Origin of the sequence: Streptomyces sp. NRRL B-24484 (assembly GCF_000717715.1) — a bacterium.
Taxonomy (GTDB): Bacteria; Actinomycetota; Actinomycetes; order Streptomycetales; family Streptomycetaceae; genus Kitasatospora.
In genome coordinates this window covers 1-110364 of sequence record NZ_JOAI01000026.1, presented here as the reverse complement: position 1 = coordinate 110364, position 110364 = coordinate 1, and the positions used below count along the sequence as shown (strand labels likewise).

Annotated in this window: 94 protein-coding genes, 1 tRNA gene, 1 other RNA gene and 1 riboswitch; of the genes, 71 read left to right on the top strand and 25 right to left on the bottom strand. The window is 74.1% G+C overall.

Going from position 1 to position 110364, the window contains the following annotated elements:
* Window positions 1–526: 526 nt before the first annotated feature.
* The 5 genes from IE98_RS0123545 to IE98_RS0123525 form a co-directional block, all read right to left on the bottom strand.
* Window positions 527–1837 carry a DUF58 domain-containing protein gene (locus IE98_RS0123545; protein WP_030272016.1) on the bottom strand — a complete coding sequence of 437 codons (1311 nt, stop codon included), beginning with the start codon at window positions 1835–1837 and terminating at the stop codon, window positions 527–529.
* 69 nt (window positions 1838–1906) lie between these two features.
* Window positions 1907–2932, bottom strand: coding sequence for an AAA family ATPase (locus IE98_RS0123540; RefSeq protein ID WP_030272014.1), 1026 nt, complete (start codon window positions 2930–2932; stop codon window positions 1907–1909).
* Window positions 2929–4206, bottom strand: coding sequence for a DUF4350 domain-containing protein (locus IE98_RS0123535; protein WP_063748991.1), 1278 nt, complete (start codon window positions 4204–4206; stop codon window positions 2929–2931). The genes IE98_RS0123540 and IE98_RS0123535 overlap by 4 nt, the downstream gene beginning before the upstream one ends.
* Window positions 4203–4862, bottom strand: coding sequence for a DUF4129 domain-containing protein (locus IE98_RS0123530; protein WP_234443639.1), 660 nt, complete (start codon window positions 4860–4862; stop codon window positions 4203–4205). The genes IE98_RS0123535 and IE98_RS0123530 overlap by 4 nt, the downstream gene beginning before the upstream one ends.
* Window positions 4863–4890: 28 nt before the next feature.
* The gene (locus IE98_RS0123525; RefSeq protein ID WP_030272009.1) at window positions 4891–6126 is read right to left on the bottom strand and encodes a hypothetical protein; all 1236 of its coding nucleotides are present in this window, start codon (window positions 6124–6126) and stop codon (window positions 4891–4893) included.
* Between the two features lie 285 nt (window positions 6127–6411).
* Between IE98_RS0123525 and mtrA the strand changes: the two genes are divergently transcribed.
* Genes mtrA through IE98_RS0123510 form a run of 3 tightly spaced genes read left to right on the top strand, consistent with a single transcriptional unit; the run spans window position 6412 to window position 11062 of the window.
* Window positions 6412–7089, top strand: coding sequence for an MtrAB system response regulator MtrA (mtrA, locus tag IE98_RS0123520; protein ID WP_030272008.1), 678 nt, complete (start codon window positions 6412–6414; stop codon window positions 7087–7089).
* 60 nt (window positions 7090–7149) lie between these two features.
* On the top strand, window positions 7150–9237 hold the full coding sequence (mtrB, locus tag IE98_RS0123515) for an MtrAB system histidine kinase MtrB (protein ID WP_420706215.1): 2088 nt from the start codon (window positions 7150–7152) through the stop codon (window positions 9235–9237).
* Window positions 9227–11062 (top strand): LpqB family beta-propeller domain-containing protein, encoded by a 1836-nt coding sequence (locus tag IE98_RS0123510; RefSeq protein ID WP_030272006.1) that lies wholly within the window; start codon window positions 9227–9229, stop codon window positions 11060–11062. Before mtrB ends, IE98_RS0123510 begins: the two co-directional genes overlap by 11 nt.
* Here IE98_RS0123510 and IE98_RS0123505 read toward each other — a convergent pair.
* Window positions 11050–11799 (bottom strand): ComF family protein, encoded by a 750-nt coding sequence (locus IE98_RS0123505; protein WP_052390861.1) that lies wholly within the window; start codon window positions 11797–11799, stop codon window positions 11050–11052. The two genes, IE98_RS0123510 and IE98_RS0123505, sit on opposite strands and share 13 nt — an antisense overlap.
* A 429-nt stretch (window positions 11800–12228) precedes the next feature.
* On the opposite strand from IE98_RS0123505, the gene hpf reads away from it, so the two are divergent.
* Together hpf and IE98_RS0123495 are read left to right on the top strand one after the other, a co-directional pair.
* On the top strand, window positions 12229–12915 hold the full coding sequence (gene hpf / locus IE98_RS0123500) for a ribosome hibernation-promoting factor, HPF/YfiA family (RefSeq protein WP_030272004.1): 687 nt from the start codon (window positions 12229–12231) through the stop codon (window positions 12913–12915).
* A gap of 165 nt (window positions 12916–13080) precedes the next feature.
* A complete protein-coding gene (locus IE98_RS0123495; protein ID WP_030272003.1) occupies window positions 13081–13830 on the top strand; it encodes a response regulator transcription factor in 750 nt (249 codons plus the stop codon).
* Window positions 13831–13846: 16 nt separating this feature from the next.
* Here IE98_RS0123495 and IE98_RS0123490 read toward each other — a convergent pair whose 3' ends face one another.
* Entirely contained in the window at window positions 13847–14992 is a 1146-nt protein-coding gene (locus IE98_RS0123490) for a winged helix-turn-helix domain-containing protein (protein ID WP_078661229.1), read from the bottom strand.
* 277 nt (window positions 14993–15269) lie between these two features.
* On the opposite strand from IE98_RS0123490, the gene secA reads away from it, so the two are divergent.
* Window positions 15270–18023: a preprotein translocase subunit SecA gene (secA, locus tag IE98_RS0123485; protein WP_030272000.1), complete on the top strand. Its 2754-nt coding sequence runs from the start codon at window positions 15270–15272 to the stop codon at window positions 18021–18023.
* Window positions 18024–18096: 73 nt separating this feature from the next.
* Here secA and IE98_RS44940 read toward each other — a convergent pair whose 3' ends face one another.
* Window positions 18097–18720, bottom strand: a complete 624-nt coding sequence (locus IE98_RS44940; RefSeq protein WP_052390860.1) for an Rv3235 family protein — start codon at window positions 18718–18720, stop codon at window positions 18097–18099.
* Window positions 18721–19036: 316 nt separating this feature from the next.
* Between IE98_RS44940 and IE98_RS0123475 the strand changes: the two genes are divergently transcribed.
* The 6 genes from IE98_RS0123475 (at window position 19037) to IE98_RS0123450 (ending at window position 29283) form a co-directional block, all read left to right on the top strand.
* Window positions 19037–20098 (top strand): patatin-like phospholipase family protein, encoded by a 1062-nt coding sequence (locus IE98_RS0123475; RefSeq protein WP_052390859.1) that lies wholly within the window; start codon window positions 19037–19039, stop codon window positions 20096–20098.
* Between the two features lie 131 nt (window positions 20099–20229).
* The gene (locus tag IE98_RS0123470) at window positions 20230–20739 is read left to right on the top strand and encodes a DUF6912 family protein (protein ID WP_030271995.1); all 510 of its coding nucleotides are present in this window, start codon (window positions 20230–20232) and stop codon (window positions 20737–20739) included.
* A 30-nt stretch (window positions 20740–20769) separates the two neighbouring features.
* Window positions 20770–21429 carry an HAD family hydrolase gene (locus IE98_RS0123465; RefSeq protein ID WP_030271992.1) on the top strand — a complete coding sequence of 220 codons (660 nt, stop codon included), beginning with the start codon at window positions 20770–20772 and terminating at the stop codon, window positions 21427–21429.
* 202 nt (window positions 21430–21631) lie between these two features.
* Entirely contained in the window at window positions 21632–23212 is a 1581-nt protein-coding gene (locus tag IE98_RS0123460) for an aldehyde dehydrogenase family protein (RefSeq protein ID WP_030271990.1), read from the top strand.
* Between the two features lie 317 nt (window positions 23213–23529).
* The gene (locus IE98_RS0123455) at window positions 23530–28470 is read left to right on the top strand and encodes an NAD-glutamate dehydrogenase (protein WP_030271988.1); all 4941 of its coding nucleotides are present in this window, start codon (window positions 23530–23532) and stop codon (window positions 28468–28470) included.
* A gap of 171 nt (window positions 28471–28641) precedes the next feature.
* Window positions 28642–29283 carry an HD domain-containing protein gene (locus tag IE98_RS0123450; RefSeq protein ID WP_030271986.1) on the top strand — a complete coding sequence of 214 codons (642 nt, stop codon included), beginning with the start codon at window positions 28642–28644 and terminating at the stop codon, window positions 29281–29283.
* A 21-nt stretch (window positions 29284–29304) separates the two neighbouring features.
* On the opposite strand, the gene IE98_RS0123445 is transcribed toward IE98_RS0123450, so the two are convergent.
* The gene (locus IE98_RS0123445; protein WP_030271984.1) at window positions 29305–32052 is read right to left on the bottom strand and encodes an FtsK/SpoIIIE domain-containing protein; all 2748 of its coding nucleotides are present in this window, start codon (window positions 32050–32052) and stop codon (window positions 29305–29307) included.
* A 289-nt stretch (window positions 32053–32341) separates the two neighbouring features.
* Here IE98_RS0123445 and IE98_RS0123440 point away from each other — a divergent pair, with 289 nt between their 5' ends.
* From IE98_RS0123440 to prfB, 3 genes are all read left to right on the top strand, one after another.
* Window positions 32342–34153 (top strand): serine/threonine-protein kinase, encoded by a 1812-nt coding sequence (locus IE98_RS0123440; protein WP_030271982.1) that lies wholly within the window; start codon window positions 32342–32344, stop codon window positions 34151–34153.
* A gap of 159 nt (window positions 34154–34312) precedes the next feature.
* Entirely contained in the window at window positions 34313–35572 is a 1260-nt protein-coding gene (locus tag IE98_RS0123435) for a serine/threonine-protein kinase (protein WP_052390858.1), read from the top strand.
* Window positions 35573–35606: 34 nt separating this feature from the next.
* Window positions 35607–36716, top strand: coding sequence for a peptide chain release factor 2 (gene prfB, locus IE98_RS0123430; protein WP_030271978.1), 1110 nt, complete (start codon window positions 35607–35609; stop codon window positions 36714–36716).
* Window positions 36717–36876: 160 nt separating this feature from the next.
* Here the strand turns inward: prfB and IE98_RS0123425 are convergent, their stop codons facing one another.
* Window positions 36877–37071, bottom strand: a complete 195-nt coding sequence (locus tag IE98_RS0123425) for a hypothetical protein (RefSeq protein WP_030271976.1) — start codon at window positions 37069–37071, stop codon at window positions 36877–36879.
* Window positions 37072–37408: 337 nt separating this feature from the next.
* Here IE98_RS0123425 and ftsE point away from each other — a divergent pair, with 337 nt between their 5' ends.
* From ftsE to IE98_RS0123380, 10 genes are all read left to right on the top strand, one after another.
* Window positions 37409–38098, top strand: a complete 690-nt coding sequence (ftsE, locus tag IE98_RS0123420; RefSeq protein ID WP_030271974.1) for a cell division ATP-binding protein FtsE — start codon at window positions 37409–37411, stop codon at window positions 38096–38098.
* Window positions 38099–38157: 59 nt separating this feature from the next.
* Entirely contained in the window at window positions 38158–39069 is a 912-nt protein-coding gene (ftsX, locus tag IE98_RS0123415; protein WP_030271973.1) for a permease-like cell division protein FtsX, read from the top strand.
* 110 nt (window positions 39070–39179) lie between these two features.
* Window positions 39180–40295 carry a S41 family peptidase gene (locus tag IE98_RS0123410; RefSeq protein WP_030271971.1) on the top strand — a complete coding sequence of 372 codons (1116 nt, stop codon included), beginning with the start codon at window positions 39180–39182 and terminating at the stop codon, window positions 40293–40295.
* Between the two features lie 109 nt (window positions 40296–40404).
* Window positions 40405–40887, top strand: a complete 483-nt coding sequence (gene smpB / locus IE98_RS0123405; RefSeq protein ID WP_030271969.1) for an SsrA-binding protein SmpB — start codon at window positions 40405–40407, stop codon at window positions 40885–40887.
* Window positions 40888–41012: 125 nt separating this feature from the next.
* Window positions 41013–41390, top strand: a transfer-messenger RNA (tmRNA) gene (gene ssrA / locus IE98_RS45755).
* Window positions 41391–41588: 198 nt separating this feature from the next.
* The gene (locus IE98_RS0123400) at window positions 41589–42956 is read left to right on the top strand and encodes a nitrate/nitrite transporter (protein WP_030271967.1); all 1368 of its coding nucleotides are present in this window, start codon (window positions 41589–41591) and stop codon (window positions 42954–42956) included.
* A 212-nt stretch (window positions 42957–43168) separates the two neighbouring features.
* On the top strand, window positions 43169–44356 hold the full coding sequence (locus IE98_RS0123395) for a uroporphyrinogen-III synthase (protein ID WP_043174888.1): 1188 nt from the start codon (window positions 43169–43171) through the stop codon (window positions 44354–44356).
* A 340-nt stretch (window positions 44357–44696) separates the two neighbouring features.
* On the top strand, window positions 44697–46982 hold the full coding sequence (locus IE98_RS0123390; RefSeq protein WP_030271964.1) for a HelD family protein: 2286 nt from the start codon (window positions 44697–44699) through the stop codon (window positions 46980–46982).
* A 379-nt stretch (window positions 46983–47361) separates the two neighbouring features.
* Window positions 47362–48837 (top strand): NAD-dependent malic enzyme, encoded by a 1476-nt coding sequence (locus IE98_RS0123385; protein ID WP_030271962.1) that lies wholly within the window; start codon window positions 47362–47364, stop codon window positions 48835–48837.
* A gap of 482 nt (window positions 48838–49319) precedes the next feature.
* A complete protein-coding gene (locus IE98_RS0123380) occupies window positions 49320–49601 on the top strand; it encodes an HU family DNA-binding protein (protein WP_030271959.1) in 282 nt (93 codons plus the stop codon).
* A gap of 85 nt (window positions 49602–49686) precedes the next feature.
* Here IE98_RS0123380 and murA read toward each other — a convergent pair whose 3' ends face one another.
* Window positions 49687–51030, bottom strand: coding sequence for a UDP-N-acetylglucosamine 1-carboxyvinyltransferase (gene murA / locus IE98_RS0123375; protein WP_030271957.1), 1344 nt, complete (start codon window positions 51028–51030; stop codon window positions 49687–49689).
* 307 nt (window positions 51031–51337) lie between these two features.
* Here murA and IE98_RS0123370 point away from each other — a divergent pair, with 307 nt between their 5' ends.
* From IE98_RS0123370 to IE98_RS48210, 9 genes are all read left to right on the top strand, one after another.
* On the top strand, window positions 51338–51907 hold the full coding sequence (locus tag IE98_RS0123370; RefSeq protein ID WP_030271955.1) for a YqgE/AlgH family protein: 570 nt from the start codon (window positions 51338–51340) through the stop codon (window positions 51905–51907).
* Window positions 51908–51979: 72 nt separating this feature from the next.
* Window positions 51980–52258 carry a DUF3039 domain-containing protein gene (locus tag IE98_RS0123365; protein ID WP_030271953.1) on the top strand — a complete coding sequence of 93 codons (279 nt, stop codon included), beginning with the start codon at window positions 51980–51982 and terminating at the stop codon, window positions 52256–52258.
* 60 nt (window positions 52259–52318) lie between these two features.
* Entirely contained in the window at window positions 52319–53962 is a 1644-nt protein-coding gene (locus tag IE98_RS0123360; RefSeq protein ID WP_030271951.1) for a beta-N-acetylhexosaminidase, read from the top strand.
* Window positions 53963–54290: 328 nt separating this feature from the next.
* A complete protein-coding gene (locus IE98_RS50155; protein ID WP_052390865.1) occupies window positions 54291–55157 on the top strand; it encodes an FAD binding domain-containing protein in 867 nt (288 codons plus the stop codon).
* Entirely contained in the window at window positions 55154–56407 is a 1254-nt protein-coding gene (locus IE98_RS52630; RefSeq protein WP_420706214.1) for a 2Fe-2S iron-sulfur cluster-binding protein, read from the top strand. Before IE98_RS50155 ends, IE98_RS52630 begins: the two co-directional genes overlap by 4 nt.
* A complete protein-coding gene (locus IE98_RS0123345) occupies window positions 56404–58674 on the top strand; it encodes a xanthine dehydrogenase family protein molybdopterin-binding subunit (RefSeq protein WP_030271946.1) in 2271 nt (756 codons plus the stop codon). Before IE98_RS52630 ends, IE98_RS0123345 begins: the two co-directional genes overlap by 4 nt.
* 146 nt (window positions 58675–58820) lie before the next feature.
* Window positions 58821–60137 carry a S8 family serine peptidase gene (locus tag IE98_RS0123340; RefSeq protein ID WP_052390857.1) on the top strand — a complete coding sequence of 439 codons (1317 nt, stop codon included), beginning with the start codon at window positions 58821–58823 and terminating at the stop codon, window positions 60135–60137.
* 120 nt (window positions 60138–60257) lie between these two features.
* Window positions 60258–60587, top strand: a complete 330-nt coding sequence (locus tag IE98_RS0123335) for a hypothetical protein (RefSeq protein ID WP_030271944.1) — start codon at window positions 60258–60260, stop codon at window positions 60585–60587.
* A 1-nt stretch (window position 60588) separates the two neighbouring features.
* A complete protein-coding gene (locus tag IE98_RS48210) occupies window positions 60589–62070 on the top strand; it encodes a WXG100 family type VII secretion target (RefSeq protein ID WP_030271942.1) in 1482 nt (493 codons plus the stop codon).
* Window positions 62071–62246: 176 nt separating this feature from the next.
* Here the strand turns inward: IE98_RS48210 and IE98_RS0123325 are convergent.
* Window positions 62247–62321, bottom strand: a tRNA-Cys gene (locus tag IE98_RS0123325).
* 285 nt (window positions 62322–62606) lie between these two features.
* A riboswitch (guanidine-III (ykkC-III) riboswitch) is annotated at window positions 62607–62669 on the top strand.
* A gap of 50 nt (window positions 62670–62719) precedes the next feature.
* On the opposite strand from IE98_RS0123325, the gene IE98_RS0123320 reads away from it, so the two are divergent.
* Both IE98_RS0123320 and IE98_RS0123315 read left to right on the top strand, forming a co-directional pair.
* Window positions 62720–63034, top strand: coding sequence for a DMT family transporter (locus tag IE98_RS0123320; protein WP_030271941.1), 315 nt, complete (start codon window positions 62720–62722; stop codon window positions 63032–63034).
* Between the two features lie 94 nt (window positions 63035–63128).
* Window positions 63129–64607 carry an MFS transporter gene (locus tag IE98_RS0123315; protein WP_052390856.1) on the top strand — a complete coding sequence of 493 codons (1479 nt, stop codon included), beginning with the start codon at window positions 63129–63131 and terminating at the stop codon, window positions 64605–64607.
* A 13-nt stretch (window positions 64608–64620) separates the two neighbouring features.
* On the opposite strand, the gene IE98_RS0123310 is transcribed toward IE98_RS0123315, so the two are convergent.
* Window positions 64621–65889: a hypothetical protein gene (locus tag IE98_RS0123310; protein ID WP_030271937.1), complete on the bottom strand. Its 1269-nt coding sequence runs from the start codon at window positions 65887–65889 to the stop codon at window positions 64621–64623.
* Between the two features lie 271 nt (window positions 65890–66160).
* Here IE98_RS0123310 and IE98_RS46655 point away from each other — a divergent pair, with 271 nt between their 5' ends.
* From IE98_RS46655 to IE98_RS0123295, 3 genes are read left to right on the top strand one after another with little or no spacing between them, the layout of a single operon-like run.
* A complete protein-coding gene (locus IE98_RS46655) occupies window positions 66161–68875 on the top strand; it encodes a phosphatidylglycerol lysyltransferase domain-containing protein (RefSeq protein WP_078661227.1) in 2715 nt (904 codons plus the stop codon).
* Window positions 68876–68930: 55 nt separating this feature from the next.
* Entirely contained in the window at window positions 68931–69560 is a 630-nt protein-coding gene (locus tag IE98_RS0123300; RefSeq protein ID WP_420706213.1) for a class F sortase, read from the top strand.
* 18 nt (window positions 69561–69578) lie between these two features.
* On the top strand, window positions 69579–71261 hold the full coding sequence (locus IE98_RS0123295; RefSeq protein ID WP_052390855.1) for a bifunctional lysylphosphatidylglycerol flippase/synthetase MprF: 1683 nt from the start codon (window positions 69579–69581) through the stop codon (window positions 71259–71261).
* Between the two features lie 17 nt (window positions 71262–71278).
* On the opposite strand, the gene IE98_RS0123290 is transcribed toward IE98_RS0123295, so the two are convergent.
* On the bottom strand, window positions 71279–71716 hold the full coding sequence (locus IE98_RS0123290; protein ID WP_030271928.1) for an SsgA family sporulation/cell division regulator: 438 nt from the start codon (window positions 71714–71716) through the stop codon (window positions 71279–71281).
* A gap of 249 nt (window positions 71717–71965) precedes the next feature.
* On the opposite strand from IE98_RS0123290, the gene IE98_RS0123285 reads away from it, so the two are divergent.
* The 7 genes from IE98_RS0123285 (at window position 71966) to IE98_RS48205 (ending at window position 77249) form a co-directional block, all read left to right on the top strand.
* Window positions 71966–72145: a hypothetical protein gene (locus IE98_RS0123285; RefSeq protein ID WP_030271926.1), complete on the top strand. Its 180-nt coding sequence runs from the start codon at window positions 71966–71968 to the stop codon at window positions 72143–72145.
* Window positions 72142–72486, top strand: coding sequence for a type II toxin-antitoxin system death-on-curing family toxin (locus IE98_RS42915; protein ID WP_420706212.1), 345 nt, complete (start codon window positions 72142–72144; stop codon window positions 72484–72486). Before IE98_RS0123285 ends, IE98_RS42915 begins: the two co-directional genes overlap by 4 nt.
* Before the next feature lie 176 nt (window positions 72487–72662).
* The gene (locus IE98_RS0123275) at window positions 72663–74492 is read left to right on the top strand and encodes a DEAD/DEAH box helicase (protein ID WP_052390863.1); all 1830 of its coding nucleotides are present in this window, start codon (window positions 72663–72665) and stop codon (window positions 74490–74492) included.
* Window positions 74493–74701: 209 nt separating this feature from the next.
* The gene (locus IE98_RS0123270) at window positions 74702–74938 is read left to right on the top strand and encodes a TM2 domain-containing protein (RefSeq protein ID WP_030271923.1); all 237 of its coding nucleotides are present in this window, start codon (window positions 74702–74704) and stop codon (window positions 74936–74938) included.
* A gap of 80 nt (window positions 74939–75018) precedes the next feature.
* A complete protein-coding gene (locus tag IE98_RS0123265; protein ID WP_030271921.1) occupies window positions 75019–75393 on the top strand; it encodes a DUF2752 domain-containing protein in 375 nt (124 codons plus the stop codon).
* Window positions 75394–75742: 349 nt separating this feature from the next.
* The gene (locus IE98_RS0123260; protein ID WP_030271919.1) at window positions 75743–76393 is read left to right on the top strand and encodes an IclR family transcriptional regulator; all 651 of its coding nucleotides are present in this window, start codon (window positions 75743–75745) and stop codon (window positions 76391–76393) included.
* A gap of 40 nt (window positions 76394–76433) precedes the next feature.
* A complete protein-coding gene (locus IE98_RS48205) occupies window positions 76434–77249 on the top strand; it encodes a hypothetical protein (RefSeq protein WP_052390854.1) in 816 nt (271 codons plus the stop codon).
* Between the two features lie 43 nt (window positions 77250–77292).
* On the opposite strand, the gene IE98_RS0123250 is transcribed toward IE98_RS48205, so the two are convergent.
* Complete coding sequence (locus tag IE98_RS0123250) at window positions 77293–77775, bottom strand: Lrp/AsnC family transcriptional regulator (protein WP_030271915.1); 483 nt, start codon at window positions 77773–77775, stop codon at window positions 77293–77295.
* A 214-nt stretch (window positions 77776–77989) separates the two neighbouring features.
* Here IE98_RS0123250 and IE98_RS0123245 point away from each other — a divergent pair, with 214 nt between their 5' ends.
* A complete protein-coding gene (locus IE98_RS0123245; protein ID WP_052390853.1) occupies window positions 77990–78619 on the top strand; it encodes a VOC family protein in 630 nt (209 codons plus the stop codon).
* Here IE98_RS0123245 and IE98_RS48200 read toward each other — a convergent pair.
* On the bottom strand, window positions 78573–79118 hold the full coding sequence (locus IE98_RS48200) for a hypothetical protein (protein ID WP_030271912.1): 546 nt from the start codon (window positions 79116–79118) through the stop codon (window positions 78573–78575). The genes IE98_RS0123245 and IE98_RS48200 overlap by 47 nt on opposite strands.
* 146 nt (window positions 79119–79264) lie before the next feature.
* Here IE98_RS48200 and IE98_RS0123235 point away from each other — a divergent pair, with 146 nt between their 5' ends.
* The 4 genes from IE98_RS0123235 (at window position 79265) to IE98_RS0123220 (ending at window position 84944) form a co-directional block, all read left to right on the top strand.
* Window positions 79265–79981 carry a response regulator transcription factor gene (locus IE98_RS0123235; protein WP_030271909.1) on the top strand — a complete coding sequence of 239 codons (717 nt, stop codon included), beginning with the start codon at window positions 79265–79267 and terminating at the stop codon, window positions 79979–79981.
* 83 nt (window positions 79982–80064) lie between these two features.
* Window positions 80065–81468 carry a sensor histidine kinase gene (locus tag IE98_RS0123230; protein ID WP_030271907.1) on the top strand — a complete coding sequence of 468 codons (1404 nt, stop codon included), beginning with the start codon at window positions 80065–80067 and terminating at the stop codon, window positions 81466–81468.
* 250 nt (window positions 81469–81718) lie between these two features.
* Window positions 81719–83242, top strand: a complete 1524-nt coding sequence (locus IE98_RS0123225; RefSeq protein WP_030271905.1) for a cellulose binding domain-containing protein — start codon at window positions 81719–81721, stop codon at window positions 83240–83242.
* 250 nt (window positions 83243–83492) lie between these two features.
* Entirely contained in the window at window positions 83493–84944 is a 1452-nt protein-coding gene (locus tag IE98_RS0123220; RefSeq protein ID WP_078661224.1) for a glycosyltransferase 87 family protein, read from the top strand.
* A gap of 215 nt (window positions 84945–85159) precedes the next feature.
* Here the strand turns inward: IE98_RS0123220 and IE98_RS0123215 are convergent, their stop codons facing one another.
* A complete protein-coding gene (locus tag IE98_RS0123215; protein WP_030271901.1) occupies window positions 85160–85576 on the bottom strand; it encodes an SsgA family sporulation/cell division regulator in 417 nt (138 codons plus the stop codon).
* Window positions 85577–85787: 211 nt separating this feature from the next.
* On the opposite strand from IE98_RS0123215, the gene IE98_RS0123210 reads away from it, so the two are divergent.
* Both IE98_RS0123210 and IE98_RS0123205 read left to right on the top strand, forming a co-directional pair.
* Window positions 85788–87839, top strand: a complete 2052-nt coding sequence (locus IE98_RS0123210) for an RDD family protein (protein WP_030271899.1) — start codon at window positions 85788–85790, stop codon at window positions 87837–87839.
* Window positions 87840–87972: 133 nt separating this feature from the next.
* Window positions 87973–88680 (top strand): RDD family protein, encoded by a 708-nt coding sequence (locus IE98_RS0123205; RefSeq protein WP_043174884.1) that lies wholly within the window; start codon window positions 87973–87975, stop codon window positions 88678–88680.
* Window positions 88681–88835: 155 nt separating this feature from the next.
* Here IE98_RS0123205 and IE98_RS0123200 read toward each other — a convergent pair whose 3' ends face one another.
* The gene (locus IE98_RS0123200; protein WP_052390852.1) at window positions 88836–89123 is read right to left on the bottom strand and encodes a hypothetical protein; all 288 of its coding nucleotides are present in this window, start codon (window positions 89121–89123) and stop codon (window positions 88836–88838) included.
* Between the two features lie 241 nt (window positions 89124–89364).
* Between IE98_RS0123200 and IE98_RS0123195 the strand changes: the two genes are divergently transcribed.
* The 6 genes from IE98_RS0123195 (at window position 89365) to IE98_RS0123170 (ending at window position 94516) form a co-directional block, all read left to right on the top strand.
* Window positions 89365–90042 (top strand): endonuclease V, encoded by a 678-nt coding sequence (locus IE98_RS0123195; protein ID WP_030271893.1) that lies wholly within the window; start codon window positions 89365–89367, stop codon window positions 90040–90042.
* A 157-nt stretch (window positions 90043–90199) separates the two neighbouring features.
* The gene (locus IE98_RS0123190) at window positions 90200–90670 is read left to right on the top strand and encodes a hypothetical protein (RefSeq protein WP_030271891.1); all 471 of its coding nucleotides are present in this window, start codon (window positions 90200–90202) and stop codon (window positions 90668–90670) included.
* A 70-nt stretch (window positions 90671–90740) separates the two neighbouring features.
* Window positions 90741–92144 carry a WXG100 family type VII secretion target gene (locus IE98_RS44925; RefSeq protein ID WP_052390851.1) on the top strand — a complete coding sequence of 468 codons (1404 nt, stop codon included), beginning with the start codon at window positions 90741–90743 and terminating at the stop codon, window positions 92142–92144.
* A gap of 94 nt (window positions 92145–92238) precedes the next feature.
* Window positions 92239–93714, top strand: coding sequence for a S8 family serine peptidase (locus IE98_RS46645; RefSeq protein ID WP_159401031.1), 1476 nt, complete (start codon window positions 92239–92241; stop codon window positions 93712–93714).
* A gap of 90 nt (window positions 93715–93804) precedes the next feature.
* Window positions 93805–94008, top strand: a complete 204-nt coding sequence (locus tag IE98_RS0123175) for a hypothetical protein (RefSeq protein ID WP_030271886.1) — start codon at window positions 93805–93807, stop codon at window positions 94006–94008.
* Window positions 94009–94069: 61 nt separating this feature from the next.
* Window positions 94070–94516: an HIT family protein gene (locus tag IE98_RS0123170; protein ID WP_030271885.1), complete on the top strand. Its 447-nt coding sequence runs from the start codon at window positions 94070–94072 to the stop codon at window positions 94514–94516.
* Between the two features lie 49 nt (window positions 94517–94565).
* Here the strand turns inward: IE98_RS0123170 and IE98_RS0123165 are convergent, their stop codons facing one another.
* Both IE98_RS0123165 and IE98_RS0123160 read right to left on the bottom strand, forming a co-directional pair.
* Window positions 94566–95114 carry a GNAT family N-acetyltransferase gene (locus tag IE98_RS0123165; protein ID WP_052390849.1) on the bottom strand — a complete coding sequence of 183 codons (549 nt, stop codon included), beginning with the start codon at window positions 95112–95114 and terminating at the stop codon, window positions 94566–94568.
* Entirely contained in the window at window positions 95111–95602 is a 492-nt protein-coding gene (locus tag IE98_RS0123160) for a GNAT family N-acetyltransferase (RefSeq protein WP_030271883.1), read from the bottom strand. The genes IE98_RS0123165 and IE98_RS0123160 overlap by 4 nt, the downstream gene beginning before the upstream one ends.
* Window positions 95603–95787: 185 nt before the next feature.
* On the opposite strand from IE98_RS0123160, the gene IE98_RS52625 reads away from it, so the two are divergent.
* Both IE98_RS52625 and IE98_RS0123155 read left to right on the top strand, forming a co-directional pair.
* Window positions 95788–96405, top strand: a complete 618-nt coding sequence (locus IE98_RS52625; RefSeq protein ID WP_106976673.1) for a pentapeptide repeat-containing protein — start codon at window positions 95788–95790, stop codon at window positions 96403–96405.
* Complete coding sequence (locus IE98_RS0123155; protein ID WP_030271882.1) at window positions 96392–96922, top strand: DinB family protein; 531 nt, start codon at window positions 96392–96394, stop codon at window positions 96920–96922. The genes IE98_RS52625 and IE98_RS0123155 overlap by 14 nt, the downstream gene beginning before the upstream one ends.
* Window positions 96923–97046: 124 nt before the next feature.
* On the opposite strand, the gene IE98_RS0123150 is transcribed toward IE98_RS0123155, so the two are convergent.
* Both IE98_RS0123150 and IE98_RS0123145 read right to left on the bottom strand, forming a co-directional pair.
* Window positions 97047–98129: a DUF2332 domain-containing protein gene (locus tag IE98_RS0123150; RefSeq protein ID WP_043174880.1), complete on the bottom strand. Its 1083-nt coding sequence runs from the start codon at window positions 98127–98129 to the stop codon at window positions 97047–97049.
* 115 nt (window positions 98130–98244) lie between these two features.
* Window positions 98245–98634 carry a hypothetical protein gene (locus IE98_RS0123145; RefSeq protein ID WP_030271879.1) on the bottom strand — a complete coding sequence of 130 codons (390 nt, stop codon included), beginning with the start codon at window positions 98632–98634 and terminating at the stop codon, window positions 98245–98247.
* A 306-nt stretch (window positions 98635–98940) separates the two neighbouring features.
* On the opposite strand from IE98_RS0123145, the gene IE98_RS0123135 reads away from it, so the two are divergent.
* Both IE98_RS0123135 and IE98_RS42910 read left to right on the top strand, forming a co-directional pair.
* Complete coding sequence (locus tag IE98_RS0123135) at window positions 98941–100200, top strand: cation diffusion facilitator family transporter (RefSeq protein WP_078661222.1); 1260 nt, start codon at window positions 98941–98943, stop codon at window positions 100198–100200.
* A gap of 173 nt (window positions 100201–100373) precedes the next feature.
* The gene (locus tag IE98_RS42910) at window positions 100374–101291 is read left to right on the top strand and encodes a hypothetical protein (protein ID WP_234443637.1); all 918 of its coding nucleotides are present in this window, start codon (window positions 100374–100376) and stop codon (window positions 101289–101291) included.
* Here the strand turns inward: IE98_RS42910 and IE98_RS0123125 are convergent.
* On the bottom strand, window positions 101266–101898 hold the full coding sequence (locus tag IE98_RS0123125) for a hypothetical protein (protein WP_030271871.1): 633 nt from the start codon (window positions 101896–101898) through the stop codon (window positions 101266–101268). The genes IE98_RS42910 and IE98_RS0123125 overlap by 26 nt on opposite strands.
* Before the next feature lie 316 nt (window positions 101899–102214).
* Here IE98_RS0123125 and IE98_RS0123120 point away from each other — a divergent pair, with 316 nt between their 5' ends.
* On the top strand, window positions 102215–103243 hold the full coding sequence (locus tag IE98_RS0123120; RefSeq protein ID WP_052390848.1) for a type IV toxin-antitoxin system AbiEi family antitoxin domain-containing protein: 1029 nt from the start codon (window positions 102215–102217) through the stop codon (window positions 103241–103243).
* Window positions 103244–103270: 27 nt separating this feature from the next.
* On the opposite strand, the gene IE98_RS0123115 is transcribed toward IE98_RS0123120, so the two are convergent.
* A complete protein-coding gene (locus tag IE98_RS0123115) occupies window positions 103271–103858 on the bottom strand; it encodes a nicotinamidase (RefSeq protein ID WP_030271868.1) in 588 nt (195 codons plus the stop codon).
* A 256-nt stretch (window positions 103859–104114) separates the two neighbouring features.
* Entirely contained in the window at window positions 104115–105443 is a 1329-nt protein-coding gene (locus tag IE98_RS0123110) for a nicotinate phosphoribosyltransferase (RefSeq protein WP_030271866.1), read from the bottom strand.
* Between the two features lie 150 nt (window positions 105444–105593).
* On the opposite strand from IE98_RS0123110, the gene clpS reads away from it, so the two are divergent.
* The 7 genes from clpS to IE98_RS0123075 all read left to right on the top strand — a co-directional run bounded on the left by clpS (window position 105594) and on the right by IE98_RS0123075 (window position 110335).
* Window positions 105594–105887: an ATP-dependent Clp protease adapter ClpS gene (gene clpS / locus IE98_RS0123105; protein ID WP_030271864.1), complete on the top strand. Its 294-nt coding sequence runs from the start codon at window positions 105594–105596 to the stop codon at window positions 105885–105887.
* A 112-nt stretch (window positions 105888–105999) separates the two neighbouring features.
* Complete coding sequence (locus tag IE98_RS0123100) at window positions 106000–106575, top strand: DUF2017 domain-containing protein (protein WP_030271862.1); 576 nt, start codon at window positions 106000–106002, stop codon at window positions 106573–106575.
* A gap of 186 nt (window positions 106576–106761) precedes the next feature.
* Window positions 106762–108204 carry an amino acid permease gene (locus tag IE98_RS0123095; protein ID WP_030271860.1) on the top strand — a complete coding sequence of 481 codons (1443 nt, stop codon included), beginning with the start codon at window positions 106762–106764 and terminating at the stop codon, window positions 108202–108204.
* 100 nt (window positions 108205–108304) lie between these two features.
* Entirely contained in the window at window positions 108305–108736 is a 432-nt protein-coding gene (locus tag IE98_RS0123090) for a Mov34/MPN/PAD-1 family protein (protein WP_030271858.1), read from the top strand.
* Between the two features lie 138 nt (window positions 108737–108874).
* Window positions 108875–108991 carry a putative leader peptide gene (locus IE98_RS52290; protein WP_317634052.1) on the top strand — a complete coding sequence of 39 codons (117 nt, stop codon included), beginning with the start codon at window positions 108875–108877 and terminating at the stop codon, window positions 108989–108991.
* A gap of 97 nt (window positions 108992–109088) precedes the next feature.
* The gene (locus IE98_RS0123080; RefSeq protein WP_030271857.1) at window positions 109089–109367 is read left to right on the top strand and encodes a MoaD/ThiS family protein; all 279 of its coding nucleotides are present in this window, start codon (window positions 109089–109091) and stop codon (window positions 109365–109367) included.
* Window positions 109367–110335, top strand: a complete 969-nt coding sequence (locus IE98_RS0123075; RefSeq protein WP_030271854.1) for a PLP-dependent cysteine synthase family protein — start codon at window positions 109367–109369, stop codon at window positions 110333–110335. Before IE98_RS0123080 ends, IE98_RS0123075 begins: the two co-directional genes overlap by 1 nt.
* Window positions 110336–110364: the final 29 nt, after the last annotated feature.

The window sequence follows — 110364 nt, the reverse complement described above, 5'->3', positions numbered from 1 at the left end:
ACTGCAGGGGGGACCCTGTGGGAGAGTAGGACGCCGCCGAACAATTCTTCTGAGAAGCCCCGCCCGGGGACACCGGGCGGGGCTTCTCGCATTTCCGGACCGGATTCACGTACACCGGAGTTGTCAGCCGAGTGCAGGTCCGAGGTCGCGGGGCGTTCCAGTTGCTCGTACTGCTCCTGGAGGGCGGCGCCGCCGAGGCGGAGGGCGAGGTGTCGTGGGCCGGCGTCGGGGTAGTGGCGGCGTCCCGTGGCGACCTCGGGGGCGGATCCGGTCCGGAGCACCTGCTGCCCGGTCATTTCCCTTACCCGGCGGTGGTGGTGGAGGCGCGGCGCCGGAGCTGTTCGCCCGGAGGCCCATGTGTGCTGGCCGGCGCTGCATCCGCGGGGCACGGCACCACGGATCGTCAATCGCGCGGAGTGGTCACGGCACGTCCTGCCGGGCTGCGGTCGATCACCACCGTGACGAGGTTCGCCACAGCGGTGGATGCGACGCTCTCCGAACTGGTGCTGGAGCCGGGCAGAGCCGGTCAGAGCCGGCCGGCGGCCTTGAGGGCGAGGTAGGTGTCGGCGAGGACCGGGGGCAGGGCCGCGGGCGGTGCGTCGAGGACGGTGACGCCGTGCCGGGTGAGGCGTTCGGCGGTGCGGCGGCGGTCGGCCCGGGTCTGCTCGGCGGCGGCCGCGCCGTAGACGGCGTCCAGGGTGCCGCGGGCCGCCGCCAGCTCGTCCAGCCGCGGGTCGGCGACGGAGGCCAGCACGACCTCGTGGCGCTTGGTCAGCAGCGGTAGCTGGGGGAGCAGTCCGTCCTCGGTGGCGCCCGCGTCGAGGCCGGTCACCAGCACGATCAGCGAGCGGTGCGGGGACATCCGCAGGGCGGCCGCGGTGAGCGCCCGCAGGTCGGTCTCGACGAGGGCGGGCTCCAGGGTGGTCATCGCGTCGGTGAAGGCGGGCAGCACCTCGGCGGCGGAGCGGCCGACCACGGCGGCGCGGCGGACCCGGTCGTGCGCGAGCAGGTCGACCCGGTCGCCGGCCTTGGTGGCGAGGGCGGTGAGGAGCAGTGCGGCGTCGAGGGCTGCGTCCAGCCGCGGGGCGTCGCCGACGCGTCCGGCGGAGCCCCGGCCGGTGTCGAGGACGATCAGGATGTGCCGGTCCCGCTCCGGGCGCCAGGTGCGGACGGCGACGGTGCTGCGGCGGGCGCTGGCCCGCCAGTCGATGGAGCGGACGTCGTCGCCGGGCAGGTACTCGCGCAGCGAGTCGAACTCGGTGCCCTGCCCGCGGGTCAGGACCGAGGTGCGGCCGTCGAGTTCGCGCAGCCGGGCGAGCCGGGAGGGCAGGTGCTTGCGGCTGGCGAAGGGCGGCAGGGCGCGGACCGTCCACGGCACCCGGTGGGCGCCCTGGCGGCCGGCCAGGCCGAGCGGGCCGAGGGAACGGATCGTCACCCGGTGGGCGTGGTGGTCGCCGCGGCGGGTCGGGCCGAGGACGGTGGTGAGCCGGCGGCGCTCGCCGGCCGGGACGGTGACGGTGTGTCGGGAGTTCGCCCAGGAGGTTCCGGGGTGCCAGGAGGACGGCGCCCAGGCGTCCCTGACGAGGGCGCGCAGCGGCCTGCCGGCCGGATTGGTGACGGCGAGTCGGACCTCTGCGGCGTCTCCGAGCCGGACCCGGGTGTCGCCGTCGCGGGTCAGCTGCAGGGAGCGGACGGGCGCGGCGAGCACCAGGTCGGCGGCAACGGCCAGCAGGAGCAGGAGGGTGACGGTGCCGATCCCCGCCCAGGAGGGGGCGACCAGGCCGACGACGAGCGCGCCGAGCGCGGCGAGCAGGGCGGTGCGGCCGGTCAGGGCCATGGGTGGGACTCCTCGGTGTGCGGGGGTGTCGGGCCCCCTCGGCCCGTGCGGGCGGAGGGGGCGGGCGGGTCAGCGCGGGGCGGGCGTCTGGGACAGCACGGCCTGGATCACCGAGTCGGCGGTGGTGCCCTCCATCTCGGCCTCGGCGCGCAGCTGGATGCGGTGCCGCAGGGTCGGCAGGGCCAGCGCCTTGACGTCGTCGGGGGTGACGTAGTCCCGGCCGGCCAGCCAGGCCCAGGCGCGGGAGGTGCCGAGCAGGGCGGTCGCGCCGCGCGGGGAGACGCCGATGGACAGCGACGGGGACTGCCGGGTGGCCCGGCACAGGTCGACGATGTAGGCGAGCACCTCGGGCGCGACGGTGACCTTGGCGATCTCCTCGCGGGCCGCGGCGAGGTGGGCCGGGCCCGCGACGGGGCGGACGCCGGCGGCGGCCAGGTCGCGCGGGTCGAAGCCGGCCGCGTGCCGGGCGAGCACCTGGTACTCCTGGTCGCGGTTGGGCAGCGGCAGGACCAGCTTGAGCAGGAAGCGGTCGAGCTGGGCCTCGGGCAGCGGGTAGGTGCCCTCGTACTCGACCGGGTTCTGGGTGGCGGCGACGAGGAACGGCTCGGGCAGCGGGCGGGGTTCGCCGTCGACGGTGACCTGGCGCTCCTCCATGGCCTCCAGCAGCGAGGCCTGGGTCTTCGGCGGGGTCCGGTTGATCTCGTCGGCGAGCAGCAGGTTGGTGAAGACCGGGCCGGGCTGGAAGGAGAACTCGGCGGTGCGGGCGTCGTAGACGAGGGAGCCGGTGACGTCGCCGGGCATCAGGTCGGGGGTGAACTGGATGCGCTTGGTCTGCAGGCTGAGCGCGGTGGAGAGGGTGCGGACCAGCAGGGTCTTGGCGACGCCGGGGACGCCCTCCAGCAGCACGTGGCCGCCGCAGAGCAGGGCGACGACCAGGCCGGTGACGGCGGCGTCCTGGCCGACCACGGCCTTGCCGATCTCGTCGCGCAGCGCGGTGAGCGCGGTGCGGGCGTCGACCTCGGCGGGGCCGGGTGCGGCGTCGGCGGGCGCGCCGGTCTTGGTGAGGGTCGTGCTGGCAGCGGGCTGCTCGGTCACGGCTGTCGTACCTGCCTTTCCAGGGCGTCGAGGTCGTCGGAGAGCCGCAGCAGTGCGGCGTCGTCGGTGGGGGGCCCGCCGTACAGCAGCGTCCGCAGGTCGGCGGACGGGCGGCCGAGGCGGCCGGCGGCGGCCGCGCAGAGGGCGGCCGGGTCGGGCTCGCCGGCGGCGGCCGGGACGCCGAGGACCGGGGCGAGCCGGTGCCGGACGGCGCGGCGCAGCGCGTCGGCGGCGTGGCCGCGGGCGTTCGCCCTGCGGTAGAGGCGGGCGCGGCCCTCGGTGGTCTCGGTGGCGCGGACCACGACCGGCAGGTCCTCGGAGACCACCGGGCCGAGCCGACGGGCCCGCCAGGCGGCGGCGAGGGCGGCGGCGACCGCCAGTTGCAGGCCGGCCCACCGCCAGCCGTCCGGGACGTGGTCGAGCAGGCTGCGGCGGTCGGCGGTGGCCGGGGCGCCGGTGCTCGTGTAGTCGGGCAGGTACCAGACCAGGTGCGGGCGGGAGCCGAGCAGGCCGAGGGCGAGGGAGGCGTTGCCGTCCTTGGCGAGGCGCTGGTTGGTGAGCGGCCGGTCGGTGCCGAGGACGGCGGTCTGCCGGCCGGTCGCGTCGGTGTGCAGGACGACGGTGGGCCGGCCGTGGCGCGGGTAGCAGGCGGTGTCGCCGGACGCCGGGAGGTAGAGCAGGCCGCCGAGTTCGGCGCTGCCGGCGCGGGTCGCCTCGGGCAGGTCGCAGGCGGGCTCGGTGGACTGCTCGGCGGCGTAGTCGGGCAGCCCGTCGGTGGCGGTCGCGGTGCGGACGTCGGGGGCGAGGACGGCCAGCTGGGCGTCGTCCGGGGCGAGCAGGACGAGCCGGCCGGCGGGGCCGCGGGCAGCGGCCAGCCGGTCCAGCGCGGCCCGGTCGAGCAGGTAGGGGTCGGGCAGCACCACGGTGGTGTCGGGGGCGGACAGGGCGGCGGCCAGGTCCGACTCGCCGGTGGCGGTGCGGACGGTGACGCCCTGCCGCTCCAGCAGGCGGACGAGGGCGCGGGCGCCGTCCGGGTCGGGGGAGCGCGGGTCGAGCGGCGGCCAGGTGCTGGCGCCGCCGAGTCCGCCGACGAGCAGGCCGACCAGGACGAGCAGGGCGGCGGCCAGCAGGTACCAGCGGGCCCGGCGCCAGCGCCGGCGGGCCGGTACGGCGAGGCTGGTCGCCGGGGCGGCCGCGGCGGCGGCGTCCTCCGGTGCTGCGGCGGCGGTCGCGGACGGCTCGGCCGGGGCGGGGGCGGGCGGTGCAGTGGTCATACGGCGGCTCCGCCGGTCGGGACGAGCACCGGACGGGCCGCGCCGAGGGCGCGGTCGAGCGCGAGCAGGCCGTCGTAGGCGGCCCGGTCGGCGGTGCGCTCGCCGTACACGACGTCGTCGAAGGTGCGGGCGGCGGCGGTGAGGGCCGCGGCGTGGTCGGGCAGGGTGCGGCCGGCCTCCGCGGCGGCCTCGTCGGCGGTGCGGCCGGGCCGGACGTCCAGCACCGTCCGTTCCTCCAGGGCCCGCACCAGGGCGCGCATCTGCTCGCGGACGGCCTGCGGCCAGTCCCCGGCGGCGGCGTGCGCGGCGGCCTCGGCGCGGTGCTGGTCGGCGGTGCGCGGGCCGCGGTGCGCGAACAGTGCAGCGCCGCTGCGGGCCTCGCGGCGCGGAGCGCCGAGCCGCCACCAGACGGCGGCGACCACGATTGCGGCCAGCAGCACGGCCAGCACGATGCCGGTGCCGGTGCCCGCCACGGACTCGCCGACCTTCCCGAACAGCTCGCCGATCCGGTCGTCCAGCCAGGCCGTGGCGCGCTGCACCAGGCTCGGGTCGTGCCGGTGGTAGGCCGGGTTCAGCAGCTCGTCGCGGGCGGCGTCCCGGGCCGGCCCGCGCGGGACGGTGACCGGAGCGCCGTCCGCGAGGAGGCGCGTCGGCACGCCCCCCACCCCCCAGTGCGGCATCGGCTCAGACCCCGGGGGGAGTCGGCTGCCCGGACCAGCCGGCCGAGCCGTACTCGGGCAGGCCGGCGGCGCGGGCCAGCTCGATGTCCAGGGCCTCGCGGCGGATCCGCTGGTCGATGTAGAGCAGCACGTTGACGGCCGCGCCGAGCGGGATGGTGAAGGTCGCGACGATCGTGCCTCCGATCGCGACGATCAGCAGGCCGAGCGGCGGCAGCGCCACCGACATCGGGGTGTCGGCGGTGCCGACGAGGTCGCCGGAGACCGCCACCGCGGCGATCGAGAACGGCATCAGGATCATGCTGGAGGCGACGCCCATCAGCACCCGTGTGAGCACGTTGATGCCGAACAGCCGCCACCACGAGCCGCGCACCAGCCGCCGGGAGCGGGCCATCGCGGCGAGCACGCCCTGCTGCTCCAGGACGAGGGCGGGCGCGGCGAGGCTGAGCCCGATCGTCAGCCAGAGTGCCAGCGGCAGGGCCGCGAGCAGCAGGATCAGGCCGAGGGCGAGCATCGGATCGTTGAGGTCGTCGAGGATCCCCACCACCAGCAGCGCGAAGCCGGGGACGAACGGTGCGGCGGCGATCAGACCGGTCAGCAGGGTGAGACCGGTCAGCGCGGCGAGCCGCGGCCGGGCGGCCTGCCAGGCCTCCCGCAGGGCCACCGGCTGCCCCAGCACGGCCTTGCTCACCACCATGGTCAGCATGCCGATCGCGACGACGCCGATCAGCACGTCCAGCGGCACCGGGGCGAGGAGCGCCACGATCTCGGTGACGTCGCCCGGCCGCTCGTACGCCCACCACTGGCCGAGGGCCGACAGCAGCTGCTGCAGCGCGGCCAGGCCGAGCGAGAGGCCGAGGGCGGAGCGCCAGTGCCGGCGCACGGTGGTGACCGCGCCGTCGAGGATCTCGCCGACGCCCAGCGGACGCAGCGGGACGACACCCGGCTTGGGGCTCAGCGGCACGCCCCAGCCCCCGTACTGGCCCGGGCCGCCGGGAGCACCGCCGTACGGGCCGGGGCCGCCTCCGTACCCGCCGGGGCCGGGGGCCGCGCCGTACTGGTCCGGACCGGGGGCGCCGCCGCTCTGGCCCTGGTGGGGAATGCTGCCGTACGCTCCGCCGTACGGACCGGGACCGCCCGCGGCGTCGCCGACGGCGCCGGACGGTGGACCGGCCGCAGGCCGGACGTCGTCACGGGGCGGTTCGGGCGAACCGGGCGATGCCCAGCCCGGGGTGTCGGTCATCAAGGCTCCTTGTCCTACGGTCCGCGGGCTCCGTGGCCCCGGGCCCGGACGTCCGGGTCGGTCGGACCGGGTACGGCCACGGCCGGAATCCGCTGCTGCGCCGCCCATCGTGCCATGGTGGCGGCAACGGCCCCAGGGGTATCCCGTTGCTGATCGACAACGGTCGGCGCGCACGGCCCCGGCCCGCGGTCCGACGGTGCCCCGACGGGTCGCCGGAGCACCCGCGCCGGACTCCCGGACCGGGCTGTGGGGCAGGTCACAATCGGGTAATGAGAAGATGGAGTCATGAAGGGACGCGTCCTCGTCGTCGATGACGACACCGCACTGGCCGAGATGCTCGGCATCGTGCTGCGTGGTGAGGGTTTCGAGCCGTTTTTCGTCGCCGACGGGGACAAGGCACTAGCCGCGTTCCGGGAGACCAAGCCCGACCTCGTGCTGCTCGACCTGATGCTGCCGGGGCGGGACGGCATCGACGTCTGCCGCCAGATCCGCTCCGAGTCCGGCATCCCGATCGTGATGCTGACCGCGAAGACGGACACGGTGGACATCGTCGTGGGCCTGGAGTCCGGGGCCGACGACTACGTCACCAAGCCGTTCAAGCCCAAGGAGCTGGTGGCCCGGGTGCGCGCGCGACTGCGCCGTGCCGAGGAGCCCACCCCGGAGCAGCTGACCATAGGCGACCTCGTCATCGACGTGGCCGGCCACTCGGTGAAGCGGGACGGCCGCGGCATCCCGCTGACCCCGCTGGAGTTCGACCTGCTGGTCGCGCTCGCCCGCAAGCCCTGGCAGGTGTTCACCCGTGAGGTGCTGCTGGAGCAGGTCTGGGGCTACCGGCACGCCGCCGACACCCGTCTGGTGAACGTGCACGTCCAGCGGCTCCGCTCCAAGATCGAGAAGGATCCGGAGCGTCCGGAGATCGTGGTCACCGTGCGTGGCGTCGGCTACAAGGCGGGGCCCAGCTAAGTGGTGCAGTACGAGGCTGACGACTCCCCGTCGGGCACCGATGCCGGCGGGGAGGCTGCTGTGCGCGGGAGCGTGCTGAGTTCGACGACCGAGGGCCGGCGGCGCCGCCGCGGCCCGGCCGCCTTCTGCGCCCAGGTGATCCGTCAGTTCCGGCGGCCGGTGCGGCGCCTGATCGCGCTGTACCGCCGCTCCATCCAGCTGCGCGTGGTCGCCGCCACGCTGATGCTCTCCGTCGTCGTCGTGCTGGTGCTCGGCGTGGTCGTGGTCGCCCAGGTGCGCACCGGCCTGCTGGACACCAAGAAGCACGCGGCACAGGGCCAGGCGCTGGGCGGCTTCCAGATCGAGCAGGACAAGATCAACGAGGCGATCAACCTGCAGGCCAAGGCCGGCAGCACCGGCAGCGACCCCTCGCGGGACGAGGTCGGCACCTGGCTGATCAAGCAGGTCTCCGACCTCGCCAGCGGCGGCACCGGCGTCTACTCGGTGATCGCCCTGGTGCCCTCCACCGGCCAGCAGGAGAGCGCCCCCAGCGCCGCCCTGCGCGGCGCCTGGTACTCCGGCAACATCGTCCCGGACTCGATCAGCCAGGACCTGCGCGACGAGGTCGCCGCCGAGCCCGGCACCCCGCACCAGCAGACCACCGAGATCCAGCGCTCCACCGACGACGGCAGCCCCTCGTACAACGAGCCCGGGCTCGTCATCGGCAAGCAGTTCACCGGCCCCGACGGCACCCCGTACCAGCTCTACTACGTCTTCTCCTTCGGCCAGGAGACCAAGACCCTCGGCCTGGTCACCGGCACCCTGGCGACCGCCGGCGTCTTCGTGGTCATCCTGCTCGGCGGCATCGCCTGGCTGGTCGTCCGCCAGGTCGTGACGCCCGTCCGGATGGCCGCCGGGATCTCCGCCAGGCTGGCCGCCGGCCACCTGGAGGAGCGGATGAAGGTGACCGGCACGGACGACATCGCCCGCCTCGGCGAGTCCTTCAACCGGATGGCCAACGCCCTGCAGACGCAGATCCGGCAGCTGGAGGAGCTCTCCCGCGTCCAGCGCCGCTTCGTCTCCGACGTCTCGCACGAGCTGCGCACCCCGCTCACCACCGTGCGGATGGCCGCCGACCTCATCTACGACAGCCGCGACGACCTCGACCCGATGGCCGCCCGCTCCGCCGAGCTGCTGCAGGACCAGCTGGACCGCTTCGAGTCGCTGCTCGCCGACCTGCTGGAGATCAGCCGCTTCGACGCCGGCGCCGCGATCCTCGACGCCGAACCGGTCGACCTGCGGGAGATCGTGACCCGGGTGGTCGAGGCCGCGGACCCGCTCGCGCAGGCCAAGGGCAGCGCGGTGATCGTCCGCGGCGCCGAGAAGCCGGTCGTCGCCGAGGTCGACTCCCGCCGGATCGAGCGCATCCTGCGCAACCTGGTGGTCAACGCGCTGGAGCACGGCGAGGGCCGCGACGTCGTCGTCCGGCTCGGCACCGGCGAGGGCGCGGTCGCGGTCGGCGTCCGCGACTACGGCATCGGCCTCAAGCCGGGCGAGGCCTCCCGGGTGTTCCACCGCTTCTGGCGCGCCGACCCGTCCCGGGTGCGCACCACCGGCGGCACCGGCCTCGGCCTGTCCATCGCCGTCGAGGACGCCCACCTGCACGGCGGCTGGCTGCAGGCCTGGGGCGAGCCGGGCGGCGGCTCGCACTTCCGGCTGACCCTGCCGCGCACCCGCGGCGGCGACATCAGCCGGGCGCCGTTCCGGCTGGAGCCGGAGGACTCGCGCCACAACCGCGGCCTCGCCTCCCCCGGCGCGCCCTACCGCCGGGCCGTCCGCCCCGGCGGCGCGACCGCGCTCACCGCGACCGACGCGGCCGACCAGGACGCCCCCGAGACGCCGGAGACCCCCGAGGGCGGCCAGACCGGCTTCGGCAGCGGCCTCGGCGGCGTGCTCTCGCTCGGCCCCGGGCTGGGCCGGCCGCAGGCCGCCCCGGTCGCCGACCCCTCGGACGTCCGCACCGTGGCCGCGGGGTACGGTGCCACCGGGGCCCAGGTCGTCGTCGACCGCGGGCCCGGACGTCCGGCGCTGCCGCCCCAGGAGAGCCCGGACACCGCCGACACCCGGAGGCCCCAGCGTGCGAAGGACGACGACCAGCGTGAGGGCTGACCTGCGCTCCGCCCGGGCCGTCTGCGCCGGCCTCGCCGTCCTGCTCGCCGCGGGCTGCGCGGCGATGCCCTCGGACGGCCCGCCGGAGCGGGTCGAGATCCCGCAGGGCTCCGGCGCGGAGAACCTCCAGGTCCGGGTCTTCCCGGTGCCCCCGCACAAGGGCGAGGACCCGCGGGACCTGCTGGCCGGCTTCCTGGCCGCGTCCAGCGCGGACGAGGCCAAGGACTACGAGACCGCGCTCAAGTACCTGACGGCCTCGGCCGGCAAGCGCTGGAACCCGCAGGCCGGCGTCGCCGTGCTCTCCGCCACCCCGCACCGCGACCAGACGGTGGCCGCCGCGGAGACCACCACCATCACGGTGAGCGGCAGCAAGGTCGCCGAACTCGACGAGGACCACTCCTACCGGGTGGTCTCCGACGAGGCGTACCGGCAGCAGTTCACCTTCGTGAAGGAGAGCGAGGGCCCGGACAAGGGCGAGTGGCGGATCGACCGGCTGCCGGACGGCCTGATCGTCGACCAGACCAACTTCCGCAACTCCTACCGGGCCGTCCACCGCTACTTCTACGTCTCCTCCGACCCCTCGGCGGACGGCGCCACGCCGCCCGTCATGGTGCCCGACCCGATCTACCTGCGCCGCCGCACCGACCCGCTGACCGCCGCCGCCAAGGCACTCGCGGCCGGGCCCTCGCAGTGGCTGGCCCCGGCCGTCTACTCGGCCTTCGAGGGCGTGCACATCGAGGGCGCGGTCACCGTCAACGACAGCCGGGCCGCCGCGGTGCGGGTCGACGTCAGCGACTTCGGCGGCCGGCAGAGCACCTGCAAGCAGATGGCGACCCAGCTCTTCCACACCCTGGCCGACCAGCAGGGCAAGGCCCAGCTGGACCGGGTCGACCTGTCCGGCGGCAAGGGCGGCTGCTCGGTGTCGGCCGCCGAGGCCGCCGACTCCGCCCCCGGCCGGCTGGCCGGCTCCGCCGGGGCCTCGCCGTACTACCAGCTCGACACCGGGCAGCTGCTGCTGCTCCAGGGCGAGGGGCCGGGCCGGCCGGTGGCCGGGCCGCTCGGCCAGTCCGGCGCCCAGCCGCGGATCGGCGAGGTCGCCGTCCGCCGCGACGGCTCCGGCGCCGCCGCGCTCGGTGCCGACGGCCGCTCGCTGTACGTCACGGGCTTCGGCGACGGCGACAAGCTCGGCGACCCGGTGGTCAGCAGCCGCGGCACCCAGCCCGGCCAGGGCCTCGCCTCGCCCAGCTGGGACGGCCGGCACAACCTCTGGGTGGTCGACCGCGACCCGGCCGCGCCGCAGCTCTACCTGGTCCGCGACCGCAAGTCCGTCGCCGCCCAGGTCGACGGCCTGGCGGACCGCACCGTCCAGGACGCGCGGATCTCCTCCGACGGCACCCGGATCGCCCTGGTGCTCAAGGACGGCGCCGGCCGGCGCTCGCTGCAGATCGGCCTGGTGGTGCACGAGGGCACGGCGGGATCGCCGCGGGTGCGGGTCACCGGCCTGCGGCCGGTCGCCCCGCTGCTGACCGACGTCGCCTCGGTGTCCTGGGCGGACGCCGACCAGCTGCTGGTGCTCGGCAAGGAGCAGGGCAAGCTGCAGCTGCTCAACTACGTGGGCACCGACGGCTCGCAGGCCGCCGACTCCCCGCTGCAGGGCGGCGAGTCGATGACCACCGTGTCCGCCTCGGAGAGCCGCACGGGGGAGAGCGTGCCGCCGGTGATCGCCTACTCCACCGACCACCGGATCTTCCGGCTGCAGGGCAACCAGTGGCGCGAGATCGCGCTGCAGGGGCACCCGGCCGCCTCGTTCGGCTACCCGGGCTGAGACCGGTCGGCCGGGCCCGGCCCGGCCGACCGGCGGGGCGTCGAGGCCACCGCCGCCGCGGCGAACGGCGGGCAGCCGGCCGCCCGCAGCGCCCGCGCCGCCTCGGCCAGGCTCGCGCCGGTGGTCACCAGGTCGTCGACCAGCACCGGCGTCCGGCCGTGCAGCAGGGCGGCCCGGCGCGGCGGCACCGCCAGCGCCCCGTGCAGGTTGCGGTGCCGGTCGGCCGCGGACAGCCCGGCCTGGTCCGCGACCGGCCGGACGTGCCGCAGCACCGCCACCGCCCGGGCCGGGACGCCCGACCTGCGCAGGTCCCGGGCGGCCGCCCGGGCGAGCCGCAGCATCGGGTCGTGGCCGCGGGCCCGGACGGCGCCGCGCGCCGAGGGCACCGGCACCAGCAGGAGTGCGCCGGGCGCACCCGGGGCGCCCGCCACGACCGCGGAGCGCACGGCCGCGGCGAGCGCCGATCCGAGCGGCCCGGCGAGCCGCAGCGCACCGCGCTCCTTGTGGGCGATCAGCAGGCTCCGCACCGGCCCGGCGTACGGCGCGGCCGCGTGCAGCGGCGGCAGGCCCGGCGGCGCCGGCCGGCGCTCGACCGGGCCGGCAGCGGTGCAGGTCAGCCGGACCCGGCAGGCCGGGCAGAGCTGCCCGCCTGGGCCGCCGCAGCCGGCGCACCGGGCGGGCAGCAGCAGGTCGAGCAGGCCGGTGCCGAGGAGGCCTGTGGTGAACGGTGCGGTCACGGCCGCCTCCCGGGGCGCGCGGGGCACGGACGACGTGCACGAACGGGGCATCCGGCCCGGCCGGGAGTGCCGTACGGACCCTTGCCGGGTGGGGGACTGGGCCATACGGTGGGCGGCCCGGCGCGTGTTGTCCAGCCGTTCACCCTTGTTTCACTCCATGGAAGGTAAACAGAGGGTGACAGTCGTACGGCCAGTCCGGTGTCTCCACGGTGTTCGACTGGGGAGGCGGAAACCCCGAGCGAGGTGTTCCATAAGGCACACGGGGGGTTTCAAGCGCTCCTGGTGGGGAGGAAGTGAGGTGAGGGCCAGTCGGGTTCGCCGCTCCCGGCGAAGGTGGGGGGCTGGTGGCGGACTGGCTGGTCCGGCTGGGTCTCAGTCCGGTCCGGGTGCGTTCCGGATCGGCGACAGCACAAGGGATCGGAGTTCTGCGTGGACATCGTCGTCAAGGGCCGCAAGACCGAGGTGCCCAAGAGGTTCCGCGAGCACGTGGCCGAGAAGCTGGAGAAGGTCCAGAAGTTCGACGGCAAGGTGATCAGCCTCGACGTCGAGGTGTCCAAGGAGCACAACCCGCGGCAGGCCGACCGGTCCGAGCGGGTGGAGATCACCCTCCGTACCCGCGGCCCGGTGATCCGGGCGGAGGCCGCCGCGAGCGACCCGTACGCGGCGCTGGACCTGGCTTCGGCGAAGCTCGACGCCCAGCTCCGCAAGTCCGCGGACCGGCGCCGGGTGCACAAGGGCGGCAACGGCCGCACCCCCGTCAGCGTCGCCGCGGCAACGGCCGCACTGGCCAACCTGCCCGCGACGGAGCAGACCGAGAGCCCGGTCAACGGGACGGCCCGCAAGACCATGATGGGATCGCTGGAGGTGGAGGGCGACGGACCCCTCGTCGTCCGCGAGAAGACGCACCCCGCAGCACCGATGTCGCTGGACCAGGCGCTGTACGAGATGGAACTCGTCGGCCACGACTTCTTCCTGTTCGTGGAGAAGGACAGCGGCCTGCCGAGCGTGGTGTACCGCCGGCACGGCTACCACTACGGCGTCATCCACCTGAAGGAGGACGCTACGGCGATCGGCGGAGGCGCCGGCGGCGCGATCAACGCGCTCGACGAGGACTGATCCCGTCCCGTCGGCCGTAACGGGAGATCGATCGACCGGGTGACCCCGGCGGCCCGCGCCGCCGGGGTCACCCAGCTGGGCGGTCCGGTGTCGGAGGGTGATCAACGCCCCTGCGGTCATGGAATGATGGAGCCGACATCGACCGGCGACCGGGGGGAGGAGCGGATGGGCGAGCCCATCGGCCGGGGGGCGCATGGCCTGGGTGCGGACGGCGGACCGGACGGTCCGCCGGGCTACGGCGGCCATCGCGGAGAACCGATCCGGGTGCTGGTCGTCGACGACCACGCGCTCTTCCGACGCGGCCTGGAGATCGTGCTGGCCGAGGAGGAGGACATCCGGGTCATCGGCGAGGCGGGGGACGGTGCGGAGGCCGTGCTCAAGGCCGCCGACCTGCTGCCGGACATCATCCTCATGGACGTCCGGATGCCCCGCCGCAGCGGGATCGAGGCCTGCACCGCGATCAAGGACGTGGTGCCCAGCGCGAAGATCATCATGCTGACGATCAGCGACGAGGAGGCCGACCTCTACGAGGCGATCAAGGCGGGCGCCACCGGCTACCTGCTCAAGGAGATCTCCACCGACGAGGTGGCCACCGCGATCCGCGCGGTCGCCGACGGCCAGTCGCAGATCAGCCCCTCGATGGCGGCCAAGCTGCTCACCGAGTTCAAGTCGATGATCCAGCGCCGTTCCGACGACCGGGAGTTGGTGCCGGCGCCGCGGCTCACCGACCGGGAGCTGGAGGTGCTCAAGCTGGTGGCGACCGGGATGAACAACCGGGAGATCGCCAAGGAGCTCTTCATCAGCGAGAACACCGTGAAGAACCACGTCCGCAACATCCTGGAGAAGCTGCAGCTGCACTCCCGGATGGAGGCCGTGGTCTACGCGATGCGCGAGAAGATCCTCGAAATAGGCTGAGGGCCGGCCGCCGGCCTCACAGCAGCGCCTCCAGGGCCGGGCGCAGCCGCTCGTCCGCGAGCAGCTCCACCCGGACCGCGTCGCACCCGACCCAGGACGCCGCCTCGCGCAGCGCCTCGGCGAGGTGCGGCACGTACGCGGGCCCCTCCAGCGAGACCTGACGGGCCACCAGGGTGCGGCCCTCGCGTGCCGGGTCGACCCGGCCGACCAGCCGGCCGCCGGCCAGCAGCGGCATCGCGAAGTAGCCGTGCACCCGCTTGTGCTTCGGCGTGTACGCCTCCAGGCGGTGCGACATGCCGAAGATCCGCTCGGTGCGGGCGCGGTCCCAGATCAGTGAGTCGAACGGCGAGAGCAGCGTGGTGCGGTGCCGCCCGCGCGGCTCGGAGGCCAGCGCCGCCGGATCGGCCCAGGCCGCCGCCGGCCAGCCCTCGACCTGCACCGGCACCAGCCCGGACGCCTCGATCGCCGCGTCGACCTGCGCGCCCTTGAGGCGGTGGTGGTCCATCAGGTCGGCCCGGGTGGCCACCCCGAGGGCGGCGCCCGCCTGCGCGACCAGCCGCCGCAGGCACTCCTCGTCCGGCAGGTCCAGCTCGAACAGCTCCGCCGGCACGGCCCGCTCGGCGGCCTCGTAGACCCGCTTCCAGCCGCGCCGCTCGGTGCAGACCACGTCGCCGAAGGCGAGCGCCCGCTCGACCGCGATCTTGGTGTCGGACCAGTCCCACCACTCCGCGGTGCGCTTCGCGCCGCCCAGGCCGGTCGAGGTGAGCGGCCCCTCGGCGCGCAGCCGGTCCAGCACCGACCGGTACGTCTCCGGGGAGACCTGGTGGCCCCAGAGGTTGCCGCGGTCCCGGTAGGCGCGGCGGCGGAACGCGAACAGCGGCCACTCCTCCATCGGCAGGATGCAGGCCGCGTGCGACCAGTACTCGAAGGTCGTCTCCGACCCCCAGTAGGCGCCCTCGACCGCGGGACGGCCCACCGCGCCGAGCCGGGCGTAGGGGACCAGCTCGTGCGACCGGGCCAGCACCGAGATGGTGTCCAGCTGGACGGCGCCCAGGCGCCGCAGCACCCCGTGCACCCCGCCGCGGCGGTCCGGGGCGCCCAGGAACCCCTGGGCACGAAGGGCGATCCGGCGTGCCTGGTCGGCGGAGAGCATGACGGTCATGCCGGGCAGCGTAGGCCCTGCCACCGACAACGGACGGGCCGCCGGGAGGCCCCGGGAACCCGGGGGGGCCGCCGGGGGTTGACGAGGGGGAGGGGGCGCGGTGACCGATTTGCCCCGGGGCCGGTGCTTCACAGTGCTTTGCCCCTGCGGGTGACACAGGAATACCGTGCTGACGGACCTCCCGGCGGCTTGGCCTCCTCGCATACGATGGCCCGTACGGTGGGGTAGGTCTCGCCGACTGTCGTCCAGAGCCGATCCAGGCAAGGAGCCCGCTCACGTGTCCGTCTTCGACAAGATCCTGCGCGCAGGCGAAGGAAAGATCCTTCGCAAGCTGCAGCGGATTGCCGCCCAGGTCAACTCGATCGAAGAGGACTTCGTCAACCTCACCGACGACGAGCTCCGTGCGCTGACCGACGAGTACAAGGCCCGCATCGCCGAGGGCGAGAGCCTGGACGACATCATGCCCGAGGCCTTCGCGACCGTCCGCGAGGCGGCCAAGCGCGTGCTGGGCCAGCGCCACTACGACGTCCAGATCATGGGCGGCGCCGCGCTGCACTTCGGCTTCGTCGCCGAGATGCGCACCGGCGAGGGCAAGACCCTGGTCGGCACCCTGCCCGCGTACCTCAACGCGCTCACCGGCAAGGGCGTGCACCTGATCACCGTCAACGACTACCTCGCCGAGCGCGACTCGGAGTGGATGGGCCGGGTGCACCGCTTCCTCGGCCTCGAGGTCGGCGTGATCCTGGCGAACATGTCGCCCGCCGAGCGCAAGCGCCAGTACGGGATGGACATCACGTACGGCACGAACAACGAGTTCGGCTTCGACTACCTGCGCGACAACATGGCGTGGTCGCAGGACGAGCTCGTCCAGCGCGGCCACAACTTCGCGATCGTCGACGAGGTCGACTCGATCCTGATCGACGAGGCCCGCACCCCGCTGATCATCTCCGGCCCGGCCGACCAGGCCACCAAGTGGTACAACGACTTCGCCAAGCTGGTGCAGCGCCTCAAGCGCGACCGCGACTACGAGGTCGACGAGAAGAAGCGCACCGTCGGCATCCTGGAGGACGGCGTCGGCCGGGTCGAGGACTACCTCGGCATCGACAACCTCTACGAGTCGGTGAACACCCCGCTGGTGGGCTTCCTCAACAACGCCATCAAGGCCAAGGAGCTCTACAAGATCGACAAGGACTACGTCGTCATCAACGGCGAGGTCATGATCGTCGACGAGCACACCGGCCGCATCCTGGCGGGCCGCCGCTACAACGAGGGCATGCACCAGGCGATCGAGGCCAAGGAGGGGGTGGAGGTCCAGAACGAGAACCAGACACTGGCCACCATCACCCTGCAGAACTTCTTCCGCCTCTACGACAAGCTCTCCGGCATGACCGGTACGGGCACCACCGAGGCCGCCGAGTTCCACCAGATCTACAAGCTCGGCGTGGTGCCGATCCCCACCAACAAGACGCCGCGCCGCATCGACCAGCCCGACCTGATCTACAAGTCGGAGCCGGCGAAGTTCGCCGCGGTGGTCGAGGACATCGCCGAGAAGCACGAGAAGGGCCAGCCCGTCCTGGTCGGCACCGTCTCGGTCGAGAAGTCCGAGTACCTCTCCCAGGAGCTGCGCAAGCGCGGCATCCCGCACGAGGTGCTGAACGCCAAGCACCACGAGCGCGAGGCGCAGATCGTCGCGCAGGCCGGCCGCAAGGGCGCCGTCACCGTCGCCACCAACATGGCCGGCCGCGGCACCGACATCATGCTCGGCGGCAACGCCGAGCACCTGGCCGCCGCCGAGCTCGCCCAGCGCGGCATCACCCCGGAGGACACCCCGGAGGAGTACGAGGCCGCCTTCCCGAGCGCCCTGGACAAGGCCAAGGAGGCCGTCAAGGCCGAGCAGGAGGAGGTCCAGGAGCTCGGCGGCCTGTACGTGCTGGGCACCGAGCGCCACGAGTCCCGCCGGATCGACAACCAGCTGCGCGGCCGCTCCGGCCGCCAGGGCGACCCCGGCGAGTCCCGCTTCTACCTGTCGCTCGGCGACGACCTGATGCGCCTGTTCAAGGCCGGCATGGTCGAGCGCGTCCTGTCGATGGCGAACGTGCCCGAGGACGTGCCGATCGAGTCGAAGATGGTCACCCGCGCCATCGCCTCCGCGCAGACCCAGGTCGAGCAGCAGAACTTCGAGATCCGCAAGAACGTCCTCAAGTACGACGAGGTCCTCAACCGCCAGCGCGAGGTCATCTACGGCGAGCGCCGCCGCGTCCTGGAGGGCGAGGACCTGCAGGAGCAGGTCGGCCACTTCATGGACGACACCGTCGAGGCCTACGTCACCGCCGCCACCGGCGAGGGCTTCGAGGACGACTGGGACCTCGAGAAGCTCTGGACGGCCCTCAGGCAGCTGTACCCGGTCGGCCTCGACCTGGAGGAGCTGGAGGAGGAGGCCGGCGGCACCGCCGGGCTGACCCCCGAGTTCCTCACCCAGTCGATCCAGGAGGACGTCCAGGGCGCCTACGGCCGCCGCGAGGACCAGCTCGGCGAGCAGATCATGCGCGAGCTGGAGCGCCGCGTGGTGCTGTCCGTCCTGGACCGCCGCTGGCGCGAGCACCTCTACGAGATGGACTACCTCCAGGAGGGCATCGCGCTGCGCGCCTACGCCCAGCGCGACCCGCTGGTCGAGTACCAGCGCGAGGGCTACGACATGTTCTCCGCCATGATGGAGGGCATCAAGGAGGAGTCCGTCGGCTACCTGTTCAACCTGGAGGTCCAGGTCGAGCAGCAGGTCGAGGAGGTCCCGGTCGCCGAGGACGCCGTCGTCCTGGAGAAGGCCGACGCCCGCCCGGAGATCAAGGCCAAGGGCCTGGAGGCCCCGGCCCGCCAGCGGCTGCACTACACCGCGCCGACCGTCGACGGTGACGACACCGTCATCGAGGGCGACTTCGACGACGCCGGGGCCGACGAGGGCGACGGCCTGACCCGCGCCGAGCGCCGCCGCGCCGCCAAGGCCGCCGGCCGCGGCCGGCGCCGCAAGGGCTGACCCGCAGCGCGACCGCAGGGCGCCGCACCCCGACCGGGGGCGGCGCCCTGCGGCGTTCCCGGGGCGGCCGCGGTCAGCGGGCGTCCACCGCCGCGCACTGCCACTGCTCCGTCCGCCGGTGCCGCTCCAGCCGGAAGGCCACCATGTGGTGGCGCGGACCGAACTCCACCCGGACGCACACCTCCAGCGCGCCCGGCGCCGGCGCCGAGTCGTACACCCGGCCCAGCCGGGTCTGCGGGGCGCGCCCGCGCGGCCGCAGCGGGCCCGTCCGGACGAGTGCGGCGAGCTGCTGGTAGCCCTGCAGCGTGGTGTGCCGCTGCAACTGTCCGACCGGGCGGTTCCCCGTCAGCACCTCCACCAGCCGGTGCGCGAAGCGGACCGCCAGGTCGCCCTGCCCGGCCCCGCGGGAGGGCGCGCACTCCGCCCGCGGACGGCGCGGCGGGCGCGGCTCCCCGGTGCCGGGGTGCGTGGGGCCGGTGTGCGCAGTGCCCGGCTGCGCGGTGCCCTGGTGCGGCGCTCCGGCGTGCGGGGCGGCCGCGTGCCGGCCCGGGTGCGGGTGGCGGACGGGCCGCCGCGGCTGCACCCGCCCGGGCCCCTGCACCAGCGGCCGGACCAACGGCAGCGCGGCACCGCCCGCGGTCGGCTGCGCGGCGTGCTGCACGGCGGGGGCGGGGGCGGTGCTGCAGTGCTCGGCCATCGGCCGACCTCCTGTCGGGCTGGTTCCGGCGGGGTGCCGCTGTAGTGGCTATCGACCGCCCGCGGCGCCGCTCAAGGCCGCTGCGGTGCGGGCCGGAGGATCGCCGCGGTGTCACCTATCCGGGTGATGCGGCCCGTGCTGCCGGGCTGGCCGGGCCGCCCCGCGGCGCAGCCGGTTGACGTGCGGGAAGGTCCGACGGTGCACGAAGGAGTACGGCCGCGACGCGGGGAATCCTCGCCGGGCGGCGGCCGGGCGGCCGGATCTACCGCCGGGTAGGGCGGAGGATCGGGCAGGCGGACGAGCCCAGGGAGGCGGCATGGCGACCGAGGTGACCACCGGCGGCGAACCGGCGGCGACGCGGGGCGCGGGCGGACCCCGGCGCGGGCTGGTGCTCGGCGGCGGCGGCATGCTGGGCGCCGCCTGGACGGTCGGGGCGCTGTGCGCGGTCGAGGAGGCCACCGGCTGGCGGCCCGGCGCGGCGGACGTGGTGCTCGGGACCTCCGCCGGAGCCATCCTCGGCGCCCTGCTCGCGGCCGGCGTCCGGCCGGGCGAGCTCCGCGACCACCAGCACGGCCTGCCGATCACCACCGGACCGCTGGCCGGCGTCGAGTTCGACTACGACACCGCGGCCGGCGGCGCGTCGCCGCAGCGGCCCGCCGCCGGCATCGGCTCGCCCGGTCTGCTCCGGGACGCCGTCCGGCACCCGCGGGATTACCCCTTCCTCACCATGGTCTCCGCCGTCGTGCCGCCCGGCCGCGGCTCGGTGGCACCGGTCGGCGAACTGGTGCGCACGCTGCCCGGTGGGGACGGCTGGCCGGACGGCTCGCCGCTGCGGGTGGTCGCGGTCGACTACCGCAGCGGGCGCCGCGTGGTCTTCGGCGACGCCGGGGCACCGCCCGCGGCGATGGCCGACGCGGTGATGGCCTCCTGCGCGATCCCGGGCTGGTTCGCACCGGTCGAGGTGGCCGGCGGCCCGTACGTGGACGGCGGCTGCTGGTCGGCGACCAACGCGGACCTGATGGCCGGACGCGGCCTGGACGAGATCTACGTGCTCGCGCCGATGGCCCTGCGGCTGCATCCGGACGGCCGGGCCGAAGCGGGCCGCGGGGCGGTCGCCGCGCTGCGCGAGTGGCGGGCCCGGGACCGGCCGCGCGGCATGCTCGCCCAGCTGGTCAGCCGCTACCGGCGGACGGTCACCCGGCAGATGATGCGCGAGGCCCGGCTGCTGCGGGCCTCCGGCGCGCGGGTCCAGCTGCTCGCCCCGACCCTGGCCGACCTGGCGGTGATGGGCCCCAACATGATGGATCCGGCCCGCCGCCCCGAGGTGCTGGACTCGGCGCTGCGCACCACCCTGGCGGCGCTCGGCGCGCCGCGCTGACCCGTCCGTGCCGGGTCGCTCCGCGGACCGGGCCCTGCGGTGATCACCGGCCCCGTATCCTTGGTGGCGCGGCGGTCGCGGTCCGACGGTCCGCACGACCGAGGACACCACCCAGGAGCGGAGTGCCAGCGATGCGCGTGTACGTGCCCATCACGTTGACCGGCCTGGCGGCGGCCCACCCCGGCGGCGTCCTGGAGCAGGTCGCGGCCTACGCCGTCACCCCCGCGCTGCGCGAGTGGTACGTCAGCGACGACACCGAGGAGCTGGAGTACGCGGCGCTGAACCGCGCCGCGCAGGCCTCGCTGCGGCTCCTGGCGGCCGATCCGGCCGCGCCGCGCCGACGGGTCGTCGTCGCGCTGGAGGTCGCGGACTCCGCGGTCGGCGCGTTCGCCGGCGACGAGTACCAGGACCAGGCCTCGCTCGGCCGGGTGGTGCTGCACGGCCCGGTGCCGCTGGCCAAGGCCGCCGCGGTGCACGCCGACGTCGCCGACGCGGACGTGCTCGCCGACGTGGCGGCCGCGGTCGGCGCGATCGAGGCGGCAGACAAGGGCGACGAGGACGCGCAGTTCACCGTCGACGGCGCCGAGGACCACGAGCTGCTCTGGTTCGCCACCCAGGAGATCCCGGGGCTGCTGGGCTGACCGTCGGCGGCGGCAGGTAGCGTTCCGGGGATGCGCACGCACATCGTCTGGGACTGGAACGGCACGCTCTTCCACGACATGGAGGCGGTGCTGGGTGCCAGCAACGCCGCCTTCGCGACCGTCGGGCTGGCCCCGCTCAGCCTGCAGGAGTACCGGGAGCTCTACGAGATCCCGGTCCCGCGCTTCTACCAGCGGGTGCTCGGCCGGGTGCCCAGCGAGTCCGAGTGGGAGGCGCTGGACGACGCCTTCCACGACCGCTACCGCGAGCTCAGCCCGGCCTGCGGCCTCACCACCGGCGTCCAGGACCTGCTGAGCGGCTGGCTCGCCCGGCCCGGCCGCAGCCAGTCGCTGCTGTCGATGTACGAGCACGAGCGGCTGGTGCCGGTGGTGGACGCCTTCGGGCTGACCGACCGGTTCCTGCGGGTGGACGGCCGCACCGGCGCCTCCGGCGGCCGCAAGGCCGGCTTCCTGGCCGCCCACCTCACCGCGCTCGGCCCGGGCCTGGAGCCCGCCCGCACGGTGCTGATCGGTGACGCCGCGGACGACGCGCAGGCCGCCCTGGAGTCCGGTATCCACGCCGTGCTGTACACCGGCGGCTCGCACACCCGGGAGAAACTGGAGGTCGTCGGCGTCCCGGTGGTGGACTCGCTCGCCGAGGCCGTCGCGGTGGCGGAGGAGCTCACCGGCTGAGCCCGGCCGGCGGCGCACGGCGCCGCCGCGGTCGCCGTCCGGGTCCGTGACGCCGTCCGGTCCGGTGACGCCGTCCGGTCCGGTGGCGCCGAGCGGGTCGCCGTCCGGCCGCGGGCAGGCGTGTCGGCGGGCCCGGATCCGGCCGGGGGCGGTCAACCTGGTGGGGCAGCCGTCACCGGAACGAGCGGAGCCCCGCATGCCCCTGGACGCCGTCACCCGGGTCCCCGTCCCCACCGGCGAGCCGGTCCGCGGCCACGCACCCGGCACCCCCGGGCGGGACCGGCTGGAACGCCGGCTGGACGAGCTCGCCGCCGGACCCGTCCCGCTGCCGATGACGATCGCCGGCGAGCAGCGGTTCGGCGGTGGCGAGCGGATCGACGTCGTCCAGCCGCACCACCACGCCGCCCGGCTCGGCGTGCTCGGCAACGCCACCCACGAGGACGCCCGGCTCGCCGTGGACGCCGCGCTCGCCGCCGCCCCGGACTGGCGCGCCCTGCCCTTCGACGAGCGGGCCGCGGTCTTCCTGCGCGCCGCCGACCTGCTCGCAGGCCCCTGGCGGGAGACCCTCGCCGCGGCCACCGTGCTCGGCCAGTCCAAGACCGCCCGGCAGGCCGAACTCGACGCGAACTGCGCACTCGCCGACCTCTGGCGCTCCGGCGTGCACACCGCCCGGCGGATCCTCGCCGAGCAGCCGGACTCCCCGCGCGGGACGTGGCGGCGCACCGACCACCGGCCGCTGGACGGCTTCGTCTACGCCGTCACCCGGTACGACTCCACCGCCCGCGCCGGCTACGCGCCCACCGCCCCCGCCCTGATGGGCAACACCGTGGTCTGGAAGCCCGCACCCGCCCAGACCCTTGCCGCCCACCACCTGATGCGGCTGCTGGAGGCCGCGGGCCTGCCGCCCGGCGTGGTCAACCTGGTCACCGGCGACGGCCGGGCGCTCTCGCAGGTCGCGCTCGCCAGCCCCGCCCTCGCCGGGCTGCACTTCACCGGCGCCACCGAGACCTTCCACGGCCTGTGGACGGAGATCGCCGCCCACCTCGGCCGGTACCGCAGCCGGCCGCGGATCACCGGCGAGACCGGCGGGAAGGGCTTCCTGCTCGCCCACCCCTCGGCCGACCCGGACCTGCTGCGCACCGCGCTGATCCGCGGCGCGTTCGCGTACCAGGGCCAGGACCGCCCGGCGGTCGCCCGCGCCCACCTGCCGCGCACCCTCTGGCGGCGGATCCGCGCGGACCTCCTCGCCGAGGTCGACGCCCTGGTCGTCGGCGACGTGACCGACCTGGGCACCGCCATGGGCGCGCTGATCGACGGACCGGCCCACCGGCGGTGCCGGGCCGCGATCGAACGGGCCGGGCACGACCCGGGCGTGGAGGTCGCGGCGGGCGGCCAGCACGACGACGCCATCGGCTGGTTCGTCCGTCCGACCGTGCTGGAGTGCGCCGGCGGCCGCAGCGAGACCTTCGGCTCGGAACTGCCCGGGCCGATCCTGGCCGTACAGGTGTACGAGGACGCGGACTGGGAAGCCGCCCTGCACCGGGTGGACGCCGACGCCCCGCCGGCACCGACCGGCTCGGTGCTCGCCCGGGACCGGTACGCGACCGCGCAGGCCGTCGACCGGCTGCGGTTCGCCGCCGCCGGCCTCCGCGTCAACGACGGCCCGGGCGGTGCCGGCGGCGGCGCCGGCACCGCCCCGGACCTGCTGCGCTGGACGTCGGCCCGGACGGTCGAGGAGACCTTCGCCCCGCCCGCCGGCGACAGTCGGACGCACCCCGGGTGACGGGACGGAAACAGCTGACAGGGGCTGACGCGAAGTGACCCGCCGGTTTGGACAAGGTGTCCAGTAGGGCGTCGGCATCCTGCGGGATTGCTCCTCCGTGTCCCCTGACACCTTCGTTTCATCAGGTTAGGCTGACTGGCGTCGCCGGGGCCTCCACCCGCTGGCCAAACGAGCTGTCGTACCCAGGTGCAGGGCTTCTCATGCGTGGCACGAGCGGTTTTCGCCCCCTGGATGCGGGAGCATTGCGGACAGACCCGGCGGTGCACACCCAGCCATCACCGAGTCACGCAACGGCGCGCGACAGGAGCCAAACAGTCATGCAGACCAAGCTGGACGCAGCCAAGGCCGAACTGCTCACCAAGGCAGCAGCAGCCGCTGAGAACAGCCAGGTGGGGGGAGCGGCGCCAGGGGAGGGTCTGAGCAACGGCGCTCTGGCCGCGTTCCTGCACCACTACTACCTCCACACCGCGCCCGAGGACCTGGTCGACCGCGACCCGGTCGACGTCTACGGCGCGGCCGCCTCCCACTACCGGCTGGGCCTCAAGCGCCCCCAGGGGACGGCCGAGGTCCGGGTGCACACCCCGACGGTCGAGGAGAACGGCTGGAGCTGCGGCCACACCGTGGTCGAGGTCGTCACCGACGACATGCCCTTCCTCGTGGACTCGGTCACCAACGAGCTGACCCGCCTCGACCGCGGCATCCACCTCGTCGTCCACCCGCAGCTCGCCGTCCGCCGCGACATCACCGGCAAGCTGCTGGAGATCCTCGACGTCGACGCCTGCTCGCGCAGCCAGGCCGCCGGCACCGAGTGGCCCGCCGACGCCGTCGTCGAGTCCTGGATGCACATCGAGATCGACCGCGAGACCGACCGCGCCGACCTCCGCTCCATCGAGACCAGCCTGCGCCGCATCCTCGGCGACGTCCGCGAGGTCGTCGAGGACTGGTCCAAGATGCGCGACTCCGCGCTGCGCCTCGCCGACGAGCTCGCCGAGCAGCCCCCGGCCCACCTGCCCGAGCAGGAGGTCGGCGAGGCCTGGGAGCTCATGCGCTGGCTGGCCGACGACCACTTCACCTTCCTCGGCTACCGCGAGTACGACCTCGTCGAGCACGAGGGCGAAGAGGTCCTCAAGGCCGTCGCCGGCACCGGCCTCGGCATCCTGCGCGCCGACCCGTTGAGCCACGACAGCGACCACCACCCGGTCAGCGAGGCCTTCGGCCGGCTCTCCGCGCCCGTCCGCGCCAAGGCGCACGAGAAGAAGCTCCTCGTGCTCACCAAGGCCAACAGCCGCGCCACCGTGCACCGCCCCGCCTACCTCGACTACGTCGGCGTCAAGCGGTTCGACGCCAACGGCGAGGTCGTCGGCGAGCGCCGCTTCCTCGGCCTGTTCTCCTCCGCCGCGTACACCGAGTCGGTCACCCGCATCCCGGTCGTCCGCCGCAAGGTCCAGGAGGTCATCACCACCTCGGGCTTCTCCGGCGACAGCCACGACGGCCGCGACCTGCTGCAGATCCTGGAGACCTTCCCCCGGGACGAGATGTTCCAGACCCCGGCGGCGGAGCTCCAGGCCATCGCCACCAACGTGCTCTACCTGCAGGAGCGCCGCCGGCTGCGGCTGTTCCTCCGCCAGGACGAGTACGGGCGCTACTTCTCCGCGCTGGTCTACCTGCCGCGCGACCGCTACACCACCCGCATCCGGCTGCGCCTGACCGAGATCCTCAAGGAGGAGCTCAGCGGCGACGCGATCGACTACACGGTGTACGCCACCGAGTCGGTCCTCACCCGCCTGCACTTCGTCGTCCGGGTCGCCCCCGGCGCCGAACTGCCGCAGCTCACCGACGCCGAGGTCGAGCGGATCGAGGCCAAGCTCGCCGAGGCCGCCCGCTTCTGGATGGACGGCTTCAACGACCAGCTCCACATCGAGCTGGGCGAGGAGCGCGCCGCCGAGCTCGCCCACAAGTACGCCAACGCCTTCCCCGACGGCTACCGCGCCGACTTCACCGCGCGCACCGCCGTCGCCGACCTCAAGCAGATCGAGGCGCTGCACGGCGAGGGCGACTTCCGGCTCAACCTGTACCAGCCGGTCGGCGCCGGCGACGACGAGCGCCGCTTCAAGATCTACCGGGTCGGCGGCCCGATCTCGCTCACCGAGGTCCTGCCGGTGCTGCAGCGCCTGGGCGTCGAGGTCCTCGACGAGCACCCGTACGCGCTGCGCCGCTCCGACGGCACCACCGCGTGGGTGTACGACTTCGGCCTGCGGCTGCGCGAGGCCACCGAGCTGACCGACGAGGCCCGCGAGCGCGTCCAGGAGGCCTTCTCGGCCACCTGGACGGGACGCGCGGAGAACGACGGCTTCAACGGCCTCGTCCTCACCGCCGGCCTGACGTGGCGCCAGGCCATGATGCTGCGCGCCTACGCCAAGTACCTCCGCCAGGCCGGGAGCACCTTCTCCCAGGACTACATGGAGGACGCGCTCCGCAACAACGCGCACACCACCCGCCTGCTGGTGAACCTGTTCGAGGCCCGGCTCAGCCCCAGCCACCGGCTGGGCGCCGACGAGCTGACCGAGGGCCTCATGGAGGAGCTCGACGGCGCGCTCGACGAGGTCGTCTCGCTCGACGAGGACCGCATCCTGCGCTCCTTCCTGCACCTCATCAAGGCCACCCTGCGGACGAACTTCTTCCAGCACGCCGACGACGGCGACTGGCACTCCTACGTGTCGATGAAGTTCGACCCGAAGGCGATCCCGGACCTGCCGGCGCCCCGCCCGGCCTTCGAGATCTGGGTGTACTCCCCGCGCGTCGAGGGCGTCCACCTGCGCTTCGGCAAGGTCGCCCGAGGCGGCCTGCGCTGGTCCGACCGCCGCGAGGACTTCCGCACCGAGATCCTCGGCCTGGTCAAGGCCCAGATGGTCAAGAACACCGTCATCGTGCCGGTCGGCGCCAAGGGCGGCTTCGTCGCCAAGCAGCTGCCGGACCCGTCGGTGGACCGCGACGCCTGGCTGGCCGAGGGCGTCGCCTCGTACAAGACCTTCATCTCGGCGCTGCTCGACATCACCGACAACCTGAAGGGCGGCGAGGTCGTCCACCCGGTCGACGTCGTCCGCCACGACGAGGACGACACCTACCTGGTCGTCGCCGCCGACAAGGGCACCGCGACCTTCTCGGACATCGCCAACGGCGTCGCCGAGGCGTACGGCTTCTGGCTCGGCGACGCGTTCGCCTCCGGCGGCTCGGCCGGCTACGACCACAAGGGCATGGGCATCACCGCCCGCGGCGCCTGGGAGTCCGTCAAGCGGAACTTCCGCGAGCTCGGCGTCGACACCCAGGCCGAGGACTTCTCCGTCGTCGGCATCGGCGACATGTCCGGTGACGTCTTCGGCAACGGCATGCTGCTCAGCGAGCACATCCGCCTGGTCGCCGCCTTCGACCACCGGCACATCTTCCTCGACCCGAACCCGGACGCCGCGGTCTCCTACGCCGAGCGCCGCCGGCTGTTCGACCTGCCCCGCAGCTCCTGGGACGACTACGACAAGTCCCTGATCTCCGCGGGCGGCGGTGTGTTCCCGCGCACCGCGAAGGCCATCCAGCTCTCCCCGCAGGTCCGCGAGCGGCTCGGCGTCCAGGCGGCCAAGATCACCCCGGCCGAGCTGATGAAGGCGATCCTGCAGGCGCCCGTCGACCTGTTCTGGAACGGCGGCATCGGCACCTACGTCAAGGCCTCCACGGAGACCAACGCCGAGGTCGGCGACAAGGCCAACGACGCGATCCGGGTCAACGGCAACCAGGTCCGCGCCCGGGTCATCGGCGAGGGCGGCAACCTCGGCTGCACCCAGCTCGGCCGCATCGAGTTCGCCGCGACCGGCGGCCCCGAGAGCACCGGCGGCTGGATCAACACCGACGCCATCGACAACTCGGCCGGCGTCGACACCTCGGACCACGAGGTGAACATCAAGATCCTGCTCAACCAGGTGGTCGCCGACGGTGACATGACGGTCAAGCAGCGCAACGCCCTGCTCGCCGAGATGACCGACGAGGTCGGCCGTCTGGTGCTGCGCAACAACTACGCGCAGAACGTGGTGCTCGCCAACGCCGTCGCCCAGGCCGTCAGCATGGTCAACGTGCACGCCCGCATGATCAACCGGCTGGAGGCCGACGGGCAGCTCGACCGGGCCCTGGAGTTCCTGCCCGTCGAGAAGCAGATCCGCGAGCGCCAGCAGGCCGGCCGCGGGCTCTCCCAGCCCGAGCTGTCCGTCCTGCTCGCGTACACCAAGATCACGCTGGCCGACGAGCTGCTCGCCACCGACCTGCCCGACGACCCGTACTTCCGCGACGCGCTGCACCTGTACTTCCCCAGCGCGCTGCGGGCCCGGTTCGCCGAGGCGATCGACAACCACCCGCTGCGCCGGGAGATCATCACCACCCTGATCGTCAACGACACGATCAACCGCGGCGGCTGCACCTTCGCCTTCCGGCTCCGCGAGGAGACCGGCGCGACGATGGAGGAGATCGCCCGCACCCACGCGGCGGCCCGCGCCGTCTTCGGCCTGGAGCAGCTCTGGGACGAGATCGAGGGCCTGGACAACAAGGCCGCGGCCCGGGTGCAGATCAAGATGCGCCTGCACGTCCGCCGGCTCGTCGAGCGCGCCACCCGCTGGATGCTCAACAACCGGCGCCAGCCGCTGGACATCGCCGGCACCATCGAGTTCTTCCACGACCGCGTCAACCAGGTCTGGGAGAGCCTGCCCAAGCCGCTCCGCGGCGAGGACCTCGCCTGGTTCGAGGCGGTCTACGAGGAGCTCGCCGCCGCGGGCGTGCCGGACGAGCTGGCCAACCGGATCGCCGGACTCTCCTCGGCCTTCCCGACGCTCGACATCGTCGGCGTCGCGGACCGCTCCGACTCCGACGTGATGGAGGTCGCCGAGCTCTACTACGACCTCGCCGACCGCCTGCAGATCACCCACCTGCTGGACCGCATCATCGAGCTCCCGCGGACCGACCGCTGGTCCTCGATGGCCCGCGCCGCCATCCGCGAGGACCTCTTCGCGGCGCACTCCGCGCTCACCGCGGACGTGCTGGCCTGCGGCCCCGCCGGCTCCTCGCCGGAGGACCGCTACAAGGCCTGGGCGGACCTCAACGGGACCCTGCTCAGCCGCGCGAAGACCACGCTCGACGACATAAGGGGTTCGGACAACTACGAGCTGTCCAGCCTCTCGGTCGCGATGCGGGTCATCCGCACCCTGCTGCGCACCGGCCGCTGACCGGCTGACGAGGGGCGCGGGGAGCCGATCCGGTTCCCCGCGCCCCTCGCGCGTCCCGGCCCGTACCCCCGGGGACGGCGGCCCCGGGGAGAAGGGCCGTGGCACGATCCTGACGAGGAGTGGCAGCCCTGCCACTGACGGCCGATCAGCCCCGCCGACTACGTTCGGGCCATGAGACCCGTCCCCGAGTTCCCCACCACGCCGACGGCCCTGCTGACCGCCGACCACGTCCGCGCCCGCGTCACCGAGCCCGTCGCGAACCACAGCTTCCGCAGCTACCTCTTCGCGATGCTGTTCGCCGAGCACGAGGGCGTCCGGCCCGGCACCGACTTCGATCCCGAGCTGCTGTTCCACGCCTGCGCCCTGCACGACCTGGGCACCTCGGCCGAGGCCGAGGGCGTGCAGCGGTTCGAGGTGGAGGGGGCCGACATGGCGGCCGCCCTCCTCACCGGGCACGGGGTCGACGCCGCGGGCGTCGACCTGGTCTGGGAGGCGATCGCCCTGCACTCCTCGCCCGGCATCGCCGAGCGCCGCGGACCCCTGGCACACCTGGCCCGGCGGGGCATCACCGCGGACTTCGGCCGCGACAGCGAGTTCGTCACCGACGCCCAGGGCCGTGAGATCCACACGCGCCTGCCACGCCTGCGGATGGCCGCCTCGCTGGTGGAGGGGATCGCCCGGCACGCCGAACGCGGCGGTCCGCGGACCGCCCCGCCCTACAGCCTGCCCGGCGAACTCCTCCGGGAACGCGGCGCCGACCGCCGGCCCACCGGGCTGGAGCTCGGTGCGGCCGCCGCCCGCTGGGGCGCGTGAGGCAGCCGTCCGACGGCCCGCTCAGCCCTGGGCGGCGGCCCGCTGCAGGGCGCTGGCGAGCAGGGCGAGGTCGGTCGGCCCGTTGCCGAGCTCGCGGACCGGGCGGCGGGTCGGCGGCAGGCCGAGCTGCATCGGGTCCACCGCCACGACCGTCGGCCGCAGCGTCGAGGTCCGCGGGATCCGGCCGCTGACCCGTGCGGTCTGGAAGGCCGTCACCCCGCCGTCCGGGCGCCGCAGGTAGCCGCGGCCGGGCGTCTCCTCCGGCAGCGCCGCGGCGTCCGGCAGGTGGATCAGCTGGTCGGACTCGGCGGGCTGGTCGGTCCGCAGCGCGATCCGCAGCTGGGCGGCCTCGTCGATCTCGGTGCCCGCCGTCCGCTCCGGCGCACCCGTCGCGGCGACCAGGTGCACACCGAGCCGGCCGCCGCGCTCGGCCACCGCGGCCAGCGCCCGGGCGAGCGGCCGCCCGGCCGGGGAGGTCGGCGCGTACAGCTCGTCGAGGTCGTCGACGACCACGACCATCCGGGCGGGCACCCGCTGGGCGGCGGCCGCGTCCGGCGCGGTGCGCTGCTCGACCACCCGGGCGGCCGCGGCCGCGGCCCCGGTCGAACCGCCCGCGGTGACCAGGGCCGGCGCCTTGCGGAGTATCCGGGCGGTGTGCCAGGCGGTGAAGTCCCGTCCGCCGAACAGCGCCTCACGGCGCGCCAGCTCGTCCAGCAGGGCCTCGGCGGTGAGCAGGGCCTGCCGCGGGTCCGCGGCGGCGTCCAGGTGGGCGGTGACGTGCGGCAGGTCGGTGCAGGCCCGCAGGCCCGCCGACTGGTCGCGGCCGGCGGGGGAGCGGGACTCCACCACCGTGATCTCCAGCCGCTCCGGGCGCTCGGCGACCGCCAGCGAGGCGACCAGCGTGCGCAGCAGCTCGGTCTTGCCGGAGCCGGCCGCGCCGCCGATCAGCAGGTGCGGGCCGCCCTCGGCGCCGGGGCCGTCGAGGGCCTCGGCGTCGGCGAGGTCGACGGTGCACAGACCGTCCCGGGCGGTGCCGACCAGGGCGGTGGCGGCGCCGGCGCCGTCCGGCAGCCCGGCCCAGCGGTCCGAGAGCTTGGCCGGGGTGACGGCCTCCAGCCGCAGCAGGTCGAGCAGGCGCAGGGCGTCCGGCAGCGGGCCGCGGGCGGCCGGGGCGGACTCCCGCAGCGGGGCGAGGGCACGGGCGAGGCGCTCGGCCCAGGCGGCCGGGACGGCGTCCAGGGCGACGTCCTCGATCCGCTCCCGGGCGCCGCCCGCGGGCAGGTCGACGGTCAGCCGGGTGGCGACCTCCCCGGTCACCGCCGCGCGGGCGCCGACACCGGCCGGCAGCTCCTCCTCGGACTCCGCCAGGCAGACCGTGAGGACGCCGGCCGCGGGGCCCTGCCGGAGCAGCAGGTCGAGGCCCTCGCGGGCGGCCGGGGTGCCCGGGTCGCCGTCGACGAGCAGGACGGTGGCCTCCGGGCCGCCCGGGGCGGCGGCCAGCTCGGCCAGCCGGGCCTCCGCCTGCTCCGGGCCGAAGCCGACCAGCAGGCGGCAGTCCTGCCCCTGGCCGGGGCGCAGGTGGGGCAGCCACATCGTCCAGTGCCAGTCGGCGGCGCGCTGCTCGTCGGCGGCGACCACCACCAGGGCCAGGCCGCTCGGCGGGTGCAGCACGGCGAGCTGGGCGAGCACGGCGCGGGCCAGCCCGGTGAGCCGCGGCCGGGGCCCGGTCAGGCCGAGGCCGCCGGCGGCCCGCAGGTCGACGGTGACCGGGACGGCGGGCAGCAGGGTGCCGGGGGCGGTGCCGGGGCCGCCCGGCCGGTCGGCGGTGCCGAGCCGGACGGCGAGCACGTCCGGGTGGGCCGGGGTGCGCTCCCACAGCCGGGGGCCGGGGCCGAGCGCGGTGAGCAGCAGGGCGGCCGGGTCGGGCCAGCGCTCGCGCTGCGCGGCGGCCTGCCGGGCGCGGGCGGCGGCGTGCTGGGCGGCGGCCTCGGGGGCGGGTTGCGGGGGCGCGGTGCGGGCCCGGCGCAGTGCGAGCAGGCCGCGGGTGCGGCCGCCGGGGACCTGCGGGGCCTGCGAGGGCGGCGGGGGCACGGCGGCGGCGGTGCGGGCGCCGGGACGGTCGGGCACCTGGAGGTGGCCGTCGCCGTCGGGCACGGCGGGGCGCGACCCGGAATTCCCCCCGATCTCCGGGCGGGCGAGCTGCAGGGTCGACTCGCCGAGCCGCACCAGCCCGCCGTCGGGCAGCTCCGCCGAGTCGCCGCGCAGCCAGCGGCCGTCCAGCAGGGTGCCGTTGGTCGAGTCGAGGTCGCGGACGGAGACCGTGCCGTCGGCCAGGTGCAGCGCGAGGTGCAGCCGGGAGACGTCCGGGTCGTCGAGCGGGACGTCGGCCTCGCTGGAGCGGCCGACGCTGATCTCCTCGCCGTGCAGCCGGTGCACGCCGCCCGCGTCGGGGCCGCCGACTACCCGCAGCTCGGCGGCGGCGGGCAGCTCGTCGGGCCCGTCGTCCGGGTCCGGCTCGCCGAGCGAGAGGACCGCGCCGTCGATCAGCGGGGGACGGCCGAGCAGCGCCTGGTCGTCCACCCGTTCCGCCCCGGCGTACAGCTGGACGTGCGTGGCGGAGCGCGGGCCGCGCACGCCCGCCGCGCCCGCGAGCGCGCCGGCGACTGCGCCGAGCGCCGTGCCGGAGGGTGCCGTGACCAGCACGTCCGTGGACGATCCGGCGCCGGCCGGGCCGCTGCGCGGTCGAAGGACGGTGAGCCGGATCTGCATCTCGCCCGGGTCCCTTCTGCACACGTGTGGTGCCTGCCATCCTGCCACCCTGGAGCGACAGTCCGGGCACGGTACCGGATTTGACGATCTTGCGATCATCGCCCGGACCGGACCGACGGCACGTCAACCCGGGCGTCCCCTAGGGGACGCCCCCGAGACTTCCGCCCAGCTCGCGGTGCGCTCGCCTCGGCAAGCCGCCCGGGCACCGTTAGAGTTTGCGAAAACCGCGGAATCGTGGCCACCTGTCCGACCTCCGGGCAGCGAGGACGAACGACCACAGGAGTCACAGGTGCGGCCGGTCGGCAGCAAGTATCTGATCGAGGAGAGCCTCGGGCGCGGGGCCACCGGCACGGTCTTCCGCGGCCGGGTGCGCGACGACGCCGCCGTGCCGGGCCTGGAACCGGGCCGCGCGGTCGCCGTCAAGGTGCTGCGCGAGGAGCTCGCCACCGACCCCGACGTGGTGATGCGCTTCCTGCGGGAGCGGTCGGTGCTGCTGCGCCTGAGCCACCCGAACATCGTCCGGGTCCGCGACCTGGTGGTGGAGGGCGAGCTGCTCGCCCTGGTGATGGACCTCGTCGAGGGGCCGGACCTCTTCCGCTACCTGCGCTCCAACGGCCCGCTCAGCCCGATCGCCGGCGCCCTGCTGATGGCGCAGGTCGCCGACGCGCTGGCGGTCAGCCACGCCGACGGCGTCGTCCACCGCGACCTGAAGCCGGCCAACGTGCTGCTGGCGACCACGGCAGGCCCGGACGGCTCCGAGCAGATGCACCCGATGCTCACGGACTTCGGCATCGCCCGGCTCGCCGACTCCCCGGGCATCACCCGCACCCACGAGTTCGTCGGCACCCCGGCGTACGTCGCCCCGGAGTCCGCCGAGGGCCGCCCGCAGACCGCCGCGGTCGACGTGTACGGCGCCGGCATCATGCTCTACGAGCTGGTCACCGGGCGGCCGCCGTTCCAGGGCGACGGCCCGATCGCGGTGCTGCACGCCCACCTCGCCCAGGAGCCGGAGCGCCCGCGCTCGCTGCCCGAGCCGCTCTGGACGGTGATCGAGCGCTGCCTGCGCAAGAACCCGGCCGAGCGCCCGACCTCGCCCGCGCTCGCCGAGGCGCTGCGGGTGGTCGCCGCCGGGATCGGCGTGCACTCCTCGCCCGCCGCGGTCGAGGCCGCGCTGGCCGTCGGCGGCCTGCTGGTGACCGACCCGGCCCTGGCCGCGGCCCCGGCGCCGACCGCGGCGAACCCGCTGCCGACCGGCTCCGCCGACGCGACCCAGGTGCTGCCCTCCCGCGGGTTCGACGCGGGCGCCGCGACCCAGGTGGTCGCCGCCGCGCCGGGCGCCGAGGACCGCACCCAGGTGATGGCCCCGCCGCCGGCCGGTGCGGCCGACCGCACCCGGGTGATGCCGCCGGTCCCCCCGGGCGCGCCCGCCGCCGAGCCGGAGGCGCCGCACCCGTGGCAGACCCAGCTGCGCGCCGCCCGCGACCGCAACCAGCAGACCCAGATCGGCTACTTCGACCCGGAGGAGCTGGACCGCCCGCAGGTCGCCCCCCAGCCGTACCAGGCGCCGCCGCCCCACCAGGCCCCGCAGGGGTACCAGGCGCAGCCGTACCAGTCGCCGCAGGGCCGGCCCCCGCAGCCGCCGCAGAACGGCCGCGGGGCGGGCGGCTACTCCCAGCGCCCGCCGGTGGCCCCGCCGCCGTACCAGGCCCGGCAGAACCCGCCGCAGCCCCCGCAGGGCTACCGGCAGCCCCAGCCGCAGCCGTACCAGGGCGCGCCCGCCCCGCAGGCGTACCCGCCGCCGCAGCCGCCCGCGCCGGCCCCGCAGCGCCGCCAGGAGCCCGCGCCGCAGCGGCGCACCGAGCCGCCCGCGCCGCCGCGCCGCGAGAGCGCCCCGCGCCGGGAGCCGCGGCCGCGCAGCCGCAACCGGATGTACATCCCGGGCCTCGGCTGCCTCAAGGGCTGCCTGATGGTGCTGCTGATCCTCGCCATCGCCGCGGTGGCGCTGTGGAACTTCACGGACCTGCCGGTGTACTGGGGGAACGTCAAGGACTGGTTCGGCAGCGTGAGCGACTGGATCAACGGGTTGACAAGCAAGCAGTGAGCCGACGGTCCGTCAGGGCGGCGATTTTGTCACTTTGTCGACAATTCACGAAGTTTCCGTGAATCGACCGTCCCCGACGGCCCTTCGGCGCCCCCCGGAGGGCCCCCGGGCGCGTAGGTTGGTCGTCGAGCACCGACCTACCGAGCCCACGGAGCAGCATTGGCACGCAAGATCGGCAGCCGCTACACCGTCCACCAGGTGATCGGCCGGGGTTCCGCCGGCACCGTCTGGCTGGGCGAGGGTCCGGACGGACCGGTGGCCGTCAAGTTGCTGCGCGAGGACCTGGCCTCCGACCAGGTCCTGGTCGGCCGCTTCGTCCAGGAGCGTGCCGCCCTCACCAGCCTCGACCACCCCCGGGTGGTCGGCGTCCACGACATGGTGGTGGACGGCAGCGACCTCGCCCTGGTGATGGACCTCGTCCGGGGCACCGACCTGCGCACCCGGCTGGAGCGCGAGGGCGTGCTCCCCCCGCTCGCCGCAGCCTCGGTGATCGCCGACGTCGCCGACGGCCTTGCCGCCGCGCACGCCGCCGGCATCGTGCACCGCGACGTCAAGCCCGAGAACGTGCTGCTCGACCTCGCCGCCCCGCCCGGACCGGGCGGCGCACCCCGGGCCAAGCTCACCGACTTCGGCATCGCCCGCCTCGTCGACGCCCCCCGCCGCACCCGGGCCACCCGGATCATCGGCACCCCCGACTACCTCGCCCCCGAGATCATCGAGGGCCTGGAGCCCCGCGCCGCCGTCGACATCTACGCCCTCGCCACCGTGCTCTACGAGCTGCTGGCCGGCTTCACGCCCTTCGGCGGCGGCCACACCGGCGCCGTGCTGCGCCGCCACGTCACCGAGAGCGTCCCGCCCGTCCCCGGCATGCCGGACGGGCTGTGGCGGATCATCTCCGAGTGCCTCGCCAAGGCGCCGGCCTCCCGGCTGCGCGCCGCCGAGCTGGCCTCCCGGCTGCGCGAGCAGCTGCCCGTCCTGGCCGGCCTGCCACCGCTCGCCGTCCCCGCCCAGCGCAGCCCGGCCGAGGACGTGCCGACCCCGGGCGAGGCCGTCTACGCCGAGGCCGACGCGGGCACCGGAACCCACCGGCGCCGGCGCGGCCCGGCCGTGCCGCTCGTCCCCGCACCCTCGCCGGACTCCACCCGCGACACCCACACCAGCCTGCGCCGGCCCTCCCCGCAGGAGCTCGCCTCCTACGCCGCCGAGTCCCGCGCCCAGCGCTCCGCCGCCCCGGCCACCAGCCACCGGCGCCGCCGGCTGGTGCGCCGCCGCCGGCTGCTCGCCGTCCTGATCGCCACGGTGCTGCTGCTGGCCGGCGCCGCCGCCGCGTACAGCGCCTTCGCCGCCGAACCGCCCGCCGCGGGGGCCGCGCACGCCCTGTCCGGGGTGCCCGCGGCGGCCCCCGGCCCCCCGGTGTAGCCGAACGGTCTCCGCGAACCATTACGCTTGAGGCGTGGCAGCCGTCGATCCTTCCGAAGAGCTCAAGAACCTCGAGACGACCATGGGGTCGATCGAGGCCGTCCTCGACCTGGACAAGATCCGGGCCGACATCGCGACCCTGGAGGAGGAGGCAGCCGCCCCGACCCTCTGGGACGACGTCGCCAACGCGCAGAAGGTCACCAGCCGGCTCTCGTTCCTCCAGGGCGAGCTGCGCAAGTTCGAGACCCTGCGCGGCCGGGTCGACGACCTCGGCGTCCTGTTCGAGCTGGCCGAGGCCGAGGACGACGCGGAGACCCGCGCCGAGGCCGAGGTCGAGCTGGAGTCGGTCAAGAAGGCCGTCGAGGAGCTCGAGGTCCGCACCCTCCTGTCGGGCGAGTACGACGCCCGCGAGGCCCTGGTCAACATCCGCGCCGAGGCGGGCGGCGTCGACGCCGCCGACTTCGCCGAGCAGCTGATGCGCATGTACCTGCGCTGGGCCGAGCGGCACGGCTACCCGACCGAGGTCTACGACACCTCGTACGCCGAAGAGGCCGGCATCAAGTCCGCGACCTTCACCGTCAAGGCGCCGTACGCCTACGGCACCCTCTCCGTCGAGCAGGGCACCCACCGCCTGGTGCGCATCTCCCCGTTCGACAACCAGGGCCGCCGGCAGACCTCCTTCGCCGGCGTCGAGGTCCTCCCGGTCGTCGAGCAGTCCGACCACGTCGACATCGACGAGGGCGACCTGCGCATCGACGTGTACCGCGCCTCCGGCCCCGGCGGCCAGGGCGTCAACACCACCGACTCCGCGGTGCGCATCACCCACCTGCCGACCGGCATCGTGGTCTCCTGCCAGAACGAGCGCTCGCAGATCCAGAACAAGGCCTCGGCGATGAACGTCCTCCAGGCCAAGCTGCTGGAGCGGCGCCGTCAGGAGGAGAAGGCCGCGATGGACGCGCTCAAGGACAGCGGCAGTTCCTGGGGCAACCAGATGCGCTCCTACGTCCTGCACCCGTACCAGATGGTCAAGGACCTGCGCACCGAGCACGAGGTCGGCAACCCGCAGTCGGTGCTGGACGGCGACATCGACGGTTTCATCGAGGCCGGCATCCGCTGGCGCAAGCAGCGCGAGACCGCCGGCTGATCGGGTGCGGCTGCCGGGCGAGGTGAACGTCCGGCGCAGCATCGAGGCCGGCATCCGCCGGCGCAAGCAGCGCGGGACCGCCGGCTGGTCGCGCTCGGCGCAGACGCACGAAGAAGGCCCCCGGAGCTTCGGCTCCGGGGGCCTTCGGGCGTTCCTGGTCTCAGGCCAGGGCCTGTCGGGCGATGAGGGCCACCGCGAACAGTGCCGCGATCAGCGCGAGCAGCGTCGCCGGTGTCAGTGCGGCGAACGGGCCCTGCTGGTCCTGCAGACGGGCCCGGTTGGCACGGCACACCGGGCACCGGCCCTCGCTCACGCGGCCGTTGCAGTTGGCGCACACCAGATGGTCGCAGGTCATGCGATCTCCTCCTTGCTGTCACTGCAAACGCACCGGACGGGCCGATGGTTCCGTCCGTCTCTCCACTGTGCCAGGTTCGCGGGCGCTCGGCCCCCGCAGCGGGGGGCTTCTCCGGTCCGATTGTGAGATAGCGCGCACAAATCGCGCCTTCCAATTCAGGACAGACGGGAACAATCTCCGACGAATCAGCGGTCAGTACCCGACCCGGGACTGCGGCCCGGGCCGGGGTTCGCGTATGGTCCCAGACCTGGAGCGGTCGGGGAGGATGCCGCTTCGACCGCCGCTCCCGGTCCGGGGCGCGGACGGGCCCACCTAGGATGGCCTCCGTGATGCAGCCGTGATCAGATTCGACAACGTCTCCAAGACCTATCCCAAGCAGAACCGTCCTGCCCTGGACAACGTCTCGCTGGAGATCGAGAAGGGCGAGTTCGTCTTCCTGGTCGGCTCGTCCGGCTCGGGGAAGTCGACCTTCCTCCGGCTCTGCCTGCGCGAGGAGCGGCCCAGCACCGGTGCCGTGCACGTCCTGGGCAAGGACCTCGGCAAGCTGTCCAACTGGAAGGTGCCGCACATGCGCCGCCAGCTGGGCACGATCTTCCAGGACTTCCGCCTGCTGCCGAACAAGACGGTCGCGCAGAACGTCGGCTTCGCCCTGGAGGTCATCGGCAAGCCGCGCAGCGCCATCGCCAAGGTGGTGCCCGAGGTGCTCGACCTGGTCGGCCTCGGCGGCAAGGAGGAGCGGATGCCCGGCGAGCTCTCCGGTGGTGAGCAGCAGCGCGTGGCGATCGCCCGGGCCTTCGTCAACCGCCCGATGCTGCTGATCGCGGACGAGCCCACCGGAAACCTCGACCCGGCGAACTCGGTCGGCATCATGAAGCTGCTCGACCGGATCAACCGCACCGGTACCACGGTGCTGATGGCCACGCACGACCAGGCCATCGTCGACCAGATGCGCAAGCGCGTGATCGAACTCGACAAGGGGCTGCTGGTCCGCGACCAGGCCCGCGGCGTGTACGGCTACCAGAACTAGCCGCCACCCGTCGTCACGCCTGACCGCCCCGCCTGCACCGACCCTGGATTGAGAGAAGCATGCGCATCCAGTTCGTCCTCTCGGAGATCGGCATCGGCCTCCGTCGCAACCTGACGATGACCATCGCGGTCATCGTCAGTGTCGCGCTGTCCCTCGCCCTCGCCGGTGGCAGCCTCCTGGTCCGCGACCAGGTCAACTCGATGAAGGGCTACTGGTACGACAAGGTCGAGGTCAGCATCTCGTTCTGCACCAAGTTCGACGCGGCGGCCTCGGCGCAGTGCGCCAGCGGTGCGGCCACCGACGACCAGGTGAACAGCGTCAAGGCCGCTCTCGACAAGATGACCCCGCTGGTGCAGACGGCCACCCTGGAGACCTCCATCGAGGCGTACAAGCACTGGAAGGAGTCGAACCCGGACAACCCGCTGCTCGCGGCGGTCGGTCCGGAGGCGATGCCGCAGTCGTGGCGGGTCAAGCTCAGCGACCCGACGAAGTACGACGTCATCCAGAGCGCCTTCGCCGGCAAGCCCGGTGTGAAGTCGGTGGACGACCAGCGCCGGATCCTGGAGAACCTCTTCGGCCTGCTGAACGGTCTGCAGACCGCCGCGTTCGTCATCATGGTGCTGATGCTGTTCGTGGCCCTGTTGCTGATCGTCAACACCGTCCGGGTGTCGGCCTTCAGCCGACGGCGTGAGACCGGCATCATGCGCCTCGTCGGTGCCTCGAACTTCTACGTGCAGATGCCGTTCATCGCCGAGGCCGCGGTGTCCGCGCTGCTCGGTGCGGTGATGGCCTCCGGCCTGCTGCTGCTCGGCCACTTCTTCGTCCAGCACTGGCTGGCCAAGCGGGTGCTGTTCATCCAGTTCATCGGCCTGTCCTCGGTCCTGACGGTGATTCCGCTGCTGGTCGTGGTCGGCATGGTGATGGCCGGCATCGCGGCCTTCTTCACCCTGCGCAAGTACCTCAAGGTCTGACCCGCGAGGGCCCGGGCGGCCCCGGACGGCACTGCGCCGTCCGGGGCCGCCTTCGTCGTACCCGGGCGTTCCGTCGCCCCGGCGGGGTCGCGCCGCCTAGACTCCGTCGCATGTCGGGAACTCCGCGTCGGGTACGCCAGGGAGCAACGCTCACCCTGGTGTTCGGCGTCGTCCTGATGGCCGGCGCCGCGAGCGGCGCCTGGGGCGAGCCGCTGACGGTGCCGCTGCCGCCCTCGGCGGACGCGGCCGCGCAGCTCGCCGCCGGACGGGACGTCACCGGTGCGGACCTCAGCCCGCAGCAGGCCGAGGCCCTGGTCGACGCGAGCGGCGACCGCTGGGCCGCCTACCTGAGCCCGGACCAGTACGCGGACCTCGTCCGCGGCCGCTACCTCGGCGTGGGGCTCTCGGTGGACCGCAGCAGCAACGGCTCGACCGCCGTCGCCTCCGTGCAGCCCGGCGGGCCGGCCGCCCGGGCCGGCATCGTCGCCGGGGACCGCCTGGTCGCCGTCGACGGCACGCGGGCCGACGGTCTGCCCGTCACCGAGGTGGTGGCCCGGCTGCGCGGCAGCGCCGGCGCCCCGACCGACCGCACGGTGGCGGTCACCGTCTCGCGCGGCTCCGCCGCCCCGCGCGAGGTCGTGCTGGGCCGGGCCCTCCTGGCCGCGCAGGAGGTCGGCGTCGAGCGGTTGCCCGACGGTGTGACGCGGATCGCGGTGCGGGCCTTCACCACCGGCGTGGCCGAGCAGGTCCGGATCGCGGCGCAGGGCGCCCGGGCGGTCGTGCTGGACCTGCGGGGCAGCTCCGGCGGCCTGGTCGACGAGGCGGTCGCCACCGCCTCGGTCTTCCTGGACGGCGGACCGGTGGCCTCGTACGAGTCCCGGGGGGTGCGGCGCGAGCTGACGGCCGCCTCCGGCGGGGACACCGCCACCCCGCTGGTGGTGCTGGTGGACGGCGGGACGATGAGCGCCGCCGAACTGCTCGCCGGCGCCCTGCAGGACCGCTGCAGGGCCGTCCTGGTGGGCGCCAGGACCTTCGGGAAGGGCACCGTGCAGCAGCCCAGCCGGCTGGCGGACGGCGGCGTGGTGGAGCTCACCGTGGGCCGCTACTACACCCCCGAGGGCCGCTCGCCCGACGGCAGCGGTCTGCAGCCCGACGTCGCGGCCGCCCCGGAGGGCGCCGCAGACCTCGCCCTGCACGTCCTGTCGGGCCTGGGCGCGCGCCGCTGACCCGGCGGGCCCGCCGCGGCGTCGGAACGCCCCGCCGCCCCGGCGCGCCCGCGAGCCCCGCGCAAAAGGGCTGCCCCCGACGTCGCCGAGGTGCGAGAATGTCGGCGCTATGGCAAAGGAAAAGGGCAACAAGGTCATCGCGCAGAACAAGCGGGCGCGACACGAGTACACCATCGTCGACACCTACGAGTGCGGCATGGTGCTGACCGGTACCGAGGTGAAGTCCCTCCGCGAGGGCCGGGCGAACATCGTCGACGGGTACGCCTACATCCAGGGGCACGAGGCCTGGGTCGACAACCTGTTCATCCCGGAGTACACCCAGGGCAGCTGGACGAACCACTCGGCGAAGCGCAAGCGCAAGCTCCTGCTGCACAAGCTGGAGATCCGCAAGCTGGAGTCGAAGGTGAAGGAGACGGGCCACACGCTCGTCCCGCTCTCCCTGTACTTCAAGGACGGGCGGGTCAAGCTGGAGATCGCCCTGGCGGTCGGCAAGAAGCTGTACGACAAGCGCCAGACGCTCCGCGAGCAGCAGGACCGGCGCGAGTCGGACCGCGCCGTCGCCGCGGCCCGCCGCAAGCAGCGCGCGGTCTGACCCCGGCCGAGGGGCCCCGCCCCGCCGTCCGGTAATGCGCTGGACCCTCCGGGGGCCGACCGCGTACCATGGCACTCGCACCGCCGGAGGGCCCCGCCCACCGGAGCTGTTTGTCAAATCAACATGGGGATGATCGGTTTCGACGGTGGTAGTCGAAACAGGAGAAGCGAGCCGAGGAACGCGGCAATGATCTCGTTAACCACGTGTCGCAAAAAAATAATCGCCAACACCAAGCGCGATACCCCGCAGTTCGCTCTCGCTGCCTGATCAGCGAGCGAATAGGGTGTCAGACCGGGGAGTTCCCGACCCGGACCCTGGCATAATCTAGGGAACTCAACCAACCGCCCCGGCCACGGGGGCGGGAGGGAAACCAAACAGTGGCTGGGCCCGTCGGCGGCTTGTCCGCGTGACTGCCGGGGCCGAGAAAAGCACAGCGGACTGCGCTCGGAGAAGTCCTGAATCCACTCCATCGGACCCGGGTTCGATTCCCGGCATCTCCACCGTCCCATGTGCACCCAGGCCGTCCTCCGCTCCCGGAGGGCGGCCTTCGTGTGTCTCCGGAGCCTCACACCGGCGGCGGACGACGGGTGAGAGGACGGTTCCGCAGGCTTCACAGACCACAACGATCCCGAAACCATGGGCTCCTAGCGTCGTTCACGACAGCACGGGCAGGGCAGGCACCGGCACGCAAGGGGAGACCGATGAGCGACACAGCCCAGCGCAGAACAGGCGGCCGCTGGATCCAGGAATGGCGGCCCGAGGACACCGAATTCTGGGAGCGCACCGGCCGCAAGGTCGCCAACCGGAACCTGATCTTCTCGGTGTTCTCCGAGCACATCGGCTTCTCGATCTGGAGCCTGTGGTCGGTCATGGTCCTCTTCATGGGCAAGGGCTACGGCATCGACCCGGCCGGCAAATTCTTCCTGGTGGCCATGCCCACCCTGGTCGGCTCCTTCGTCCGGATCCCCTACACCTTCGCCGTCGCCCGCTTCGGCGGCCGGAACTGGACGATCGTCTCCGCGCTGCTGCTCCTCGTTCCGAGCCTCGCCGCCGCGTACGTGATGCACCCCGGCACCTCCTACACCACGTTCATGGTGGTCGCGGCCCTCACCGGCGTCGGCGGCGGCAACTTCGCCTCCTCCATGACCAACATCAACGCCTTCTTCCCGCTCCGGAAGAAGGGCTGGGCGCTCGGCCTCAACGCGGGCGGCGGCAACATCGGCGTCCCGGTCATCCAGCTGATCGGCCTCGGCGTGATCACCTGGGCCGGCGCCACCTCGCCCCGCCTGGTGCTCGGCATCTACATCCCGCTGATCGCCGTCGCCGCCCTCTGCTCGGCCCTGTTCATGGATAACCTGGCCCAGCTCAGCAACGACACCGGCACCTTCAAGGCCATCCTCAAGGAGAAGCACACCTGGCTGATGTCGGTGCTCTACATCGGCAGCTTCGGCTCCTTCATCGGCTTCTCCTTCGCCTTCGGCCTCGTCCTGCAGAACCAGTTCGGCCGGACCCCGCTGCAGGCCGCGCAGCTCACCTTCATCGGCCCGCTGCTCGGCTCGCTGATCCGCCCGGTCGGCGGCTGGCTGGCCGACCGCTGGGGCGGCTCCCGGATCACCTTCTGGAACTTCGTCGCGATGGCCACCGCCGCCTCGGTGGTGACCTACGCCTCCTCGATCAAGTCGCTGCCGGTCTTCCTCGTCGGCTTCATCGCGCTCTTCGTCTTCGCCGGCGTCGGCAACGGCTCCACCTACAAGATGATCCCGGGCATCTTCGAGGCCAAGGCCCAGGACCGGATCGCCGCGGGCGACACCCCCGAGGACGCGGCCGCCTGGGCCCGCCGGATGTCCGGCGCCGCGATCGGCGTCATCGGCGCGGTCGGCGCCCTCGGCGGCCTGTTCATCAACCTCGCCTTCCGGCAGTCCTTCCTCACCGCCAAGAGCGGCACCCCCGCCTTCGTCTCCTTCCTCGCCGCCTACGCCGTCTGCTTCGCCCTCACCTGGGCGGTCTACCTGCGCCGCCCGACCGCCGCCCGCACCGACGCCCAGGCCCCGGCACTCGCCCGGGTCTGATCGCCCCGAGGGCCGGTCCGTCCCCGCGGACCGGCCCTCACCTGCGAAACAAGCCGGAAATCGGACCGACCCGGTGGTGACACCCCGACACGGGACGATGGCCGTCCACCCACCCACCCGCCGTCCGCCACGGCCCCGCAGGGACCGAGGCGAGCGGCACGCCCCCGAGGCCCGCCGACAGCCCCGGGGCGCTCCACGAAGGACGTCAGCCCATGGCCGACCGCACCGCCAGCGCGACCGCCGCCCTCGTACCGTCGCAGGACACCGCCCCGCCGCTGGCCGGCTACACCATCGGCATCACCGCCGCCCGCCGCGCCGACGAGCTCGCCGCCCTCCTCCAGCGCCGCGGTGCCACCGTCCTGCGCGCACCCGCGCTGCGGATCGTGCCGCTCGCGGACGACACCGAACTCCTCACCGCCACCCGCACCCTGATCGCCGACCCGCCGGACATCGCCGTCGCCACCACCGGCATCGGCTTCCGCGGCTGGATCGAGGCCGCCGAGGGCTGGGGCCTGTTCGACGACCTCGTCGGCAGTCTCGCCAAGGCCGAGATGCTGGCCCGCGGCCCCAAGGCCAAGGGCGCCATCCGCGCCGCCGGCCTGCGCGAAGCCTGGTCCGCCGAGTCGGAGTCCTCCGTCGAGGTGCTGGAACGGCTCCTCGACCAGGGCGTCGACGGCCGCCGGATCGCCGTCCAGCTGCACGGCGCCCCGCTGCGCGACTTCGTCGACTCCCTCACCGCCGCCGGCGCCGAGGTCGTCGAGGTCCCCGTCTACCGCTGGCTGCCGCCGCTCGACCTCGGCCCCGTCGACCGCCTCCTCGACGCCACCTGCAACGGCTCCCTCGACGCCGTCACCTTCACCTCCGCCCCCGCCGCCCTCGGCCTGCTCGACCGCGCCGCTGAACGCGGCCAGACCGCCGAGCTGCTGCACGCCCTGCGGCGGGACGTCCTGCCGGTCTGCGTCGGACCGGTCACCGCCGCCCCGCTCGAAGAACTCGACATCGCCACCGTCTGGCCCGAACGGATGCGGCTCGGCGCCATGGTCCAGACCCTCACCGCCCGGCTCCCCGACCGGGCCCGCCGGCTCGCCGTCGCCGGCCACACCCTCGAACTGCGCGGACAGGCCGCCCTCGTCGACGGCGACCTGCGGCCGGTGCCGCCGGCGGGGATGGCCCTGCTGCGGGCGCTCGCGCGGCGGCCGGGGTGGGTGGTGCCGCGGAGCGAACTGCTGCGGGCGCTGCCGGGCAGCGGGGACGACGAGCACGCGGTGGAGACCGCGATGGCGCGGCTGCGGGCCGCCCTCGGCACCCCCCGCCTGATCGCCACCGTCGTCAAACGCGGCTACCGCCTCGCCGTCGACCCCGTCCCGGCCCCGGACACCAAGTACGGCGACGACGCGTAGCCGCCCCCGCGGACAGGACCACCAGGGGCGCGGGGAACGGCGCAGTCCGGGGGTGGGCGACTCTGCGGATCGGGGCGGTCGAGATCAGGGGCGCGGGGAACTGCGCAACGGGGGAGCGGGTCACCGTACGGATCAGGGGCGGGCCCTGTTCTGCGGGGATGCCCGCTCTCGGACCGCGCAGTTCCCGGCGCCCCTGATGTGGCCCTGCCCGATCTGCGTCGTTTCCTACGGCTCTGGGTGGTCTGCCGTGTGGCGGGGGGGGGCCCGGGGGCTGGAGGGGGTCGGCAAGGAGTAGGATCTTCCGTCCGCCGCTCCCGCCCGCGCCGTACCCCCGAGGCCCATGCACACCACACCAGAGACCACCGACTCCGTCCGCGACCGCGAGATCGCCGAGGAGCAGCGCCACCTCGACACCGTCTACCGGCGTCTGGAGGAGAAGCTCGCCGAGGCCGAGTACATCCTCGAGGACGCCGCCAAGCGCGTGCAGGTCGGCACCCCCGGCGCCCTCGCCGAACGCGACGCCCAGGTCTACCGGGCCGGTGCGCACCTGCAGCGCCTCAACAGCGAGTTCGAGGACTTCCTGTTCGGCCGCATCGACCTCCAGCAGGCGGACGCACCGGAAGAGCACGGCATCCCCTCGCAGACCCCGATGGACCCGGCCGACCCGGCCGTCGCGGAGACCCTGCACATCGGCCGCCTCGGCGTGCTCGACGCCGAGTTCGGCCCGCTGGTGATCGACTGGCGGGCACCGGCCGCGGCGCCGTTCTACCGTTCCACCCCGCTGGAGCCGGGCCGGGTGATCCGCCGCCGGGTGATCCGTTCCCGCGGCCGCAAGGTGATCGGCGTCGAGGACGACCTGCTCCGCCCCGACCTGGCCCCCACCCTGGACGGCCGGGAGCTCGCGGTGGTCGGCGACGGCGCCCTGATGGCCTCGCTGGGCCGGGCCCGCAGCCACACCATGCGCGACATCGTGTCGTCGATCCAGAAGGAGCAGGACGAGGTCATCCGGGCCGCCGCGGCCGGTGCCACGCTGGTCACCGGCGGCCCCGGCACCGGCAAGACCGCCGTCGCCCTGCACCGGGCCGCCTTCCTGCTCTACCAGGACCGCCGCCGCTACGCGGGCGGCATCCTGGTGGTCAGCCCGACGCCGCTGCTGGTCTCGTACACCGAGGGCGTGCTGCCCTCGCTGGGCGAGGAGGGCCAGGTGGCGATCCGGGCGGTCGGCAGCCTCGTCGACGGCATCGAGGCGGAGCGCTACGACACCCCGGAGACGGCCCGGATCAAGGGTTCGGGCCGGATGGTCCAGCTGCTGCGCCGGGCGGCCCGGGCGGCCCTGGAACTGGGCGCGCCGACCGAGCTGCGGGTGTTCGCCCGCGGCGAGGCGCTGCGGCTGGACGCCGGCCGCCTGAAGGCGCTGCGCGCCACCGTCGTGGGCGGTGGCGGCACGCCGCTGAACCTGCTGCGCCCGCGGGCCCGTCGGCTGCTGCTGGACGCGCTGTGGCAGGACGTCACCCGGCACCTGCCGAAGCCGACGAGCCACTTCGAGCGGGAGCAGCGCCAGGACGAGCGGGAGGCCTTCGACGAGTACGTCTCGGACGAGGCGGCCTTCCTGGACTTCCTGGACGCCTGGTGGGCCCCGGTGACCCCGCGCCGGGTGCTGGCGACCCTGCGCCACCCGCGGCACACCAACCGGATCGCCCGGCGCGCGGTGACCCCGGAGGAGGCCCGGAGGCTGGCCGCCTCCTGGCGCCACCTGGACGAGCGCGGCGGGGGTGCCCTGTCCGCGCACGACGTGGCCCTGGTGGACGAGCTGCAGGTGCTGCTCGGCGAGCCGGCCCGGCCGAAGGTGCGCGAGGTGGACGCCGTCGACATGCTCTCCGGCCTGGACGAGGTCACCACGTACGCGGAACGCTCCTACGGCCGGCGCGAGCGCGTCCCGGTGGAGCGGACGGAGTACGCGCACGTGATCGTGGACGAGGCGCAGGACCTCACCCCGATGCAGTGGCGGATGATCGGCCGCCGGGCCCGGATGGCGACCTGGACGATCGTCGGCGACCCGGCGCAGTCCTCCTGGCCGTTCCCGCAGGAGGCGCAGTCCGCGATGGACGAGGTGCTGTCCGGCAAGCCGCGCCGCCGCCACACGCTGACCGTGAACTACCGCAACCCGGCCGAGATCGCCGAGGTCGCGGCGAAGGTACTGGCGCTGGCCGCGCCGGGCACGCCGTCGCCGAGCGCGGTGCGGTCGACGGGCGTCGAGCCGCGGTTCGCGGCCGTCCGGGAGACCGGGGCGGAGGCCTTCGGCCGGGCCGCCCGGGCCGAGCTGGATCGGCTGCTGGGCGAGGTCGACGGCACCGTGGCGGTGGTCGTGCCGATGGACCGCCGGGAGGAGGCTGCGGGCTGGGCGGAGGGCCTGGGCGACCGCGTGGTGGCGCTGGGCAGCCTGGAGGCCAAGGGCCTGGAGTACGACGCGACGGTGGTCGCCGACCCGACCGGCATCGCCGGCGAGTCGGAGGCGGGCCTGCGGGTGCTGTACGTGGCGCTCACCCGGGCCACCCAGCGGCTCACCGTGCTCTCCGGCCCGGACGACCTGCCGGACGCCGCCGGGGTGCCGGCCCTGCTGCACTGACGCGGGCGCCGGCCGGGCCCGCCCCGGCCGGCGCGCAGCGCCGCGCCACGACGAAGGCCCCCACCCGGAGGTGGGGGCCTTCTGACGTCAATGACACCGACCCGCCATGCTCGCCTCGCGGCAAGTGGTCGCTCGAAGCGACGAAGGTTGGGCCCGGGGGCTTGGATCGGGCCGGTGTCCCGTCCAATGTAACGCATCGGCCCGGAACGCCAAGGCCGCGGCGGGAGATTTTCGGCGGAGCACACGACCGGCCCAGTGCGCGGGCCAGTGCCGTTTGTGGGTTCTGCACACTCAATGAACTTTATTTCTGGCTACCGACCGGTAAGTGCGACGATCGAGACCGGAACGACCCTCAAGAGCGGACGGAAGAAGGACGTCGATGGCGACGGTGCCCAGTGTCTCCAACTCGATCACGGTGCGGCTGGAGGTCCCGGCACGGGGCAACGCCGTCAGCGCGATCACCACGGCCGTCGAGTCCTCCGGGGGTTCGGTCACCGGTCTCGACGTCACCGCCTCCGGCCTGGAGTCGCTGCGCATCGACGTGACCGTGGCGGCCGCCTCGGTCGCCCACGGCGAGGAGATCGTCGAGAAGCTGCGGACGATCGACGGCGTCAGCATCGGCAAGGTCTCGGACCGGACGTTCCTGATGCACCTCGGCGGCAAGATCGAGATGTCCTCGAAGCTGCCGATCCGCAACCGCGACGACCTCTCGATGATCTACACCCCGGGCGTCGCCCGGGTCTGCATGGCGATCGCCGAGAACCCCGAGGACGCCCGCCGCCTCACCATCAAGCGCAACAGCGTCGCGGTGGTCACCGACGGCTCGGCGGTGCTGGGCCTGGGCAACATCGGCCCGAAGGCCGCACTGCCCGTGATGGAGGGCAAGGCGGCGCTCTTCAAGCGCTTCGCCGGCATCGACGCCTGGCCGATCTGCCTGGACACCCAGGACGCGGACGAGATCGTCGCGATCGTGAAGGCGATCGCCCCCGGCTTCGCCGGCATCAACCTGGAGGACATCTCCGCGCCGCGCTGCTTCGAGATCGAGGCCCGGCTGCGCGAGGCGCTGGACATCCCGGTCTTCCACGACGACCAGCACGGCACCGCCATCGTCGTCCTCGCGGCGCTGACCAACGCGCTCAAGGTGGTCGGCAAGGACATCGCCGACATCCGCGTGGTGATGTCCGGCGCCGGCGCGGCGGGCACCGCGATCCTCAAGCTGCTGCTGGCCGCGGGCGTGGAGCACGCCACCGTGGCGGACGTGCACGGCGTCGTGCACCTCGGGCGCCCGGACCTCAACGACAACCTGCGCTGGATCGCCGAGCACACCAACCGCTCGGTCCGCACCGGCAGCCTCAAGGAGGCGGTGTCCGGCGCCGACGTGTTCATCGGCGTCTCGGCGCCGAACGTGCTGGACGGCGACGACCTGGCCACCATGGCCAAGGACGCGATCGTCTTCGCGCTGGCCAACCCGGACCCGGAGGTCGACCCGGGGGTGGCCCGGCAGACCGCCGCGGTGGTCGCCACCGGCCGCAGCGACTTCCCGAACCAGATCAACAACGTGCTGGTCTTCCCGGGCGTCTTCCGCGGCCTGCTGGACGCGCAGAGCCGGACGGTCGACACGCCGATGATGATCGCCGCCGCCCGGGCGCTGGCCACCACGGTCGCGGACGACCAGCTCAACGCCAACTACATCATCCCGAGCGTCTTCCACCCGGACGTCGCGAAGACCGTCGCCGCCGCCGTCCGCGACGTGGCGATGGCCGCGCGGGAGGGCCAGGACGCCGTTCCGGTGCGGCCCACCGCGGGCATCGTGGGCACCCTGGACACCTCCTCGTTCCCGGTTGTCGGCATCTGACCGGAGTGTCCTTCTTGACCGCTCAGGTGTGCGAACGACGCGCCGGGTGCCGGATCCGCCCCTTCCCCTTGCGACACAAGGGGAAGGGGCGTGTTTGGGCTTGTCGGTGCCAGGGCGTACGGTAGCCCTGCACGGGGGTGGCGTGTCCGACAAGTACGGAACGTCCCTCCCGGGTTTCCGGCGTGTCGTCCCGACCGCCGCCCGGTCCGGTCCTCCGGAGCCGACGGAGCGTCACACCTCCGCCGGACGGGCTCGGTTCGGGTCAACACCGCCGGTGGCCGATTGGCTTTCTCAGTGCCGGTCGGGGCAGGATTCGTACCCGGGCGGGCGGTTTGCGGCGCTTCGGGGCCGGAGCCCGGCCCCTGACCACCCCTCGCCTGAACGAGCACCAGTGTGCGGACCAGCGGCCCATCCGGGTTCCCCCGGAGGGGGCGACCGATGGGGCCCCCGCACACCGCAAGCAACAGACCACAGGAGTACACATGAACCGCAGTGAGCTGGTGGCCGCGCTGGCCGAGCGCGCCGAGGTGACCCGCAAGGACGCCGACGCCGTGCTGGCCGCCTTCGCCGAGGTCGTCGGTGAGGTCGTCGCCAAGGGTGACGAGAAGGTCACCATCCCCGGCTTCCTGACCTTCGAGCGGACCCACCGCGCCGCGCGCACCGCCCGTAACCCGCAGACCGGCGACCCGATCCAGATCCCGGCCGGCTACAGCGCCAAGGTCAGCGCCGGTTCCAAGCTGAAGGAAGCCGCCAAGGGCGCCTGAGCCCCGGCAGCACCCCGTACGACGCGATGGCCGGCCTCCCCCTCGGGGAGGCCGGCCATCGGCGTTCAGGCACCCGTGGGGGCCGTCAGACGGTCACCGGCTGCTCGGCGGGCAGCTCGACGTGGGCGCCGAGGTCCCGCAGCTTGGACATGAAGTTCTCGTAGCCGCGGTTGATCAGGTCGATGCCGTGGACGGTCGAGGTGCCCTCGGCCGCCAGCGCCGCGATCAGGTACGAGAAGCCGCCGCGAAGGTCCGGGATGATCAGCTCGGAGCCGATCAGCTTCGACGGGCCGGAGACCACCGCGGAGTGGCGGAAGTTGCGGGCGCCGAAGCGGCAGGGGGTGCCGCCGAGGCACTCGCGGTAGAGCTGGATGTGCGCGCCCATCTGGTTCAGCGCGCCGGTGAAGCCGAGCCGCGACTCGTACACCGTCTCGTGGACGATGGAGAGGCCGTTGGCCTGGGTCAGCGCGACGACCAGGGGCTGCTGCCAGTCGGTCTGGAAGCCGGGGTGCACGTCGGTCTCCAGGGCGATCGCCTTGAGCTCGCCGCCCGGGTGCCAGAAGCGGATGCCCTCGTCGTCGACCTCGAAGGCGCCGCCGACCTTCCGGAAGGTGTTCAGGAAGGTCATCATCTCGATCTGGCGGGCGCCGCGGACGTAGATGTCGCCCTTGGTGGCCAGTGCGGCGCACGCCCAGGAGGCCGCCTCCAGGCGGTCCGGCAGCGCCTTGTGGTTGTAGCCGCCCAGCTCGTCCACACCGGTGATCAGGATGGTGCGGTCGGTGCCCATCGAGATGATCGCGCCCATCTTCTGCAGCACGCAGATGAGGTCGACGATCTCCGGCTCGACGGCCGCGTTGCGCAGCTCGGTGACGCCCTCGGCGAGCACCGCGGTCAGCAGCACCTGCTCGGTCGCGCCGACCGAGGGGTAGGGCAGCTCGATCTTGGTGCCGTGCAGGCGCTGCGGGGCGACCAGGTAGGTGCCCTGCGGGTGCTTCTCGATGGTGGCGCCGAACTGGCGCAGCACCTCGAAGTGGAAGTCGACCGGCCGGCCGCCGATGTCGCAGCCGCCCAGGCCCGGGATGAACGCGTGGCCGAGCCGGTGCAGCAGCGGGCCGCAGAACAGGATCGGGATGCGCGAGGAGCCCGCGTGCGCGTCGATGTCGGCGACGTTGGCGCTCTCGACGTGCGAGGGGTCGAGGATCAGCTCGCCGTCCTCGTCGCCGGTGCGGACGGTCACGCCGTGCAGCTGCAGCAGACCCCGCACGACCTTGACGTCGCGGATGTCCGGCACGTTGCGCAGCCGGCTCGGGCCCTGGCCGAGCAGGGCCGCGACCATGGCCTTGGGCACCAGGTTCTTGGCACCGCGGATCTGGATCTCGCCTTCGAGCGGGTTACCGCCGTGGACCAGCAGGACGTCGTCGTCGGTCATCGTTCTCGCAATCCGGGGGGTGCGCAGGGGGTTCTGTCGACTGCGGGGCAGGGGGAAGCGCGAGTGGAAGGTTCTTCCACCACTCGGCGAAAGCCCTTCCACCATCCATAGATGGTAGAGGGTGGGCGATTGGTTCCCGTGTGCCCCTTTGGTGATCATGCTCCGGAGGGGCTGCGGAAGCCCCCCGGGGCCCGGTGCGCAGGGCCGTCCGGGTGGTGCGGATGCGACCCGGCGGGCCTGCGGGAAGGGGGCGAGGAGGTTTCGTGTTGGGCGCCCCTCGCGGGCCGTCCTGCGGGATCATGTGGACATGACCGCGGCCCCCTCCCACACCGGCCGACTGCTCGTCGCGACGCCCGTGCTCACCGATCCGAACTTCGCGCGGGCGGTGGTGCTGCTGCTCGACCACGACGAGCAGGGCGCCCTCGGGGTGGTGCTGAACCGGCCGACCCCGGTGGAGGTGGCGACCGTCCTCGACGGCTGGGCCGACCTGACCGGCCGCCCCGCCGTCGTCTTCCAGGGCGGCCCGGTGGCGCTGGACTCGGCGCTCGCCCTCGCGGTGGTGCCCGGCGAGCCCGGCCACGGGGAGCCGATCGGCTGGCGGCGGGTGCACGGGGCGATCGGCCTGGTCGACCTGGAGGCGCCGCCCGAGGTGCTGGCCGGCGAACTCGGCGCGATGCGGGTCTTCGCCGGGTACTCCGGCTGGTCGCCCGGACAGCTGGAGGCCGAGATCGCCGAGGGCGCCTGGTACCTCGTCGACTGCGAGCCGGGCGACGTCTCCAGCCCCGAGCCCGAGCGGCTCTGGCGGTCGGTGCTGCGCCGCCAGCGCGGCCCGCTGGCGATGCTCGCCACCTACCCGGACGACCCGACCATGAACTGAGCCGCGCGGCCGCCCCGGGCGCCGGGTGCGCTACTGGCCCGCTTCGGAGCGGCGCCCATAGACTTGGCACCCATGAGCACTCTTGAGCCCGAGCGCGGACTCGGCACCGGCACCCTGGTCGAGCCCGTTCCCCAGGTGTCCCACGGGGACGGCGACCACGAGCGCTTCGCGCACTACGTCCAGAAGGACAAGATCATGGAGAGCGCCCTCTCCGGGTCCCCCGTGGTGGCGCTCTGCGGCAAGGTCTGGGTCCCGGGCCGCGACCCGAAGAAGTACCCGGTCTGCCCGATGTGCAAGGAGATCTTCGAGGGTCTCGGTCAGGGCGGCGACGGCGGCGGCGACGACAAGTAGCACCGAGTCGGTCCGGCAGTGGTCTGTACCACTGCCGGGCGACGGGGCAGGATGGCCCGCATGGACCTCATCCCCGCCCCACGGCACCTGAAGGCCGACGACGGGGCACCCGGCCCCTGGAGCTTCCGGCTGCACCCCGGGACCAGGATCGCCGCCGACGGGCCGGCGGCGCAGGCCGTCGCCCGGTGGCTGCGCGCCGAGCTCTCCGCCGCGACCGGCTTCGCCCTCGACGCCTGCACCACGGAGCAGGGCCGGCTGCTGCGGCAGACCGTCAGCCTGCACACCGACCCGGAGCTGCTCGCCTCGGGCGGCCCGGAGGCCTACGCGCTGTCGGTGCACGAGTACGGCGCCGTCCTGCGCGGCGGCGCCGGGGCGGGCCTGTTCCACGCCGCGCAGACGCTGCGCCAGCTGTTCGACCCGCGGATCTACCGCCGCGCCCCGCTGCCCGGAACGGACTGGGTGCTGCCCGCGGTGCGGATCGAGGACGCCCCGCGGTTCGGCTGGCGCGGCGTGCTGCTGGACGTCGCCCGGCACTTCCTGCCCAAGGCCGACGTGCTGCGCTTCCTCGACCTGATGGCGGCGCACAAGCTGAACGTCCTGCACCTGCACCTCACCGACGACCAGGGCTGGCGGATCGAGGTCCGGCGCCACCCGCGGCTCACCGCGGTCGGCGGCTGGCGGGAGCGGTCCATGGTCGGCTACCGCTCCGCGGACCGCCGCGACGACCGCCCGCACGGCGGCCACTACACCCAGGACGACCTGCGCGAGATCGTCGCGTACGCCGCCGAGCGGCACATCACGGTGGTGCCGGAGATCGACCTGCCCGGGCACTCCCAGGCCGCGATCGCCGCGTACCCCGAACTCGGCAACACCGACGCGGTGGACACCGCGGCGCTCGGGGTCTGGACGGACTGGGGGATCAACCCCAACGTGCTGAACGTCTCCGACGCGACCCTGCGCTTCTTCGAGGAGGTGCTGGAGGAGGTCCTGGAGGTCTTCCCGTCCGAGTTCGTCCACCTCGGCGGCGACGAGTGCCCCAAGGACCAGTGGCGGGCCAGCCCCGCCGCGCAGGCCCGGATCGCCGAGCTCGGGGTGGACGGCGAGGACGGGCTGCAGAGCTGGTTCATCCGCCACTTCGACCGCTGGCTGGCCGACCGCGGCCGCCGCCTGATCGGCTGGGACGAGATCCTGGAGGGCGGCCTCGCACCGGGCGCCGCCGTCTCCTCCTGGCGCGGCTACGAGGGCGGCATCGCGGCCGCCCGGGCCGGCCACGACGTGGTGATGTGCCCGGAGCAGCACGTCTACCTCGACCACCGGCAGGCCCCGGGCGGGGACGAGCCGATCCCGGTCGGCTACGTCCGCACCCTGGAGGACGTCTACCGCTTCGAACCCGTCCCGCCGGAGCTGGACGGCGACGCGGCCGCCCGGGTGATCGGCACCCAGGCCAACCTGTGGACCGAGTTCATGACGAGCGCCCGCGACGTCGACTACCGGGCCTTCCCGCGGCTCGCCGCGTTCGCCGAGGTCGCCTGGTCCGACCTGCCGCGCGACCCGGCCGAGCGGGACTGGGCCGGGTTCGAGCGGCGGATGGCGGGCCACTACCCGCGTCTGGACGCCCTCGGCGTCGAGTACCGGCCGCCCGGCGGGCCGCACCCCTGGCAGCGCCGCCCCGGGGTCGCCGGCCGGCCGGCCGAGGGCCCCTGACGCCGGCGCCGCGCCCCGCGTGCGTCAACCGCGTGCGCGGGGCGTCCGCACCCCGCGGACCCCGTCCTACCTGCTGCCGCGTCAGGTCAATATCCGATGAACATCCGGGCGGAGGCCTTCCGGTTCGCCGCGTTTTGTGGCCTGATTCGTCCGGTATTGCCCTCACCGCTCGGTCACCCGGCAAGTGATCACCCGGCATTGTGTGCCAGAGTTGCCCAACCCGGCCCGATCGCCCGTACCCTACGGGCCAGGCCGCACTGCCGGTGGGGAGGGCAGGGCAGTTGATGAGCAAGTGGAGCACGGTGGAATCCTGGTGAACCGGACGATCATGCTGCCGGCCTCGGTCGACGAGGCCGTCGACGCGCTGGCCGCGACCCCGGGAGCCGTCCCGGTGGCCGGCGCGACCGACCTCATGGAGGCGGTCAACGCGGGACGGCTGCGCCCCGCCGCACTGATCGGCCTCGGCCGGATCACCGAGCTGCGCGGCTGGCGCTACGAGGACGGCGGCACCGCCGTGCTCGGCGCCGGACTCACCCACGCCCGGATGGACCGCCCCGACTTCGCCGCCCTCATCCCCGCCCTCGCCGACGCCGCCCGCACCGCCGGCCCGCCGCAGGTCCGCAACGTCGGCACCCTCGGCGGCAACATCGCCACCGCCGCGGCCGCCGGCGACACCCTGCCGGTGCTCGCCGCGCTGGAGGCCACCGCCACCCTCACCCGCTCCGGCGCCACCCGCGACGTCCCGGTCACCCACCTGCTCACCGGCCTCGACCCGCTGCGCCCCGGCGAGCTCCTCACCTGGGTGCGCGTCCCGCTGCTGCACGCCCCGCAGGTCTTCCTCAAGGCCGGCGGCCGCAGCGGCCCCGCCCGCGCCGCCGCCTCCGTCGCCCTCGTCCTCGACCCCGCCCGGCGCGCCGTGCGCTGCGCCGTCGGCGCCGTCGCCCCCGTGCCGCTGCGCCCGCACGAGGCCGAGGCCTGGGTCGCCGGCTGCATCGACTGGGACGTCCGCGGCGAGGACGGCGCCCAGCCCATCGACCCCGCCGCGCTCGCCGCCTTCGGCGAGTACGTCGCCGCCGCCTGCATCCCCGACGCCGCCCTGGAGGGCGCCGGCGAGGGGGTGGCGGCCACCCTCGTGCGCCAGCGGCGTACCGTGGCGGTGCTGGCCCGCCGGGCACTGGGAAGGGCGCTGAAGTGACGGACGAACTCAACGGCCTCGGCGACGTGCGCCCCTGCGCCTCGTACACGCTGCGGGTCAACGGCTTCGAACGGCCGGTCAACGACGCCTGGATCGGCGAGAGCCTGCTCTACGTGCTCCGCGAGCGGCTCGGCCTGGCCGGCGCCAAGGACGGCTGCGAGCAGGGCGAGTGCGGCGCCTGCACCGTCCAGGTCGACGGCCAGCTGGTCGCCGGCTGCCTGGTTCCCGCGGCGCTCGCCGCCGACAGCGAGATCGCCACCGTCGAGGGCCTCTCCGGGGCCGGCACCGCCAGCGACGTCCAGCAGGCGCTCGCCGAGTCCGGCGCCGTCCAGTGCGGCTACTGCACCCCCGGCCTCGCCATGGCCGTCCACGACCTGCTGCAGCGCAACCACCGCCCCACCGACGTCGAGGCCCGCCAGGCCCTGTGCGGCAACCTCTGCCGCTGCACCGGCTACCGCGGCGTCCTCGCCGCCGTGCAGACCGTCGCCCAGGCCCGCGAGGCCGAGCTGGAGGCCGAACTCGACGCCGCCGAGGCCGCAGCCGAACAGGCCGACGCCGCTCCGGCCGCACACGCCGACGACGCCGCGGCGGCGCCCGCCCCCGCGGCCGGCCAGCAGTCCGCCGCCGACCTCGCGCTCGCCGGCGAACTCCCGCTCTACGCCGACTCCGAGCTCTGGGTCGAGGCCGACCAGTACGCCGCCGCCCACCGGGCCGCGGCCCCGGAGCAGCCCGCCGCCCCGGCCGCACCCGCCGACGGGGGCTACGACACCGGCTACTACCAGCCGCCGCAGCCCGCCGAGGGCTACCTCGGCTACGTCCCGGCACCCGCCCAGGCCCCCGGCCACGAGACCGCCCCGTACGACACCGGGCTCTACGAGGCCACCCCCGCCCACGGCACCGCCCACGACGGCCCGGCCCACGACACCACCCCCGCGCACGGCACCCCGTACATCCCGACGCCCGCGCACGGCACCGCCTACGAGGCCGTCCCCTACGGCGCCACCCCGCCGCACGGCACCCCCCTGCCGGACCAGGCCCACTACGACGGCGCCCCCGTCTACGAGGGCGGCTACGACACCGGCCAGGTCTACGTCGGCCCCGCCGGCTACGACAGCCCGGTCTACGAACCCGCCACCGGCTACGACACGGCCGCCGGCCACACGGGCCACCCGGGCCACCCGGGCCCGGCCGGCTACGACGGCACCACCCCCGCCCACGGCATCAGGCTCCCCGAGGACGAGAACGCATGACCGCGCCCACCGAGCAGGACACCCCGGCGCCCGAACCGTTCGGACTCGGCAGCTCCCCGCTGCGTACCGACGCCCTCCCCAAGGCGCTCGGCATCTACCCGTACGCCGCCGACCTCTGGGCCGAGGGCCTCCTCTGGGGCGCCGTGCTGCGCGCGCCGCACGCGCACGCCCGGATCGTCTCCGTCGACACCTCCGCCGCGCTCGCGCTGCCCGGCGTGCACGCCGTCGTCACCGCCACCGACCTGGCCTCCTGCCCCGACCCCGGCGACCGGCCGGTGCTCGCCTCCGAGGTCGTCCGCCACCACGGCGAACCGATCGCCGCCGTCGCCGCCGAGACCCCCGACACCGCCCGGCTGGCCGCGTCCCTCGTCGCCGTCGAGTACGAGGTGCTGGAGGCCGTCACCGACCCCGAGGCCGCCTTCAACGCCCCGCCGCTGCACCCCGACGGCAACCTCTTCCGCCACCTCCCGCTGCGCACCGGCGACCCGGAGGCGGTCGGCGAGTTCGTCGTCGAGGGCCTCTACCAGGTCGGCCGGCAGGACCCGGCGCCGATCGGCGCCGAGGCCGGCCTCGCCGTGCCCCGCCCCGACGGCGGTGTCGAACTCCACCTCTCCACCACCGACCCGCACGGCGACCGCGACCGCACCGCCGCCTGCCTCGGCCTCGACCCCGACCGGGTGCGCACCGTCGTCACCGGCGTCCCCGGCGCCGCCACCGACCGCGAGGCGCTCTCCTTCCAGGTGCTGCTCGCCCTGCTGGCGCTGCGCACCGGCCGCCCGGTGAAGATGACCCTCACCCGCGAGGAGTCCTTCCACACCCACACCTCCCGGCACCCCGCCCTGCTGCGCTACCGCCACCACGCGGACGCCGAGGGCAAGCTGGTCAAGGTCGAGGCGCAGATCCTGCTCGACGGCGGCGCCTACGCCGACGTCTCCGCCGAGACGCTCGCCGCCGCCACCGCCTTCTCCGTCGGCCCGTACACCTGCCCCAACGTCTTCGTCGACGCCTGGGCGGTGCGCACCAACAACCCGCCGGCCGGCCGGATGCGCGGTGAGGGCGCACTGCAGACCTGCTTCGCCTACGAGTCCCAGCTGGACCAGCTCGCCAAGCAGGTCGGCATCGAGCCGCTGGAGATCCGCCGCCGCAACGCCATGGCCACCGGCGACCCGCTGCCCACCGGCCAGGCGGTCACCTGCCCGGCCCCGGTCGAGGCGCTGCTCGACGCGGTCACCGAACTCCCGCTGCCCGCCCTCCCGGTCGACGACCCGGAGGCCGACTGGCTGCTGCCCGGCGGGCCCGGCGGCGCCGGCGACCCGGCGGCCGTCCGCCGCGGCATCGGCTACGCCGTCGGCATGGTGCACATGCTCGGCGCCGAGGGCGAGGACGAGGTCTCCACCGCGACCGTGCGGGTCAGCGGCGACCACGCCACCGTCATCTGCGCCGCCGTCGACGCCGGCCAGGGCTTCGCCACCCTCGCCCGGCAGATCGTGCAGAGCGTCCTCGGCGTCTCCGAGGTGTACGTCGCCCCCGTCGACAGCGACCAGCCCGCGGCCGGCCCGTCCGCCCGCGGCCGGCACACCTGGGTGTCCGGCGGCGCCGTCGAGAAGGCCGCGCTGATGGTCCGCCACCAGCTGCTGCAGCCGATCGCGGCAAACTTCGGCATGTCCGTCGAGCTGCTCTCGATCGCCGACGGCAAGATCACCTCGTACGACGGGGTGCTCGGCATGCCGGTCGCCGAGGCCCTGGAGGGCAAGGAGCTCTGGGCCACCGCCCAGTGCCGGCCGCACCCCACCGAGCCGCTGGACGAGAACGGGCAGGGCGACGCCTTCGTCTCCATCGCCTTCTGCGCGATGCGGGCCGTCGTCGACGTGGACATCGAACTCGGCGCCGTCCGGGTGGTGGACGTCACCGTCGCGCAGGACGTCGGCTGCGCCCTGAACCCCCGCCAGATCGAGGACCGCATCGAGGGCGCCGTCGCCCAGGGCGTCGGCCTCGCCCTGATGGAGAACCTGCGCACCGAGGGCGGTCGGCCCGTCAACGCCTCGCTCACCGGCTACCGGCTGCCGACCGCGCTCGACACCCCCGACATCCGGATCGCCGCCCTGGTCGAGGAGCGCGACGTGGTCGCGACCTTCGGTGCCAAGGCGGTCAGTGCGGTGCCCGCGGTGGTCGCGCCCGCGGCGGTCGCCGCCGCCGTCCGCGCCGCCACCGGCATGCCGGTCGGCCGCCTGCCGATCCTCCCGGAGGACGCCGTCGCCACCGGCTGACACGCCGTCCGTTCCCCGTTCCCGCAGGCCGGTCGGCCGATGCCGCGTCAGCCTGCGCCCGGACAGACGATACGATCGGAGCGCCCTGTGCACGTGGGGGCGTTGCGAGGACGTACGGGCAGCAGAAGACGACTGACGGGGTAGTGATGACGCTGACCAGGGCCATGCGGGTGCTGGGTGCCACGACATTGGCAGGTGCACTGCTGCTGACGGCCGCCCCCGGGGCGTCCGCGGACCAGGTCCGGGACGGGCAGTGGGCCAACCAGTACTTCAAGCTCGACAAGGTCTGGTCCGTCAGCAAGGGCAACGGCGTGGTCGTCGCCGTCATCGACAGCGGCGTCGACGCCACCCACCCCGACCTCACCGGCCAGGTCCTGCCCGGCTACGACCAGAGCGGCAAGAACCTCAACACCCGGCCGACGGACTCGCACGGCACGGGGATGGCGAGTCTCATCGCCGGCCACGGGCACGGTGCCGACGCCGGTGTCGTCGGCCTGGCGCCCGGGGCGAAGATCCTCCCCGTCTACAAGGGCGACGCCAGCGCCCTCGACGTGATCCCGCAGGGCATCCGCTGGGCGGTCGAGCACGGGGCGAAGGTCATCAACATCTCGCAGGCGGCCACCGTCACCAACAGCGAGATGGAGGGTGCGGTCGCCTACGCGTACCAGCACGACGTCCTGGTGGTCGCCGGCGCGGGGAACACCGGCGGCGCGGTCGCGAACCCCGCGAACCTGCCGGGCGTCCTCGCCGTGGCGGCCGCGGACAAGTCCTCCGAGGTCTGGTCGGACTCCAACTCCGGGCCCGAGGTCCGGCTGGCCGCGCCCGGCGTCGACATCGTGAGCGCGGGCAAGTGCGGGTCCAGCCAGTACTGCCTCGCGGACGGGACGTCCGACGCGACGGCCTACGTGTCGGGCGCCGCGGCCCTCGTCCGGGCCAAGTTCCCCCAGCTCACCGCAGGCCAGGTGGCCGACCGGCTGGTCAAGTCGGCCGCCGTCCCGCCGTCCGCCGCCGGCGCCAAGCTTCCGGACCCGCACTTCGGGTACGGCGTGATCCGCCCCTACGAGGCGCTCACCATGGACATCCCGGCGGGCAGCAAGGAAGGACCGCTGACCGCGCCGGGGGGTGCGGCCGCACCGGGCACCGCCTCGAACGCGCCGGTGTCGCAGCCCGTGGGCAAGGCCTCCGTCTTCGGTGGCGTCACCCCGCTGATGGTGCTTGGCGCGCTCGCCGTCCTGGGCGTCCTGCTGGTCGTGGTGATCGTCGCGGTGACCCGCAGCCGCCGCCGACCGCCGGCCGTCCCGGTGCCCCCGCAGGGCCAGGCCCCGTACGGTGCGGCGCCCTACGGAGGGGCACCCGGCTGGCCGCCCGCGCAGCAGCCCTACGGCACCCAGCCGCCGCCTCCCGGGTACCCCCAGCAGCAGCCCTACCAGAACCCCCACCAGGGAGGTAACCCGCCGCGATGACGGTGTGTCAGTACACGGTCTAGAGGCGATACGATCGAACGCCCTGTCAGGGCGTCATGCCCCGTTGCGCACGGGGTGCAGCAACAACGGGGAAGTACGGACTCCAGGGGGAGGAGTGAGATGGCCGACGGATACCGCGTCAACACGGACGAGTTGGAAGCCGTCGTGAAGCGACTGAGGGCCCTCCAGCAGGGCCTCAGCGAGTGCGGCAACAAGGCGAAGTACAACACCGTCCTCGTCAGCGACGACTTCGGCGCCAACTTCGACCAGGCGAAGAAGCTCTTCGCCGCCCATTCGCAGATGCAGCAGTTCCTGAGCCAGCACATCCAGGAGCTCGACTCGCTGATCAACGACTTCGGCGACAAGACGCACGCGGTGAACACCGCCTACCGGACGCGCGAGGACGAGTTCGTCGCCTCGGCGAGGTCCATGCAGTCCGGGAGGGCGTGAGATGACCCAGTTCGAACACGAGGATCTCATCCCGCTGAAGCGGATGCTGGAGCACTCCAGGCCCGAGCGCATCCACGAGGTCAGCCAGCACTGGACCAACGTCCACCAGGAGCTGGAGCAGGCCGTCGCCGACCTGCAGACGGCGGTGCAGCACGCCACCGCCAACTGGGAGGGCACGGCCGCCGAGGGCTTCACCAAGCGGGCGGACACCCTCCGGACGAGCATGACCAACACGGCCGCCCACGCGCAGAACACCTCCGCGGCGATGAAGTTCGCCGGGGACGCCCTGCAGCAGAGCAAGGCGACCATGGCCCAGATCAAGGTGCCCAGTACCCTCGACCGCGGCGCGAAGCTGCTCGGTGACGGTTTCGACCGTTCCGACGCCCAGTTCAAGGCCGACGTGGCCGGCGGCATGGACCGGATCAGCGCGGTCAACAAGAACTACAGCGAGCTGTCGGCGACCGAGGTCTCGCACCAGTACGCCATCGGCGTCATGGAGCACCTCGGGCCGCAGTTCGACCAGGCCGCGGGGTACATGCGACCGCCGGAGACCGGCAACATCCACGACCCCAAGAAGCCCTTCCCGCCGGAGCCGGAGAACCCCGTTCCGCCGAGCACCGTGGCCCCGCCGCCGCCCACGCCGAAGTACCCGAACGGCGTGCCGGAGAACCCGTCGGACAAGCCCGGGCACGTCGACCCGCAGGGGCCGAAGCAGACGATCCCGGGCTCGCCGCACGTGCCGACCCCGCTGCCGGGCGACGTCCCGCCGGGGACGATTCCCGTCCCGTCCCACCCGGTCGTTCCGCCGAGCACGGGCATCGACAGCCTGCCGCCGGTCGGGACGAACCCGACCCCCGGCGGCGGTGGCCTCGGCACGCTGCCGACCAACCCCGGGGGTGGTGGCGGTCTCGGTGGCGGCGGTGGTCTCGGTGGCGGCGGCCTGGGCGGTGGCGGCGGCCTCGGTGGGGGCGGCGGCTACGTCCCGGGCGGTCTCGGCGGCGGAGCGCTGCCCGGCCGCAGCGGCACGACCGGCGCGGGCCGCGGCGGGGCCACGGGCTCCGGCGGCGGCGGTGCCGGCGGTCGTACCGGGGGTGCCGGAGCCGGTGGTGCCGGTAGCGGCACCGGTGGTGCGGCGCGCCAGGGCATGCCCGGCATGGGCGGCATGCCCGGTGCGGGCGGTGCCGGCGGCAAGGGGGCCGGCGCCGGCGGCAAGGGCGGCAGCGGACTGGTCCGCCGCGGCGGCGGTGTGATCGGCGGTGCCAAGAGCGGCACCGGCGGCCGGACCTTCACCGAGGGCGGTTCCGGGATCGGCAAGGGCCGGGCCGGCCAGAACGGTGCCCCGGGCGGCGGCCTGCACGGCGGCCCCGGCGGCGCGGCGGGCAAGAAGAAGGACAAGAACAACAACGGTCAGCGCCCCGACTACCTGGTCGAGGACGAGGAGACCTGGCGCGGCGGCTCCGCCAACCCGCCGGTGATCGACTGACCGTCCCGCACGCCGACGGCGCGGGCCACCCCGGACGACGGGGTCGGCCCGCGCCGTTCTTCGTACCCGCGGAGCGGCCCCGGAGGGACCCGGGAGAATTCCGGTAATTCCATCGATCGGGAAAAGGGAATGCCGCACCGCCGGACGGCGTAATTCACCGTCCGGTGGTGCGGAAATGGAGGCCGTGGCGGGAATTGAACCCACGTAAACCGCTTTGCAGGCGGCTCCCTGAACCACTCGGGCACACGGCCGGGGGCGACGGGGATGCCCGTGCGGGCCCGTCGGGGGAAGGGTGGAACGAGGCGCGCGTCAGGCGCGACAGGAGCGGCGACAGCCGGGACAACGGGCGGCACAGGTGCGGGGCGCTGCGATCGCCGCCGTCTTCCTGTTCATGGCCGACTCCTGTCGTCACTGTCGTGTCCGGCGGGCCCGGTATTCGGCCCCGCCGTGCTGGTGAATTCATCTTAGGGGGAAAGTGGCGGGGTGCGTCAATGTCCGTTCATGAATTCCGTGTGTCGTCGTGTGCTACGTTCGAGGGGTGGCGTGATCGAGCGCCCCGGACGAGGTGCGTCGTACCCGGCAGGACAAGACGGCGCGGTACTGCGGCGGCAGCGACGGAGCTGCCGCCCTCTACTGCGGAGGTGCCGTCGTGGCGTGGCTGGTGTTGATCGTGGCGGGCGTGCTGGAGACCGTCTGGGCGGTGTCGCTGGAGGCGGCCAAGGGGTTCTCGCGCCTGGTGCCGAGCGTGGTGTTCGCGGTGGCGCTGGTGCTGTCGATGGGCGGCCTGGCGTACGCGCTGCGCAGCATCCCCCTGGGCACGGGCTACGCGGTGTGGGTGGGCATCGGTGCGGTCGGGACGGCGCTGTACGGGACGGCGGCACTGGGCGACGCGATGACGGCGGCCCGGGTGACCTGCCTGTTGCTGATCGTCGGCGGGGTGCTGGGCCTCAAGGTGCTGCACTGAGCCGTAAGCCACCGGGCCCCAGGTCGGAGGTCCCGGGTGATCACCGACCGATGGTCAGGAGTCACCGGCGCCCGAGCGCCTTACGATGGCAGGCATGGCCACCACCTCCTCCTCGACCCCGGTCGACCGTGCTGCCCCCGTGCCCGACGCCGCCCCCGACACCGGGGGCGTGATGAGCGGGCCGTACCGGGCGCTGACGCTGGGGATCGTCTCGGTGGTGCTGCTGCTCGCCTTCGAGGCCACGGCGGTGAACACCGCGATGCCGGTCGCCGCCCGGCAGCTCGACGGGCTCGGCCTGTACGCCTTCGCCTTCTCCGGCTACTTCACGACGACGCTGTTCGCCCTGGTGGTCTCCGGCCAGTGGTGCGACCGGCGCGGCCCGCTGGCACCGCTCTTCACCGGCATCGCGGTGTTCGGGGCGGGCCTGGTGGTGGCCGGCACGGCGGTCGGGATGTGGCCCTTCGTAGCCGGCCGGGCGATCCAGGGCCTCGGCGGCGGTCTGGTGATCGTCGCGCTGTACGTGGTGGTGGGCCGGGCCTTCCCGGAGCGGCTGCGGCCGTCGGTGTTCGCGGCGTTCTCCGCGGCCTGGGTGCTGCCGTCCATCGTCGGCCCGCTGGTCTCCGGCGCGGTGACCCAGCACCTCGGCTGGCGCTGGGTGTTTCTGGCGGTGCCGGTGCTGATCCTGCTGCCCCTCGCCGTGATGGGTCCGGCGCTGCGCCGCTCGGAGCGGGCCCGGCCGTCGGTGCAGCCGGCGCCCTTCGACCGCCGCCGCACCTGGTGCGCGGCCCTGGCGGCGCTCGGCGCCGGGCTGCTGCAGTACGCGGGCCAGCGCCTGGACCTGCTGGGTCTGGTGCCGGCCGCGCTGGGCGCCGCGCTGCTGCTGCCGGCCGTGGTGCGGCTGCTGCCGCCGGGCACGCTGCGGGCGGCCCGCGGCCTGCCGACGGTGATCCTGCTGCGCGGCGTCGCGGCGGGTGCGTTCTTCGCGGCGGAGGCCTTCGTCCCGCTGATGATGGTGACCCAGCGGGACCTGTCGCCGACCCTGGCGGGTCTGACGCTCACCAGCGGCGGCCTGTCCTGGGCGCTCGGCTCCTGGCTGCAGGGCCGGCCGTGGGCGGACCGGCACCGGGAGTTGCTGATCCGGGCGGGCTTCGTGCTGACCGCGGTGGCGATCGCCGGGGCCGCGCTGGTGCTGGTGCCCGCCGTGCCGGCCTGGACGGCGGCGGTGGCCTGGGCGGTCGGCGGCGTCGGGATGGGCCTGGCGGTGGCGAGCATCAGCGTGCTGATGATGAAGCTGTCGGCGCCCGAGGACACCGGCGCCAACTCGGCGGCGATCCAGCTGAGCGACGCGCTCGGCAACGTGCTGCTGATCGGTCTGGCGGGGGTGCTGTTCGCGGGTCTCGGCGGCGGTTCGGTGGCGGCCTCGGAGGGGGCGAAGGCGCCGGCCGGTCCGTTCGCGGCGATCTTCCTGGTGATGACCGGGGTGGCCCTGCTGGGCGCCCTGGTGTCGGGCCGCACCGGTGCGGGGCACGAGCCCGTGGCGGTGGCCGAGGCCCCGGCGCTCGCCGAGGGCTGACGGCGGCCGGGGCTCAGGACGAGGGCGCCGCCTGGACGGCCCCGCCGAGGTAGGACTTCCAGCCGCCCGCCGGGGACTCGCCGGGCGCCAGCGACTGCAGCTTGCGCAGCACCGCCGGGTCCTGCGCCTCCAGCCACTCGACCAGCTGCCGGAAGGACACCAGCCGGACCTCGGGCCGGCCGGCGATCCCCTTGAGGGCCTCCTCGACGGCGTTCATGTAGATGCCGCCGTTCCACTGCTCGAAGTGGTTGCCGATGATCATCGGTGCCCGGTTGGTCGTGTAGGCGCGCTCGAAGCCCGCGAGGTAGGAGTCCCTGGCCTGGGTCTGCCAGGCGCCGTACCGCGCGGTGTCGCCCTTGGTGCTGTTGCCGGACTGGTTGTACATGATGTTGTAGTCCATCGAGAGCACCTGGAAGCTGTGCCCGGGGAAGGGGATGGACTGCAGCGGCATGTCCCACAGCGCCCCGCCCTGGATCTTCTGCGGCCACACCTGGAGGCCGCCGGGGCCGCTGCTGTCGTACTTCCAGCCGCGCTTGGCGGCGGTCGGCAGCAGGCCGCGCTGGCCCTCCAGGCAGGGGGTGCGTCCGCCGATCAGCTCCTTGCGGTAGTCGAAGGGCAGCGGCGGCAGGTCGGTGAGGCCGGTGTTGGTCCGCCAGTTCATGACGAAGTCCATGGCCTGCTGGATCTCGCTGTCCCAGTCCTCGGGGGACCAGCGGCCGCCGCCGGTGGGGCCGCAGAAGTGCCCGTTGAAGTGGGTGCCGATCTCGTGGCCCTCCAGCCAGGCGTCGCCGACCTGGCCGATGGTCTCCCGGATGTGCTCGTCGCTGAGGTAGCCGATGTCGGAGGCGCCGACCGGGTGCTGCGGGGGCCGGTAGAGGTCCCGCTTGGACTCGGGCAGCGTGTAGATGCCGCTGAGGAAGAACGTCATCTTGGCGTCGTGGTCCTTGGCGAGCTGCCGGAACCGCGAGAACAGCCCGTTGTCGAGCTCGCCGGCGCCGTCCCAGGAGAACACCACGAACTGCGGGGGGCGCTCGCCGAGCTCCAGCGGTACGGCCTCCGGCTGGTGCGGCTGGGGCCCGGAGTCGGAGGTCGACCCGTCGCCGATCAGTGAGGCGGGCGGCTTCGGGGTGCCCGAGCCGCTGCCGTCCGCCGCTCCCGAGGCCCGGACGGGCGGACCGGCCTGCTCGCCGCCCCGGCCGCCGCTGCTCGCGCAGCCGGCGGCGAGTGCGGCCGCGGTGGCGGCGCCGCCGGCCAGCAGGGTCCTGCGGGAGAGGGCGTCCATGGGCGTCTCCGTTCGGGTGGGGTCTGTTCGCAGCGGGACCGCAGGGGCTGACAGTCCGACAGTCGGATGGACGGTCCGGGGTGGGTGCGGCCCACAGCATGGCACGTCGGAGGGCCCCTGCCGGGGAACGCGGGGGGAACGGGGCTGGGTCGCCCGAAACGCTCGCCCGTTCGGACCATCGCACGCGCCATCGACTGGCGGGGCGCTGCTGAGCCGTCGTCAGATGGGGGGAACCGTCCCGCCGAGCCGCCTCCCGGAGGTTCCGTACGCCATGTGGCAGTCGCTGCTCGACGCGTACCGGGAACGGATCGTCGACACCGGACGCGAGCCGCTGTTCCTGCTGCTGGTGGGACTGCTGGCCTCCTTCCTCTTCATCCGCTTCAGCGTCCGGATGATCCGGCGCGGCACCAGCTGGTGGCCCGGCAACGTCACCCCCGGCGGCCTGCACATCCACCACGTGGTGTTCGGCCAGACCCTGGTGCTGATCTGCGGCGTGGGGGCCTTCACCGTCCGCGGCGACGGCGGGGAGCTGTGGAACGTCCTCGCCTTCGGCTTCGGCATCGGTGCCGGCCTGGTGCTCGACGAGTTCGCGCTCGTCCTGCACCTGCAGGACGTCTACTGGAGCGAGCAGGGCCGCAAGTCCGTCGACGCGGTGATCCTGGCGGTCGCGTTCATCGCCCTGCTGCTCATCGGCGAGCTGCCGCTGGGGGGCTTCGGCTCCCGGCTGACGGCAGGACAGTTCGTCGGCGCAGGACTCCTGCTGCTGCTGGTCGGGATCAGTCTGTTCAAGGGCAAGATCTGGACGGGCCTGCTCGGCGTGATGCTGCCGCCGCTGGCCATGGTCGGCGCCGTCCGGCTGGCCCGGCCGCACAGCCCCTGGGCGCGCTGGCGCTACCGCACCCGGCCCAAGCGGATGGCCCGCGCCGAACGCCGGGACGCCCGGATCCACGCACGGATCGTCGCCGCCAAGACCTCCTTCTACAACGTGTTGGCCGGCGCCCCCGACACCGCGACCACCGCCGCCGGCACCGCGCCCGCCGACCCGGCCGGGACCGTGGAGGGAGCCGCGCCGGGGGAGGGAGCAGCGGCCGTGGAGGGAGCCGCGGCCGAGGGGCCGGCCGCGGTACCCGCGCCCCCCGCGCCCCCCGTCCCCGCACCCCGGCCGAAGGCCGGACCGGCCGCCCGGGACCGCGGCAGGGCCGCCCCTGCGGCCGGGCGCAGGCCCGCACCGCCGGTGCCCGCCTGGCGCCGCCGCTTCGCCACCGGCGCCGAGTGGTACGTCCGGGTGGTCGCGCTGCTCAACCTGGTCGCCGGGCTGATCGAGCCCTTCCGCCAGCAGGTCCAGCGGGCCAACCGCGGGGACTTCTTCACCCCCGTCCTGGTCGCCTCCGGCTTCACCGGCGCGCTCTTCGCCGGGCTGCTCGCCGTGATGCTCCGCCGCCGCAAGCGGGCCGCCTGGACGGTCACCACCGTCCTGGTGGCGATCTACACCGCGCTGTTCGCCTGGGCGCTCGCCTACGTCGACTACAGCGAGCACCCCTTCAACTGGATCTCCGCCCTGGTCACCGTGGCCCTGCTCGTCGCCCTGCTGATCGGCCGCCCGGTCTTCACCGCCCGCGGCACCCGCGGCAACGTGGTGCTGGCCGCCGTCGTCCTGGTGGCCGGCGGGGCCCTGCTGACCGTGCTCGGCGCCGCGGTCGTCCGCGCCACCTACCCCGAGACGCCGCCCGACTGGGGCGACGCCTCGCTGTACGTCCTGCTGCGGCTGCTCACCCTCTCCGGGGTCGTCCAGGTCGCCGACGTGGACGTGCCCGGCTGGGTCGACCTCGGGATCAACCTGTTCGGCGCCGCGCTGCTGCTGATCGCCCTGCGGGTGCTGTTCCGCTCCCCGCGCGGGCACGTCGCGCAGCAGCCCGAGGACGAGCAGCGGCTGCGCGACCTGCTCGCCCGGCACGGCGCCCGCGACTCGCTCGGCTACTTCGCGCTCCGCCCCGACAAGGCGGTCTGCTGGTCCCCGTCCGGCAAGGCCGCCGTGCTGCACCGGGTGGTCAACGGCGTCGCGCTCGCCTCCGGCGACCCGATCGGTGACCCGGAGGCCTGGCCGCAGGCGATCGAGGTGTGGCACCGCCAGCTGCGCGAGCAGGGCTGGATCCCGGCCGTCACCGGCGCCGGGGAGGCCGCCGCCACCGCCTACACCCGGGTCGCCGGTCTGCGCGCCCTGGAGTTCGGCGACGAGGCGGTCGTCGAGACGGCCGGCTTCACCCTGGAAGGCCGCGCCATGCGCCCGCTGCGGCAGGCCCACAGCCGGGTCCGCAAGGCCGGGTACCGCGTCGTCGTCCGCCACCACCACGACATCCCCGACGGGGAGATGGCCGACCTGATCCGGCTCGCCGACGCCTGGCGGCACGGCCGCACCGAACGCGGCTTCTCGATGGCGCTCGGCCGACTCGGCGACCCCGCCGACGGCGACTGCCTGATGATCGAATGCCGGGACGAGAACGACCGCACCTGCGCCCTGCTCAGCTTCGTGCCCTGGGGCGAGCACGGGCTCTCCCTCGACCTGATGCGCCGTGACCGGGAGTCCGACAACGGCCTGGTCGAGTTCATGGTCACCGAGCTGCTGCTGCGCAGCGCCGCCGGGGAGCCGCAGGTCGCCCGGGTCTCGCTGAACTTCGCCATGTTCCGGGCGGTCTTCGAGGAGGGCGGCCGGCTCGGTGCCGGGCCGGTCCTGCGGCTGTGGCGGGCCGTCCTGCGGTTCCTCTCCCGGTGGTGGCAGCTGGAGTCGCTGTACCGGGCCAACGCCAAGTACCGGCCCGACTGGCAGCCGCGCTACCTGCTCTACGAGAAGTCCACCGAGCTGTTCGCGATCGGCCTGGCCAACGCGATGGCCGAGGGCTTCGTCACCCGTCCGCGGCTGCCCGCCGTGCGGCGCCGCCGGAACGGGCCTCACCCGGGCGGGGCAGCGGCGGATGCCCCGGTCGGCTGACGGCCCTTCACTTGAGACGGGCCGCGCAGGGCGGACCGACGGACGGGAGCACGGGTTGGGCGCACAGCGCAGGAGCCCCTGGCCGGGCACACTGGCGGCCGGCACCGCCCTGGTGCTCGGCGCCTGGATGCTGCACGGCGGCGGCCGCATCCTGCCCCCGCTGCCCACCGCCGAACAGGGCGTCGACGCCCTCGGGCTGCCCATGGTCGTCGCCCCGCCGATGCCCCGCGCCGCGCCGACCCGGATCCGGATCCGCAGCGCCGGCATCGACGCCCCCGTCACCGGACTCGCGCTCGACGACGACGGCCGGCTGCAGCCGCCGCCCGAGGACGACGACAACCTGGCCGGCTGGTACGCGGCCGGCACCGCCCCCGGCGAGAGCGGCACCGCCGTGCTGGCCGGCCACGTCGACACCGCCGACGGCCCGGCCGTCTTCTACCGGCTCGGCACCCTGCACCGCGGCGACCAGGTGGAGGTCGTCCGCGCCGACCGCACCACCGCGTCCTTCGCCGTCGACGGCGTGGAGGTCTACCCGAAGAAGGACTTCCCCGACCGGAAGGTCTACGGCGCCTCGCCCAACGCCCAGCTGCGGCTGATCACCTGCGGCGGCGGCTTCACCCGGCAGCACGGCTACGACGGCAACGTGGTCGTCTACGCCCACCTCGTCCGCGCCGCCACGGCCTGACCGGCGGGGGAGCAGGCCGTGGACCGCAGCCTCGCCTCCTGGAACCCGATCGACTGGCCGATCACCACCGGCGTCGTCCCCTACGCCCTGCTGGTCGCCGGCGGCGCCGCGCTGCTGCTGCCCGTCCTGCTGCTCGTCCTCGCCGAGGGGCTGCGCCGCGGACTGCGCCTCGCCTGGTGGCTCACGATGCTCACCGAGCTCGCCTGGGTCGGGCTGCTCAGCTGGCTGCTGTCTATCAACTACGACGACTTCGCCGCGGACGGCGGCAACGGCCTGCTCTTCGAACTCGTCGGCGAGGCGCTGCTGCTGCCGGTCGCGATGCTGGTGCTGCAGGCCGTCACCCGGCGCAGCTTCGACCAGCGGACGGCGCCGCGGGTGCGCGACCGGCTGGCCGCGGTCGGCGGCGGCGCCCTGCTGCTCTGCTGCGCCGCGTACGTCGGCATCGGCTGGCTGATCCGCGACCAGTACGAGCCGGCCGCCACGGCCGCCGGGCTGGCCGCCGGCCTGCCCTCCGTGCTGCTGCCGCCCGCCTACGACGAACTGCTGCCGGACCGGCCGGTCGCCGCCGGCGGCGCGCAGGCCCTGGAGATCGCGGTCGGGCTGGTGTTCTGGGCGGTGACGCTGACCGCGCTGCTGGTGGCCTTCCGCCGCCCGGTGGGGCACGTGGACGCCGAGGCCGCGGCCCGGGCCCGGGCGCTGCTCACCGAGTACGGCGGCTCGACGCTGTCCTTCATCTCCACCTGGGACGGCAACCACTACTGGTTCGACGGGGACGGCCGGGCCGCGGTGCCGTACCGGGTGATCGCCACGGTGGCGCTCACCACCGGGGACCCGTTCGGCGAGCCGGAGGCCCGGCGGCGGGCGGTCGCGGGCTTCGCCCGGTACTGCGACGCCCGGGGCTGGACGCCGTGCTTCTACAGCGTCTCCGCGGACGCGCAGCAGGCCGCCGAGGAGCTCGGCTGGCGTTCGCTGCAGGTCGCCGAGGACACCGTGGTGCCGCTGCCCGACCTGGCCTTCACCGGCAAGAAGTGGCAGTCCATCCGGACCTCGCTGAACAAGGCCGGCAAGCAGGGCATCACCGCCGAGTGGTGGACCTACTGGGAGGCGCCGATCGGCATCCGCGACCAGATCCGCTCGATCTCCGAGGAGTGGGTCTCCGACAAGGGCCTGCCGGAGATGGGCTTCACCCTGGGCGGGCTGGCCGAGCTCGACGACCCGGCGGTGCGGATGCTCGTCGCGGTGGACGGCGACCGCACGGTGCACGGGCTGACCAGCTGGATGCCGGTCTACGCGGCCGGGCAGCCGGTCGGCTGGACGCTGGACTTCATGCGCCGCCGCTCGGAGGGCTTCCGCGGGGTGATGGAGTTCCTGATCGCCTCGGCCGCGCTCGGCTTCAAGGAGGAGGGCGCCCAGTTCCTCAGCCTCTCCGGGGCGCCGCTGGCCCGCTCCGACCGCGGGGGCGAGCCGCCGACCGCGCTGCAGCGGATGCTCGACTGGATGGGCAAGGTCCTGGAACCGGTGTACGGCTTCCGCTCGCTGCTCGCGTTCAAGGCGAAGTTCCAGCCCGAGTACCGGCCCATGTACATGGTCTACCCGGACCCGGCGGCGCTGCCCGCGATCACCCGGGCGATCGGCAAGGCGTACCTGCCGCACATGACCCCGGGGCAGGGGGTGCGGCTGATGCGCAAGCTGTCCCCCTGAGGCCGCCCGGGCCGCCGTCAGCCGAGGAGTTCGGCGAGCGCCCGGTCGGCGTCCAGCAGCAGGGCCTCGTCGCCCTCCGGAACCGCGAGGAGGGTCTCCGCGAGGAAGTGCCGCAGCTGGTCGCCGTCGAACTGGAGTAGGGCCACGCCCTCGGCGGAGCGCAGCTCCAGCATGGTGCGGCCGGCCGCGGCCGGGCGCAGGTGCACGTCGCCGATGCCGCTCGGCGCGTCGAGGCCGGCGGCCAGCAGCCACCGGGCGAAGACCCACTCGACCTCCGGCGGGGCTTCGGGCAGCGGCGTGCCGTCCAGCGAGAACTCGGCGGGGAAGGCCATCCGGACGGCCAGCGGGTCGTCGGACCGGTAGCGCAGGGCCACCCGGAGCGCGGCGGTGCGGTGGGTGGTGACGTAGAGGCGGGCCTGGACGACCTGTTCGACGACGATGGGCGCAGCTGTCATGGCGGTTCCTCCCGGTGTCGTCCTGCCCCGAAGTTCGCGGGCGGAACGTGTGACGTGTGTGGATTCTGTGACGGCCGGGGTGCGGTCCATCGGGAGGGGAGAGTGGGACGGCCGGCAGTCCTTACCGGGCGGGGGCTGTGAGCCCGGTCACCCGCGGGGTCGGGCGGCCGGCGGCGGACTCCGGTGCCGAGATCCGGTGCCGAAAATCCGGTACCGGCCCGGGCCGCGCCGCCGGTAGCGTCCCGGCGCATGACCGAGCAGGCCGAGCAGACCGCCGGCCGGCGGCCCGAGGGCCGCGGCCGTCCGCCGCACGCACCGGACCCGCAGGAGGACCGCCGGGAGGCCGACCTGCGGCGGGCCGAGATCCGGCGCCTGGGCGCCAAGTACGCCGAGTGCCACGCCGAGCTGCTGAGGAGGCTGGGGGAGTGAACCGCCTGGAGACCGCCGAGCTGCTGGAGCTCGCCGCCTTCGCGTGCCGGGGCCGTCCGGCCGAGCTCCGCGAGCCCGGCCTGCTGGACTCCGCCGCGCACCGGCCGTCCGCCGGGATGTTCGGCGTGGAGTTCCACCCGGGCGTCTTCGACAAGGCCGCCGCACTGCTGCACGCGGTGGCCTCGAACCACCCCCTGGTGGACGGCAACAAGCGGACCGCGTGGATGGGCGCGGTCGTCTGCTGGACCTCGCGGGCGCCGACATGGCCGGGGTCGACCAGGACGCGGCGTACGACCTGGTGGTGGCCGTGGCGGCCGGCGAGGTCACCGACGTCGGGGTGATCGCGGAGCGGCTGCGGGCGCTGCACGGCGGTCGAGCCTGAGTCGGCGAACCGGAGCGGCCCGGTAGGCTGGGCTGGTTGTCCGACGACCGCCCGACAGCGGGCTGGGGCCGCGAAGACCGCCCTGACCTGCGACGATCCCCTCCGGAGCCCGTGAGTACCGCCGCCGCCTCCCCGATGTCGCCGCTGTTCTCCGACGTTGCCTCGCCGCACGCGTCCGTCCGCCCGGCCGGCACGTCGAACGCCTCGCACCACCTGTCGCCGGCCTTCCCCGGCCGTGCTCCCTGGGGCACGGCCGGCAAGCTCCGCGCCTGGCAGCAGGGTGCGCTCGACTCGTACATCGAGAAGCAGCCGCGCGACTTCCTGGCGGTCGCCACCCCGGGCGCCGGCAAGACGACCTTCGCCCTGACCCTGGCCTCCTACCTGCTGCACAACCACCTGGTGCAGCAGGTGACGGTCGTCGCACCGACCGAGCACCTGAAGAAGCAGTGGGCGGAGGCCGCAGCCCGGATAGGCATCCGGCTGGACCCGGCCTACTCCTCGGGCCCGCTCTCCAAGGACTACCAGGGCATCGTGGTCACGTACGCGGGCGTCGGCGTCAACCCGATGCTGCACCGCAACCGCACGGAGGCCCGCAAGACCCTCGTGATCATGGACGAGATCCACCACGCCGGTGACTCGAAGTCCTGGGGCGAGGCCTGCTTCGAGGCCTTCGAGCCCGCCACCCGGCGGCTGGCGCTGACCGGTACGCCGTTCCGCTCGGACACCAACCCGATCCCGTTCGTCGCGTACGAGGCGGACACCGACGGGCTGCGCAAGTCCGTCGCCGACTACACCTACGGCTACGGGCACGCGCTGGCGGACCACGTCGTCCGCCCGGTGATCTTCCTCTCGTACAGCGGCAACATGCGCTGGCGGACCAAGGCCGGCGACGAGCTGGAGGCCCGGCTCGGCGAGCCGATGACCAAGGACCTGATCGCGCAGGCCTGGCGCACCGCGCTCGCGCCGCAGGGCGAGTGGATCCCGAGCGTGCTGCAGGCCGCCGACCGGCGGCTCACCGAGGTCCGCAAGGCGATCCCGGACGCCGGCGGCCTGGTCATCGCGACCGACCAGAACGTGGCCCGGGCCTACGCCAAGCTGCTGCGCGAGATCAGCGGCGAGAAGGTCACCCTCGTCCTCTCCGACGAGGCGGAGGCCTCCCAGCGGATCTCCGACTACGCGGCCGGCACCTCGCGCTGGATGGTGGCCGTCCGCATGGTGTCCGAGGGCGTCGACGTGCCCCGGCTGTGCGTCGGCGTGTACGCCACCTCGATCTCCACCCCGCTGTTCTTCGCGCAGGCCGTCGGCCGCTTCGTGCGGGCCCGCAAGCGCGGCGAGACGGCCTCGGTCTTCCTGCCGACCATCCCGATGCTGCTCGGCTTCGCCAACGAGATGGAGCTGCAGCGCGACCACGTCCTCGACCGGCCGAAGAAGGAGGGCGAGGGGCTCTTCGACGAGGAGGACCGGCTGCTCGCCGAGGCGGAGAAGGCCAACGACGGGCCGGACGGCGGCGGCGAGGAGTTCTCCTACGAGGCGCTGGGCAGCGACGCGGTCTTCGACCGGGTGCTGTACAACGCCATGGAGTTCGGCATGCAGGCGCACCCGGGCAGCGAGGAGGAGGAGGACTACCTCGGCATCCCGGGCCTGCTGGAGCCGGACCAGGTGCAGATGCTGCTGCAGAAGCGGCAGCACCGGCAGATCCAGCGATCCAAGGCCAAGCCGGCCGAGGAGGCCGACCTGATCGAACTGCCCGCCGAGCAGCGGCCGGTGGTGACCCATCAGGAGCTGCGCGAGCTGCGCAAGGAGCTGAACGCGCTGGTCGCGGCCTGGCACCACCGCACCGACCAGCCGCACGGCACCGTCCACAACGAGCTGCGCCGGCAGTGCGGCGGGCCGCTGACCGCGCAGGCCACCGCGAACCAGCTGAAGGCGCGGATCGCGAAGATCCGGGAGTGGGCGAAGGGCTGACGCCCGTTCGGGGTGACGGGGGTTCGGGCGGAGTCTCCCGACTTGGCAAAGAAAGTGTGGAGACGCGCGGTCATATGATCCGTTAATCTTCCGCGTGCCCGGCGCCGACAAGGACCTCAGCGAGGTGACGGTCGGCGCCCCGTCCCACATGCCGAGACTTCGCCGTCCCGTACGGCGGGCCGGCCGCGCACCCGACGAGGAGCCCCTCCGTGGCGTACACCGCCCAGAACCCCGAGCTGTCCGACAAGTCCAAGGTCGTCGCAGGCCTCCTGCAGATCTTCCTCGGCGGCTTCGGCATCGGCCGCTTCTACACCGGCCACGTCGGCATGGGCGTCGCCCAGCTGCTCACCTGCGGCGGTCTCGGCGTCTGGGCCCTGATCGACGGCATCCTCTTCCTGGTCAGCGACACCCGCACCGACGCCCAGGGCCGCACGCTGCGCGCCTGACCGTGCGTCCGGTCCGGATCCGGCGGCACCCCCGCCCCGCGAGCAGCGGGGGCGGGGGCGTCCGCCGTCGTACGGCGGCCCTGCGGCACCCGGCGGCCGGACCGCTCGGCCTGCTCGCGGCCGGCCTCGCCGGCGCCGGGTACCTGTACACCCGCGATCCCCACCTGCCCGGGCAGGCGCTGCCCTTCTGCCCGTTCCACCGCCTCACCGGCCTGCAGTGCCCCGGCTGCGGCGGCACCCGGATGGCCTGGGACCTGCTGCACGGCGACCTGCCCGCCGCCTGGCACGACAACGCCGCCCTGCTGCTCGCACTGCCCCTCGTCGCCGCCTGGTACCTCGCCCGGCTGCGGCACGGCCTGGCCGGCCGCACCTGGCGGCTGCACCTCGGCCCCCGCGCCGTCGCCGCCCTGCTGGCCGCGGCGGCGCTCTGGACGGTCGGCCGGAACCTGCTCTGAGCGCCCCGGTCCGGGACCCGCCGTGTCCGGGTTCCGGTCAGATATCGAACACGTGAGCCATTCAAGGCCCGAAATATGGGCTTAATGTCCGTATTTGCGTCTCGACTTTGCGTCGATGATGACCGAATTTTGGACAACTACTTCCGCAGCCCGCCGGGAGTTCACTACCTTCTCCCCACGCTCGCTCGAAGGACCACCCCCACCCCGGACGAGCACCGCGGAGCTGTGCCCTCGTCGATGGCGCCGAGCCAGCTGCTCCAGCGCGGACACCCACCTGCGCGTGACACCTCCGTCCCGGCCCGAGCCCCACGCCGGCGCCGGTGCCCGCCGCGGAAAGGACTTGCGCGTCGTGACTGCCGAAACCTCCCAGACCCTGGACCGTGGTGTCCGGGTCCTCAAACTCCTCGCCGACTCCGAGCGCGGCCTGACCGTGACCGAGCTCGCCGCCCGGCTCGCCGTCAACCGCACCGTGGTCTACCGACTGCTGGCCACCCTGGAACAGCACGGCCTCGTCCGCCGCGACATCGGCGGCCGCGCCAGAGTCGGCCTCGGCGTGCTGCGGCTCGCCCACCGCGTCCACCCGCTGCTCCGCGAGGCCGCCCTGCCGGCCCTGCGCAGCCTCGCCGAGGACCTCGGCGCGACCGCCCACCTCACCCTGGTGGACGGCAACGAGGCCCTCGCCGTCGCCGTGGTCGAACCCAGCTGGACCGACTTCCACGTCGCCTACCGGACGGGCCTGCGCCACCCGCTCGACGAGAGCGCCGCCGGCCGCGCCATCCTGGAGGCCCGCGGCTTCCCGAACCAGCGCCGCCCCGAGCAGGGCTTCGTGATCACCCGCGCGGAGGAGCAGTCCGGCGCGAGCGGTGCCGCGGCCGCCCTCGTCGGCCTCAGCGGCATCGAGGGCAGCGTCGGCGTCGTGATGCTGAACGGCCTGGTGCCCGAGCGGGTCGGCCCGCGCGTCGTCGAGGCGGCCACCGAGGTCGCCGACGCGCTGCGCTGACCCCGCTCCGCGGGCCCGGCGGCCCCGCCGGTGTGGTTCGATGCGGGATGTGTCTCCTGCGAAGCTGCCCACGGCCCTGACCGCCCCCAAGACCCGCGCCCTGGCGCTGTGCACCGCCCTGGTGCTCGCGCTGTTCGGGGTCACGGCGTTCGTGCCGCTGCCGTTCACGCTCACCCAGCCCGGGGTCACCGCGGACACCCTCGGCAGCTACAACGGGGTGCCGGTCATCACCGTCACCGGCACCCCGGTGCGGACCACCGCCGGCAAGCTGCTCGCCACCACCATCTCCGCCACCAACGCCGGCGAGAAGATCAGCTTCCGCACCGCCCTCCGGGCCTGGATCCGCGAGGACGAGGCGGTGCTGCCGACCGAGGCCGTGTACCCGCAGAGCAACCCCGGCAAGGCCGAGCAGGAGACCGCCCAGCAGATGGCCGAGTCGCAGGACAGCGCCACCACGGCCGCGCTCTCCTACCTGCACCTCTCGCCCTCCCAGGTCACCGTGAAGATCGACCTCGGCGACATCGGCGGGCCCAGCGCCGGCCAGATGCTCAGCCTCGGCATCATCGACAAGATCGCCGGGAACGGCCGCGGCGGCGACCTCACCGGCGGCCGGGTGGTGGCCGGCACCGGCACCATCGACGACCAGGGCGTGATCGGCGCGGTCGGCGGCGTCGCCCTGAAGACCCGGGCCGCCGCCCGGGACGGCGCCACCGTCTTCCTCGTCCCCGCCTCCGAGTGCTCCGACGCCCAGGTCGACACCCCGCAGGGCCTGCGGCTGATCCCGGTGGCCACGCTCGCCTCGGCCGTCGCCGCGCTCGACGCCCTCGAAACGGGCGGCTCCGTGCCCAGCTGCTGACCCCGCGCCGACGCGCCCGCCCCGGCACCGCCGGGCCGCCCGGTCACTCCCGGGCGGCCTGCTCCACCAGTGGCAGGATCCGGTACGGCACCGGGTTCTCCAGGGCGATCGCGGTGGACGCCCGGACGATCCCGTCGAAGCCCACCACCCGGTCGATCACCCGCTGCAGGTCCGCGTTCGACCGCGCGACGATCCGCACCAGCATGTCGCCCTGCCCGGTGATCGTGTGCAGCTCCAGCACCTCCGGCACCGCCGCCAGGTGGGCCCGCACGTCACTGCCCTGGCCCTGCGAGATCTCCAGCGTCGCGAAGGCCGTCACCGGGTAGCCGAGCGCCCCCGGATCGACCTGCGGACCGAACCCGCCGATCACCCCGCGCGCCTGCAGCCGGTCCAGCCGCGCCTGCACCGTGCCGCGCGCCACCTGCAGCCGCCGGGAGCACTCCAGCACACCGATCCGCGGCTCCTCGCTCAGCAGCCTGATCAGCTTTCCGTCGAGTGCGTCGATCGCGTCGTTGGGTGAGTGCACAACCGCTCCGTCCGCCGGCCCGGTCCGACGGTCGGTCGTGCCGGTGGGCAATCTGTCCAGTGGATGCGGCCATTCTCCGGTCCCCCGGGGCACCTTGCCCAGGAGGAAACGGAACAGTTGCGCGCCCGACCGGCCCGCGCGACCCTCCTGCACACCCCGGCAGGCGGACGCTCCGCCCCCGAACCGCCCCCGGGGCGACCCGGGGAGGCCCGCCATGACCGCGCACATCGCCAACACCCGCTACGCCGCCCGCCCCTGCGCCTCGCCCGAGGCGCCGCCGTCCGCCGGAGCCGGCCCGCTCGCCGCCACCGACGCCCTCGTCCTCGCCGTCCGCGACGCCCGCCGGGCCGCCCGCCACTACCGCGACGCCCTCGGCATGCGCTGCACCGCCTACACCGGACCGGAGACCGGCAACCCCCACCTGCGCGCCTACGTCCTGGAGGCCGGAGGCGCCCGCTGGGTGGTCGGTTCGGCGACCGGCACCCGCGGCCGGCTCGCCCGCCACCTAGCCGACCACGGCGAGGGCGTCCTGGAGGTCGCGCTGCGGGTGCCCGACGTGCACTGGGCCTTCGACTACGCGGTCGACCGCGGCGCCCTCGCCGTCACCGAGCCCCACGAACTGAGCGACCGTCACGGCACCGTCGTGCTCGCCGCGATCGGCACCGGCGGACCCGTCCGCCACGTCCTGGTCGACCGGACCGGCTACACCGGCCCCTACCTCCCCGGCTACGTCGCCCCGCCGGCCGCCGGACCGGCCGCGGCCTCACCCGACCGCGAACGGACCGACGGCAGGGGGCTCAGCGGACGACGGTCTGGACGTCCGGAGGGTGGCCGTTCCAGGTGACGAACACCGAATTGGCCTTGTCGTCCTTGGAGAAGTCGATCCGCATCCAGTGGTCGCCGTTCCACACCTGCACCTGCCAGCCCGCGTCCGGCGTCGCCGAGACCAGGTCCGCCCGGTCCGGGTGGATGTCCAGCGCCACCCGGCCGCCCGGCACCAGGTAACTGCGCACCGAGGTCGGCGAGGCCGACTTCACCGTCGGCGACGCCGACCGGATCGGACTCGGCAGCGTCGGCGCCGCCGACGGCGAGGGAGGCGCCGACGACGTCGAGGGCGAGGGGTCGGCCGGAGCGGTCGACCCCGGATCCGCCGCCGAGTCCGTCGCCGAGGCCGCCGGCGGCAGGCTCGCCGCCGCCTGCGTGGTCGCGGACGGCAGCGGCACCGCCTGAGGCCGTTCGAAACCCGCCTCGGTCAGCACCGTGTGCACGCCGTACCAGGACAGCGCCACCGCCGCTCCGGTGGCCACCGCCCACGCGCCGATCTGTACCAGTCCGCTCCGCATCGTCCGCACATCCTGCCGCATCCCGCGCGGCCGCAGCGCCCCGGGCCCGGCAACGCTGTGAAACGTCCGCGCCGGAGCACGGGCAATCAACGCATAACGCCCGAGGTACAGACCAATGGGGGCCCCATGCCGTACCGTGCAGGGCCATGGCAACAGTGCTCGTGGTCGAGGACGACCCCTTCGTACGCTCCGCGCTGATCCGACACCTCGCCGAGACCGGCCACGCGGTGCGCAGCGTCGGCACCGCGTTGGAGGCACTGCGCGAGGTCGCCCAGGTCGGCTGCGACCTGGTGATCCTCGACCTCGGACTGCCCGACCTCGACGGCAGCGAGGCGCTCAAGATGATCCGCGGCCTCACCAACGTGCCCGTCATCATCTCCACCGCCCGCGACGACGAGGCCGAGATCGTCCGCCTGCTCAACGCCGGCGCCGACGACTACCTCGTCAAACCGTTCTCCCCCGAGCACCTGACGGCCCGGATGGCGGCCGTGCTGCGCCGGCTCGGCGGCGGCGCCGCCCCCGCCCCGCAGGTGCTGCGGGTCGGCGGCCTCGCCATCGACGTGCAGCGCCGCGAGGCCGCCCTCGACGGCCGGGCACTCGACCTGACCCGCCGTGAGTTCGACCTGCTCGCCTTCCTCGCCGCCCGGCCCGGCGTCGTGGTGCCGCGCAAGGAGATACTCGCCGAGGTCTGGCGCCAGACCTACGGCGGCGACCAGACCATCGACGTCCACCTGTCCTGGCTGCGCCGCAAGCTCGGCGAGACCGCGTCCCGGCCCCGCTACCTGCACACCGTCCGCGGCGTCGGCGTGCGGCTGGAGGCCCCGAGCGGCACGGTCGCCGACCCGGTGGGCCGCCTGACATGACACCCCCCGGCACCGGGCCGACCGGCGGGGACGCCGCGGCCCCGGACACCGCCCCCGCCACGAGACCCCGCTTCACCCGCTCGCTGCGCTGGGCCCTCGTCAAGGCCGCCGTCGCCGGCACCACGATGGTCGCGCTGGCCTTCCTCATCCCGCTCGGCCTGATGGTCCAGCAGACCGCCAGCGACCGCGCCTTCACCGCCGCCGAACGGCAGGCCGCCGCCCTCGGACCGGCCCTCGCCATCACCACCGACCAGGACCCGATCGCCCGCGCCGTCGCCTCCACCGACGCCGGCGCGCACGACCGGATCGCCGTCCACCTGCCCTCCGGCGGCATCGTCGGCGAGGGCCGGGCCGCCGCCGCCGACCTCGCCACCGCCGGCGGCGACCGCAGCGACGGCAGCGGACGCGCCTTCACCGTCCACGTCGCCGGCGGCTTCGCCCTGCTCCAGCCGGTCGCCGTCGAGGGCGGCCGGATCGCCGTCGTCGAGGTGTACGTCGCCGAGGCCGACCTCAGCCGAGGCGTCGGCACCGCCTGGCTGGTGCTCTCGCTCGTCGCGCTGGTCCTGGTCGCGATCGCCGTGCTGGTCGCCGACCGGCTCGGCGCCCGGATCGTCGGCTCCGCCCGCCGCCTCGCCGGCGCGGCCCGCTCGCTCGGCGCCGGCAACCTCGCCGTCCGGGTGCCCGTCGACGACGCCCGCGCCAAGGGCGCCCCCGAGGAACTCCGCGAGGCCGGCCAGGCCTTCAACGCCATGGCCGACCGGGTCGTCCACCTGCTCGCCGCCGAACGCGAACTCGCCGCCGACCTCTCGCACCGGCTGCGCACCCCGCTGACCGTGCTGCGGCTCAACGCCGCCTCGCTCGGCAGCGGCGACGCCGCCGACGCCACCCGGCACGCCGTCGCCCAGCTGGAGCGCGAGGTCGACCAGATCATCCGCTCCGCCCGGCGCGGCCGCGACGAGACCCCCGCCGTCCAGCTGGGCTGCGACGCCGCCGAGGTGATCCGCGAACGGGTCGGCTTCTGGTCCGCGCTCGCCGAGGACGAGGGCCGGCCCTGGCAGCTCGCCGGCGCCGACGCTCCCGTCCACGTCCCGGTGCAGCGCGGCGACCTCGCCGCCGCCGTCGACGCCCTGCTCGGCAACGTCTTCCGGCACACCACCATGGGCACCGCCTTCTCCGTCGACGTGCTGGCCACCGAGAGTTCCGTCATCGTCCTGGTCGGCGACGCCGGACCGGGCTTCACCGACCCCGAGGCCGCCATCGAACGGGGCTCCGGCCACGGCGGCGAGGGCTCCACCGGCCTCGGCCTGGACATCGTCCGCAAGCTCACCGAGGCCACCGGCGGCGACCTCGCCCTCGGCCGCTCCGCCGGCCTCGGCGGCGCCGAGATCCGGCTGCGCCTGCAGACCCGGCCGTCCGGCGACAGCCCGCGGGCCGGCCGGCGGCGACGGGTGCGGCCCGGCCGCCGCCGCACCGCCGGGGTCGAGTAGCCGGTCGCCGGGCCGGGCCGGGCCGGGCCGGGCTTCGGTCCTCGGTGTGCCGCTCGGGCGGGGGGCGTCGGGCCGTCGGGTCCGGGCGCGAGCTCCGGGCAGGTGGTCCGGGGCCCCGGCCTTAAGAGCTCCCTAAGAGAGGCTCACCCCTTCCTGAGCAGCGGTTTCACCGGGTTTACGGGCCGGTAGCGTCGGCGGCGCCGGGTCGGTCAGGGCCCGGTCCGACCCGTCTCAGCGGAGGTACCCGACCATGCCGAGCCAGCCCGTCCGACGTCAGGGACACCGCCGTCGCAGCCGCAAGGGCGCCGTCGTCGGAGCCTCCGCGATCGCCACCGTGATCGTCGCGGGCGGCGTGGTCGCCCTCGCCTCGTCCGCCAGCGCCGCCTCGCTCGGCGCCGTGTACAGCCGCACCAGCACCTGGGACAGCGGCTACACCGGCCAGTACGTCGTCAGCAACAGCACCTCCGCGGCGATCGACGGCTGGACGCTCAGCTTCGACCTGCCGACCGGCGCCAAGATCTCCTCGCTGTGGAACGCCAGCTACACCGCCTCCGGCCAGCACATCACCGTGAAGCCCGAGTCCTGGAACAAGCGGATCGAGTCCGGCCGCACCGTCGACATCGGCTTCGTCGTCCAGGGCGCCGGCGGCGCCCAGGGCGAGCCCGGCCACTGCCTGATCAACGAGGTCTCCTGCAGCACCGGTCCCGCCCCCACCCCCTCCGGCCGGCCCACCACCGCCACGCCGAAGCCGACCCCGAGCCCGACCGGCAGCACCTCGAAGCCGACCGCCACCCCGACCCCCACCGCGACGAAGACCACCGCCTCGCCGACCCCCACCAGCACCGGCACCCCCGGCGGCGGCCGCTTCGCCCCCTACGTCGACACCTCGCTCTACCCGGCCTTCGACCTGGTCGGCACCGCCAAGGCCACCGGCGTGAAGCACTACACCCTCGCCTTCGTCGTCTCCGGCGGCGGCTGCACCCCGAAGTGGGGCGGCGTCAGCGACCTCTCGACCGACGCCGTGGCCGCCCAGATCGGCGCGCTCCGCGCGGCCGGCGGCGACGTCCGGGTCTCCTTCGGCGGCGCCAACGGCAGCGAACTCGCCACCGCCTGCTCCTCCGCGGGCGAGCTCGCCGCCGCCTACCAGAAGGCCGTCGACGCCTACGGCCTGACCAAGGTCGACTTCGACGTCGAGGGCGGCGCGCTCGCCAACACCGCGGCCAACACCCGGCGCGCCCAGGCGATCGCCCAGCTCCAGCGCACCGCCGCCGGCAAGGGCAAGGCCCTGGACGTCTCCTTCACCCTGCCCGCCCTGCCCAGCGGCCTGACCCAGGACGGCATCAACCTGGTCGCCAACGCCAAGGACAACGGCGTGCAGGTCGGCGCGGTCAACATCATGGCGATGGACTACGGCGACGGCGCCGCCCCCAGCCCGCAGGGCCGCATGGGCAAGTTCGCCATCGACGCCGCCACCGCCACCCAGGCCCAGATCAAGGGCGTCCTCGGCCTCTCCGACAGCGCCGCCTGGGCCAAGACCGCCGTCACCCCGATGATCGGCGTCAACGACGTCGCCAGCGAGGTCTTCACCGTCGCCGACGCCACCCAGCTGGCCGAGTTCGCCAAGACCAAGCACCTCGCCTGGCTGGCCATGTGGTCCGGCACCCGCGACAAGGCCTGCCCCGGCGGCGCCAAGGCCTTCGCCGACGCCACCTGCAGCAGCATCGACCAGCAGCCGCTCGCCTTCACCCGCGCCTTCGGCGCCTACACCGGCTGACCGACCCCGCGACCGCGCGCGGCGCCCGTCCGCCCGCACGCAGGCCGCGGCACACGGCGGCACCCTCCGGAGCACGGGGCCGGAGGGTGCCGTCGTGCTTCCGTCCCGGCTACCCGCGCCGCCCGCCGTACGCCGTACGCCGGCCGCTGCTCCGAGCTGTGGAGCGGCGGCCGTCCGCCGTCGTGGCCTGGGGGTCCGCGGGAAGCGTCGGGTAGTGTCGCAGCTGGTTCACCGGCGGACGGAGCGGAATGTGACAGCGGTGCGCGAGGCCGACCGGACGGACGGCCGGCAGCCCGAACGGCAGTCCCGGCCCACCCCGGACGACGGACGGCGACAGCTCCCGAACCCGCTCGGGGCCCCGCTGCGGGCGCTGCGCGAAGCCCCGCGTGGCCCGCTCACCGCGGCCGCCGTCGCCGCCGTGGTCTCGCTGCTCGCCTACGCCACCGTCCGGCACGCCGTCGGCACCTCGATGGTCGACATGATCGTCTACCGGGCGGAGGGCGCCGCCGTCGCCCACGGCCGCGACCTCTACGCACTGCGGGTCACCGAGTGGAACCTGCCCGCGACCTACCCGCCGTTCGCCGCGATGCTCTTCGTGCCGACCACCTGGTTCGGCATCGGCGTCCTGCGGGTCGCGATCACCGCCGGCAACATCGCCCTGCTCGGCGTGCTCGCGCACCTCTCGTTCAAGCTGGTCGGCTGGCCCCGCCGGGAGCTGCGCCCCGTCGGCATCCTGCTGGTCACCGGCCTCGGCGTCTGGCTCGAACCCGTCTTCACCACCCTGCGCTACGGCCAGATCAACCTCGTCCTGGCCTGTCTGATCCTCTGGGACCTCAACCGCCCCGACGGCCGCGGGACGGCCGTCGGCGGACCGCTGCGCCGCCTCCCCAAGGGCGTCGCCATCGGCATCGCCGCCGGCATCAAGCTCACCCCCGGCCTGTTCGCCGTCTACCTGATGATCACCGGCCGGGTGCGGTCCTCCCTCACCGCCGGCCTCACCTTCCTCGGCACCGTCGGCCTCGGCGCCCTGCTGCTCCCCGACGCCACCTGGGGCTTCTGGACGAAGTACCTCTACGACTCCAGCCGGGTCGGCAAGACCGAGATCGTCGACAACCAGTCCGTCCGCGGCGCCGTCGCCCGCCTGCTGCACACCGCGGACCCCGGCACCCTGGCCACCCTCGCCGGAGCGACCGTCGCCGTCGCCGGACTCGCCACCGCCGCCTGGGCCCACCGCAGCGCCCGCTGGCTGCCCCGCGGCGAGGCCTGGGGCATCTGCTGCGCGGCCGTCACCGCCGTCCTCATCTCACCGATCAGCTGGACCCACCACTGGGTCTGGTGCGTGCCGCTGCTCGTCCTGCTCGCCGCCGAGGCCGCGCACGAGCGCTCCCGGCCGGCCGCCGTCCGGCGGCTGCGCTGGCGGCCGATCCTCGGCGCGACGCTGCTCGCCTTCCTCTCCTTCGCCATGTGGGTCGTCCCGCACAAGGGCGACCTCGACCTGCACCTCGCCCCGCTCGCCCAGGCCCCCGCCGCCGTCTACCCGCTGGTCGGCGTCGGCTTCCTGGCCGTGGCCGCCGCCCGGGTCGTGGCGCGCCGCCGGGCCGCCGGCGAACCACTGCTCCGCCTGCCCGAACAGCGCCCCGGCTCCTGGGCCGACGGCCGCCGCTCCGAGGGCCGCCGCTCCGAGGGCCGCGTCCGGGCCTAGGCCTCCGGGCCCGGGTACCTGCCGGGCCCCGGCCGGGGACGGCCCGTGCGGCTTCGGCAGGCCCCCGCGGCGTGCCGTGGCCGTCCGGACCGTCCTGTGCGTCCCGTTCGGCCGGTGGCGGCTCGCCGGGGCACCGCAGGGCCCGTTCACCCGGGCGTGAAGCCCGGCTGCCGGGCGGCCGTTCACTCGGGCGTGGGGCCGCTCGCGCCCGCCGTTCACGCCAGCAGCTCGGCCAGGCAGTGGTCCATGTCCAGCTCCGCCAGCTCGCCGCCCGGCGGCACGAGCCGGTGCGCCCGCTCCAGCCACCCCGCCACCGGTGCCATCGGCGCCTCCAGCAGCGCGTCCCCCGCCGGGGAGCTCAGCGCCAGGCACAGCACACCGCGCCGCCCCGACCGCTTCGGCCAGAGCCGCACGTCGCCCTGACCGCACGGCCGGAACGTCCCTTCCACCAGCAGTTCACGTGCGAACACCCAGGTCACCGGGTTGCCCGTGTCCAGGTGGAAGGTCGCGTGCACCGCCAGCGGGTCGTGGCTGCCGTACGACAGCCGGGCCGGCACCGGCACGCTGCGCTCCGGCGACAGCACCAGCTCCATGTCCAGCTCCAGCTCAACCACGCTCGGGGTCCGCTCCATGGCCGGATCCTCTCCGCTCGACCGGGCCGCCGTCCGGCCCCTCGGAAGAGGAGAGCGGCCTCCCCGCGCGCTCTTACACGGGTTCGGGAAGGAGTGTTTTTCCGGAGAACCCCCGGGAAGGGCGGGCCGGAAGTACTACCCTTTGTGACTGTCTGGCGACTGTCCGCCTGCGCTCCAAGCGCCATCGGCGCTGCCACGAAAGAAGAACCGCATGACGGACCGACCCAACGGCGGCGCCTCGGACACCGCCGTCGGCCCCATGCCGGGCTACTACCCGGACCCGTCCATCCCGGGTTTCGTCCGTTACTGGGGTGGCACCGGGTGGGTCCCCGGCACCACCCGCCCCGCGCCCGCCGAGGGCGAGGTCCTGGAGCCGCCGCGCATCGTCAGCCGGCAGACCCCGCCGCTCGTGCCCCCGACCGCCGCCCCGCCGACCGCCGGTCGGTCGACCGCCGGTCGGTCCGCCGGCGATCGCCCGGCCGCCGGTCCGTCCCCGGTCATCGAAGCGCCGTCGGCCGCCCCGGGCCCCTCCGCCGACACGGCACCGGCGGAACCCTCCCGGGCCGAGGTGCCGGCACCGGCGACGCCGTCGCTGCCGGACTGGCCGTCCCCGCCGCTCTCGGACTCGGACACCCGGACCGGACCGGTGTACTTCGACGAGACGTCCGCCGGGGCCTCGTTCGTGATGGCCGCCCACGCCGAGGTCGAGCTGCGCCCCCGCGCGGACGTCGAGCCGCTGCGGGCCGAGCAGCCCGCGCTGCGCCCCGTCCCGCCGACCGTGGTGCCCCCGCCGGCCGCGGTCGCCGTACCGTCCGCCCGCTCGGCGCCGTCCGAGGTCCTGTCCCCGGTGGCGCCGGGGGAGCAGCCGCCGGCCGCGGAGGAGTCGGAGGAGCGGATCCCCGCAGCGCGGACGGGCGGTTCCGGCTGGCAGGCCGACCCGAGGGCGCAGCGCGGCCTGCTGGAGACCGGCGCCGCCCCGCGCTGGGTGTCCTGGGGCGTCCTGCCGACCGGGGCCGAGGCGGACGCCGGTCCTGCCGACGTCGCGCACGTGGCGGCGCCTCCGTCCTTCCCCGCGCCGGCCCCCGTCCGGGCCGTGCAGACGCTGCAGGAGGCGCCTTTCGCGGCCGCCACCGCCACGGCCACCGTCGCTCCCGAGGTCGGGGCGGAGGTGCAGCCGGTGGTGGCCGAGCCGGTGGAGACGGAGTCGGAAGTCGCGGCGGAGGAGCCGGTGCCGGCCGTGACCGCCGAGGCCGAACCCGTCGAACCCGTCGAACCCGTCGGGCCTGTGGTGGCTGCCGCGACCGCCGCGGAGGCTCCGGCCGGGACGGCGGCGCCGGTGGCGGGTGCCGAGCCGGCGGGCCAGCCCGTCGAGCAGCCGCACACGGCATCCGAGCCGGACGGGAGCGGTGAGCGGATGCCCCGGGAGGCTCCTGGCGCGGCGCACCGTGCCGCTGCCGCCCGTCCCGCCACTGCCCGCCCGGCGGCTGTCCGGGCCCAGGCCGTCACTCCGGTGGAAGGCCGAGCCGCGGAGCAGGCCGCGTCCCGGGCCGCGGACCGTCCCGTGCCGGACCGGCGCTCGACCCGGCAGGCCCCGGCCGGCCAGGCCGCAGCGCGGCCGACCGCGGCCGGGCGTGCGACCGAACAGCGGACGGCCGAGCAGCGTCCCGCCACGTCCGCGCGCAAGGCGGCCACGAGGCCTGCCACGAAGCCGGCTGCGAAGCAGGCCACGAAGGCCGCGAAGTCCGGCCCGAAGCCGGAGCCCGTGCAGTCGGCCGGGCTTGCCCGCCGACTGGCCGCGCGGATCGTGGACTCCCTCGTGGTCCTGGTGGTCGCGGCCGCCGCCGGGGTGCCGCTGGGCACGGAGGCCGCCGCGCACCTCCGGGAGAAGCTCGACCAGGCGCGGGCGGCCTCCGCACTCGCCGGCCACGAGGTGCGGGTGTGGCTGGTCGACGGAGTCGTCCTCGGCAAGGTGGGCGTCCTGATCGGCGTCCTCGTGGTGTTCGGCGTGCTGTACGAGGTGCTGCCGACCACCCGGACCGGCCAGACCTTCGGCAAGCGGCTCGTCCGGATCCGGGTGGTCGACGCCCGCGGTGCGGGAACCGGTCGGCGCACCCCGCCCTCCTTCAGCCGGTCGCTGGTGCGATGGGCCGTCAGGCAGCTGGCGGTGCTGATGCCGGTCGGCCTGCTGTGGCCGCTGTTCGACCGCCGGGCCCGCCGCGGCTGGCAGGACCGGGCGGCCGCCACCCGTGTCGTGAAGGGCTGAGCGGACGTCACCGCAGGGGCGCGCCGTCGGCCCGCCCGGGCGGCGCCTCCGGGTGGTGGTGCGCGGCCCGGCAACCCGTCGAAACGTACCGAATATGCCGATTCCGTGGCATTCCCGGTGTTCTACTCGGTGCATGAGCACCAATGACCCCTCAGGCCAGGAGCCGGAAGGGGGCGGCAAGCCCTCCTTCGACAAGCAGCCCCCGCGGGAGGGCGCGCCGTCGGGTGAGCCGTCCGACCCGTACGGTGCACCCCCGCCGCCCCCGCCGCCCCCGCCGCCGGCGGGCAGTCCGTACGACGCCCCCGGCGAGTTCACCGGGACCTACGGTGCCCCGCCGCCCGGCTTCGGGACGGGCCCCGGGTCGGCACCACCGCCGGCCCCCGGCACGGAGCCCGGTGCCGGCCCGGTGCCCGGCATGCCGCCGCTCGGCAGCTGGCCCAACCGGATCGTCGCCACCGTGGTGGACTTCGTCCTGGTCGAGGCGGTCGCGGTGGCGCTGGTGGTCCCGTTCGCCAGCTTCGGCAAGCAGGACGGCTGGGTCGGTGCCACCTGGCTCGGCTACCTGCTCTGGCTGGTCTACGGCGGCCTGATGCTCAGCAGGGACGGCCAGACGCTCGGCAAGAAGCTGATGAAGGTACGGGTCGCCATGCTGGCCGACGGCAGCGTCCCCGGCCCGGCGGCCGCCTGGACCCGGGCCGCGGTGTTCATCGTCCCCGCACTGATCTGCTGCGGCGGACTCTGGTGGCCGATCGACGGCCTCTTCGGCGTCTTCGACAAGCCGTACCGGCAGTGCATCCACGACAAGGGGGCCAAGACGGTCGTGGTCACCACGGCGGCCTGACGCCGGCCAGGGATGGGGTCGGGCGGCGGGAGCCAGGAGGAACGATTCGCCGCCGGACCGCCGGGGGCAGAACGATCCGCGGGGCGCCGCCGGGGTCAGGTCCGGCCGCGGCCCGCGGAAGCAGGGGAGTGCGGAGGCAGCGGTGCTCGCGGGGGTCAGGACCGGCCCGCGTACTCCGGCCGGGGCCCCGGAACGGTCGCCCCTTCGGGAGCCGCAGCCGCCCGGGTGGGGTCCGTCGCGGCCGTCGCGTCGCGGCCGTCGCGCCGCTGGGCGGAGAGCGTCATCAGCAGGGCCGTCGCCAGCGTCCCGAGCGCCACGGCGAAGGCCACCAACACCGCGACCTCGAACACGCCCGTGGACCCGGAGACCGCCAGCAACGCGACGGCCGATGCGACGACGGTGAAGGTGCCGGTGCAGATCTGAGGGAGGGTCGGACGCGGCATGGCGGTCAGTCCTTCATGCGGAGTCGGTGGGGGAGCCGGTCGGTCGGGGCCCGGGAGAGGTCCATCCGGAGGTCTACCCAGCACGGCGGACCTCTACGTCCAGCGTAATCCCGCACACGCCGGGCACGAGGGGCGCACTGGTTCACGCCCGACCGCCCCCGATGCCACGGCGCTGCGCCCCTGACCCGCCGGGGTCGGTACGGTGATCGTCGGAACACCGTCATGACACCTGGGGGAGATTGTGAGCGTTCCCGCCGACTGGCCGGTCGAGGAGGCCGAGGCACTCGCCGTCCAGCAGCGCCTGCGACCACTGGTGCGTGCCACCGGACCGGCGCCCGCGGCGGGTTCGCTGGTGGCGGGCGTGGACGTGGCCTACGACGACGAGCGTGACGTGGTCGCCGCCGCAGCCGTCCTGCTCGACTACTCCACGCTGGAGGTCGTCGACGAGGTGACGGCCGTCGGTCCGGTCGCCTTCCCCTATCTCCCCGGCCTGCTGGCCTTCCGTGAACTCCCGGCCGTCCTGGAGGCGCTCGCCGGCCTGCAGCACCAGCCCGACCTGGTGGTCTGCGACGGGTACGGGCTCGCCCACCCCCGCCGCCTCGGCCTGGCCAGCCACCTCGGCGTCCACACCGGCCTGCGGACCGTCGGTGTCGCCAAGACCCCGTTCACGTTCACCCACCTGCCGCCCGGGCCCGAACGCGGCGCCTGGTCCCCGCTGACGGACGGCGGCGAAGAGGTCGGTCGGGCCGTCCGCACCCGGCAGGGCGTCAAGCCGGTCTTCGTCTCCGTCGGCCACCGCATCGGCCTGGCGGAGGCCGTGGAGACGACGCTGGCCCTCACCCCCTCGTTCCGTCTCCCCGAGACCACCCGCCGCGCCGATTCGCTCTGCCGTCGCGCGCTGGCCGCCGCCGTCGCCTGACGGAACGACAGTTGGCGGCCTGCGCCGCGCCGCAGGTCAGCCGCGAGGCCCCGACCAGCCCGTGAGGGGTTGGTTTTGGCCCGACGTGGCATGTGTTAGACATAAGGGTCAGGGCCCGGGTCATGACGCCAGGAAGTACGGGGGAGGCACGAAAGACGTGAGCACGGGGAGCGGTTCCGGCTACCGCGTGGAAGTGGACAACCTGCGCGCGTTCGCGTCGCAGGTACGGGGACTGTTGGGTGAGTTCGAGTCCGCCGCGGGCGGCTCCCGGGTGCACAGCCAGAGCGGGGTGAGCCGCAGCGCGTTCGGCTCCTTCCCCGAGGCCGAGGCTCTGCACGCCCGGTACGAGGACATGCGGAACAGCCTGCGGGACGTCCTGGACGCACTCCAGCAGGCCATCGAGGAAGCCCAGCACAAGGCCGAGCTGACGGCGCGGAACTACGAGGAGCAGGAGCACGAGACCTCCCACTCCCTCAAGGTCAACTCCGACGGCTGGTCCGTGGGCAGCACCGCCACGCCCGTCACCGCGGCGTACCGGTCGAACAGCAGCGCCGGTCCTGCGGTGGGCCCGAAGGGTCCCACGGGCAGCTCGCCTGCAGGCAGTGGAGACCCGCAACCGTCGTGGTAGTGAACGACGTCCCAGACAGGGACAGCCAGCTTGAGGCCGAATTCGGGACGGGGACGGAAGGCGTCCGAGCATGAGCGGATACACGAACTTCAACGGCTACAGCCACGGTGACATGCGGGGCATGGTCCAGTCGATGGACTCAGGCGGCGTCATGGCGGCCAGCGACCCCTGGCGCAAGGCCTCCGACACGCTCAAGCAGATCCGCACGGCGCTGAACACCGCCTCCGCGGACGCGACCTCCGCATGGGAGGGCGAGACCAGCGACGCCTTCTACACGAAGATGACCAGGCTCGCCAACGCCGTCAACAACGCGGCTGCGTACGCCAACGACGCTGCGCAGACCATGCAGATGATGTCCGAGGCGATCGACACCGCCAAGCGGGACATGCCCGAGGAGCCGAGCTTCTGGGACAAGGCCGGCGACGCGGTCAGCGACACCGCCAAGTCCGCCGTCGGCGTCGACGACGAGGACACCCGGACCGCCGTCACCGACGAGAAGAAGGCCCAGGCGGTCGCGGTCATGGAGACGCTGGCGGCCAAGTACCGGGTGGCGACCTCCAACCTGAAGCCGCCGCCACGTGGCCAGGAGGACATCGAGGATCTTCCGGCACCTGATTCGTCTGCAGCCAGCGCGATCAGCGGTCTGCTGGTGGGCGGTGGAATGGGGCTTGCCGGAGGATCCGGCTCCGGTGCGGCGGCGGGCTCCGCCACCGTCCGCCGTTCCTCGTCGACGGCCTCGCCGCAGTCGCCGAAGACCTCCACGGCCCGCATCACGGACAGCGGCATCAGCGGTGGTACGGCCAACCCGACGCCCAAGCCCAAGTCACCGACTCCGGCGGGTCCGGGCACCGGCATCGACGGTGCCACCATGACCAACCGGCCGCCCACCACGAGCGGTCCTGGCACGGGTCCGGGTCACGCCGGCCCGGGTGGCACAGGCGGGGGTCAGCACGGAGGCGGTGGCAGCGTCATCGACGCCGGCCTCGGTGGTGGCGGTGGTCGCGGCGGTTCCGGAGGTGGCGGTGGCGGCCGCGGCGGTTCCGGAAACGGCGGCACCGGTCTCGGCCGTGGTGGCGCCGGTGGGAACGGGAGTGGCGGCGGTCTCGGCCGTGGCGGCAGTGCCTTCGGCGCGAGCGGCATGGGCGGTGGCAACGGCCTCGGCTCGGGCGCCGGTGGTCGGTCGGCCGGTGGCGGTGCGGGCGGAAGCCTCGCGCGTCGCGGCGGCGGGGTGGTCGGCGAGGCCGGGACGGGTGGCGCGGGACGCGGCTCCTTCACCGAGGGCGGCTCGGGTCTCGGCCGCAGCCGTCCCGGACAGGGTGCGGCCGGCGCAGGTGGCCAGGGCCACGGGATGCCCGGATCGCAGGCCGGCAAGAAGAAGGACAAGAAGGACGACAAGCGGCGTCCCGACTACCTCGTCGAGGACGAGGAGACGTGGGCGTCGGGGCAGCGGGCCAACCCCGACGTGGTGGAATGATCCCCAGCACCCCCAGGTGCACCCACAGCTGATCGGGCGTCTCGTCGCTGCTCCGGCGACGAGACGCCCACCGGACGGATGAGGTGACGACGGCTTGACGACCAACCGACCGATGCGGGGTATGGCCGTACTCGCTGCGGGCGCCCTCGTGTGGGGGATCAGTGCCGGGCCGGCGAGCGCGGACAGTGTCCGGGACGGCCAATGGGCCCTGCAGAACTACCACGCCACGACCGATGTCTGGCCCATCAGTCAGGGCGAGAACGTCACCGTCGCGGTCATCGACTCAGGTGTGGCTGACCACCAGGACCTCACCGGACAGGTACTTCCGGGCGCTGACTTCTCCAACGAGAGCGGTGTTGACTACAAGACCGACAAGGTCGGCCACGGGACCGGCATGGCGAGTCTCATTGCCGGGCACGGCCACGGTGGTGACACGGGGATCATGGGTCTTGCGCCGAAGGCCAAGATCCTCCCGGTGCGTATCGGTACGTTCGACATCGACAGTGGAAGTGCTGGCTCCGGTGACATTGCGGCGTCCATTCGGTACGCGGTGGATCACGGCGCCAAGGTCGTCAACATGTCGATCGTCGGCGGTACTGCGGAGGACAAGGCAGTTCGGGACGCCGTGAAGTACGCGGTGGACAAGGATGTTGTGCTGGTCGGATCTGCCGGCAACTTCGGCTCTGACCGCCCTGTGATCTATCCCGCGGCCTTCCCCGGAGTTGTAGCGGTTACGGCCGTCGACCGGCAGGGCGGTGTTTGGGACAAGGCGAATACCGGTCCCGAAATGACCCTGGCCGCGCCTGGTGTGGACATCTACAGTGCCACCGCCAAGTCGGCCTCCAGCTACGGCAAGGGCAACGGTACTTCCGGAGCGGCTGCCTACGTCTCCGCCGTCGCGGCGCTCGTCCGGTCCAAGTACCCGAACCTCTCGGCCGGTCAGGTCATCAACCGGATGATCAAGTCGGCGATCGCCCCGCCGGACAAGTCGTCCGTCCCGAACAGCAAGTACGGCTACGGCATCGTCTCCGCCAAGGGCGCCCTCGCGCCGAACGCGGCGGTGGACAACGGGCCGAAGGAGAACCCGCTGCTGACGCGGGTGGAGTCGCAGGCCGATCCCTCGGGCAAGCCCTCCTCGGGCGCCTCGAAGCCGGCCCCGGGCACCAGTACGGCGCCCGGCAGCACCCCTGCCGCGGAGGACGACAGCGGCATCCCGGTCTACGTGCTGGCCATCGTCGGCGTCCTGGCGCTGGTGGTGATCGGCGGTGTGATCGTGCTGGTCCGCCGCTCGCGCGGGAACGGCAACGGCAGCGGCGGTGGTGGCAACGGTGGCGGTGGCGGCGGATTCGTGCCGCCGACCCCGCCTCCGTACGGCCCGGGCGCGCAGCAGTTCCCGCCGCAGCAGCAGGCGCCGTACGCCGGTCAGGGCCAGTCGCAGCAGTCCTCGTACGCCGGTCAGGGCCAGGGCCAGGGCCAGGGGCAGGGGCAGCCGCAGCAGTACGGATCCGCGCAGCCGTACCAGCAGTACCCGCCGCAGCAGCCTCCGGCGGGCGGTACGCCCTACCGCTGACACGCCTACGAACGGCGGAACGTTCGAAAACAGCGACGGCCCTTCGGGTACTGGTGGACTACTTGTCCCCAGCACCTGAAGGGCCGTCACATGTTGAAGAAGCTCTGCGCCGTCCTCGCCATGTCCGCCGCCGTCACCGTCTTCGCCGCCCCGGCGCCGGCCTTCGCGGACGGGCCCAAGACGCCGGAGGAGGCGGCGGTCTGCGAGGCGATGCTTTCGTCGGTGTTCCCGGGGCTGGGGCAGGCCGCGGTCGACGCGATCTGTGCGGTTCAGGACGACGACACCACCAGCTGAACCGTCCCGGTTTCCACAATCGTTGATTACGGACGGCTGCCGCCGCGCTAGGTTTGCGGCCGTGAATTGTTACACATGTGTTCGCACCGGCGACCCGGAAGGCCTGCCTCCGCGCGAGCTGATCGGCGGGGACGAGCACTGGCGGGTGGCCCACGCCTTCGGCTCCGCGCTGCCGGGGTGGCTCGTGCTGCTGCCCCGGCGGCACGTGACGGCGATCGCCGAGCTGACCGACGAGGAGGCCGCGGGCCTCGGCCACTGGCAGGTCCGGCTCTCCAGGGCGCTCGCCGAGGTGACGGGGTGCGCGAAGACGTACGTGGCGCAGTTCGCCGAGGCGGAGGGCTTCGCCCACGTGCACTTCCACATCGTGCCGCGCAGCCCGGGCCAGCCCGCGGAACTGCGCGGGCCGCGGGTGTTCGGCCTGCTCGGCAAGGACGCAGCCGCCGCGGTCGGGCCGGCCGAGATGGACCGGCTGGCCCACCGGCTCCGGGCGGCGCTGGCGGGCGGCTGACCCCGGCGGCCGAGCGCCCACCGACCGGCCGTCGGCCGTCGGCTGCAGGTCAGAGCTTCCGGTACATCACCAGCAGGTCGACGTAGCCGAGTTCGGCGTGCCGGAAGCCCTCGGGGACGGTGCCGACGGTCTCGAAGCCCAGGGACTTCCACAGCGCGACGGCCCGGTGGTTGGTCGCGACCACGGCGTTGTACTGGACGGCCCGGTAGCCGTCGGCGCGGGCCTGGGCGATGACGTGCTCGGCGAGCGCGCGGCCCACGCCGCGGCCCGCGTGGCGGGGGTCGACCATGAACCCCGCGTTGGCGATGTGCGAGCCCGGTCCGGCCTGGTTGGGGTGGGTCTCCGCGGTGCCGAGGACGGTGCCGTCGGCATCGACAGCGACCACCGTCCGGCCCGGAGGCCGCTTGAGCCACATGTCCCGGGCGTCGGCCTCGGAGATGTCCCGCGGCCAGGTGAAGGTGTCGCCCGCCGCGACGATGTCCCGCAGGAACGGCCAGATCGCGGGCCAGTCGTCCGGGGTCGCCTCGCGGACGGTCAGGCCCACAGGGGCGGCCGGTGCGGGCTCGGCCGTCGTGGTGTCGTGCTCGTGCTCGGTCATGCCAGTTCCTTCGAGAGCCAGATCTCGGCGTACGGGTCGTCGCCGTACGGGTCGGTCGGGCGGTATCCGAGTCGGGTGTACAGCGCGATCGCCTCGGTCAGGTCGCGGCGGGTGTTGAGCACCATCCGGGTCACCCCGCGGGCCCGTGCGACGTCCTCCGCGGCGGCGATCAGGCGTCGCCCGGCGCCGCCCCGGCGGGCGGATCGGGTGACGAACACCCTGGTCAGCTCGCCGGTGTCCGCCGAGAGCCAGCGGATTCCGGCGCAGGCCACCGGTGTCCGGTCGGCCCTGGCGAGCAGGAAGACCCCGCAGTCGCCGTGCAGGTCGGTGCCGTCGCCCGCCTCGTGGGCGATCTCCGCCTTCTCGGCCGGCCTGCCGTAGTAGCGGCTGATCAGTTCGTCGAGGTACGCGTGCAGCATCGCCCGGCAGTCGGGATCGCCGACCGGCGCGGGATCGATGGACCAGGTCTCGGGGGCAGCGACGTTCACCCGGTCATTCTCGGCGAACGCCCGCGACCGGACGCAACGCATTTATCGCGCTGTCCCGGCGTGGTGTCCCCGCCCGGTGCCTCTGCCGGACGTTCTCACCCGCGGCCTTCCGCTCGTGCCCGCCGCAGTCCGTGACCCGGCGGGTGTCCGACCGGCCCCGAGGAGGAGTGGGATCACCCGAAGGAATGAAGGATCTCGGGAACAGCGGAGTTGTCCACAGGCCGAGGGCTGGTTCCGTCCGGGCGGTTCGGATCGTGCTGCCATGGGGCCATGAACGAGCACCTCGTGATGCCCCGCGTCCCTCGCCTCCCGTGCGTCTCCCACATCCTCCGTGCCGTCTCGGCCGCGCGGCCGTGGGTGGGCTGCCGTGCTCTCCGACGCCGGCTCACCACCTGCTTCGGGCCGAGCGGTCGGGCCCGATGGCTGCCGTGGCCGCGCCCGGGTGCCGACCTCCCCGGCGACCGCGCGGGCCCTGCCGCCCACCCACCCCGGACGGAGTGCGCCCCCGTACGTCCCGGATGCCGACCCTCCGGGCCGAGCCACCACACCCGCCACGGAGCGACCCGCCACGGAGCGACCTGCGACGGAGCGACCTGCGACGGAGCGACCTGCGACGGAGCGACCTGCGACGGAGCGACCTGCGACGAACCCTGCCCCGTACACCTGCCCGGGCCCCGGTCCGAGATCCGACCCACCGCGACACCTGGGGCCGGCAGGTGGCAGCATCTTGGCGGTCACTGGCGTTCCCGCCACTGGTGGGGCGGGACCGGCCGGCGGCATCCTGGGTGCATGATCACTCCTGACACCAAGGACTGGACCTGGGTCCTCGACCGCTTCTGCGACGACTGCGGACTGGACACACCGGCCGTGGCCCGCGAGGACGTGCCGGCCATGGTGCGCGCCAACGCCGCCGAGTGGCAGCGACTGCTGGCGGCCGACCCCGCCGAGCTGCGGCGCCGCCCGCGGCCCGAGGTCTGGTCCACGCTGGAGTACGCCTGCCACGTCCGGGACGTCTTCCGCCTCTTCGACCAGCGGCTGGTGCTGATGCTCACCGAGGACGCCCCGCCCTTCGCCAACTGGGACCAGGACGAGACCGCGGTCGCCGAGCGCTACAACGAGCAGGACCCGGCCACCGTGAGCGTCGACCTGGCCGCTGCAGCCGAGCAGCTGGCGCAGTCCTTCGCCGGCGTGTCCGGTGAGCAGTGGCAGCGCACCGGCCTGCGGAGCGACGGAGCGCGGTTCACCGTCGAGACCTTCGCGCAGTACCTGATCCACGACCCCGTGCACCACCTGTACGACGTCACCGGCATCCGCCTCTGACCCTGCGTCCGTCCCGCTGCCGCCCCGTCCCCGCTGCCTCGCTGCCCCGCCGGCCGGCGAGGCCCGCGAGGCCGGGGCAACGGGGCGACCGGCCGCCCCGGCGGCGTCCGGAGACTGCCGGTCCTCAGGCCGTCGTCCAGCCCGGCTCCGCGGGCCAGGCGGGCAGCCCGTGCGGGGCGGCCTCGGCGAGCAGTTCCACCGGGCCGTCGCCGCTCCGGACGGCGAGCACGAACCGGTGCCGGTCGCCGATCCGCCGGGGCTCGAAGGCGATGTGCACGAAGGACGCGGTGGACGATGAGGATGCGGCCAGCCGGGCCAACTCCGTCTCCACCCGCGCCCATTCCTCCGCGGGGACGTACTGGCGCATGACCGAGTGCCAGACCACGGTGAGCGTCCCCTCGGCCACCTCGGCGTCGGCCAGGAAGTCGGCGGCGCCGGCGGCCTCGACCCGGGTGGGCAGCTCCGCGGCCAGCCGGAGCGCCCCCTCCAGACGGGCCGTCCGGGCCGGCTGGTCGGGCCACACGTACGCGCGCAGGGCGAGCGAGCCCTCCGCCGACCGCGGGTCGATCGGGGTGAGGTCGCAACCGCGGCGCTCCACGAAGGCGAGCGGCTCGGCCCGGGCGGGCAGCCAGGAGGGCGGCGCGCCGCGCCAGGCGTCGGGCAGCTGCACGGGCGAGTCGGCGGGCCCGCAGGAGTAGCCGGGGGAGGAGCAGTGGAAGCGGTCGGCCAGCTGGTTGAGGCCGGCACTGGAGCCGAGTTCGAGCAGCCGGATCGGCAGGCGCCGTTCGCCCAGGGTGTGCAGCAGGCCGGCGATCAGCAGGTTCGAGCGGCCGACCTCGTTGGTCTGCGGCGGCCGGGTCAGCCAGTCCCGGACCCACGGCAGGTTGTCGGCCACGGCCTGTCGGAAGGCGGGCCAGGCGGCCTCGGGCCGCGCCGGGTCGGTGCTGCCGCCGGCGCTCGGGTAGTGGGCGGCGAGGTCCGGGGCCCGTCCGGTGAGGACCAGGGCGTGCACGCCGCCGAGCAGCCGCAGTGCCACGGCCTGCGGCCCGGCGTCGTCCTCGTGGCCGGCGACGGCGGCCGCGCAGGGTCCGCCGTCGCGGACGTCGACCGCAGCGCGGTGCAGCAGGGCGGCGTACAGCGGGGAGCCGAGTTCGGCGCAGGCGGTGGCCTGCTGTTCGAACACGGCGACGGTGTGCTCGATGGACACGTGGGTTCTCCGTCCGGTCGACTGGAGATCATCATTCGCCCGTGCGGCGCCGTCCGTCAGCAGGGCGTGCGGTGATTCGGATCACCGGACGCGAACGCGGCCGGAACGCGGCCGGTCACCACTCCTGGGGCATCCGGCGCAGCGCGTGCCGGAGCTGCCCGGCGACACTGGCGGTCTCCGCACCCACCACGTCGGCGATCTCGGGCGCGGCCAGGCCCACCACGTAGTGCAGGATCGCGAGGTCCTCGTCGGCCGGCGCGGGGCGGTGCTCGGCGAGCGGCTCGCTGTTCGGACGCTCGCACTCGGCGACGGTGCTCCGCAGGATCTGCCAGGCGATGGCGGTCGGATTGGAGCTGCCCAGGACCTCGGGCCACACCTGGGCGAGCGTGCGGAACGCGTGGTCGACCACCCGGCCGGCCGCGGACGGATCGTGGAACCAGACCCGGGCGTAACTCAGGTACCGGGGGCGGTGCAGTTCGCAGAACGCCGTGAATTCCAGGGGCATGGCTGCCAGACCGGCGTCGGCCGCGGGGCTGATCGATGCTGTGGCAGGGACATGACGATCAGTCACATCAGCCTCTCGATCTGGTTGCGTCGGAAGGGTAGCCCGGTGCTCACTCTAGGCCCTCGTGCGGCTGCTTTGGGTGACAAGTCCCGCCGATGTGCGCGGGAACCCGCCTGGGCGCGCGGCGATGTGACGGTCAATCAGTCACCCGGCCGGGGCCTCCGGCAGGTGCGAGGGTATCGCACCTGGTCACGGAGGGTAGGACGGTAGTGGCTGACGCGGTGTCGATGTGCGACCGTGGGGCGCATGACGGATCCGGCGCATCCATCCGCTCACCCGCACCCCCCACGGGACCCGCACGCCCGCGACGTCCATTGCGCGCCTCGCGCCGACGAGACCCACCACGCCCACCACGTCCGCCCCCACGAGTCCCCGCTCGACGACCACGAAGCACACGACGGCCACGAAGCACACGACGAGCACGAGCGCCGTCGCGACGTGCACCACCACGTGCACCATCACGTGCACCACCAAGACAAGCGTCAGTGCGGTGCGCACCGTCACCACACCCACGGCCGCGGCGCCCCCGCCCGACTCGGCCACCTGCTCCGTCCGCACTCCCACCACGCCTCCGACAAGGTCGACGAGGCCATGGAGACCTCCGCCGACGGGCTGCGGACCCTGTGGATCTCGCTCCTCGTCCTCGTCCTCACCGCCGTCCTGCAGGCTGGTGTGGTGCTGCTCTCGGACTCGGTCGCGCTCCTCGGCGACACCGTGCACAACGTGGCCGACGCGCTCACCGCCGTCCCGCTCGCCATCGCCTTCCTGCTCGGCCGCCGCGCGGCCGACCGCAGCTTCACGTACGGCTACGGACGGGCGGAGGACCTCGCAGGGGTGGCCGTGGTGGCCACCGTCGCGGTGTCCGCCGTGCTGGCCGCCGCGACCGCCGTCGACCGGCTCCTCCACCCGCAACAGGTGGGCCACGTCTGGGCGGTGGCGGCTGCTGCGGTGGTGGGCTGCCTGGGCAACGAGTGGGTGGCACGTTACCGCATCCGCACCGGCCGCCGGATCGGTTCGGCCGCGCTGGTCGCGGACGGCGTCCACGCGCGTGCCGACGGGCTGGCCTCGCTGGCCGTCCTGCTCGGGGCGGGCGGTTCGGCGCTGGGCTGGCGGGTCGCCGATCCGCTGGTCGGCCTGGTGATCACCGCCGCGATACTGGTGGTGCTGCGCAGTTCGGTGCGGGAGGTCGGCCGTCGGCTGATGGACGGCGTCGAGCCCGCGCTGGTGGACGCCGCCGAGCGCCGGCTGCGCGAGGTGGACGGCGTGCGCGGGGTGGGTGCCCTGCGGATGCGCTGGGTCGGCCACGCGCTGCGTGCCGAGGCCGAGGTGGCCGTCGACGGCTCGCTCACAGTCGCGGAGGGCCACCGGGTCGCGGAGGCCGCCGAACGGGCGCTGAAGCAGGCCGTGCCGCGTCTGGTCGCGGCGACCGTCCACATCGACACCGCAGAGCCAGTGGAGCCCGGGGAGCCCACCGGGCCCGCACCCGTCCCGGCGGCGGTGCCCTGACGGTTCTGCCGGGCGGCCCTGCTCCCGCCGGCCGCGTCCGAACGGCAGCCGGGCCGCGGAGTGGCCCGACAGCGACCGGGGTCGTCCCTGACGCGAAGTCAGGGTGCCGTCCAGGCGCGGTCCGGGCTCTCACCGATGTCGGCCGGGCGCGCCCGGGCAGCAGGCTGTCCGTCATGGAAACCGACACCACCGGGCAGCACGCCGACACCGCACCGACCGCAGACGGACCGCGCCGCACCGCGATCGGCGGCGCGCGCCCGGGCGGCACCCGCCCCCGCAGGACCCACCGGGCCGGCATCGCGGCGCTGGCCGCCGCCGCGGCCACCGGTCTCGCCCTCGCCGCCCCCACCGCGGCCCACGCCGCCGGTGCCCGCCCGGCGGCCCCGGCGGGCACCCCCGCCGCCGGCACCCCTGCCGCCGGTTCCGTGACAGACTCCGCAGCCGCCCCGACCCCGGAGGCCGAGCTGGCTGCGCTGGAGGCCGGCTACGCCGACTGCCCGGAGCTCCCGCAGGGCGTCGACCCGGCACGCTGGCGGTGCGAGGTGCACCTGGCCGCCCCGCGGCTGCGGCTGGGCGCCGCCGACCTCCCGGTGCTGCGGCCGATCATGATGGTGCACGCCGAGGGCCCGCTCGCGGACGGGACGCCCGGGCAGGTCTGGGGTGCGTGGCACGGCGGCGACCCGGTCGCGGTGCCCGGCGGCCTCACCGGGACCCCGGCCGGCGACCGCAGCCCCGTTCTCGGGCTGTCGCTGGAGGCGGAGTACGGCGGTGCCTCGGACTTCTACACCGGCAGCATGGAGATGCGCTTCCGGCTCTCCGGCCCGCTGCTGCCGCCGGGCGGCTGCGAGGTCGGTCGGAGCACGCCGGTGGGCCTGCACTTCAAGCGGGCGGGTTCCTCGGAGTGGGTCTCCAGGAACCCGCCGCTGATCCACTTCTCCGCGTACGACGACACCTTCGCCGCCCCCGCGCCGGAGGGCTGCGGCCCGCTGACCGGGCTGCTGTCCCACCGACTCGGCCTCCCGGCCGCGAGCGGCAACATGCTGTCGTACGACGCGAGTTACACCTTCAGGACGTACGACCGCCTGCGCTGACGCCGCTGGCCGCGGGGCGCCGGCCGTGTGCGCCGGCCCGCGGGCCGGCCGTGACCGGGACTCCGGACAGCTCGCGGACGGAGGCTCCGGCCGGTGCCGCACCGGCCGGGGCCACCGTGCCCGCGCTGTTCGCCGCCAGCGCCGCCGCGCCGGCCGCAGCCGCCGCAGCTGCGGCCGCGGCGACCGGGGCCGCGGCCTCGCGGTAGACCTGCTCGGGGATCGGCAGCGTCCTCGCGCGGTCCAGCGGGGTGCCGGAGGTGGCCGCTCCGGTGGCGTCCGTACCGGCGGCGCGGGCCCGGGTGAGCTCCTCGAAGGCCTCCCTGGCTGCCAGGTAGGCCTGGACGGCGGCGATGCCGTAGACCGGCTGGATCAGCTGGTGGCCCTTGAAGAACGGCCGGGCCGGGGCGAATCCGGCGGCGATCACCAGATCGCGGATCTCCGTTATCTCGGCCTCCGTACGGGCGGTGAAGCGGACCTCCCAGCCCTTCTTGTACGTGTGGCCGTCCGCGCTGCTGCGGCGGGCGAGGTCGGGCCGGCGGACGTAGCCGGGCAGGCGGCCGAGGCGCAGTTGGGCGGCGCGCAGGCCGGGGATCTCGTCACGTGGCATGAGCCGATGGTAGGCAATTCGGCGGCTGCCGGTGGTCGGCGGGTGGTGCTCCACCGTATGGCCTTGGTCACTCTGGGTCAGTAATCGCTGATCATCGGGGTACCCCCACTCCATGATCGTTGATGTACCGATTCGATGAAAAACGGATCGTCATGCCCCAAGTCCGATCTAATCCGGCATTCGAGTGAACGTCCCATACGTCGAACGAGTGAGGGTATGGGGACTTTAGGACGGAGCCGTCCCGTTTTCGCGACGGTTGGGTAACAGGTCGTCAAGTCGAGCGTGCGACTGTGGCGGCGTTGGGGAGGGTGTCGACATGAGCTACCGGATTCCTTCCCAGCCGCTCTCGCTCGAAGAGCTGGCGCGGCGTCAGCAGAACGTGGTCACCGCGAGCCAGCTGCGGGCACGCGGCGTGCCCGCCCGGGCGGTCACCGAGCACTGCCGGCGCGGCGGGCCGTGGCAGCGGATGCTGCCCCGTGTCTACCTGCTCCAGGGCGGCGACCCGACCCCCGAGCAGCGGATGTGGGCGGCCCTGCTCTACGCGGCGCAGAACGGCCGGGACGAGGGCGGCCGTGAGGGCGCCGTGATCACCGGCGCGGCGGCGCTGGCGCTGTACGGCTTCGCCTCGGTGCCCCGGCTGCCGGCCGTCACCGGCGTGGAGGTGCTGGTGCCCCGTCAGCGGCGGTTGAAGGACGCCGGCTCCGTTCGGATCCTGCGCACCGGTCGGGAGCTGGTGGCCCGCTCGGTGCACGGCCTGGCCTGCGCGCCGGTGGCGCGCGCCGTGGCCGACGCCGTGCGCGAGTGGACGGACTCCGGGGCCTTCGAGAGCGGGGCCGTCCGTCCGGCGGTGCTGCGGGCGATGCTCCGCGAGGCGGTGACCCGCACCGAGGGCGGCTGCACCCTGCAGGAGCTGGTGGCGGAGCTCGGCGAGGCCGGGTTGCCGGCGGAGCCGCGGGTGCGTGCCGCGCTCGACGAACTCCTCGCCGCGGAACGGGAGTCGGTGCTCGCCCGGATCGGCGAGCTGGTGGACGAGTGGCTGCTGCCCGCCCCCCTGGCCGGCCCCGAGCTGCGGATGCGCGGCGGCACCTTCGTGGCGGTGCCCGACCTGTACTGGCCGGAGGTCGGTGTTGCGGTGGCCGTCGACTCCGACCTGCGCTGCGTCAGCGAGGGCGAGGCCGCCTGGGTGCGCGGGGAGCAGCACCGGATGGAGTACCTGGGGGTGCGGGTGGTGTACGTCTCCGGCGCGCGGGTCGCCGCCGAACCGGACGAGGTCGGCGGCGAGCTCCGCGAGGCCTTCCGGGCCGGCGGGGTGGACGTGGTCGAGCTGGTGGTCACCGACCGCTGACCCGCCCCGGCCGCGCCGGGCACGGACTCAGTGCAGAACGGGACTGCCGGTCAACTCGACACCTGCGGCGCGCAGTTCGGACAGCGCGGCCTCGGTGGTGCCGGCCGCCACGCCGGCGGTCAGGTCGAGCAGCACCCGGGTGGTGAAGCCCTCGCGGGCGGCGTCGAGCGCGGTCGCCTTCACGCAGTGGTCGGTGGCGATGCCGACCACGTCGACCTCGGTGACGTCCCGGGTGCGCAGCCAGTCGGCCAGTGTCCCGCCGTTCTCGTCGCGGCCCTCGAAGCCGCTGTACGCGGCCGCGTGCGCGCCCTTGTCGAAGACCGCCTCGATCGCGCCCGAGGTGACCGAGGGGGCGAAGTTGGGGTGGAAACCGACGCCCTCGGTGCCGGCCACGCAGTGCGCGGGCCAGGAGGTGACGTAGTCCGGCTCCTCGGCGAAGTGCGCCCCGGGGTCGATGTGGTGGTCCCGGGTGGCGACGATGTGGCTGTAGCCGGGGGAGGCGTCCGCGATCAGGTCGGTGATGGCGGCGGCCACTTCGGCGCCGCCGCCGACGGCCAGACTGCCGCCTTCGCAGAAATCGTTCTGCACGTCGACGACGATCAGGGCCCGGTGCATGGCTGGCTTCTCTCGGTGGGGGCGGTCCGCGGCGGCGGTCCCGCCGTCGGGGGTCGGGCGGTTCGGGCGGTACGGGTGGTGCGGGTGGTGCGGGTAATGCAGACGGTGCAGGTGGTGCAGGGGGTGCGGACGTTGCGGGTGGTGCGGCCGGAACCGGGGCCGGGGCCGCGGGTGAGGCGTGGTGGTGGCGTGGAGGGCGTGGTGGTGCCGAGAAGACTGTAGGGAGTGACGCGCACCGGCGGAAGGCCCGGCGGGCTCACCCGGCGGCGGTCGCGCCGCTCTGCAGCTCGGTGACGATCACGGGGTCGCCCTTCGACAGCTGGGTGGCCGACATGGGGAGCGCCGCGAGGGCACGCCGGTGCCGGTCGCGCGCCGCCTCCAGCGGTTCGCGCCCCACGACCTCGCCGCCGCTGACCAGCGGGACGTGCAGCAGGTGCGGTTCGAGCTCGGCGGGCACCGGACCGGTGCCGACGACCTCGGCCTCGGCGACGCCGTCCGCATCGGGCCGGCGGGCCGCCCACTTGAGGCCGCCGGTGCTGGTCTTGCCGCCGGCCGAGCGCTTGGCGACCGGGACGAGCGGTCCGCCGGGCACGCTCTCGCGGGCGACCAGCTTGTAGACCATCGCGCAGGTGGGGTGGCCGCTGCCGGTGACCAGGCTGGTGCCCGCGCCGTAGCCGTCGACGGGGGCGGCGGCCAGCGCGGCGATGGCGTACTCGTCCAGGTCGGAGGTGACGATGATGCGGGTCTTGTGCGCACCGAGGTCGTCGAGCTGGCGGCGCACCCGGTGGGCGAGCAGGGTCAGGTCGCCGGAGTCGATGCGGACGGCGCCGAGCTCGGGGCCGGCGACCTCGACGGCGGTGCGGACGGCCTCGGCCAGGTCGTAGGTGTCGACCAGCAGCGTGGTGCCGCGGCCCATCGACTCCACCTGGGCGGTGAAGGCGTCGCGCTCGGTGTCGTGCAGCAGCGTGAAGGCGTGGGCGGCGGTGCCGGTGGTGGGGATGCCGTGGGTGAAGCCGGCCTCCAGGTCGGAGGTGGCGCTGAAGCCCGCGATGTACGCGGCGCGGGCGGCGGAGACGGCGGCGGCCTCGTGGGCGCGGCGCGCGCCCATCTCGATCACCGGGCGGTCGCCGGCGGCGGCCGTCATCCGGGAGGCCGCGGCGGCGATCGCCGAGTCGTGGTTGAGGATGGAGAGGACCAGCGTCTCCAGGATCACGGCCTCGGCGAAGCTGCCCTCGACGGTCAGCAGCGGCGAGCCGGGGAAGTACACCTCACCCTCGGGGTAGCCGTGGATGTCGCCGGAGAAGCGGTAGTCGGCGAGGAAGCGCAGGGTCGCGTCGTCGACCACCCGCTGGTCGGCCAGCCAGTCCAGCTGGGGCCCGGTGAAGCGGAAGGCCTCGACGGCGTCCAGCACCCGGCCGGTGCCGGCGACCACGCCGTAGCGGCGGCCGTTCGGCAGGCGCCGGGTGAACACCTCGAAGACCGAGCGGCGGTGTGCGGCACCGCTGCGCAGCGCGGCCTGCAGCATGGTCAGCTCGTAGCGGTCGGTGAGCAGCGCGGTGGAACGGTGCGCGGTGATGGCGTCCATGACGATGATGCTACTACCACTTAGCGTCAGATTGACGATTTCTCTCGCGCGATGTCGACCCGGATTCGCTCCGAAGTCCCCCGGATGGAAGCATGAGGGCAGGGGGAGACCCGCCTTCACCCCGGTCAGCTGCAGAGGAGAGAGCCAGTCGTGAGTGTCGCGCCGGTCGAGATCGAGCGCCCGGAGGTCGAAGGCCTTCCGGTGGTGGAACCGGACACACCGTGGGTGACCATCGTCCACAACGACCCGGTGAATCTGATGAGCTACGTCCAGTACGTGTTCCAGGCCTACTTCGGCTACCCGAAGGACAAGGCCCGCGAACTCATGATGGAGGTGCACACCAAGGGCCGCGCCGTCGTCTCCAGCGGCACCCGCGAGGAGATGGAGCGTGACGTGCAGGCGATGCACGGCTACGGGCTCTGGGCCACCCTCCAGCACGACTGACGCGCGACGGCCCGCCCGGGCCGGGCGGCGCGCCGCCGGCAGGGCCGGCGCCGCGTCCGCGTCACCACACACCGAGACCCACAGACACGCGAACGGGGCTGATTCAGGACTCATGGCTGGCTTGTTCGAGAGCGCCGGCGAGGGCGCCGCGGCGATCGCGCTCGACGAGGTGGAGGCGTCCATCCTCCGGTCGCTGGAGGTGCAGATGCTGGAACTGATCGGCCCCGGCCCCGGCGGAGTCGGCGACGACCCGCTGGCCGCGCTGTTCGCCGAGGGGCCGACCGAGGCCCCCGCCGATCCCGCGCTGGCCCGGCTCTTCCCCGACGCGTACGGCGAGCCGGGCGAGCCCGTCGACTCCGAGACCAGGGCGATGGCGGGCGAGTTCCGCCGCTACACCGAGCTGGACCTGCGGGCCCGCAAGCGCGACGACGCGCTGAGCGTGGTCCGCGCCCTGGACGGGCTCGGCGGCGACGGCGGCGTGCTGACCGTCCCGGCCGGGGACTGCGCGCGCTGGCTCGGCGCCCTCAACGACCTGCGGCTCACCCTCGGCTCCCGACTGGACGTCACCGAGGAGGACGAGGAAGGGCTGTACGCACTGCCCGACAGCGACCCGCGCAAGCCGCTGGTGATGGCCTACCTCTGGCTCGGCGGCATGCAGGAGTCGCTGCTGGAGGCCATGGCCGGCTGACCCGCCGTCATCCCGGAGAGCGCCCGCACCCCCGCGTCCACCATGTGGACGCGGGGGTGCGGCATTTCGGGCACATCGGGACGGGTCCGGACATGACATGCTCAATTAACGCTCAGATGAACACCGGTATCCGTGCGTGCCGTGGTACGACTTCTCACCTCCCCACGACCCGAGGACGGTACGCCCATGGCCGATCAGCGCTACGACGAGGCGATCGACACCGAGCCGGACGAGGAGGGCTACGCCCGCGGACTGGGCAGCCGCCAGATCCAGATGATCGCCATCGGCGGTGCCATCGGCACCGGCCTCTTCCTCGGTGCCGGCACGGCCATCTCCAAGGCCGGCCCCAGCCTGATCCTCAGCTACGCGGTGGCCGGCCTGGTGATCTTCGTGATCATGCGGGCGCTCGGTGAACTCCTCACCTACCGCCCGGTCTCCGGCAGCTTCTCAGAGTACGCCCGGGAGTTCCTCGGCCCGTTCGCCGGCTTCGTCACCGGCTGGACGTACTGGCTGTTCTGGGTGGTCACCGGCATGGCCGAGACCACCGCGGCCGCGGTGTACGTGCGGTACTGGGCGCCCGGCATCCCGCAGTGGGCCAGCGCGCTCGCCTTCCTGGTGCTGCTCTACGGCGCCAACCTGATCTCGGTGAAGCTCTTCGGCGAGATCGAGTTCTGGTTCTCCATGGTCAAGGTCACCGCCATCCTCGGCATGATCCTCATCGGCGTCGGCGTGCTCACCCTCGGCTTCTCCGACGCCGGCGACACCGCCTCGGTCACCCACCTGTGGGCCGACGGCGGCTTCTTCCCCAAGGGTGTCGGCGCCGCCGTGATGACCCTTCAGATCGTCATGTTCGCCTACCTCGGCGTCGAACTCGTCGGTGTCACCGCCGGCGAGAGCGAGGACCCGGCCCGGACCCTGCCGCGCGCCATCAACACCCTGCCGTGGCGGATCGCGCTGTTCTACATCGGCGCCCTGGTCGTCATCCTCTCGCTCGTCCCGTGGCAGGAGTTCGCCCCCGGCGTCAGCCCGTTCGTCGCCGCCTTCGAGAAGGTCGGCATCCCGGCCGGCGCCTCCGTCATCAACTTCGTGGTGCTCACCGCCGCCCTCTCCTCCTGCAACTCCGGCATGTACTCCACCGGCCGGATGCTGCGCGACCTCGCCCTGCGCGGCCAGGCCCCCGGCAGGCTCACCGCGCTCAACGGCCGCCGCACCCCGGCCGCCGCGATCACCGTCTCCTGCCTGCTCATGGGCGTCGGCGTGGTGCTCAACTACCTCGCCCCCGGTAAGGCCTTCGAGTACGTCACCTCCGTCGCCACCGTCTGCGGCCTGTGGACCTGGGCCGTCATCCTGGTCGCCCAGATCCGCTACCGCCGCGCCTGGCAGGACGGCCGGCTGCCCGCCCCGACCTTCAAGGCCCCCGGCGGCGCGTGGCCGAGCCGGCTCGCGCTCGCCTTCCTCGTCCTGGTCGTCGTCCTCATCGGCTTCGACGAGGACGCCCGGATTTCGCTCTACGTCTTCCCGGTCTGGGCCGTCCTGCTGACCGCGGGCTACCTGGTGCTCGCCCGCACCCGCCCCGAGGCGGTCCGCGGCGAGGACCGCGATCGTCCGGTCGCCGGCGCCGACCGCTGATCCGCCGGACCCCCGCCGGCCGTCCGGCGGGCGTCCGGCAGTCGAGACGACGGCCGGTCCCGGACCCTGACCCGGGGCCGGCCGTGGCTATCCTGGCCGCATGCTGACCATCACCCGAGAACTGCGCGACCGCATCGTGGCCCACGCCCGCGCCGACCACCCGGACGAGGCCTGCGGAGTGGTCGCCGGCCCCGAGGGCAGCGGCCGGCCCGAGCGGTTCGTCCCGATGCTCAACGCGGCCCGGTCGCCCACCTTCTACGAGTTCGACTCCGGTGACCTGTTCAAGCTCTACCGGGAGATGGACGACCGCGACGAGGTCCCGGTGATCGTCTACCACTCGCACACCGCGACCGAGGCCTACCCCTCGCGCACCGACGTCAGCTACGCCTCCGAGCCCGAGGCGCACTACGTCCTCGTCTCCACCGCCGAGGGCAACGGCGATGAGGACCCGTACGAATTCCGCTCGTTCCGCATCGTGGACGGCGTGATCACGGAGGAAGACGTCCAGGTCGTCGAGGAGTACAGCGCCTGACCGGCCGCCGCGGCGCACGGCCCGCCGACCGGCCACGATGTGCCGGTGGCGGGCCGTCGTCTCGACATGGGAAACGAAACCATCCGGATCGCGAGACGTGGATGCCGCTGCGGGGGCGGGAATCTATACGATGAGCCCATGCGTTCCGTCGATGTGAGCAACCAGGCCCCAGGCATCCGCCTCGTGGCGCGCCTGCACGTCGACCTGTGCCGGCTCGCCAGCGCGATCTGTCCCGGCACCGCCGACGCCCACTGACTCGGCACCGCCAGCCCGCCCCGGCCGCCCCGGGGCCGTCACCCCTGCCGCGCCGCGTGCGGCGGCCCACCCGACCCACCTCCACAGGAGCGCAGCCATGGCCATCGAGGTCCGTATCCCGACCATCCTCCGTCCCTACACCGACGGCGCCAAGGCCGTCGAAGGCTCCGGCACCAACCTCGGCGAGCTGTTCCAGGACCTCGACAGCCGTCACCCCGGCATCGCCGAGCGCCTCCTCGACGCCGGCGAGCTGCGCCGCTTCGTCAACGTCTACCTCAACGACGAGGACGTCCGCTTCCTCGAGGGCATCAGCACCGCCCTCGCCGACGGCGACAGCGTCACCATCCTCCCCGCCGTCGCCGGCGGCATGAAGTAATGCGCTACGACAGCCCCCTCGAGGCCGTCGGCAACACCCCGCTGGTACGGCTGCCGAACCTGTCGGCAGCCGTACCCGGGAATGCCGACGGCCTGGTGAGCCTCTGGGCCAAGCTGGAGGACCGCAACCCCACCGGCTCGATCAAGGACCGCCCGGCGCTGCACATGATCGAGCGGGCCGAGGCCGACGGCAGGCTCACTCCCGGCTGCACCGTCCTGGAGCCCACCAGCGGCAACACCGGCATCTCGCTGGCCATGGCCGCCAAGCTCAAGGGCTACCGCATGGTGTGCGTCATGCCGGAGAACACCAGCGAGGAGCGGCGCGAGCTACTCCGCATGTGGGGCGCCGAGATCATCTCCTCGCCCGCCGCCGGCGGCTCCAACACCGCCGTGCGGATCGCCAAGGAGATCGCCGCCGAGCACCCCGACTGGGTGATGCTCTACCAGTACGGCAACCCCGACAACGCCGGCGCACACTACGCGACCACCGGTCCCGAGATCCTCGCCGACCTGCCCACCGTCACCCACTTCGTGGCCGGCCTCGGCACCACCGGCACCCTGATGGGCGTCGGCCGCTACCTGCGGGAGAAGGTCCCCGGCGTGCAGATCGTCGCCGCCGAGCCCCGCTACGACGACCTCGTCTACGGTCTGCGCAACCTCGACGAGGGCTTCGTCCCCGAGCTCTACGACGCCGAGGTGCTCACCACCCGCTTCAGCGTCGGCTCCGCCGACGCCGTGCAGCGCACCCGCGAACTGCTCCAGCAGGAGGGCATCTTCGCCGGCGTCTCCACCGGCGCCATCCTGCACGCCGCGATCGGCGCCGCCCGCAAGGCCGCGAAGGCCGGCGAGCGGGCCGACGTCGTCTTCGTCGTCGCCGACGGCGGCTGGAAGTACCTCTCCACCGGCATCTACACCGCCGAGTCGACCGAGGCCGCGGTCGAGGCACTGCAGGGCCAGCTCTGGGCCTGAGGCGCACCGAGGGGCGCGGCACCCGCACG

Bases quoted from the DNA above. Each gene is read 5' to 3' on its own strand.
- IE98_RS0123545 (WP_030272016.1), bottom strand. From the start codon at position 1,837: ATGGCCCTGACCGGCCGCACCGCCCTGCTCGCCGCGCTCGGCGCGCTC.
- IE98_RS0123535 (WP_063748991.1), bottom strand. From the start codon at position 4,206: ATGACCACTGCACCGCCCGCCCCCGCCCCGGCCGAGCCGTCCGCGACC.
- IE98_RS0123525 (WP_030272009.1), bottom strand. From the start codon at position 6,126: ATGACCGACACCCCGGGCTGGGCATCGCCCGGTTCGCCCGAACCGCCC.
- mtrA (WP_030272008.1), top strand. From the start codon at position 6,412: ATGAAGGGACGCGTCCTCGTCGTCGATGACGACACCGCACTGGCCGAG.
- IE98_RS0123495 (WP_030272003.1), top strand. From the start codon at position 13,081: ATGGGCGAGCCCATCGGCCGGGGGGCGCATGGCCTGGGTGCGGACGGC.
- IE98_RS0123490 (WP_078661229.1), bottom strand. From the start codon at position 14,992: ATGACCGTCATGCTCTCCGCCGACCAGGCACGCCGGATCGCCCTTCGT.
- IE98_RS44940 (WP_052390860.1), bottom strand. From the start codon at position 18,720: ATGGCCGAGCACTGCAGCACCGCCCCCGCCCCCGCCGTGCAGCACGCC.
- IE98_RS0123475 (WP_052390859.1), top strand. From the start codon at position 19,037: ATGGCGACCGAGGTGACCACCGGCGGCGAACCGGCGGCGACGCGGGGC.
- IE98_RS0123470 (WP_030271995.1), top strand. From the start codon at position 20,230: ATGCGCGTGTACGTGCCCATCACGTTGACCGGCCTGGCGGCGGCCCAC.
- IE98_RS0123465 (WP_030271992.1), top strand. From the start codon at position 20,770: ATGCGCACGCACATCGTCTGGGACTGGAACGGCACGCTCTTCCACGAC.
- IE98_RS0123455 (WP_030271988.1), top strand. From the start codon at position 23,530: ATGCAGACCAAGCTGGACGCAGCCAAGGCCGAACTGCTCACCAAGGCA.
- IE98_RS0123450 (WP_030271986.1), top strand. From the start codon at position 28,642: ATGAGACCCGTCCCCGAGTTCCCCACCACGCCGACGGCCCTGCTGACC.
- IE98_RS0123445 (WP_030271984.1), bottom strand. From the start codon at position 32,052: ATGCAGATCCGGCTCACCGTCCTTCGACCGCGCAGCGGCCCGGCCGGC.
- IE98_RS0123425 (WP_030271976.1), bottom strand. From the start codon at position 37,071: ATGACCTGCGACCATCTGGTGTGCGCCAACTGCAACGGCCGCGTGAGC.
- ftsX (WP_030271973.1), top strand. From the start codon at position 38,158: ATGCGCATCCAGTTCGTCCTCTCGGAGATCGGCATCGGCCTCCGTCGC.
- IE98_RS0123410 (WP_030271971.1), top strand. From the start codon at position 39,180: ATGTCGGGAACTCCGCGTCGGGTACGCCAGGGAGCAACGCTCACCCTG.
- smpB (WP_030271969.1), top strand. From the start codon at position 40,405: ATGGCAAAGGAAAAGGGCAACAAGGTCATCGCGCAGAACAAGCGGGCG.
- IE98_RS0123400 (WP_030271967.1), top strand. From the start codon at position 41,589: ATGAGCGACACAGCCCAGCGCAGAACAGGCGGCCGCTGGATCCAGGAA.
- IE98_RS0123395 (WP_043174888.1), top strand. From the start codon at position 43,169: ATGGCCGACCGCACCGCCAGCGCGACCGCCGCCCTCGTACCGTCGCAG.
- IE98_RS0123390 (WP_030271964.1), top strand. From the start codon at position 44,697: ATGCACACCACACCAGAGACCACCGACTCCGTCCGCGACCGCGAGATC.
- IE98_RS0123385 (WP_030271962.1), top strand. From the start codon at position 47,362: ATGGCGACGGTGCCCAGTGTCTCCAACTCGATCACGGTGCGGCTGGAG.
- IE98_RS0123380 (WP_030271959.1), top strand. From the start codon at position 49,320: ATGAACCGCAGTGAGCTGGTGGCCGCGCTGGCCGAGCGCGCCGAGGTG.
- murA (WP_030271957.1), bottom strand. From the start codon at position 51,030: ATGACCGACGACGACGTCCTGCTGGTCCACGGCGGTAACCCGCTCGAA.
- IE98_RS0123370 (WP_030271955.1), top strand. From the start codon at position 51,338: ATGACCGCGGCCCCCTCCCACACCGGCCGACTGCTCGTCGCGACGCCC.
- IE98_RS0123365 (WP_030271953.1), top strand. From the start codon at position 51,980: ATGAGCACTCTTGAGCCCGAGCGCGGACTCGGCACCGGCACCCTGGTC.
- IE98_RS0123360 (WP_030271951.1), top strand. From the start codon at position 52,319: ATGGACCTCATCCCCGCCCCACGGCACCTGAAGGCCGACGACGGGGCA.
- IE98_RS50155 (WP_052390865.1), top strand. From the start codon at position 54,291: ATGCTGCCGGCCTCGGTCGACGAGGCCGTCGACGCGCTGGCCGCGACC.
- IE98_RS0123345 (WP_030271946.1), top strand. From the start codon at position 56,404: ATGACCGCGCCCACCGAGCAGGACACCCCGGCGCCCGAACCGTTCGGA.
- IE98_RS0123340 (WP_052390857.1), top strand. From the start codon at position 58,821: ATGACGCTGACCAGGGCCATGCGGGTGCTGGGTGCCACGACATTGGCA.
- IE98_RS0123335 (WP_030271944.1), top strand. From the start codon at position 60,258: ATGGCCGACGGATACCGCGTCAACACGGACGAGTTGGAAGCCGTCGTG.
- IE98_RS48210 (WP_030271942.1), top strand. From the start codon at position 60,589: ATGACCCAGTTCGAACACGAGGATCTCATCCCGCTGAAGCGGATGCTG.
- IE98_RS0123315 (WP_052390856.1), top strand. From the start codon at position 63,129: ATGGCCACCACCTCCTCCTCGACCCCGGTCGACCGTGCTGCCCCCGTG.
- IE98_RS0123310 (WP_030271937.1), bottom strand. From the start codon at position 65,889: ATGGACGCCCTCTCCCGCAGGACCCTGCTGGCCGGCGGCGCCGCCACC.
- IE98_RS46655 (WP_078661227.1), top strand. From the start codon at position 66,161: ATGTGGCAGTCGCTGCTCGACGCGTACCGGGAACGGATCGTCGACACC.
- IE98_RS0123290 (WP_030271928.1), bottom strand. From the start codon at position 71,716: ATGACAGCTGCGCCCATCGTCGTCGAACAGGTCGTCCAGGCCCGCCTC.
- IE98_RS0123285 (WP_030271926.1), top strand. From the start codon at position 71,966: ATGACCGAGCAGGCCGAGCAGACCGCCGGCCGGCGGCCCGAGGGCCGC.
- IE98_RS0123275 (WP_052390863.1), top strand. From the start codon at position 72,663: ATGTCGCCGCTGTTCTCCGACGTTGCCTCGCCGCACGCGTCCGTCCGC.
- IE98_RS48205 (WP_052390854.1), top strand. From the start codon at position 76,434: ATGCGGGATGTGTCTCCTGCGAAGCTGCCCACGGCCCTGACCGCCCCC.
- IE98_RS0123245 (WP_052390853.1), top strand. From the start codon at position 77,990: ATGACCGCGCACATCGCCAACACCCGCTACGCCGCCCGCCCCTGCGCC.
- IE98_RS48200 (WP_030271912.1), bottom strand. From the start codon at position 79,118: ATGCGGAGCGGACTGGTACAGATCGGCGCGTGGGCGGTGGCCACCGGA.
- IE98_RS0123235 (WP_030271909.1), top strand. From the start codon at position 79,265: ATGGCAACAGTGCTCGTGGTCGAGGACGACCCCTTCGTACGCTCCGCG.
- IE98_RS0123225 (WP_030271905.1), top strand. From the start codon at position 81,719: ATGCCGAGCCAGCCCGTCCGACGTCAGGGACACCGCCGTCGCAGCCGC.
- IE98_RS0123215 (WP_030271901.1), bottom strand. From the start codon at position 85,576: ATGGAGCGGACCCCGAGCGTGGTTGAGCTGGAGCTGGACATGGAGCTG.
- IE98_RS0123210 (WP_030271899.1), top strand. From the start codon at position 85,788: ATGACGGACCGACCCAACGGCGGCGCCTCGGACACCGCCGTCGGCCCC.
- IE98_RS0123205 (WP_043174884.1), top strand. From the start codon at position 87,973: ATGAGCACCAATGACCCCTCAGGCCAGGAGCCGGAAGGGGGCGGCAAG.
- IE98_RS0123200 (WP_052390852.1), bottom strand. From the start codon at position 89,123: ATGCCGCGTCCGACCCTCCCTCAGATCTGCACCGGCACCTTCACCGTC.
- IE98_RS44925 (WP_052390851.1), top strand. From the start codon at position 90,741: ATGAGCGGATACACGAACTTCAACGGCTACAGCCACGGTGACATGCGG.
- IE98_RS0123175 (WP_030271886.1), top strand. From the start codon at position 93,805: ATGTTGAAGAAGCTCTGCGCCGTCCTCGCCATGTCCGCCGCCGTCACC.
- IE98_RS0123165 (WP_052390849.1), bottom strand. From the start codon at position 95,114: ATGACCGAGCACGAGCACGACACCACGACGGCCGAGCCCGCACCGGCC.
- IE98_RS52625 (WP_106976673.1), top strand. From the start codon at position 95,788: ATGAAGGATCTCGGGAACAGCGGAGTTGTCCACAGGCCGAGGGCTGGT.
- IE98_RS0123155 (WP_030271882.1), top strand. From the start codon at position 96,392: ATGATCACTCCTGACACCAAGGACTGGACCTGGGTCCTCGACCGCTTC.
- IE98_RS0123145 (WP_030271879.1), bottom strand. From the start codon at position 98,634: ATGCCCCTGGAATTCACGGCGTTCTGCGAACTGCACCGCCCCCGGTAC.
- IE98_RS0123135 (WP_078661222.1), top strand. From the start codon at position 98,941: ATGACGGATCCGGCGCATCCATCCGCTCACCCGCACCCCCCACGGGAC.
- IE98_RS42910 (WP_234443637.1), top strand. From the start codon at position 100,374: ATGGAAACCGACACCACCGGGCAGCACGCCGACACCGCACCGACCGCA.
- IE98_RS0123125 (WP_030271871.1), bottom strand. From the start codon at position 101,898: ATGCCACGTGACGAGATCCCCGGCCTGCGCGCCGCCCAACTGCGCCTC.
- IE98_RS0123120 (WP_052390848.1), top strand. From the start codon at position 102,215: ATGAGCTACCGGATTCCTTCCCAGCCGCTCTCGCTCGAAGAGCTGGCG.
- IE98_RS0123115 (WP_030271868.1), bottom strand. From the start codon at position 103,858: ATGCACCGGGCCCTGATCGTCGTCGACGTGCAGAACGATTTCTGCGAA.
- IE98_RS0123110 (WP_030271866.1), bottom strand. From the start codon at position 105,443: ATGGACGCCATCACCGCGCACCGTTCCACCGCGCTGCTCACCGACCGC.
- IE98_RS0123100 (WP_030271862.1), top strand. From the start codon at position 106,000: ATGGCTGGCTTGTTCGAGAGCGCCGGCGAGGGCGCCGCGGCGATCGCG.
- IE98_RS0123095 (WP_030271860.1), top strand. From the start codon at position 106,762: ATGGCCGATCAGCGCTACGACGAGGCGATCGACACCGAGCCGGACGAG.
- IE98_RS0123090 (WP_030271858.1), top strand. From the start codon at position 108,305: ATGCTGACCATCACCCGAGAACTGCGCGACCGCATCGTGGCCCACGCC.
- IE98_RS52290 (WP_317634052.1), top strand. From the start codon at position 108,875: ATGCGTTCCGTCGATGTGAGCAACCAGGCCCCAGGCATCCGCCTCGTG.
- IE98_RS0123080 (WP_030271857.1), top strand. From the start codon at position 109,089: ATGGCCATCGAGGTCCGTATCCCGACCATCCTCCGTCCCTACACCGAC.
- IE98_RS0123075 (WP_030271854.1), top strand. From the start codon at position 109,367: ATGCGCTACGACAGCCCCCTCGAGGCCGTCGGCAACACCCCGCTGGTA.